Source organism: Bacillus cereus group sp. Bc061 (assembly GCF_027715825.1).
Classification (GTDB): domain Bacteria; phylum Bacillota; class Bacilli; order Bacillales; family Bacillaceae_G; genus Bacillus_A; species Bacillus_A paranthracis.
In genome coordinates this window covers 519043-634385 of record NZ_JAQFTZ010000001.1, presented here as the reverse complement: position 1 = coordinate 634385, position 115343 = coordinate 519043, and the positions used below count along the sequence as shown (strand labels likewise).

Below are 115343 nucleotides of genomic sequence, written 5' to 3'. Positions count from 1 at the left end.
TTTGCTCTTGTACCTGGACCTGCACTTAAACTGGAAATTGTAGCAACGATTTCTGCATATGTAACATTCGCCACCTCATTAATAGCATGAACAATCGGGATTGTTGCTTGTCCCCCGCACGTAATCATATTAACGTTTTTCTTATCTAAAAAATTATTATTTCGAATAGCAGGACAAACAAATGGCCCATATGCAGCCGGTGTTAAGTCAATTACTATTTTTTCAAGCTCTTCTAACGTTTTCGCATGATACCTATGTGCTTTAGCTGAAGTTGCATCAAATACAATATCAGCTAAACTGGGATTATCAATAATCGCCTGTATTCCATTATCAAAAACCTCGTATCCGGCTTCTTTCGCCCTCTTTAAACCATCCGATTCTACATCTATTCCAATCATGGCATTGAGGTCTATGACTTCACTTTTTCTTAATTTATACATTAAATCCGTACCAATATTACCTGATCCAATTATGGCCGCCTTTACTTTCTGCACATCTATCCCACCTTTTCATAACATTTTAACCTATATGAATGTAACTGAAACCGATCCTAGTGAACCGAAGTCAGCTTGAATGCTATCTTTACTATTCACTGAGACTGCACCAGATAACGCCCCTGGTAAAATTAACTCTCCTGCTTTTAATTCAATATTAAATTCATGTATTTTATTAGCTAACCAAGCAATAGCTTGTGCAGGATGCCCTAATGCAGCAGCACCAGCCCCCGTGGCAATTAAACTATTATTTTTATAAAGTGTCATTCCAGTTGTACGTAAATCTACTTTATCGATGCTAGAAAATCTGTTCCCAATTACAACTTTTGCTGACGAGCCATTATCCGCTACTGTATCGACCAATTTTATTTTCCAATCGGAAATACGACTATCAATTATTTCAAGTGTAGGTACAACATACTTCGTTGCCATCAGTACATCAATATATGTAATATTAGGCCCTTTTAAATCTTTCTCTAAAACAAATCCTATTTCTGCTTCTATTTTCGGAGCTACAAAAGAACTTATTGAGATTGTACTTCCATTTTCTATTTTCATGTCATCTAACAAATGTCCATAATCTGGTTCATTTACCCCAAGCATCTGCTGCATCGCAACACTCGTAAGTCCAACTTTCTTTCCGATTACATAACGCCCTTTCTCCAACTTTCTTTCTACTACTTCAAGTTGAATATTATATGCATCCTCAATAGATAAATTAGCATATCTCTCAGTAAAAGGAGGTATTCCTACACGTGAATCTTCAGCCTGTAATAGTTCATTAGCTAATTCTTTAATTAACAATTGCTCTCACCTCATTTTTAAAAATTTATATATGTCCAATCCACTACATTGTAACTAGCCCCCACCCATCGACTTATTTTCATAAACATTAAATGAGGGCTATTTGTAATTAAGTTAAAATATTATCCTTATAATTTCATCGTTACCGTTTTAGCTTCCGTATAAAATTCGAAACTATGACGTCCACCTTCTCTACCAATTCCACTTGCCTTCGAACCGCCAAATGGCGTACGTAAATCTCGGACATACCAGCAATTAATCCATAGTAAACCTGAATCAATTTGTGAAACCACTCGTTGTGCTCGTCTAAGATTATTTGTCCAAACAACTCCAGCTAGTCCATAAATGGAATCATTCGCAATGCGAATTGCATCCTCCTCCGTTTTAAATGGAATAACAACTAGAACTGGACCAAATATCTCTTCCTGCGCTACACGCATACTGTTATCAACATCATATAGAATAGTAGGTTCATAAAAGTTTCCTTCTACTAGACTCTCTACTCTTTTTCCACCATAGGCTAATTTTGCCCCTTCTGAAGTTCCTATTTCTACATAACGATTAACTGTTTCTAAATGAGATTTTGATACAAGCGCTCCCATATCTGTCTCTTCAGAAAGAGGATCTCCAACTTTTATTCTTTTTACAGCCTCTACAAATTTCTCTAAAAACTGTTCATATACACTTTCTTGCACTAGTAATCTTGAACCAGCTAAACAAATTTCTCCTTGATTCCGATAAATAGCTTCAATTGAGCCTTGTACTGCTTCATCTAAATCCGCATCTTCAAATACGATATTCGCTGATTTACCTCCTAGTTCTAATGAAACAGGTATTAAGTTCTCTGATGCATTACGCATAATTGTCTTGCCTGTATTACTTTCTCCAACAAATGAAATTCTTCTAACAGCTGGATGTGTTGTCATTTTTGTCCCAACAGTATTTCCCGGACCTGTAATAATATTAAGTACACCTGGTGGTAGTCCTGCATCATTTGCAATTTCACCAAGCATAACTGCACTTAATGGAGTATAAGAGGCCGGTTTGACAACTACAGTATTACCAGAAGCAAGTGCCGCTGATGCTTTCCATGTCATTTGCATAAATGGCAAATTCCAAGGAATGATTAAACTTGTCACTCCCGCCGGAGCATACTTTGCATATGACATAAAATTATGTTTGTCATAGTGCTCGTGCACCATATATTTAGCCATTTCAGCAAAGAAGCGAAAATTATGAGCCGAACGTGGTATATCGAATCCTTTACTTTCTTTAATTGGCTTTCCCACATCCAGAGTTTCTATATAAGCTAGCTCATCCACTCTTTCCATAATCAAATCCGACATTTTGCATAAAATATTTGATCGCTCTTCCACAGGCATTTTACTCCAAATACCGCTTTTAAATGTACGTTCTGCCACATCAATTGCTCTTTTGGTGTCCTCTTCATTTGCCTTTGCAATAGATGCAAGCTTTCTATTCGTTGCTGGATTGAACGTATCAAACGTTTCACCACATACAGAATCCACATACTGTCCATCAATAAACAATTTCGCATCTTTCACTTTCAGTTTGTCCGCTAATAATTCTTTGTTCACCTTCTTTACCTCCTACTCCTCAATTTCTAAAACCATCTCAATTTCAATTGTTGTATTATTAGGTAACTGAGCCATACCGACTGCTGAGCGAGCATGTTTCCCCTTTTCTCCAAATATATCTACTAATACATCCGATGCACCGTTCATTACTTTTGGCTGATTAATAAAGTCTTCCGTACTATTTACAAAACCAAGTATTTTTACAATTCGTTTTACCTTATTTAAATCACCTAGTTCATTTCTCACAACACTTAACAAATTCAACATCGATTGCCTTGCCGCTTTATACCCTTCATCAATTGAAATATCTTTTCCTAATTTCCCGTGATACTCATCTACACCTTGTCCAGCAGTAAATAATAAGTTACCTACTCTTACACAACTAACATAATTTCCAACTGCCGGGCGAATAGCTGGTAGTGTAATTCCCAACTCACTTAGTTTATCCTCAGGTGTTTGTACTCTCTGCATATGCTACACCTCGTTTTTTTATATCAATATTTAAAAATTCCGCAGCATTTCCCCCAAGCATTGCTGCTTTTTGTTCCTCTGATAAACTGGCTGTTTCATCAATCACTTTACCCGGATCAACTTCTCGCAATAAAAATGGATAATCTGAACCCATGAAAATCTTTTCATGCCCAAACCTTTCAATCATATATTTCAAATTAATAGGATCATAATTTAAAGAATCAAAATAAAATTTCTTTGCATAATAACTAGGAGGATGCGTAGTCAATCGTAAATGCGGCCATACTTTCCAGCCTTGATCTAACCTTGGCAAAATATATGGGAAAGAGCCGCCGCCATGCGCAAAACAAACCTTTAGCAGTGGAAACTTCTCCATTATTCCACTCCATACTAATGTAGCTGCCGCAAGTGCCGTTTCACTCGGCATCCCAACTGTATACATAAAATTATGATGTGGCATTCTATCACGCCCTAATGTTTCCCATGGATGAATAAAAATCGGAACTTGCCATTTTTCAGCCATTCGAAAAAATTCAATAAACGATGGGTCATCTAAATTTTTTCCATTTACGTTTGTACCAATTTCAATACCATGTAAATTTAATTCCGTTATACAACGCTCCATTTCACGAATCGCAGTTTCTCCATCTTGCATCGGAACCGTTCCTAACCCTACAAAACGATCTGGATATGCTAAAACTGTTTCTGCAATAAAATCATTTTGAATACGTGCCATACTTTCGGCTTCCTCTGGTTTTGCCCAATACGAAAATGTAACGGGGATTGGTGATAGAACTTGAATATCAACACCTTCACGATCCATATCTTCAATTCTTTTCTTAGGACACCATACTTGGTCTGTCACGTCTCGAAAATTTTTACCTCCAACCATAATACTTGCACCACATGTACAAGTCCGATTTAATATCGGCCAACGACCGCCACCAAACTTCTCTTCAAAATCTGGAAAAGTTTCAGGAATAATATGTGTATGAAAATCTATTCGCACTTCCATTCCTCCACTTCCTCTGGCATAATATGACCGCAGTTTTTACACGCTCGAATTTCTTTATTTGAATTAAAACTATGAATTGCTTCTTTTACTTGTTTTTCAATATCACTTAATTGGACGCGTACACGATGCATTTCATGATTACACTCATCACAGAACCAAACGAAATCCTCAAGTTCTCCTTGGCTACGTTTTCTTTCAATTACGAGCCCATATGTGTTAGCAACGCGATGTGGTGAATGCGGTACCATAGCTGGGAGCATAAATACATCCCCTTCTTTTACTGTGACGACTTCCCGCTTCCCTTCTTCTGTAATACATTCCACATAACATTCACCTTTAATTTGATAGAAAAATTCATCTGAAGGATCTACATGGAAATCACGTCTTCTATTTGGACCACCTAATATCATGGCGATAAACTCTGAATCTTGCCAAATAACTTTGTTATTTACTGGTGGCTTCAATAACTCCTTATTCTCATCAATCCATTTTAGTAAATTAAAAGATTGCAATGTTTTAGACATACTATTTCCTCCTTATAATTCCTTTTTATTTATATCGTTTTAAAAGACCAACCGAGTAAAGAACTAGACTTTTGCAAATCCCCATGATAGATATAATCTCTAATTCTCGTTGAAGATATTCGCTCACCTTCATCACAGCAAACATCTTTCACTATAGAAAGGTTGAATTGTTCTCTTAGTAGCTCAATATTTCCCTCACGATTTTTTCCAAACCTAAAATCTTGACCAATAAAAATTTCTACAGGGCTTAACCTTTTTATATCTTGAATAAAGCAACTCGCACTTTTTGTTATATAAGACTCATCAAACCGAATTACAATCACATGTTCAACACCAAGGTTTTGAATACGTTTCACTTTCTCATCAATAGTCGTGAATACTTGCGCTCCTTGAAAATATGAGCGTGGTGGTGGATCAAATGTGTACACAACATTTGTTATCTTTAATGCTTTTGCCTTCTCAACCGCATTTTTAATTACGGCTTGATGACCTTTATGCACACCATCAAATGCTCCAATTGAAACAATAGATTCCGTTAATTCAGGTATACACTGCTCATGTATATAAATGATACTCATCTCTTTTCTTCTAAAGTTAAATTTCCAAATAACCAAATTCCTTTGAAATCAAATTTGCCGTATTCATCACACTTTGAATTATGATTTCACGGTTACTTCCTTGCATATACGATATAGGTCCAACAATATTAAGTGCCGCAATAGTTCTCCCAGTATAAGATCGAATAGGAGCTGCAATTCCATACAGTCCATGCTCATTTTCGTTATCACTAATTGAATAACCTTGCTTACGAATTTTCTGTAACTCTGTTTGGAATTGTTTGACACATGTAATGGTATTGGGTGCTCGTCGTAAAAGCCCTTTTTCTGAAGTATATTCTAAGGGTGATGAATGAAATGAAAGCAGCACTTTCCCTGTGCTTGTACAATATGCAGGTTCTCTTGATCCAACATGTGTTGAAATTTGAACGGACTCCTTCGATGAAACTTTCAATATAAATACAACATCACCACGGTCAAACATACCGATATGCACAGTACCACTAAAATTTCTTACTAGCTCTTCAACAAGCGGAATCGCTCCACTATATATCTCTTGCTGAAACATGACTTGATTTCCCCACTCTAACAATTTCCAACCTAATCTATATTTTCTTTGCTCATCTTGTATGAGCATTCCTTCTGCACACAACGTACGAACAAGATGGTGAACCGTACTTGCATTCATATTTAGCTTTTCCGCTATTTCCGAATTACCTAGCACAGGCTCATCGCTTGTGAAACAATTTAGAATTTTGCAAATTTTACTGATGGAAGCGATCAAATCATATACCTCCCCTATTCCAGTTACAGTTCTCACGTTCTAGATATTGTTAAAAATATAAGAAGAATTACATCCTAACAGTAAAATTCTTTCTATCATCTATTGCTCCTTCCTTTTCCAAACAAAAATGTAAGCGCAAACATTTTTATTTAACTTAAGGCCCCTTCAGATGAACTCGATTGCAACGCATTGTTCACAAGTGAAAAAGTTTGTTGTTTTTTGTACGCATTATAAAACATTCCCATTTTACGCACCGGATCTCCAGAATAATAACGCTCATATTGTAATAACCGTTGTCCAAAAGCCTCACCACATAAGTCCCATGCTAATTTAAACAAACGAACCCGTTCCTCAGAGGATACTCCTTCACGCCCGATATAATACTTTTGCATATCATCATGAATCTCGGGGTTCATAAAATCAGCACCTGTCGGTGACATTAATAATCCACCCGCACCTATAGTTTGAATAATCTCAATAGCCCGCGGATACATCTTAGGTAATAAACTGCGTATCGTATCAAGCGGTAACCTCGCAGGAATAACTTCTCCATATGAATTCGTTTCATACTCATATTCAGCTACTTGCAGGAGAGCACGTATCGTTTCAACATCTTGCATAAGCTCTGCTAGCTGGTTTTGTACATTTAAAAAACCATCTACTCCAATCGAATCTGCTAATTTCATAGCTACTTCAGCTGCAAAAGATAGTTTTACTAACCCTCTTACCCCAGATTGATGTGCTGGTTGATGACCAATTCCGGTTTTAGGATACAATTGATTCCCAGCTTCCACACTTTGATAAATAAATACTTTATCCCACGGGATAAACACATTATGAAATACTAGTAATGCATCCATTTCCTCAAACCTTGATGCGAGTGGATGATCAAATAAAGATCGTTTTCCATCTTGCATTGGCTCACGACATAGAATTCTTAGACCTGGTGCGTCAATTGGAACTGCAAAAGAAATTGCATGACGTTCATCACCTGGCTTAAAACTTGGATAGGAATATATTATTACCTCATCCGTAATCGGCGCCAGTGTCGCTAACATTTTAGCACCACTAACATACATTCCTTCCGCTGTTTCACTTACTACCCCTAAATGCATTGTTTCATCTTCTTGTTGATGGGAGGCCTTACTCCGATCATTTTGCGGATTAATAATTGCGTGTGTTAAAAACAAATCATTATCCCTTATATGTTTATAATAATTTTTTATATTCGCTCCCCATTCTGGATTAAACTTCTCAAAAAACCACGAATTACTTGCCATTGAAGTAACCGTTACATTTAAAAAATCAGGTGTTCTACCCATTAAACCATAAGTGGCTTTTGCCCACACTTCAAATAATTCGCGGCGTACTTTTAAATCCTCATAATTTCTCGGTACTAAAAATGCATTTGATACCCTTTCTCCTGTCTCTTCGCATATATGAGTAATCTTATCTTGATATTCTGGATTGTGCTGCATATCATATAAGTTCGCAATTTGTATAATTGGTTCACGAAAAACATCTTCATTTACTACATCCGTTACTTTTCTTCCTCCAATCCAAATTTCAGGATTTCTTTTTCGCAACCCTTCAATATACTGTTCCCCTGTTCTAATTGCCATTCTTTCCCCTCCAATTTCCAATAATAATATACTAAAAAGTTTAGAAATTTTACCAGATGACTGAATTTTCAATCATTATATCAATTCTATTTCTTACAGATTCTCCTTTATTTCATATTATGAAATCTTAAAAATTTTTTAGTGTAAATGAGTAAGGAACGGTCCCCCGTCCCTTACTCATTTAATTTATAAATTAAAAAATGATAAAAAATAAAAAGAGAAACGGCATCCCATTTCTCTTTTTCACTCTTATTGTTCTTTTTCTGTATTATTTAAAGGCAGTTTCTTCGCTTGTTTTTCTTTAAAGATTTCTCCAATTGCCCCGAGAGTACCAAGTGTTTCAATTGCATTAGATGGAATAAAGACTTTATTCGCTGGCCCTTTCGCAACTTCAGCTAATGATTCAAATGATTTGTAAGCAAGTATACGTTCATCTAAATTCGCCTCACGAAGTAATTCAATTCGATTTTGTTCTGCTTTCGCAATTTCCTCAATCGCTCTTGCTTCCCCTTGTGCTTCTAATTCTTTTGCTTCTTTAATACCTTCCGCCTCTCGAATACGTGCTTCTTTATCCCCTTCAGCCATTAAGATTTTACTTTGCTTTTCCCCTTCAGCACGAAGGACTTTATCTTGCTTTGCAGCTTCAGCTTCTAATATGATCGCACGTTTATTACGTTCTGCTTTCATTTGTTTTTCCATTGACGCTTGCACATCTTTAGGCGGATTAATATCGACAACTTCAACACGTTCAATGCGAACGCCCCATTTTTCTGTTGCTTCATCAAGCGCTAAGCGAATTTCTGTTGAAATTTTTTCACGACCAGATAACGTTTCATCCAGTTCCATTTTACCAATGATTTGACGCATCGTTGCTGAAGTAATGTTACGTACACCGTATTCATAGTTCGAAATACCATATGTCGCAAGTTCCGGTTCAACGACTTGATAGAAAATAATTGTATCAATTTCCACTTGTACATTATCTTTCGTAATTACCTTCTGCGGTGGTACATTCGTTTGTTGAATACGCAAGTCGTGATATACGCGAACGCGATCCACAATCGGAATTAATAAATTTAATCCCGGCTGCATAACCCGCTGAAACTTACCAAATCTTTCAATGACTCCAACTTTTTGCTGTGGAATAATTTTAATTGTTAATGCGATAAATGTAACAACAATTAGTGCAAAAATAATCGTTAACGTTAATGCTACCATATTTATTCACTCTCCTTTTTCACTTGTAATATAGTACTATTTCTCTTTATAACAACAACTTTTTCTCCAGTATCAATTGGAGCATCTGCAACAGCTGTCCAAGTATCTCCATTCACCTTCACAATACCGTTCGTTTCATTTGTAATCGCTTGCATAACAATCCCTTTTTTACCGACTAACATATCTACTGTATCAGTAAAACCTTTTGCTTCTCGAAAGTTTTTTGATATTCTTTTCGTAAAGAAAGTCAACGTTAAACTTACAATCGCACCAGCAACAACTTGTAATAGTAGTGCTTCAGGAGCAAACAAAGCAATAAGACCTCCGACAACAGCTCCAATTCCAAGCCAAAGCATGTAAAATGTAATCGACAGCATTTCCGCAATAAATAAAATACCAGCTATTATAAACCAAATTACCCAAGCAGCCATTTGCAACCCTCACTTTCTTTCTCATTTTCTATATGTATATGAAGAAAAGAATGGTTTATCCGCCCTTTCTCATACGTGGGCGCTTACTACAAGCTATTGTACATTTTCACTGTTACAATGAGTATTATTAAAATACTATATTAATATATTCTTCATTATACATGAAAATCCCTTTCAAAAAGTGACAAAAAATTAAATTCTTTCGAAAATTTAATTTTCAAATTATAATTATTCTAACTACTGAAATATTACTTTTTTGGAAGGTGGTGTTCTTATTGCAACAACGTTCATTGACTTACTATTTAGGATCGAAAATATGCATTACTCTCGCTGACATCGTATACATAATGATTATTACAACTCATATGTATATCACAACGAAATCAGCTACATTAACTGCTCTTTTTCCATTATTACAAGTCATAACTAATCTTATAGCAAATACATCTGCACCACTTATAATGAATCGTTTTTCATCTTATTCATTACTGTTTACACTGCAATGGATAAAAACTGCTCTATTATTTTTATTCATGATATTATTCCCGATCGTTTCCACAAGCATTGTAACACTATTCATTTTCATCTTTTTCATTTCATTGTGTAGCGGCTGGAGTGCTCCATTATTATACGGTATTCTTCCGCGCCTTACACCGAAAGAGAAATTAGTAAAAGTAAATAGTATATTTTCCTTTTCCACACAAATTGCGCAAGCCGCTGCTTATTCATTTACAAGTATTATTGTTCTTCTCGTCGGCGCTACTACTACACTTATGATGAATAACATATTGATGATTTTTGGATGTGTTGCATTACATATTTCCTTACGGTCCATACATACTGAACGAGTAATAGAGCCTTCTTCTTCAAAAGGTGCTACTTTATTGGAAGGTTGGAAACTCTTATTTAAAAACCCTTCCCTCCGTACTGTTACATGTATGGACTTAATTGAAACTTTTGCAGGAACAATATGGATCGGTGCTATTACGATGGCTTATGTAACAACTGTCCTTCATAAAGGAGAAGAATGGTGGGGATTTATTAATACAAGTTATTATGTTGGAACGTTAATTGGCGGTCTATTAGCGTGGAAAATGAGTACATACATTCAAAACAATTTAATACGCTCTATGGCGATAGGCTCTCTTCTGTTTAGTATTCTTACATTTTTATATGGTATAACAAGTAGCGGATTCATTGCGCTGTTCCTATGCATTCTAATGGGCCCATGTTACCAAATTAGAGATATTTCTCAAACAACTGTTTTACAATCCAGCGTCGCTCCATCTTTATTATCAAAGATGTATACAGCTCACGGCGCTCTTCTCTCAACAGCTTCTGGCCTTTCTATGCTGAGTGTTGGCATTATTACCGATTTGTTCGGTGTTCGTACGATCTATATTCTCGCTTCAATCCTTATATTGTGCTCTGCTTGTTTATCATTTAACTTATTAAAATATGATAAGACAAAGCAAAAAAACATGTCACTTTAATGAACAAAATAAATAGGACAGGATTTCCTGCCCTATTTATTTTATTTATGATAAGTTAGGAGATTTCCGATGCTTTGTCGCTTGTTCAAAAGCGTATGCGAGTTTAATTAAAGTCCCCTCACGAAAAGCAGTGCTTGCAAGCGTAATTCCAAATGGTCTCCCGTTATCCATATATCCCGCAGGTATTGCTATAGACGGATAACCTGCTTTCGCACATATAGTGGAGCCTATATAAGAAGGAAACAGAATCGCATCAAGATTATATTTTTCCAGTGCAAAATCAATGCCTTGTTCTTGTGAAAAATATATATCTTCTAATCTTGCATTTAAATATTGTGGATTTCTTAACGTATTAGGAAAATCTTTTCTTCTTTCTAACTTAGTTTGTCCATATCTCAGAGCTCTTTCTGCTATGTTTTCATTAAACTCCATTAACTCTGAAATAGAATGCACTGGTATAGTAGAAGGCAATTTCGAAAGATAGTTATCTAAACTATGCTTTAATTCATAAAGCGATACACCCCAGCTCCATTCTCTATGAAAAGACGGAATATTAATATCCTCTACTACTGTCGCTCCCTCAATACGCAATACTTCAATCGTTTCCTTAAACAATTTTTCATCATACTCACCAGTTTCATAATACTCTTTTGGTGCATTGCTATATACACCAATTTTCGCTCCATTTAAACCATTAACATCAAGGTATTTTGTATAATCATGCTCTGCTATCCCTTCACTTTTATAAGTGGCTACATCTTTCTCATCTACCCCAGTTAAACTCCCTAACAAAATAGCCGCATCTGTTACCGTTCTAGCAAATGGTCCTGCTGTATCTTGCGAATACGTAAATGGAATAGTACCTCTACGACTAATTAAACCAACAGTCGGTTTAATACCGACTACAGAGTTTTGAACAGCTGGACTCAAAATAGAACCATCCGTTTCTGTTCCAACCGATATTACTGTAAAGTTAGCAGCAACTGCTATGGCAGATCCTGTACTTGAGCCACCAACAAACATATCATCCTCACCCGTACCGTAAGGGTTTATTGTTTGCCCACCTCTTGCACTATATCCAGCCCACATTTCAAATGACATTGCATTTGCTAATTCTGTCATATTTGTTTTCCCTATTATCACTGCTCCTGCTTCTCGCAGCTTCGTAACGAGAAATGCATCTTCACTACTTATATGTTGTTCTAGCGCAATTGTACCTGCACTTGTATGCATAGAGTCATTCGTTTCAATATTATCCTTAAGTAAAACCGGTATACCATGTAATGGACCTCTTTTACCTTTAATCTTTCTTTCATAATCTAACGCTTCAGCAATAAAGATGGCGTCTGGATTGATTTCTAAAATAGAATTAATTTCCGGTCCATCTTGATCATACTTTGCGATTCTATGAAGGTAATACATAACTAGTTCTTTTGAAGTTAACTTTCCATCTTCCATCGCTCTTTGTATATCATGAATTGTTAATTCTTTTTGTAGTAGTGTATTGAACTGAATCTCCATTTTCATTCTCCTTCTATAAACCTTTATTGATAGCATATCTCTATTACTTTTTCATTTTCTCCGCTCCTCACATATACAACTACAATCCCTCTATAAGAATTCAACTTACCGATGTAAAAACCTTTTATTTCCTGAAAAATAAAAAAAGTCTGAAACGATTTCACCTTCGCCTCAGACCCTATTATTACTGCACGTATACCTCATCTAACAAATGTAAAAACTCACCTTGTTTCCCCGCTAATTCAGGGCATTTTGCAATATCAATCCATTCATAGCAAAATACTAAGCCTTCATCTTCCTCACCGGCACTTACAATATGTTCCCAACGATCTTTTACATCTGTTAGTAATGTTACGTGAAAGAAATGGCGTTTTTCATATTCCTTTTTTTCTCTCACATGTATGATGTAATCAGCTAGGAATCGTTCTATGCATAAATGACGTAACCCAGACTCTTCTTGTACTTCACGTAAAATCGTTGCTTCTAGCGTTTCCCCTTCGTCAACTGTTCCCCCTGGCACTTGTATACCAGCTTCAGGTGTATCACGATGTTTAAAAACAAGCAGTTGCATAGCTCCTTCTTTTTCTCTTGTCACATATGCGTGTACTTTCTTCTTATATAACACCGTCATAATCCTTCTCTCCCCTCAATTGTTCACTGCGCTACTTCTTCAAGTGTCAGTTGATTTTCATATAAATATGTAGCTTGTGGATTTCCCACATACCTCACGTGCCATGGTTCAAATCGATAGCCCGTAATCGATTCTTTCTCTTTTGTATATCGAATGACAAAACCAAATTTATGGGCATTTTCAGAAAGCCACTGCCCTTCTTTCGTTTCACCAAAAATTGTCTCTAACTGAAACTTAGCAGATTGTGATGTGATATCCATAGCTAGTCCTGTTTGATGTTCACTCGTTCCAGGAACTGCACTCGACATTGCCGTTTTGGCTTCTCCATCTTGTTTTTTATACATTGTATTTAACGCTTTTTGCCGATCAAAAGATCTAAATCCAGAGACTGCAAATAAGAAAACACGCTCCTTATCCGCTTGCTGAAACATTTCCTCAAGCGCACCGGCCGCCTCTTTCCTCATTTTTTTCTTTTCTTGATCACCTTCACTAGAATAGCGCACTTTCGGAATAACTAAATCTGGCGGTCTATACCCGTCTGGTAAACGCCTACTTTTATTCACAAGCACAAGCATTGAATTCGGATTACTAATTACCGCAATATCTCCATCCATATTCGCAATCGTTTCTTTCGCTTTCGGAAATATGTTATTTACATTCACCTCGCGCGCTTGCTTATCCTTATACATTTTATAATTGATTCCCGCTACTCCAACAATGAGTATCGCCGCTACGATACCAAGTAGTATCCATCTTTTTTTCATATAACGACCTCTTATTTTAATAATTTGGCCATTTCATACTCATCGATGTTCTCTCCATCGATAATAAGAGCAGCTCTTTTGACACCTTCTTTCTCAAATCCAGCTTTTTTATATAGTGCCTGAGCTCTTGTATTGTGGGCCATTACCGTTAATTCTAAACGCCATACATCATGTAATCTTGCCCACTTCTCGACCTCTTTAAACAATCTAGTCCCAATACCTCGCCCGCTATACTCTTGCAAAATCCCAATTACAATATTTGCTACATGTCTCTTTCTTTGAATATGATTTCCATTCACTAAAATAAACCCTACTATTCTCTCTTCTTCAACTGCTACCAATATTGTTGCATATTTATTTTCTACAAAACGCTGAATCATTTGCTCTTGTTGCTCGGCTGTGAATTTCCTTTCTCCTGGTTCATACAACATAAATTTTGTTTCTTCATCTAATTGCTTACTTAATTGCAAAAATGATGCTGCATCTTCTACTTTGATTTCCCTAATCACTTCAATCACCCTACCAATTTCATAATAAAAAGCTTTCCTTGTAAAAAGATTTTCTCTACTTTCCCGAAAATCCCTTTGTAAATCTCCCAGTATAATTTGACAAATTTCGATCTTACTATAACATCGACAAATTATGTCTATTCTGTGACGCATCATTAATTACAAAAAAACGCAAGCTTTACATTACACTCACGTTTTTTCAGACTCTCGCATTCATTTCTGTTTCACTTTATCCATTCACTTTTTCTGCCTGCCAGAAATATTCACCAAACGCTTTAGCTAGCGCATCAATCGATCGATTTAGTTCTTCCTCTGTATTATCTACGCCACCAACTTCAATTAATATCGCTTGTCCTGACAAATCTTGATTGTAGACACCATTTCCTGTTTGGAATCCTTTTTGAATGACACCACGACTAACGCCTGGATATTTCTTACTAATCGTCTCATGTAAGGCCGTTGCTAATTGCAAATTTTTTTCATAGTTTTTGTTACCTTTCCCTACTACAAACGCAAGCTTCGCATATGATTTATCACCGATTATTTTTGTCGTGACATTTTTCCGAGCACTATCACGATGTAAATCAAAGAAGTATTGTAATTCTTTATTGCCGGCCATTGCTTCTTGTACAATTTCCCGTGACATTTTATATGAACTATTACTATTTAACCCTTTACTAATCAACTTTTGACCAACATCAGTCTTGTCGTTAGTTGCTCCGATTCCTTCATTTGCTAATTGTTCACGAAATCGGTCGCCGACTATTGAAATATTCGTTACGGAACTTGTGGCTTTATTCGGATTTGGATTATTTGTTAAATTCAATAATGGCAAATAAGATTCCCAGCTATGCGAATGATAAATAAATGCAACTTGTCGTTTTCCTGTCGTTTGAGCTGGTTGCTTTTTCTCTTTATTCGTATCCGGCTTTTGAGCCTGTCCACCTTCTCCAGTCCGTTCTTTTACTACTTCTTCAAGTGGAACGCTCGACTCTATAGGCAAGTTAGAATAATTTGTTCCTTCACCCGCAATAACAATTTCTGTATCGTACTTACCGAAACCAGGTAGCTCTTTGCCGACAAAACTGCGTACATCGTTAAAACGAATATTCGTAGCCATAGAAAAGAGAAACGAAGATATTGAAAAATCTTGATTTAAATTTCTATATTCCTGTGTAAAATAATGATTCTCTTTCCCAAGAACGTACATGTAACCATTCATTGATAACTCATTTAACCAATTATATAAATACATTGACTTTGTCTCTTTCATAGAAGTTACCATCATACTAATAAGAAAAAAAGTCGCCAGTACTGTAGCAATAATAAATAATACTAACTTACGTACACTCGTGAATTTCACATAAAAAAAGCCTCGATTCATACTATCACCTCTCTATTTCAAGTTATGTACAAGCTCTAGAGAATAGACCGTCTAAATTCAGGCTATATTGTTAATGAGGTGAAATGAATTGAAACTACTAATAGGAACACTCCCCGTTGTACTATCATTTATTTTTTATTGGCTTGCTAAGCATCCTACCATCCGTGTTGTGTTACATATTTCAGCATATCTAGCACTTTATGTACTCGGTACAATCATTTCTATTCATATATATGATGTTTTAATGCAAGACTTAGTTTTTATGACAAGTATTCATGGGATTTTACTAAATCCATTTTTTCTTATATCAGGAGCGTATATAGGGATATACACTTTGTACCTACTTTTGTCCTACATTATTACAAATATAGAAAATGGAGCGCAATGAAATGCAACCACCGTTCATCTGTCATACATGCAAAAAAAGAATTACGCGAAAGAAAGATCTTATTACTACCACATGGTACTTCCGCTTTTATGTATTTCATAGTGATTGTTTTAAACGACAGCAAGTTTTTATCTCACGATTTATCCCTGTGAATACACTTATTAATTTCTTTCTTATTATATATGGGCTGATTGTTGGTAGCATTCTTATGACTGTAGAGCCATCTATCATTTGGCTTGTTTTCTTACTTCCAATTTTATATCGGTTTCTTTCCTATTATTATGTTGAACGTTTTTCTCTAAATGAAAGTTAGACTTTCCTCTAGGAATACTTAAACATTCCCACTCATTTTCTTTTAACATTTTACCAATGTAAATCATTTGTCCAATATGCAAAGCATAATGAGAAATTTGTCTTTCAATTGCTTGCATGACAGTATGTGCTTCACCGCGAATATATACCGTCTGCAATAAATGTTCTGACGTTAGTGCATTCATCGTTTTAAAAACATATTCCCAACCTTCATTCCATGCTGCGAGTACCTCTTTCTTAGAAGAATAACCACCTTCAAATTCAGCATCTCGGTTACGATCTATTTTTTCACCGTCAGATGTTAAAAAATCCGTCCATCTAGAACGCATATTACCGTGCAGATGCTTAATTATAATTGCTATGCTATTTGTTACTTCATGAGAAGACCATTCAATCTGTTCATATGATAATTGTGAAAGCACCCGTTCCCCTTGTTTCTTTGTTGCTTCAAAATTCGAAATGGCACACTGTACGTATTCGCGTCCAATATCCATGTTCCCCCGCCTTTACATTAACTAATTTTTGTTCCATTTGGTAATTCCATATTAGGCTGCAGTAATACGACATCACCCGCTTCAGGTACTCCTCCTAAAACAAGTACTTCTGATTTAAATCCCGCTACACGCTTTGGCGGAAAATTTACAATAGCAACGATTTGCTGACCGATTAAATCTTCTGGGTTATATCTCTTCGTAATTTGAGCACTTGACTGCTTCATTCCAAGCTCTCCAAAATCAATTTCTAGTTTAATCGCTGGAACTCTCGCTTCTTTAAATTCCTCTGCATGTGTTACAGTCCCAATCCGTAAATCCAAAGTTAAAAAATCTTCAAAATTAGCCATTTTATCACTCCTTTCATTTATTACTTAGACAAAACAAAAAAATCCCCTTTAAAAAAAGAAAGGCGCCTAAGCACCTTTCTTTTGTAATTCACTTGATTCATTTGATTTATAGAAGAAGAAACCGAGGATCCCGCCAATACATGATGGGATTAACCATCCTATTCCTTCTTTATATAATGGTAACATTTGTAGTACGTTAGAAATCGCGTCAATTTTAATATTCGCACTTTCTAAACCGTTAAAGAAACTAATTAACAATGCACCTAAAATAGCTCCAATATAAATGGTATTACGCTTCCCAATCCATTTATGGAAGTAAGAAAGTACAATTAATACGATTGCAACTGGATAAATAATCATTAACACTGGTAAAGTAACTGCGATTAATTGTGTTAAACCTAGGTTAGATACAATTAAACTAAATACACATACCATTGTTACAATCGTTTTATGCGAAAGTTTTGGGAATAAGTTTGTAAAGAAGCCAGCACAGGCTGATGTTAATCCAACAGAAGTTGTTAAACAAGCAAGTACAATAACAAGTCCTAATAAAATTTTACCACTTGTTCCATATAACTCATTTACAACATTCGTTAAAATAAGTCCACCATTCTCTGATACCCCAAGTGATGTACTTGTTGAACCAAGATAAGCAAGTGATAAATAGATTAACGTTAAACCAAGTACAGCGATAATACCTGATACTACTGTTATTTTTGCAATTTGATTACTCTCTTTTATTCCTTTAGAGCGGATAACTTGTACAACTACAATTCCAAATACAAGCGCACTAATTGCGTCCATCGTTAAATATCCTTGAATAAATCCACCAAAGAAAGCATTTTCCTTGTATGCTTCTAGCGGTGCAGCTGGTTCTCCAATCGGATCAACAATTGCCTTTCCGACAATTACAGCAACAATTAATACTAACAATGGTGTAAGAAATTTCCCGAACCAATCCACTAATTTTGATGGATTTAAAGATAAATACCAAGTTATTCCGAAGAAAATTATAGTGAAAAGAAATAGCATGTACCATTCGGAAACTAATGCCTCTGATAAAAATGGCTTCATACCCATTTCAAATGAAACGGCTCCCGTACGCGGAATCGCGAAAAAAGGTCCAATCGCTAAATAACTAATTAATGGGAAAACAAACGCAAATATAGGGTGAACTCTAGAAGATAGCGCTTTCAAGTCCCCCTCTACAAACGCGACAGCTGTTACAGCTAATAGGGGTAATCCGACTCCCGTTACAAGGAATCCAATTGTAGCAACCCAAACATTCTCTCCAGCTTGTTGCCCTAAAACTGGTGGAAAAATTAAATTTCCTGCTCCTAAAAATAGTGCAAATAACATTAAACCAATTGCTACCGTATCACCTGGCCTTAAACGTCCCTTCATGCTTTTCATTTGCATAGCACTTTTTCATTGTTTATCTCTATTTTCACAATATGCTATGCATCCTCCTCTCTGTTCAAGCTGATAAAATATGCCCCTTACAAAGCAGTGTCTTTCTCCATAATTTCTCCAGTCCCCTTATTTTTACTCTAATTATTAATTTTTGATTTTTTTGAATTTTTAAATCGTTAGAGTGGTATTGCGCGGAGTATAGTTGTCAGACCTCTTTGTTTTTATCACACATATAGTAACATATTTAGTTGAAAAATAAAAACATATTTTCAAATTGACTTTTTTGAAAATCAAAATTATCTACATTTTTTATTCTTTTGCACAAATATTGTTCCAAACTCACTTATTATCCTATCGTTATTTTTAAATAATTTTATACACGTAACATAACAAAAGCCATCCAACATAATTAGACGGCTTTTGCATATTATTCTATCGTTTCAACTTCACGTGGATTTTTCATCTCTTCCACATACACCACTCTAAATCCGTGATCTTCTAAATCTTTCAATAACGTCTCTAATTCACCATCGTTAAACTCTTCTCCTAATGTAAACATAATTCTACGAACTAATAAGGCATCATTATCAAAAGTCATTAAACTTTGGATACCTGTATATTTTTTTAATACTGTCGATAATTTTTGAATAGCCCCATTATAATCTTGTGTCCCAATCATGACAGAATATTTACTAGAATGAACGCCCCAAGCATCTTCTAATAGCTCAAAAACTTTTTTATGCGTTAAAATCCCAAGAAAGACTCCTTTTTCATCAACTACTGATAAATAAGGTAATTTTTTTATTGTAAAAAATACTTTAAAGAACGAAGAATCTTCTCTGACATATCCTTCTTTATCGTTTAATAGTTTTAATACACTCTCTTCCATTGAACCTTTATATTCTAAAATATCTACTTTATATATATTCCCTAAATATTTCTCTTTTTTTTCATCTAAAACTGGTACACAACGATAACCAGTTTTATTTAAATGCTCTAGCGCTTCCCCTACTGTAATTGAACTTGAGCAAAATAAAACTTCCCTTTTCGGCACATAATTCCCTTTAATCCTCATAAACAGCCTCCTTATGTTAAAATACTTTCTGTGCCATAACTATATTATATTTTCAGAAAAAAATAAATAATTTATTTTATTTTTCTGAAAATTATTCATTTTCTTGTCATAATTTATTCACGTTTCATTCAATTCTATCCACTACAATACTAAACTTCTTTAAGAAAAATATATTGTAACTTACTCCGAAAAAAGCTAAAATAAGAATAAGAATTTTCTGAATATTCAAAGAGTAGGTGATTACATGTCTTTATTGCGCTCACATATATATAAATTTATCGTTGGTGTTCTCATTATATTTATCATTAGTCCTATTCCAACTTTATTCATTACACATAAATACTCATACATCACCGGCTTTATAAGCATTTTCCATAACTTCGCACAACTTTCTTCGATGACAATTCCTAAGATTGATTGGATGCACGAATCTATCTTTTTCTCAGCAAATGAGATGGTACATACTGCTAATCAATCAACACCGTTATTCCCTTACATGTGGGAAATATATTTTTTATCGATTGTTCGTTTTACCTTTACTCTTGCAATCGGATTCTTCATCAGCTTAGGGATTGGCCATTTATTTTTTAAAGCACCTCAATCGGTTAAAAAGTTCGCTTCTTTATTAAGATGGATTCCTTATTCTTTATGTACTGTATTATTACAATGCGCAGTCTTATTACTACTCCTATACATCACAAAATTTATAAAGATTCCTTACTACTCATCTTTTATCATCGTTTGTAGTACTTCCATGATTATCGTTATGCAAGCAATAAAAAAATGGATTCCTTTCTTAAGTAATACAAATGAATATGAAATAAAACAAGCTTCTTTCCTTGTAGATACATTGTTTTTAGCGCTTACTTCGAATCATAAATCTATTTTAGGTTCCATTATTCTTTCATTCGTTTTTATGGAATGCGTTTTTCACGCAAGTGGACTATTGCAATTTATCGTTCAATTCGGCGGAAATGCACCTATTATTGTTACAATTAGCTTATTACTTTTGTATATCCCGTATTGTATACTCTCATTCCTTCAAACGCTATGGACGACAAACCACTTTAAACAACAATCATACGCTTTAACGAGAAGTATTCCAAAACCTTAATTTAAAATAACTCTCTAGAATCTGAAAGTAGAGGGTTATTCCTTTTGTATAGCGGACAAAATAACAGCAAATTCAAAAACCATTGCAGAAACATACCAATATTTACCCTTTTTCTTTGACTATTCTTTTCATTTGGATTTATTATAAAAGTATAACATAATTGCAGGAGGTGACATCTTTATTCCAAACGACGGAATAGAGAATACACTTGGACATATTAAATATTTTTCTCATCTTTGTTCTTATCCTTATTTCCGGCTTTTTCGTTGCATCAGAATTTGCTGTTGTAAAAGTACGAAAAAGTCGAATTGACCAGCTTGCAAACGAAGGCAATAAACAAGCTTTAGCTGCAAGAAGTGTCATTTCTAATTTAGATGTTTATTTATCAGCTTGTCAGCTCGGGATTACGATTACTTCTTTAGGGCTTGGTTGGCTTGGTGAACCGACTGTGGAACATTTACTACGACCGCTCTTTGAAAAGATTAATATTACTGGAACAATGGCAAATACTTTATCATTTATTATTGCTTTTAGTGTGATTACATTTTTCCATGTTGTATTAGGTGAATTAGTTCCAAAGTCATTCGCAATTCAAAAAGCAGAGGCGATTACACTTAAGTTTGCACGACCACTTATTTTATTTGATAAAATTATGTACCCGTTCATTTGGTTACTTAATAGTACTGCTATCTTTTTCACAAAACTACTCGGTTTAGAACCTGCGAAAGAAAATGAACTTGCCCATTCTGAAGAGGAACTACGACTCATTTTAGGTGAAAGTTTCAAAAGCGGCGAAATAAATCAAACCGAATATAAATATGTAAATAATATTTTTGAATTTGACGACCGAGTTGCGAAAGAAATTATGGTCCCTCGTACAGAAATGATTTGCTTATCTACTGAAAATACGTTAGAAGAAAATATGGATATCGTCGCAACTGAAAAGTATACACGCTACCCTATCATCGAAAAAGATAAAGATGATATTATCGGTATGATCAATACGAAAGAAGTATTTCACGATCAAACGAAAGGCATTCATAAGCCACTTGAATCTTACATACATCCAGTACTAACTGTATTTGAAACTGTTCCAATTCGTAAAACACTGGTACATTTACAAAAGAATCGCGTTCAGATGGCAATCGTTATGGATGAATATGGTGGTACTGCTGGACTTTTAACAATGGAAGATATTCTTGAAGAAATCATTGGAGAAATTCAAGATGAGTTTGATGCAGATGAATCACCTATGATTGAAAAACGTACACCTAAACTTACTGTTCTAGATGGAAAAGTACTTATTTCTGAAGTAAATGATATGTTTGGCTTACATATTGATGAGAGCGACTTAGATACAATTGGAGGCTGGCTATTATCGCAAGCAGTTGACGTAAATATTGAAGCTGGCTACTCCATCGAATATGCCGGTTTTCAATTTAAGGCATTAGAACTTGATGGACATCAAGTCAAAAAAATTGCTGTACATAAATTAGATATACAAAAGGAGTTATAAAGTGACTGTTTTCTTAACAATCTGTATCATTGCCTGTTTCATTATTTCATTTCTAGCTTTTATTTATCCTATTATCCCGGGCATCCTAGCTGTCTGGGCTGGATATTTCATTTACCATTTTGGTATAAATGGCGGAGAACTAACGATTTCTTTTTGGATTATTCAAGCTATTTTCACACTATTCATTTTCGTTGCTGATTTTATTGCAAATGGATATTTCTTAAAGAAATACGGTAGTTCTAAATGGGGCGAACGTGTCGGAATGATTTCGATCATTGTCGGATCTTTCTTCTTCCCACCATTCGGTTTAATTATCATACCGTTCTTATCTGTATTTATTACAGAACTCATGCATAAAAAAGCGCCAAAAGACGCTTTTCTAGTAGGAGTTGCTACTGTAGTTGGTTTTTTAAGCAGTACAGTAGCGAAAGCCATTCTCCAAATCATTATGATTATCATATTTGTATGTTATATCGTCTTTTAACCATCCCAATTTCGGGATGGTTTTTTAATATGAAATACCTACCCGGCTATTCTCATATTTGTTTTCACTACACAGATTCCATGTAAATTGCGCTGTATCACCAACTGTTATTTTTGCTCCTCCTTCTGGTAATACATCTTTTTCAGTTCGATATATACCTGTCACATCACCGTCAATTAAATGCGTCGGACAAACGACCGTCCAGCATAAATTACTACTACTAAGTATCTTATATGCAGCTAAATGATCTTCTGCTGCTGTTGTCGACTTTCTCTTTGATTCCGTTGATTGAAAACGATATAAATTTAGATTTGTTCTTGCTTGTAAAATACCGGCTGTTCCTATTGTAATGATTTTACGAACTCCTTCTTCTTCCATTTTCTTTATTATTTGTGGCATACTCTTCGCTAACGTCCCATTTTGATCCGTTCCAAGTGCACTAATTACTATATCGCTTCCTTCTATCGCTTTCTTTATATCATTTTCATTTAATACATTACCTTCTATAACTCGTAATCTTTCATGATTTATTTCTACCCTACTTGAATCACGCGCTAATACAGTCACTTCTGCTGAATCTTTTAATGCTAATTTAATTATGTTTGAACCTACTCGCCCTGTTGCTCCCAATATACATACTTTCATTTGTTTTCCCCCTCTTTCATTCTTTCTCTATTTTTCAATAATCTCAATCAATTTACAACAAAAAAGCTTCCTCACATAAAAGAGGAAGCTCTATTATTACATTATTTCTTTTCTTTAGAATCCGTAGACTTCTCAGTTCCACTTGTTTCTTTATCCTTTTTATCCTCTTGTTGTGTTGTTGTATCGTCCTCTTTCTTCTTGTCCTCACCTTTACTACAACCTACCATTAATAAAGAACTTGCAAGTGCCATAGCAGTTAATGATTTAACCCATTTGTTCATTTGCGTTTCCTCCTTTTGATAGAATATGTACAATCCCATATTACTCTCTATTTTTAAAGGAAAGATTGAAAAATAGTAAATAAACGGTAAATATTTGTAAATTTTCCGATAATAAATATGTACATATATTCATTTTTCTCCACGAAAAGTAAAAAACTAAGGCGCCTATCTTTCCGCCCTAGTCTCTTATGCAAATTTCTCATTTTCATATACATGTTTAATCTTATACTCTTTCTTCACGACATATTGCCATACACTATAGGCATAACGATTCATTTTCAGGAAGCAGTTTTCTAAAAACGAGCGAAATTCTGGATTTGCAACTTCAACTGCCACTTGAGCAAACTTTAACGCTAACCGTTTCAAATGCGAAATATAACAAGTTGCAATATACATATCACCTGTATATTTACTATCAGTTTCCTTTTCCATTTCATGAAAATGAAATGAAATTGGTTCACAAGTTATATGCTGTACATTCTCTCCTTCTTGAAAGTTCACTTGTTCATTATATGCTTGCAACATATATGGTAAATGATGCTGTAATAGCTCCTTTAATTCTTCGTCTCTTACCTGTCCTGTATACTCCCCAACCTTATATATAAGCATATAACTATACCTCATCAATTCTTTCATACAATCCATGAAAGTGCCTCCCTACTTTTTGTCTATATGCTATAAATATGATGCTATAACATTTGCTATTCTTGCTAAAAACCAATCCCATTTACTAATTTCCTCAAAATCTTCTTCCGAAAATCTTTTTGATTTATGGAAGTCTTCTTTTAGTCGATCCCATACGTCAGCAACAACTGTTTTATCATATACGACACAATTAGATTCACAATTTAAATAAAAACTTCTATTATCAAAATTCGCTGTACCTATATCAACAATTTCTCCATCAATGATTGTTACTTTCCCGTGAAAAAAACCATTCCGATATTGATAGATCTCCGCTCCAGCATGGTTCATCTCTCTCAAATACGGATAGGCAGCTTGTTTTAACAATACTGCATCACTTTTAAATGGTACGAGAATTTTCACATTGACACCGCGGTTTAATGCACCTTTTAACTCTTTCATCATTTCTTTACTTGGTACAAAATATGGTGTAGCAATAATTAAAGACTTTTTAGCCTGCTTTAAAAACGCTCCATATTTTTCCCATAACCCTTTTCCATCTGAAAATAAATATTGATATTTTACATTCCCAATTGCAGGTAGACTTTCATGTACAGGCATTTTTTCTCCCGTATCTTCTTTCCAGTCAGCAGCAAATTTTCTTTCCATATCCGTGGCACCATTCCCCTTAACCCGCACATGATAATCACGCCACTGGCCAAATTTCGGATCTTGTCCAAGGTATTCCTTTCCGATGTTAAAGCCGCCGATATATGATACTTTTCCGTCTATCGTAACAATTCGTCTATGATTTCGCTGATGCAACGAATAGAATAAATGTTTCAATTTAGGTTTTTTACTAAACGTAAACTGGACACCATTGCTTTGTAGTTGACGAATTACCTTTTTCTTCAGCTTATATCCACCTATTCGATCGACTGACAATTTCACTTCTACTCCGCTAGATGCCTTTTTCTCGAGCAACTGCAAAAACTCTTTGCTTATTTCATCTTTACCTACAATATAAAAATGGATATATATGTACTTCTCCGCATTACGTATATCCTCAAATAAATTCGTATATAACTCTTCACCGTTCGTATACAGTTGAAATTCACCTAATCTAACTTGTCCTACTTCATATTCACTAGCCATTTTTTTCCCCATTTCCACATCGATGTTCATCCAAATGAATACACCTATTACACAAAGGATTACAACGAAAAAGTGTTTCATGGATATTTTCCTTTCTCCACTTACTGTTATTTCTATATCTTCCCTTTTTTAATACAATATCATTCAAGAAAATATGTCATTGCATGATATATGTCCATATCAAACGATAGCTCATTTGCATATTGTATGTTGTATCTTAAAATAAAAGGAGGAAATAACAATGGGCTTCGCACATGGTAATGGATTCGCGTTATTAGTCGTATTATTTATCCTCTTAATCATCGTCGGTGCTGCTTGCTTCTGCTAAGTAGTTATTGTCACATGATATGCGGATAGAAAAACTATAAAAGCGGACACCTATTTTTAGGTGTCCGCTTTTCATATGAAGAACATTTCGCTCTGTTATAATACCTTTAACAACTAAATATTCAATTCAAAAAGTTAGTAATGTAGCTACTTTCTTACTCTCTGCCTTACGTATATGACGTTGTTCTGCACGTAACACTGCAATGCGATGTAATTCTTTCTCTTCTTCTGTTTCAGGGATTACTCGCGGCACAGGAACTGGATTATTTTCCTTACTCAGTGCAACAAAAGTAACAAAAGACGTTGCTGCGATACGCTTCTCACCTGAAATTAAATCTTCCGCTACTACCTTCACAAATACTTCCATAGACGTTCTACCCGTCCAAATTACAAAGGATTCATAACTAACACAATCTGAAGAGCGAACTGGATGTAAGAAATCAACCCAATCCATAGAGGCTGTTACACATTCTTTTCTTGCATGCCTCGTTGCTGAAATAGAAGCAACCATATCCATCTCGGCTAATATCTTTCCACCAAATAACGTGTTATGATCATTTAAATCTGTTGGAAATACTCGGCTCGTTTTGAACACCCTTGATTCATTGGCTGTTTTCCCCTTTACTTCTGTCATTGTTATCACCCCTTTAATGATGTATCCCTAATATCTCAATAATCACTATACTAAATGAACTACACGTTCAATATTAACAACATTCAGAACTTTTAGTCCATAAAAAAGAACCGATGTTATCAATCGGCTCCTCTAAATACATATTGTTCTTTTGGCTGTTCAACTTTATTCCATTTCGTTACTTCTAAAACAGGAATGTTCGCATGGAACGGCTGATAAAATTCAGTAGAAATTTCTCCCTCTATTTGAATCCAATCATCGTTTTTCCATTCTACACCTTCTGGCTTTTTCACTAACATACCATATACACCAGAATCCGCTACACAATGTATAATACCGAAACGGAATAAGAAGTATTGTTCTTTTTTAGAAGAATCATCTTTGAAAACAAAACCTTTAAATGATAATTTTTTCCCAGTAAACTCACCAGGGTAATTGTAAATCGTCTCCATTCCTTTTAGGAAGTTTTCATCATTTAAAGTAACACTATCCTTTGTTACAAACTCTTTCTTCCCTTTCTCCATTACACCACGGTATCCTTCTTTTCCGTAATATATACTTGTATCAGGTCTTAAAAATTGCCTTCTCATAAATGGATCTGTACTTTCTGCTTGTGCAACAGGAAAATGAAACCCTTTTGCCTTAACTATATCTGAATCTAACGTTGCAATTGGGAAAAATAATCCCGAAACAATTGGAAAACAGAACAATGTGTACGAGAATGCTTTTTTCCACCATGTATTCTCATCTTTTGAATGGTCATGCCCGCAATGGCTATGATCACAACTACAATCCTGTTTTCCTTGTTCTTTCTCATGTTCTTTTTGGAAAACAATAATAATTTGAACGATCGTTAAGAAACCTAAAATAATAGCTGCTGTTGTTGATAAATAGGCATACTTCATATTGATATACTTCGTAATATTACCTGAAATATGAAGCTGCGCGATTAAGATTGTAAAACCTAATAATATATATGCTCGAAACATAACCTACCACCCCATCGCATAAATGAGTAGTGAGCTTGCATAAACAACAACTGTAACTGTAACTGTAACGACAATTACAAATTTTGTTTTAAATGTCGCAAGCATCATAAACATATTTTTAATATCCACCATCGGTCCATATACGAGGAACGCGACAAGTGATGCTGTTGAAAATGTACTTTGGAATGACGAAGCAATAAATGCATCTGCTTCTGAACAAAGTGATAAAATGTAAGCAAGTCCCATCATAACAGCTGGTGAAGAGAACGGCCCTTGTCCTATAGCAAGAAGTGTTGAAGTTTGTACGAACGTTTGAACTGCAGCTGCAATTAATGCACCTAATACTAAATATTTTCCCATCGAGAAAAATTCCTCAACAGCATGCGTACATACATCCCACATTTTTTTACGTAATGGACGCTTATGATTCACTTCTGGGAAGTGATCATCTCGTAATTGATGTTCTTTAAACATAAATGATAATATAATTCCAACAATGATTGCTACGATAATCGCTACAATAGAACGATACCATACCATGTGCATACTACTTCCAAAGGCAACGTATGTTGCAAATAATACGACCGGATTAATAATTGGACCAGTTAACATAAATGCAATCCCGGCATATGGCGGAACCCCTTTTCCAATTAATCGCCTAACAATCGGAACGATTCCACATTCACAACCTGGAAACATCATCCCTAAAAAAGTAGCCATTAAAACAGACAGAAATCGGTTTTTCGGCATCCATTTTGCTACCATATCTTCTGTCACAAACATTTGAATGAATCCTGAAATAAATACACCAATGAGCACAAAAGGAAGTGCTTCGATCAATATGGAGATAAAGATTGTATTCATTTGCAGGAATGCTTTCGGTAATTGAAACAATTCCATGATGTATTTCCTCCAACTTTTCATTAACAATATGTAATTTTAACCCCATTTTATTGATTGGACAAGACTTATACGGAATTCATCCCTTTCATATACATTACATTTTATAAGTTATATTCTATTCAAAATTTGGGATTTCATAGCAAAAAAGCTGCTCTAGCGCAGTTACACAACTATGCTAGAGCAGCTTTCTTATCGTTAAAAGTAACGTTTCTTCCAAAATACAAATGCTAAAGCGCAAGATAATGTTGCACATATTATGAGTACAATTACAAAACCTTGAGCCTCACCTTCAAATGGAACCTTTACGTTCATTCCGAAGAAACTAGAGACCATTGTTGGTAATGATAAAATGATTGTAATAGACGTTAACAGTTTCATAACACTGTTCAAATTATTCGATATAACAGAGCTAAAAGTATTCATCATTCCACTTAGAATATGACTATATATTTCCGCCATTTCAATAGCCTGTTTATTTTCAATTAATACATCTTCTAATAAATCTTGATCGTCTTCATACATTTTTAAAAATGTACTGTTACGCATTAATTTTTGAATTACAATTTTATTCGCCTTCAATGATGTTGTAAAGTATACTAAACTTTTTTCAAGACCTAGCAATGTGAAAATCTCTTTATTTTTCATCGACTTATTTAATTGATGCTCTAAATCGATTGTTTTTCTGTTAATTTGCTTTAAATATCTTAAATAATAAGTAGAAATCGTATATAAGAGCTGAAGTGCAAAGCGTGTCTTTTTAAACGTATAAAATTCTTTAATACGTTGATTAATAAAACGTTCAAAAATTGGATTTTCCTCTAAACAAATTGTCACAAAACAATCTGGCATTACAATCATACCTATTGGAATCGTGTCATAAATCGAATTTCCTTCTTCATCATGTCTAACTGTTGGAATATCCACGATTATTAAAGTATTATTGTCTTCCTTTTCAATACGAGAGCGTTCTTCATCATCTAAAGGGTCTTTAATGAAATCTAAGTCTACATTTAAAGTTTGTACTAGATATTGAATTTCTTCTTCCGTTGGATGAAGTACATTAATCCAGCAACCCTTTTGCATTTCCTCAACCTCTTGTAGTTTTCCGTTTCGGTCTGTTAAATATATATTTAACATACTATCACCCCGATTCTTTTTACATGTAGGAATCTACCTCTCTTACATAACAGTTTTTGAACCGCCATTCTCAGCATATGAAACATACGTTTAAATTTCAATAGAAAAATTATTTTGAAAACGTTTTTATAAGAAAAATATTACAAACAAAGAAAAAGACAGAGTGCTCTCTGCCTTAAAAAGCTTATGTTGCCTTTATAACATATTTAGAAAGCATCCACAAGTTAAAGCCAACTGAAATCGTATAACCAGCGTATGTTGAAATAATAAAACTTACATAATCAAAATACGGAAGCAATACAATATTTAAAACGATCTTCACAATAATGCCAATCACTAACCCTAACACTGTTTTCTGTTGTTGATTAATTCCTTGCAACATTGCAGCCGTTACTGTAAAAAGCGAAAATAGTATACAAGCAGGAGCGTAATACTGTAAAATAACGCTTCCCATCTCCGGATCATTTCCGGCACCAAATAAAAGAGTATACACTGGTTTTGCTAACACTATCATTCCAATTGCCGCGGGTACCGTAATACCTACTACTAATAGATTCGTCCTCGTAAAATGTTTGTACAGTAACTTCACATTTCCTGCTGTATAAGCTTTTGTCATCTCAGGTACGAGTGACATACTAAAAGCAGTCGCAACGGAAACTGGGATAAGTACAACCATCTGAACAAGTCCAATTATTGCATTAATCTTCTCTGCTTCTCCTTGCATATATCCCATTTGTATAAGCAATTTATTAATTGTAAATGTGTCAATCGTCTGATACAACGGAATTGCTAAACCAACCACAACAAATGGTATTGAATATGTAAAGAGCTCCTTATAGAGTGAGAAAAAAGATTTCGTTGTTTGTGGTATACTTGCCATTTCTTTTTTCTTTAAGTGCTTTCTTCTCCTTATGTAATACGCACTTAAAACAGTTAGTCCACCTACCGCTCCCATAAAAGCACCGAATGTTGAAATACCAACAGCTAGTGAGATAGAGGCTTTTAAAATATATATAACGACAAAGCTTCCTATCAAGATGGTTAATACCCGAAAAAATTGCTCTACAACTACACTTAGAGCAGAAGGCCCCATCGATTGGAACCCTTGAAAAAAGCCTCTTAATAAACTCATGACTGGTACAAGTATTAATGCAAAACTTACAATTTGAATATTAGTAGTGACCGCAGCTATACTATTCCCCGTTTGATCATTTCCATCGATTACAAGTTTAGCCAAATGCGGAGCTAGCATATACAACGTAAAACACGAAAAAATTCCCATTATAAACATAAAAACAATTCCACTTTTCAGCACTCTCTTAACCGTATGATAATCATTTAGTTGATCATATTTTGATACCATCTTTGAAACTGCAAGTGGTAGTCCCATCGTCGCAATGCTGAGCATAATTGTATATGGACGATAAGCATACGTGTATAAAACATACCCACTCGTACCGACCATAGCTGTAAATGGTATAACATATATAAACCCTAACATTTTAGATATCATCGTTGCCATTGTTAAAAATATCGTTCCACGTATAAACGGTGACCCTTTCATCACATTCCCCCGCTACACTTTATTATTACACATTATGGACAACTCTTTTTTTTTAGAACCGAAACAAGTAAAAAAAGCCAATGAAAAATCATTGACTTTAACGCGCTGCTTTTTTCTTTTTGAAATACTTTAAACCGAAGTATAGAGCAATAAAGAGAATCGCTCCTATAATTATGTAATGTGTGTAATCAGATGCATACTCTTTAATATGTCGCCAATTTCCACCAAGCTTTTCACCTAAATATATAAATAGTATTGACCAGGGAATAATCGCAACTACTGTATACAGTGTGAATAGTTTTAATGGCATCTTAGCTAATCCTGCTGGAATAGAAATTGCATGACGTACGACTGGGATAAAACGTGCCGAAAAGATTACTCCTGCTCCGTAACGCTTAAACCAATTTTCTGCTATGTCTAAATGGTGTTTATTAATAAGCAGATATTTCCCATATTTCTCTACAACTGGACGTCCTCCGTAGTATCCAAGCCAGTATAAAAAGATTTGGGCTAAAGTACCACCAATTGTTCCAGCAATAACTGCACCAACAAAGCTAATTTTACCATCTGCGACTAAAAAGCCAGCATACGAAAGTACAATTTCACTCGGGATAATTTCAATCATTAAAGCTAGCGCTACTCCAAAGTAACCTAAACTTGCAAAAAATTGCAATAACTGATCTATTATGCTTGCTAACATCTTATTTTCTATCTCCTTTTTTCTTCACATACCATCTCATTATTACATAAAGGTTGCATTCTGCCAATATCTTCATGCCGACAATATCACAGGCATACGCATTATTAATCTATTACTATTTCTTTCTGAGGTTCTTTTATGTAGGCAAACATTTGTTTAATTTGCTCTTCTGTATTTCTAGCAATCGATAAATTAGGCAATTCATTTTCACCAAAAAACTCCACATCATCTGTTTCAATACTAGTTTTCTTTTCACCACCAATAATTTTACAGCCAATAAAAATTTTATATACATGCGTTGCTGAAGGCGATGGTTGATGTTTTTCTTTATCAAATATAGCTAGTAACTTAAAATGATCTACCTCATAACCTGTCTCTTCGAAAACCTCTTTTGCTGCTACTTCTGTCGGCGTATAACCGATATCAGCCCATCCACCTGGCAATGCCCATTTCCCATCACTTTTTTCTTTCACAAATAATAACTTTTCATTTTGAAAAACGACTGCTCTTATATCGACTTTAGGTGTTTGATAGCCTGTCTCACTTGCAAATAAATTCTCTACAACTTCCCAATCTGTCTTTGTATAATGTGACATCATCGAAATGGAAATATCCCGTAATTGTTGGAAACGTTCTATATCATACACATCCTTAGAATACGTTAAACCCGCTTGAGCTATAGATTGTATTTGTTTTACCCAATCAATCCATTTTACCGTCATGTTTCCACATCTCCATCCTTTATTAAGTATATATTACGCCAATTCTACCAATACTTCTTTATTATACAAAAAAAGAGATTGATAATGTTCCAATCTCTTTCAAAATTAATCCAATTCATGTAAATGATCTTGTATATACTTTCTTCTTTTATTTATATATTCCTCAATCATATCAGCTTCTTGATCAAATGTTTCTAATTTTTCTTTCATATATGGATCTTGTAGTAAATAAGGACGAATCGACTCACACAAACTTTCTACTTTCGGCATCATAAATGAAACGGTAAATTGTTCTTCTAATATTTCTTCCAAAATACCTCGGTATTGCTTTCTAAATACAGGTATATCTAACAATCTTGCACTTAACGTGTTATAACCTTGAATACGAATATATTCATGATTAAGTGGTCTCCCTTGTACATCTCGCCCCCAAGTCGCATCATAATCCCACGGTATTACTTCAAATAAATTTGTTTCATCATTATGATATAGTGCATAGTTATGAACGAAACCATCAAAGTTTTGTGTAAAAATGATGCCAGCTAACCATCGTAAATATTTATCAACATGCAAAAACTTCCCAATTTCTTTTTCATAAGATTCCCTCGACAAAGCGTTCGCTTGAAATACAAATTCACTCAGCTGTTCTTCACTATTTTCATTCGAGTATTTAAATTCATAACCCGCAAAGAGCTCGGTCTTAACATCTTTATCTCTCTCACTCATTAAAGAAAAATTCGCATCATCATCTATCGCATAATAAATAGAACCACTCGGTAATCCTCTATTTTTCAAAAAATTTTCATCCACTGATTCTAACTGTAAATATACACCTTGAATTTGACCATTAATTTTTATAAACACATGTTGTGATTTCGGTGAAAGTACACCAATATCATGAAAAAAGTCTAAAGATAATTTATTTCGTATGAGAGACGGATCCATAAACTCAGAATTTAAATGAATCTCTTTCGCACCTTGAAATTTTTTAGGCTTATAAAACATAACATGATAAGATTTTTTCTCAAATTCACGAATATGAGCACCACGGTATACGATATCAATATCATACTTCTTTTTTCCATAAGTTAATTTTGCTGGTACTGGACTGTCTGACCAAATGTCTTTTTTCAATTCCACTAAGTACATTGGATGAATAAAAAAATCATATGAAGGTAGCATGTTTTCTCATCCCTTCTCAGTTCTCTTCATTCAATGTATGCAACTCGCCTTGTCCATACATCCGCTATCATCTATTTATATAAAATTACACTCTTGTCCTGTTCAGAAAGATACCTACATACATATCCTGTTAAGGAAAAAGAATACCTTTTCAACTTAATACATGATAAGGAGGATTTCTATGAAACGTGATATTAGAAAAGCGGTTGAAGAAATCAAAAGTGCTGGGATGGAGGATTTCTTACACCAAGATCCAAGTACTTTTGAATGCGATGATGATAAATTCACTCATCATACTTGTACAACTGGATGTAAATGTACAACTGGGGGTAAATGTCCAAGAACAAGATGTACTCGCGTGAAACATTGTACGTTCGTTACAAAATGTACACATGTGAAAAAATGGACATTTGTTACAAAATGTACTCGTGTACGCGTTCAAAAATGGACGTTCGTTACGAAAGTGACGCGTAGAAAAGAATGCGTTTTAGTTACAAAACGTACTCGCAGAAAACATTGTACATTCATTACAAAATGCATACGCTTTGAAAAGAAATTTTTCTGGACTAAACGAAGTTTCTGTAAAAAGTGCGAATTCTTCCCGCATAGACACGGCGGCTCTTGCGATGATTCATGCGATCATGGTAAAGACTGTCACGATGATGGACACAAATGGAATGATTGCAAAGGCGGACATAAATTCCCATCTTGCAAACACAAGAAATTTGATCACTTCTGGTATAAAAAACGTAATTGTTAGTTTTTATGCCTACAAAAAAAGGCCGTTTTGCGGCCTTTTTTACGTTTATCCCGCTTTATTGAAAATGACTTATATCTGCAAATTGCTTCACTTCACCTTTACCATCTTCAAATTCTATTATACTGAGACTAGCACTATGCATAAATGGATCATTCCACACATTTTCTATTTCAATACCCGCAAAATGTCCTACAAGTAATTTTGCTGCTGCCGCATGGGAGACAATTAATATACTTTCTCCTTTATGCTTTTCTAAAAGAATCTGCATCCCCTCAATTACCCTTTTATGAACAGCCGCAAAATTTTCTCCTGATGTTGACTGAAAAAGATGTGGCTCATACCAAAATAACTGTATGTCGTCTGGATATTGCCTTTCTATATCATCAATTGTCTGTCCTTCCCATATACCCATGCTAATTTCATAGAAATGCTCATCCGCGATTATCGGTATATCACGTTCTCCCTTTATTAACTCTGCAGTATGAAGGGTTCTTTCACTCGGACTACTATAGATTGCATGAATAGATAAATCTTTCATTCGCTCTCCTAATTGCTTAGCTTGCAGTATACCATTTTCAGTTAAAGCAGAATTTTTCCGTCCTTGCATTCGCTTCGCTACATTCCATTCCGTTTCACCATGCCTTGTTACATATACCGTTGTCTTCACTTCAATTCCCCCTTACCATGTTGGCCGCAATTCCCACGGTTCTACTCGTCCTACAATCCATTCATTACATTTACGTTCAATTCCTTTTATTACCCCATCCGATATTTCTTCATGAGTAAGCCATCTTGCGTATGTATCTTCTAATATAAAACCTAAAATTATTCTATGATAGCTACATCGCGTACCACCTATTTTTTGTGAGGCTATTCTCGACGCTTTACTGCCTAAAATATGAAAAACTTCGTATGTTTCAGGCGACAAGTCTAATTCTCTACAAATAAGTGATAACGCATCTTTTGCACTTGAGTGTATCCATGCGACAACTAATGTTATTGGGCCATTCCGCTCAATTGTGCTTTTAATAGCTACCTTTACATCGTCATCATTATGATAATCTAACGGAAGGCATGTGATATTTTCTGGTATAGCACTCTCTCGTTTAACATTTTCTAATTTCACTTCATCTCTTCCAATAATAGAAACATGAAACCCTTGCTCACAAAGCCACATAGACACCCTCTTTAGCATTCCTGTTCCACCAATTACTAGCGCATGCAACTTTCTTTGCCCCCCTTAATAAAACGTCATATGAGGTTTATCTTCCCTATAATAATTAAGCCTGTCTTGCAATGTCCCTGAATGAAACTCAAATTTGTGGCCGTCAGGATCAACAAAATATATAGATTCACAGTCCCTTACATCCCGTTCTCTTCCTTGTAAAATATGAACATCGTTTTCTTCTAATCGCTGCAGTAGACGTTCAAAGTCTTTCTGTTCAACAGAAAACGCAATATGCGTATAAGATTGATGAATCTCATTTCTTGGAATATGTATTTCTTCATTAAGCGCTATCCATACTCCACATATATTAAAATATGCAAGTTTTCTTCCTCTAACTAATAATTCTCCTTCCAATACTTTTTCGTAAAATGTAATAGAATCTTCTAAATTAGATACTGAAAAACAAAGATGATTGATTCCTTTTAACAACTCTAATTCCTCCTATACAAATAAAAGATGAGCGAAAATTCTCTCATCTTTTATTATACTATTTTTTTGTAATATATGCCCATTTATAACTGAAGTCCCCACCAAACGTATGATTTGCAATACCTTTTACGTATGGTTTCTCTAAGTATGCGGTACTTTGTTGGTACGTAGGAGAAATGGCAGCATCTTGACCAATTAAGATTTTTTCCGCTTCTGCAAGTGCATTCCAGCGTGCTTTATCATCTTTTAATAGTTCTCCTTTTGATTTCGCTACTAACTCATCATACTTCGGATTAGAATAATCCATTTCATTAAATGAGCTTCCAGTAACAAACATATCAATATAAGTCATTGGATCTGGATAATCTGGACTCCATGCAGATAAAGAGAATTCATATTCAAGTTTCTTTTCTAAATCCAACTTCTGCTTATATGGCTGTTGTTTTAAATTCACTTTAATACCAGGTAAGTTTTTCTCTAACTCTTCTTTAATAAAGTCTCCTACTTTTTTACGACTACCGTTATCATCATTTAGTAATTCGACTGTAATTGTATCTTGACCAAGTTCTTTCTTCGCTTCTTCCCATAATTTTTTCGCTTTTGCTGCATTATCTTTACTGTCACGGAAATTTTTATTTACAGTACGGAAATCTTTCCCATCAGGTCCTGTCGTAAATTTTTCAGGTACTAAGAAATACGCTGGCAATGATCCATCATTTAAAATAACATTTGCAATTCCTTTTTTATCATATGCTAGATCAATTGCTTCACGAACTTTTTGGTTTTTAAACGTTGCATTTTTTTGGTTAAAACGTAAGAAATACATACGTGGATCTAACTTCGTTTTAAATTCATCTGGCTTATTCTTTTTATATTTATCAACAAATTCAGAAGTTAAAATAACCCGATCAGCTTGATCACTATCATATAAATTTACTCCTGTGCTTGTTTCCTTCACAATATTCACATTAATTTCTTCTAACTTCACAGTATCTTTATCCCAATAATTAGGGTTTTTCTTTAACTGATAACTTCTTTCATGTTTCCATTCACTCATCGTAAATGGTCCATTATATAATAATTTATCTGCTTCTAATCCGTATTTATCTCCTTGTTCTTTCACATATTTTTCATTTAAAGGGAAAAATGTTGGGAATGAAGTAAGCTCAAGGAAATATGGTGCTGGTTGTTCTAATTCTACTACTAACGTTTTATCATCCTTCGCTTTCACTCCTAATTGATCTAACGGTAACTCTCCTTTATTTACTTTCTGTGCATTCTTTACATCAAATAAAATAAATGCATACTCAGCTGCTATTGCTTTATCTAATGTACGTTGCCATGCATATACAAAATCTTGCGCTCGAACTGGATCACCATTTGACCATTTTGCATCACGTAATTCAAATGTATATGTCTTTTTATCTTCACTAATTTTCACGTCTTTTGCCATACCTGGAGTTGGTTTATTATCCTTATCTAAACGATATAATCCTTCCATTGCATTTACAAAGGCACGGAATGATACAGAGTCTGTTGATTTTGACGTATCCATTGAAGGAATTTCAGCTGTTTCTAGTAAGTTTAATACTTGCTTATCTGCTGCCCCCTTACCTGTTTCTTTCTTCGTTGTAGATGCCTTCTCCCCATTTCCGCAACCCGCAACTAATATACTAGTCGATAATGCAACTGCAGCAATCGTTGTTACCTTTCTCTTCATTGTTCCTTCCCCCAATCTATATGTATAAATGAAAGCCAGTATAATACATATTATTATACAAAAGATTCAGATTATTTCAAATATTATTTTCGTATATACAAAAAAAGAAGCGGATAGAGAGCTCTACTATCCACTTCTTTTTCTTTTACTTGTAATCCATCCTCTATGTCAAATGGATTTTGAACTTTAAATATTTCGTCCATTATCTTTAAAAATTCTTCCTCATTTTTAGATTCGCCATTAATCATAAGTGAGTATGGCTCAATCTCACCCAATTTATAATCAACAACAAATTGGATCGTAACCTTTTTCTTCGACATATCCGGACTATCCCCTTGGAACTCTACCAATTCTAATCCTTCCGTGCCACGATAATATGCCCAACCCGGATTTCTAAAATAATTTTCAAACGATTCACCAATTGAAAGGAATGGATATTCATATAGCGAGCTTGTACGAACTTTTTGAATAATATCTCGATCAGTCGGGAAAAAGAAATGGCTGATAAAAATACTAGCAACCGCTAAAATCGTAACAATTGTTGCTCCCATTTTACTCGTTCCACCACTATCACGAATGAGGTACTTTTCAACCGATCCATCTTGAATTTCTCTTGCTTTTATTCGATATATACGCCTTTCTGCAAATTGATAATATAATCCATTCGCAAAAATCGCCATTCCAAATAAAATAAAAACGAGTAATAGAAACGTAAGAGGCACCATATTAATGATCGGCAATGCTACGTTGAAGCCCATATAATAAGAAAACGCATCACACGCTAATAATAACACTACAAATAAAGCTGCAGGTAAATAATACTTACGATATCCGAGCCAACCTACATTGAAAATAGCTGCCCAACCATTCCAGCTCCACCTAGCAATCCGCTTTTCCTCAAGCTCCCATTTCCTTTTGTAATACGGATATTGTCTCCCTACATATACTTCTAATTCCTTGTCTATTAGCGAACTTCCTTCACTCTGTTCAGTATGCAAAGTCCGCTGGCAACTTTCACAATTCAGCTGATTTCCCTCGCAAAGTTGCCCACAATTTATACATTTCAAAACAATCCCTCTTCCCATCCATACGTCATTTCAAAATACCTTCATGTTTTAATAACCACTCTTTCCTCCATAAACCGCCCGCATACCCAACAAGTTTCCCGCTCTTTCCTATTACACGATGACATGGAACGATTATTGAAATCGGATTGCGACTATTTGCTCCTCCTATTGCTCGTACAGCTTTCGTATTTCCGACTTTCTCTGCAATATCTAAATATGAAGCACTTACGCCATAAGGAATCGTATAGAGCGCATCCCATACATTTTTTTGAAATGCTGTTCCCTCAGCAGACAACGGGACTGTGAACTCTTTTCTATTCCCCTTAAAATATTCATCGAGCTCATTTATACATTGATCTATCATTTCATTTGTATGTTCTTCTTGTCTCTCATCAACAAATATAACAGACGTAATTCCTTTATCGTTCGCTGTAATTTCTAGCAAGCCTAATTCACTTTCATAATAAGCCTGATACATATGCCATCCTCCAATTCAATTCATATTTGTTATTGTAACACGAATAGACAAAATTTTTCGTATAAGCGTTTTATTCGAGAAACAAAAACGAGAATGATACAATGTAAGAAAATTCAATCTAGGAGGCTATTGGATGAATTACAAACTTTTTTCACCTTATACAATTAAAGACGTTACATTAAAAAACCGGATTGTTATGTCACCTATGTGCATGTATTCATCGAAAAACGAGGATGGCCAAATAACGAATTTCCATCTTATTCATTATGGAACAAGAGCTGCTGGTCAAGTTGGTTTAGTTATGATTGAAGCAACAGCCGTGTTACCTGAAGGTCGAATTTCAAATAAAGACTTAGGCATTTGGGATGACAGTTTAATTGAAGGCTTACATAAAGCGACAACTTTTATACACGATAATGGTGCAAGAGCTGCCATTCAACTCGCTCATGCTGGAAGAAAAGCAGAATTAGAAACAGATGCGTTAGCTCCTTCAGCCATTCCATTTAATGAAACAATGAAAATGCCAATAGAAATGAGCAAACACCAAATTAAAGATACTGTATTAGCTTTTCAGCAAGCTGCAGTACGATCCAAACAAGCTGGATTTGACGTTATTGAAATACACGGTGCTCACGGTTATCTTATTAATGAATTTCTTTCTCCACTTACCAATAAGCGGACTGATGAATATGGTGGTTCACCTGAAAATCGATATCGTTTCTTACGCGAAATCATTGAATCGATAAATGAAGTTTGGAACGGACCGTTATTTGTTCGTATTTCAGCAAATGATTATCATCCTGACGGGTTAACAGTTCAAGATTATGTACAATATACAAAATGGATGAAAGAACAAGGAGTAGATTTAATCGATTGTAGCTCTGGGGCTGTTGTACCTGCGCGCATCGATGTTTACCCTGGGTATCAAGTACAATATGCTAAACATATTAAAGAGCATGCTAACATTGCAACTGGTGCAGTTGGATTGATTACGACCGGGGCACAAGCAGAGCAAATTTTAAATAATAACGAAGCAGATTTAATTTTTATCGGACGTGAGTTACTTCGCAATCCTTACTTCCCAAGAATAGCCGCCAATGAACTTGGCTTTGAATTAGAAGAACCGTATCAATACGAGCGAGCGCCTGGGAAAATCAGTACAAATAAATAAAACCGAGAAGCTTTTCTTCTCGGTTTTATTTATTCTATCGTTGTAATTTCATTCGAATTATAAATGTGGATACCTGATTCTTCTCGCAATGCAGTTATATACATCCCTTTTGCCACATCTTTAGCGGAAATTGGTTTATACTTTTTGAAGGCTCCTTTAAATATAAAAGGAATCATACGAGATAATTTTTCCGCCATTCTTTCACCAAAGCGAAATTCTTGTCGATTTCCTACTAATAAAGATGGCCTAAAAATGTGAATACCACCAATTACTAACTTTTGCAATTCCTCTTCCATTCTTCCTTTCACTTGTGAATAAAAGAAAAACGATTTAGGATTCGCTCCCATTGAGGACACAACAAGGAAATTTTGCACCCCTTGTTTTTCAGCTAAACAAGCCGCTCGTAACGTATATTCATAATCTACCTTTTTGAAATTAGCTTTCGTTTTTGCTTTTTTGATTGTTGTTCCTAGACAACTAAATACGTCATCTACAGCAAAGAACTCTTTATATTCCTCTAATGCCAAATAATCTACTTGCTTTTGCTGTAACTTTTCATGTTGCCATTGCATTGGTTCTCTTACAAAAATAGTAACCGAATCGTAGTAATCTGATTCAAGTAATAGACGCGTTATCTCTTGCCCAACTAAACCACTTGCACCAAGTACTAACGCTGTTCGCTTATTCATATATGCATATACCTCTTATTTTACTTTTCTCTCCTTTAGTAACATACAACTTTTAGGAGTTTCCTTCTCTCATTTTACCACAAGTAAAGCACTATGCGTACGCATAGTGCTTTACTCACTCTTTTTTCTCATCTTTCTCTCGTAATTTTGTTACGGTTGATGCATCTCCTAAATTACTTATTAATCTTCTTAAAAAAATTAAGACTACGGCTAATGGTAATACTACCGCTAATATCAATAAAATAGCTTCCATTAAGTAACCCAAACACTCAGCCCCCTCTACACCCTCCTTTCATATATATGAACACAGCGTTGTCACATATGCATGTATTCGCAAAAATAACACACCTATATTTGACAACTTTATAACAAAATCAAATCGGAATGATTATTATTTATTGCAACTTTATAAAAGATGTATTATACTAAGTTCGCAAACTAAAACGTAATTATTCCGTTTTGTGTTAAAATGATATTTTTCTTCTATAATTGGGGAAAATATATCCGTAAAAAAAGAAAAGAGGAGAACTTCATGCCTAAAAGATTGACTATATTTTCATTCTTACTTATTTTCACTTTAATTTTTACTGGCTGCTCAAATACAAAAGAAGGTAATGCCAAGAAAGATGGAAAGCTAACTGTTTATACAACTATTTTTCCTCTTGCAGATTTCGCAAAAAAAATTGGTGGCGACTATGTAACTGTTGAAGCAATTTATCCGCCTGGTGCCGATTCTCATACATTTGAGCCAAGTCAGAAACAAACAGTACAAGTTGCAAAAGCCGATTTATTCGTTTATAACGGTGCTGAATTAGAACCATTTGCTGAAAAAATGGAAAAAACATTACAAAAAGAAAACGTTAAAATTGTAAATGCATCAAAAGGTATTGAACTGCGTACTTCTACTGAAGAAGAGCATCATGATCACGGAGACGGCCATAAAGAGGATGAACATCATCACGATAAAGACCCACACATTTGGTTAGACCCTACTCTAGCAATGAAACAAGCAGAAAAAATTAAAAATGCACTTGTAGCATTACAACCTGACCATAAACAAGAGTTCGAAAAAAACTTTGCAGCACTTCAAACAAAATTTACTGATTTAGATGATCAATTTAAAGCAGCAGTTGCGAATGCAAAAACGAAAGATATTTTAGTTTCTCATGCGGCTTATGGATACTGGGAACAACGCTATGGCCTGAAACAAATTGCTATCGCCGGTATTTCAGCTTCTGATGAACCATCTCAAAAACAACTTGCTGACATTACAAAAACAGTAAAAGAACATAATCTAAAATATATTTTATTTGAAACATTTTCTACTCCAAAAGTAGCATCCGTTATTCAAAAAGAAACAGGTACAAAGATTTTACGCTTAAATCACTTAGCTACTATTTCTGAAGACGATGCGAAAAATAATAAAGATTACTTCACTTTAATGGAAGAAAACGTAAATACATTGAAAGAAGCTACTAACTAATCAACTTTTGATAAGAAGAGGCTGTCTCAAAAGGTCTTTAAACAAGACCTTTTGGAGACAGTTTTTTATTTTAACTTTAATATGGATGAGAAAATCTTTAAGAATCAAGAGTAGTTCATTTTAGAGATGTAGTTTCAATTGAAACTACATCTTTTCATGCTCATAAAAACTCTATATCCACTTCACATTTACATTAGATTCATCCATAATTATTTCATATAATTTAGCTGTCTTTTCTTAATATTAAGTATTTATATCTCCCCTTCCTTACCTCATAATTTTAATCGGGAAAGGGAGGAAAAAAATGGTTCAAATAAAAGTAACGCCCGAAGAATTGGAACGAGTTGCAAAACGGGCAAACGATACAAAGCATGCATTAGAATCTATACATAATAACTTATGCAATCAAATTGATTACATGTGTTTTCAATGGACAGGCGCATCAAATCAAAATTTCGTTCAAATGTTTAACAATGCAAGACCATCCGCATTCACAGCTATTAATGCGCTTGTGCATGTTGAAGAAGAATTAAAGAGAATTGCTGAGAAATTCCGCGTTGCAGATAGTGAAGATGTAACATCCCAAAAAACGACTAAGTCTAGTAAAGCACCTGAAAAATCTTTCTTAGGAAAAGTATGGGATGGTATAGTAGACGGTGCGGGAGATGCTGTTGGAGATACAATCGACGGTATAAAAGCATTAGGTGACTGGGAAACTTGGAAAGGCATGGGCTACACTGTCACCCATTTAGATGAAGCTTTACCTGCTATGTGGAATGCGTTATCAGATTCCTTTAACAAAGATGTGATAAATGGAGATGCAGAGACCCGTGCAAGATGGGGATCTTACGCTTTAACACAAATTGGATTAGGTCTTCTTGGAGATAAAGGGGTCAGTAAGGCTGCAAAGCTAGCACAAGGGGCTAAATTCTCTCAAGGTATCTCGAAAGCTGGACAATTATTTAATAAAGGCGATAATTTGGCTTTCGCAGGCGGTAATGGTGGTAGATCTGTATTTGATAGTGCTAGTTTTAGACAAGCCGAAGAAAAACTTTCAACCTACCAGTTTGCTAAAGGTGATAGGTCCCAACCTGTCACAAGTGTAGGTGAAGCACAAGTAAAACGTTATTTAGAGAATACTGGCGGAACAGTGGCAGAAATCAAACCGAGATATACACGTGAACAAATCGAACATCTAGCTGAAAGTAACTTTGAAAATCAAATAGATTCTGTTTTGCGGGATGTAGATATATCACGTGAAAAGTTTAATGAGCTAAAAACAAAAATGTATCATGAACTTAGTCCAGAAGAAGTAGTAGCCATGAAACAGATTAGAGACAGTGTTCCCGCACCAACTTCTACTACAATGATGCAGAAAGCAATTCCGTTAGAAGATATAAAAAAATACTTAATGGATGAGCGATTCAATGAAGTCGGGGGATGCGTTGCAAAATTTGAAGATGTAGCAGACATTCAATCATCACATGACTTATTTCACTCATTACGTTTAGATTATCACAAAACCAAATTTACTACCGAAAGTGATTTTGGTGTTATTAGATTTACATCGGATGATGCGGAAAAACTATATATTCCTTATGGCGATAATTTTAATGACCCAATAAATAAAAAACCTAGCGATTACTTACAATATCCTCAAACAGGAAATGGATTTGTAATGTCTGAAAACGGACGTATTATTCCAGAATATGAATCTCAATTTCCACAGAAATTAAGACCACATGATGGAGCAGAAATATATGAAGTTGTAAACGGAAAGGAACGATTGGTAGGAATATATAGCGAGCTAGATAAAAAATTTATTCCAGCTGTGACTAAGAACTAAGAAAGGAATTATGGAAATGATTAGACGAGATGAGTATGCAGTTTATAAAGGGACAGAATATAGTATATCCAAAATCGGTAATCGGTTTATATTAACTTCTACAAATCAAAAGGACTTACAAAACGGTTTTACACCCTACGAACGAAATCCCAATTTATTTATAAAAGAAGTTGAAAAATCCGAGTTAGAAACAGCGTATGACATTACACCTTTTGCCAAGCATAAAGAAATTATGTTTCGAATTATTGGAGAAAATAAAGACAAGGGAACTGTTTCAATATATACGATTGATCCCAAAGTAGGAAAAGAATTAGGAATGTCTTCACCTGGTCGTGGGGAATTCGTAAAAGATGTAAGACTAGAAGATGTTGAGTTAATTGAAAAAGTAGAACCTATCTGGGGATTTACACTAAATAAAGAGAATTAATTACAATAGATAACAGCAGAACCTTATAAGCACAAAGGTTCTGCCGTTTAATACCGGCAACCGAAAAACAGTAGATTAGGTGACTCAATGATTAGAGATGGAAAATATGGATTATATAATGGACAAGAATACATGTTAGCTGGAAAGAAAGATGATCTAGAAATTATATCGAATGATCCAGCTGAACTATTAAATGGTTTTATTCAAGATGATTGGGATGAAAATATTTTCTTTAAAAAAATAAAAAAAGAAGACTTGGATACCGCTTATGAAATTACAACATACGCAAAATATAAAGGACATAATTTCGGAGTACTAACTGCAAGCGAATTAAAAGTAGTTATTGCTACAAATAATCCACAGTTAGGACACAAACTAAATATGTCTGTACCAGGTCGTGGGGAATTTCATATGGAAGTAAATAGGACAGATGTTGAGTTAATTGAAGAAAAAAAACCTATATGGGGATTTACACTAGATATAGACAATTAATTACACCAAATAAAAGCAGAACCGTATAAGGGTTCTGCTTTTATAATCCTTACCTATTTTGTAACAATAGCAAATCCTAAACCAGCATCTTTATTTTAACTAGCTATCCAAATTGATAAATATAAGGATCAATATGTTCCTAAAAACACAATCCAGAATTTCTCCTGTAGGATATTACATACAGCAGACAATACAAAACCAAGTGCCCCTTCAACGAGTGCAATGTGCAGTGAATAAAAATATTGAGTTCACCAATGGAGATGCTCTTATTAGCATAATGTTTATGTGTTTCTGCTTGACTTGACCAAAATAACAAGTAAAATTATCCATATTAGCTTTTAAGCTATATTAATTTAGAAGGTGAGTTGGAATTATGACTCTTCACATTTGTGAAGTAACAGAAAAAAATTGGCGTTCGGTAGCTGCTTTAAACGTCGCAAAAGACCAGCAGCAATTTATTGAAAGCAATGCGTTTTCTTTAGCAGAATCATTATATGAGGGAAACGGAACGTCAGTAGGTTTATATGATGGAGAAACACTTGTAGGATATGCAATGTATGGATGGTATTGTAAAAAACGTAAAAGCGTATGGTTAGACCGCTTTATGATTGACCAACAATATCAAGGAAAAGGATACGCAAAACGTTTCCTTCGCTTGCTTATTCAATTCTTACAAAATAAATTTGAATGTAAAACAATTTATTTAAGTTTACATCCAGACAACAAACTTGCAATGGGATTATATGAGTCATTTGGCTTCCGTTTAAATGGCGATATTGATGATGAAGGTCCTGTTGTAGGTGTTGTAATGGAGTTACTTTTAGATGAACATACAAACCTGTGAAAACAGGTTTTTTTAGTCCTTCGTTTTTGGCAATCTAGTATTTTTCTACAAAACACTTAGTTAAGTCCAAAAAATAAGCCTGCAATAAACGCAGACTTATTTCACACACTCCTCGAAATGTGCTTGGAACCATTCTTTATTAATATCTTTTCCGATGAAAACAACTTCACTTACTCGATCTTCGCCCTCTTGCCACTCTCTATCATACGAAGCAGCAAATAACGTATGTACGCCTTGGAAAACGATACGTTTATCCACTCCATCAATCGATAAAATTCCTTTGTAGCGATATAAATATTCTCCTAGTTCTTGAACGACAGCTGACATCCACTCATTTAGTTTTTGTAAATCTAACGGACGCTCTTCGCGTAGTACAAACGATTTTACACCTTCTAAATGATTATGCTCTGTATGAGGATAAATTTGTAACGTATCTTTCGTTTTAAACGTTTGAATTTGTAGTAACGATGGAATATCCACATCACAATTAGTCGACTGAATTAACTTTGCAGTCGGGTTTATTCCTTGCAATTCATGTAAGAGATTTTCTTTTTCACTCTCTTCAATTAAATCTAACTTATTCACTAATACAACATCAGCAAATGCAATTTGTTCTTTTGCTTCTAGCCCTTTTTCAAAATGTTTATGTATATGATAACTATCTACTACTGTTACAACACCATTAATTTGGTATGCAGATTGAATAACAGGATCTAAAAAGAATGTTTGAATAATAGGACCTGGATTTGCAAGACCCGTCGTTTCAATTACTAATCCATCAAAGTCCATTTTCCCTTCTGCTTTTACGTCCAGTAATTGTTTTAACGCAACGAGTAAATCCTCACGTACAGTACAGCATAAACAGCCGTTTGTCATTTCCATAATTTCTTCTTCAACATTCATAATCAACTGATTATCAATACCAATTTGCCCGATTTCATTTACGATCACCGCCAATTTCTGACCGTGATTCTCTGATAAAATACGATTTAATAATGTCGTTTTCCCTGAACCAAGAAAACCAGTTAATATTGTTACTGGAATCATTTTGTACCTCTCCTTCTAGCTATATGTTTTTACATTATATCATATAGAAATAATCGTTTTTGTAGCAAAACATATTTATTGTTTGTACGCCCCTCTAACTATATAATAATATGTAGTAAGAAAGCCTTTTCAAAAAATAATCATTCATCAAGGGGGTACTATAATGGAACGAGTTCAAATGGCCGAAGCACTCGAATTTTCTCGTATGATTCAAGGTTTTTGGCGTTTAGCAGAATGGAATATGACGAAACAAGAATTACTTTCTTTCATTGAAGATTGTATGGATATGGGAATTACTACTTTTGATCATGCTGATATTTATGGCGGTTATACGTGTGAAGGACTGTTCGGAGAGGCATTACAACTAAAGCCTTCCTTACGTGAAAATATGCAAATCATCACAAAATGTGGAATCGCTCCCCCATCACCGAAATTTCCAGAGCGTTATGTTGCTCACTACAACACTAGTGCAAAACATATTATTCAAAGTGCAGAAGCTTCACTTAAAAATTTACATACAGATTATATTGACGTATTACTTATCCATCGTCCTGATCCTTTCATGGATCCAAATGAAGTGGCAGAAGCGTTCTCACGCTTAAGACAAGAAGGAAAAGTTCGGCATTTCGGTGTATCTAACTTTTTACCTTCCCAATTCAATATGTTAAGTTCATACTTAGATTTCCCGCTTATTACGAACCAAATTGAAGTATCAGCTCTGCAGCTTGAGCATTTTGAAAAGGGAACAATTGATTTATGTCAGGAAAAACGAATCAATCCAATGATTTGGTCACCTCTTGCTGGCGGAGAAATCTTTACTGCTCAATCAGAACGTGCTGTACGTGTACGTGAAACTGTGCAAAAAGTTGCTACTGAGCTAGGTGTTTCTAGTATCGATACGGTTATGTATGCTTGGTTACTTGCACATCCAGCTAAAATGTTGCCAATCATCGGATCTGGTAAATTAGATCGTGTTAAAACAGCCGCTCTTGCTACAAAAGTTAACTTAGACCGTCAACAATGGTTTACAATTTTCGAAAGCTCTAACGGACATCCTGTACCATAATACACAAAAAGAAGAGCCGTTTCTCTACAGCTCTTCTTTTTCATATGTATTTCTAGTCATCGCAAATACACACATATCCCTTAATCCATTTCCATCTACTGCAACACTCGCACTTTCTAAAACACCCTCTAATTTAAAACCTAATTTCTCAGGGATCGCTCTACTTTTCTTATTTAAAGAATCACAACGAATTTCTACGCGGTTTGCTTTCAGTTCAGAAAAAGCATAATCTGTTATGCCTTTCGCAGCCTCGACCATATAGCCCTTTCCACTAAACCTTGAATCAATCCAATATCCGATTTCAAATTGTGGTATATTCCAATTAACGCGATGTAATCCAGCCGATGCAATAAATTCACCTGTTTCTTTCGAAAAAACTAGTAATCTTAAGTCCTCACGCTGTAAAAATTGAATATGTGATTTTCTAATGCTCACTTCTACTTCTTCCTCTGTTTGCTCTTTTTGTGCAAAAACCATCCATGGTTTTAATTCTTTCATAGAAGCTTGAATGGCATCGTATACAGCTTTACCATCACCTGGTTTCGGCATTCGAATCAATAGCCTTTCAGTATAAAATTCAGAAGGAAAATCGAATAATAATGGATTCACTGTAAACACTCCCTATAATTCTTTTATATATAATAATATCCATCTCAAACTATACAGTAAAGAAATTTCTGAATTTTATACATTTAATTCATTTACATCTACCGCAACACGAACGCCAGATTCAATTGCCCCTTGTATCCATCCGTGATATAACGTTGTATGGTCTCCAGCAAAGAATATTCTTCCCTCTGGTTTGACAATCGCTGGTTGCAACTCTGATTCTTGACCGGCCTGAAATAGAGCAAACCCTCCAAGTGCATATGGATCCAACGTCCAACTTTTTGATATACCAGATAAGAATTCATCATATACTTGGCCACCTAATATCGTTGCTAAGTTTTGTAATGTGTAATAAATACGGTCACCCTTTGATAAGCCATCCCATAACAACGCATCATAAGACCATGTATAGCTTCCTAGCATCATAGTTGGTCCCTTCTCTCCAATTCCATAGCTTGGATAATAGGCGTAACGAATTGGCAAATCTGTTATAATTCTGCCACCTAACTGTCCTTGTTCTTCCCAAAATCGACTTTTAAATTGAATTCCTATTTTTGTCGCTGGCATATAATGCAATTCACGAATTGCTTTCCATTTCTCATGAGATATAGAATCAAATGGATCTACTTCTACAAACCGCATTGTCGAAAACGGAATGGTAACAATAACTAAGTCCCCTGTAATACTACTATATTCAAACGTTTCTTCGTTTCGATAGAAAGCTGTCACACCATTATCATGCTGATGTAGCTTCATTAATTTTTGATTATATATAATATCTTCCTCTAATTGTGGTAAAAAAGATTTTGGCAATCTATCATTACCGCCTATTATTTCACAAAATCCGCTCTCCTCTTGCATAATGTATAAAAAACGTAATGTCTCAACGAATGACCTTTCTAAAAAACCTTCTAAATCCAACAAAACGCCAATCATCTCAATTGTTACTGGTGAAAAGTAAGTATTATATTGATAAGGGTGATACTTTAAAAATTGTCCTGTAGAGTATCTGCCAAAATCATTTACTACAACATCCCAATTTTTCTCTGGGTTCTTTTTAATAAAATTTATAATAGGCTGTACCGCTAACAATAATAGCTCCTCAGACGTTTTCCCAACTTCATTCATTTCCACAGGATACTTTAATATACTTGGCTCTTTTTCATATTGTTTTAATGTCGTTTTTCGGCCGTTTACGTAAATAATATCAGTCTCATTCCTATTAATAAAAGGGCTTACCTGTAGCCCAAATTTTCTTATATATGCCATCGTTAATGTATGCGAATACGGAATTCTCATCGCCCCTACATCCAAATATAAACCGGTATCTTCCATTCTAACTGTCTCTATGCGGCCACCTACCCGGTTGTTTGCCTCAAAAATCTTCACTTCATGTCCCGCAGCTTTTAATAAAGATGCCGAAACTAATCCAGCCATGCCAGCCCCTACTACAATAATTTGCTTTGGACTCGTCGTCTTCTTTAATCCTTTATTTATAATTTTTAACGTTTCATCCATCTCCGTGTTATACATTATATCTTTCTGCACAATTCCACCCCTTACTTCATCAAATGGGCATTAGTCGTTTAGTGCATTTTATTCATAAATTTCCATAAACATAACAACAGAGCAAGTTGAATATTCACTGAAAATACATAAGAGATCGCTCTCACATCTCTTCACGCTTCGTATAATATAGCAACAGCAAATAAGGAGTGGTTAAAAATGAAACCAACTTACGACTACAATGCTACAAAAAAGTATTTAGAAGAAAAGAAACAACAGCTATGCAACAAACTTAGTAATATGCATCTATCTAAAAAAGAGCGTGAACAAATAAAACTTGAGATTGATAACTACGAATATATTTTAAATGTAGTCGAAATGAATCATTATGAACGAGGATTTTCACATTAAAAGTGGATATATAATTTATCCACTTTTTATTTTGAGCATTTCATTACGCATTTTTCGTAAGTAAATATATAATAGGATGTACATTAAGATTGAGAGGTATATTCTATGATCAAATTAAGTGTATTAGACCAATCCCCTATTTCAGATGGTAGTACGGCAGCCCACGCTTTTTCACATACAGTTACGCTTGCGCAAGAAGTTGAAAAACTCGGATATACACGCTTTTGGGTATCAGAGCATCACAATTCTGTAAGCCTTGCTGGTTCAAGTCCAGAAATACTTATTTCTCATATTGCAGCAAAAACAGAGCGTATGAGAGTTGGTTCGGGTGGTGTTATGTTACCTCACTATAGCCCGTATAAAGTTGCTGAGAATTTCCGTGTTTTAGAAGCGCTTTATCCAAATCGTATTGACCTTGGTGTCGGCAGAGCACCTGGTGGTATGCCCATTGCAACTCGCGCACTTCAAGAAGGAAAAATGGTCTCACTTGATCAATATCCAGAGCAAATTGCAGATGTTGCAATGTACTTACATGATCAAGTACCAGAAAACCATCATTATGCAAATTTAAAGGCTACTCCTGTAATTCCCACATCTCCTGACATGTGGTTGCTTGGCTCTAGCGGAGAGAGTGCAAAGATTGCCGCACAACAAGGTGCTTCCTTTGCATTCGCACAGTTCATAAACGGATACGGTGGACCCGAGGTAATGGAGGCCTATAAAAAACAATTCCAACCTTCCTATTTAGGAGATAAACCAAAATCAATCGTAGCTATTTTTGTTATTTGCGGAGAAACAAATGAAGAGGCGGAAAAAATTGCTTCTAGTTTAGATTTATCAATCTTATTACTAGAACAAGGAAAGCGTACAACTGGTACTCCTTCTATCGAAACTGCTCAAAATTATTCATATAGCACGTATGATTTATTCCGTATAAAAGAAAATCGTCAACGTATGATAGTAGGCGATCCGTCTTCTGTAAAAGAAAAAATCATAAACTTAAGCAAAGCGTACAATACTGAAGAATTTATGATTGTCACTATTACTCATCGATTTGAAGATAAATTGAATTCTTATCGCTTATTGGCAAATGCTTTTAATTTATAATTTTAAAAAGGAGATACATCACATATGATGCATCTCCTTTTCTTACTACTTATTGTTTTCATTCCCTATATATTCAATAGCTTCTTTCAATACCTCTTCAAAGTGAATAGGATAATCATGATTTAAGTTAGGTATAATTTTATACTTATGTTCTATATTCTTATCTCTTAATAATTGTACAAATTGCTGTGTGCATTCGAAACAATCTTCATCTTGATCACCGCAGACTATATATCCCTTTATATGTTTATCCTGTAGTACTCCCAGCAACTCATTCCATTCTTCAACCTCTGGAAGCCACGGTGCCATAAAAATAAACCCATCCACAGCTATATTTTTTTGTAAAATTGTATATAGAGCTACTCTTGCTCCAGCAGAAAAACCGCCAATTATTACATGTTCTACTGTACGGTTCTCTATAAGCTTATCGTAATGCTCTTTTAATTCTTCTTTCCCTCTATGTAAATCATCCCATACAAACCCATCTGAAAACTGGATTTTCGAAGACTGTGGTAAAGCTAACGTATAATTTTGTGCCAAAACAGATTTCCAATATGGTTCTATTATTCCTATATTTTCTTGATCACCGTGCATTGCAATAAATAGTTTTTCTTTTTTCTTACTTTCTATATATTTCACATCTGCTCGTTCTGTTTTCTTTGCTAACTCTTCTCTTTCTTTACATAATTGAACCATTTGATGAAACTCTTCAAATTTATGTAGTGGTTTTAAATCGTCGTCCGAAATTAAATACTCATTTCCATACCAAAAACCCTTTTCTATAATAGCTTCCTTCATTAAATGCAACGCTTCTTCTTCAAGTCCTGCTGCACTCGCTAATGCATATTTAAAATTATATATTTGAGCCTCATTCCCTACTATACCTTTAGCATGCTCCATTATATAAGTGTACGCTTCTAAACTTCCTTTACTTGCATAGCAATGTAACGTTTCATTTAATAATTGAATGTAAGTCATACCATTTTTCATACATCTACTCCCCCGTAACCTGTTATAATATTTATGTCTCAAACCTTTATATCATTCTGTAATCGTTATATAACTCAAGCTAACAATAACTTTATTCTTAAAATGATACTCAATTATTACTCCTCTTTACCCAATAAATTTAGTATAAAGTTTAATAGACTGAAAAATAAATATTTTTACAACCAAAAAAAAGACAACAATATATTTATTGTTGTTCTCAATACATCTACCCACTCTTTTGTTTTTTTCTATCTGGTTTACTTGAAACTAAATAATGTTTTTCTGAAATATATAAGTCTCTTTTTAATATACGATCTAAGTAAGGTCCTAGTTTCATTCCGCATATGAGGCGATCTTCACTACCTTCTACAATTGGAAACATTTCTTTTTCTGTTACATACTGATCTACTGCCTTTTGTACAATATCAATTTCTTTCACTAGGTTTAAGTTTTCTTCTGTATGTTCAAATACCTCAAGCGTTTCCTTCGTAATAAGAAAATGGTTTGTTGGAAATGCAGGTAAATACGGCTTTAACAAATCATAATTCACTGTATAATCATCATTTACTAATACTGTATAAACGATATTAGCATTCTTTTCTAGAAACTTAGCCATCGCTTGTTCCAATTCATCTTTCGTAATTTCACGCTCTTCTTTTCCAGTTTTGAAAAAGCGAAACATCGCATCGCCTCCTTTTTACTATATTATAGCATAAAAGAAAACTGAAAAATCACAAAAAAGTCATTGAAAGAATTTTTCAATGACTTTTTTCTTTATATTCTTATATTTATCCCGCTTTAATGGGCAGTAAGCCCCCACTGATTAAAGTTTCACTTTATTTTAAGAACGCACTTAGCATCCATACATGTTGTTCTAATGTTGTATGAATTGCTAACAACATGTCCGCTGATGTTTCATCTCCAGCTTCACCAGCAACTTCCATGCCTTCTTTTAGTTCTTGAATAAGTGCTGAGTAATCATTTACTAATGTTTGCACCATTTCTTCTGCAGATTCCTTGCTTGTCCCTTCATTCACACTAGATGTTGCAAGATATTCTTTCATTGTCGCTAACGGCTTACCTTCCAATGCTAAAATACGTTCTGCTAATTCATCAATATACGTTCCAGCTTCATTGTAAAACTCTTCAAATTTCTCATGTAATGTAAAGAAGTGTGGTCCTGTCACATACCAGTGATAATTATGTAGTTTCACATATAACACATTCCAGTTTGCTACCTGCTTGTTTAATACTTCAACAACATTTGTTTTCGTACTCATACAATCCACTCCTCTTATCATTTTGTAATGATTATCTTTTCATAACCTAGTTACATGTTACCATACATTTCCTATCCTTTCGAACGATTAGCTTATATGTAACAAAGTTTTAACACCTTTAATATTTCCCTAATATGTATTAATTCATGTATGTTTTCAAACACTTCATACGTCTAATTGTCCAAGCTCATACATATGCATAATAGTAAATCAAGCTCATCGTAGTAGAAAGAGGGATAACATGGACAATCAACAATGGCAAGTAGCAAAGAAAGTCGCTGCTACTTATATTGGAACAGTCGTTGGAGCTGGATTTGCTACTGGACGAGAAATTGTTGAATTTTTTACAGTGAATGGCTTTTATGGAACAATTGGTATATGTATAAGTGGATTTTTTTTTATTTGGCTCGGTACAAAAATGATGTTACTCTCCTCACAAATCGGTGCATTTTCAGCGCAAGAATTTAACAAATATTTATTTGGGGATGTATTTGGAAATGTCGTAAACACATTATTATTGCTCGTATTATTTGGTGTAACGAGCGTTATGTTATCAGGAGCTGGAGCGGTATTTGAAGAGCAACTTCGTTTACCAAGACAACTCGGTATTTTCATTACAGTAATCGCCTGTCTCATTATAGGTAGTCGCGGATTACAAGGGGTTTTTGAAGTTAATACACTTGTCGTACCTATTATGATGATTTTCATTATCGGACTTGCTATTACAACGTTTTTTCACGGTACAACTCCTATTAGTAACACTATTCCTGCAGAAAGCTGGAATATGAAGTGGATAACTAGTCCTATTACATATGTCGCCTTAAATCTTTCTCTCGCCCAAAGCGTCCTCGTCCCGTTAGCCAGCGAAGTAAAAGATCGAAAGGCCATTTTATGGGGCGGTATTTTAGGTGGGGCAGGACTTTCTTTAATATTATTATGTAGCCATTTAGCTATCTTATCAGTCGACCAATTTTATCAATATAACATTCCAATGGCTGAAGTCATAAGAAAATTCAATGCCACTTTTCACTTTTTCTTTGTTCTTATCATTTTCGGTGAAGTATTCACAACTTTAGTTGGCAATGTGTTCGGAATGACAAAACAAATGCAATCCATCACTGGCTGGAAAAATAACAATATTATTTTCTTCATTTTACTAATAAGTTATTGCTTTAGTTACGTTGGTTACAGTGAATTACTCCATATTCTATATCCAGTAATCGGGTGGGTTAGCATCATTTTACTTCCGATTATTGCTTTTAAACAACTTCAAAAAACATAAAAAGCATCCATGTTATTGGATGCTTTATATATATATTTACTCACAATCATCACATACTTCCCAGTACGGCCCCATTTCGATTGCCAAATATGGCTTTAATTGCAACCGAATCATTCGACTAGGCATACGTTCTAAAACGAATTGAATCCCTTCTTCCTCTTCGTCTAATTCAACTTTTGAAATCGCAATTCTTTGCATCGTCGAAATAGGCATTCCATCTTTATATAAAGTGATTTTCACCTCATCATATTCATTAAAATACAATTCAACACTCATTTGATTTTTCAACATTTCATTAACAATTTCATATTTATCATTTCGTTCCTGGATTATATATTTCCAAGCGCCTCTACCTTCTTCTTTCGGAGCTGCTTGAAATAATGTCATCAAATCCTCGTATAGCATAAGATAACCCCTCTCTTACTAAAAAACGATGAGTATTTTATATACTCTTTATCTCTATCACTATCCATATGTATTGTACCATATATCGCCGTTCTTACCGTATTCATTTGCTTCATAACTGTATATAAAACACCTGATTCTCTGCATTACTTTCTGGATTGTCTCTTAATGCATTTCTTAATCCCCTTCTAAAGCTTTCAAATCATATCAAACTTAAGTAAATACTTTCTTTGTCCACCCTCCAATTTATTATTTCCATGCAATAAAAAAAGAAGAGTGACTTATATCACTCTCCTTAAAAGAATTTCCCAGTAGCTGCTAACGCTAATACTAGTATTAAAATAGTAAATAATAATGATACAATGAAACTAAAAATAGGTAATGCTTTCTTTTCATTCTTCTTCAAAAGTAACTTTAAACTAAGGAAGATGTTTATTGGTACAAATATAAAATAAAAATATTTAACAATTTGTACCGAACTATTCGAAAGTGTTTTTAAAATAAACACTTCAATTAGAAAAACAATAAAAAATGAAATACTTAACCAAAATGAGACATAACTAAGCCAAGAATGTCTTTTTGTCCCCCAATACACTCCCATACGAATCTCCTTTTATTTGTATTCTATATGATTATAATTATACACAAAGTTAACAAATACCTTTATTTTTCGACAAATATTATACAAAATATATATTTAAACCTCATAAAAGTATTGTGTATTTCTATTTAATTTTACAAAAAAACAGACTACTCCAATAGCATACTGCTATCTTGGAGTAGTCTGTTCTCTATTAAACTTTAAATCTTTCAATTAATACTTGTAACTCTTCAGCCATTTGAGAAAGCGTACCAGCTGCAGAACCAATTTCCTCCATCGAAGCTAATTGTTCTTCCGCTGATGCTGCAACGTTTTGAGTACTCGTCGCATTATTCTGCGCTGTCATTGCAATTTGTCCTACCGAAATAGACACTTCATTTGCACCTTTTGACATCCCGTTAGCCGTTTCAACCATCGTTTTAATTTGATCGGCAATTTCGTTTGTAGATTGTAAAATCTCAGTAAAGTTTTGCTTCGTTTCATTCGCAATTACAAGTCCAGATTGAACTTCTTCATTTACATGCCCCATTGATTTTACCGTCTTACTCATGTCATCTTGTATTTCACTTATTAATTTACTAATTTCACTAGAAGATACGCTAGACTTCTCCGCCAATTTACGTACTTCATCTGCAACGATTGCAAATCCTCTTCCGTGCTCTCCTGCTCTTGCAGCTTCAATTGCCGCATTCAAAGCTAGAAGATTTGTTTGATCTGCAATATTTTGAATGACTTCCAGTATGTCACCAATTTGTTTTGATTTATTATTTAATAACTGTATAACTTCATCTGACTGTGAAACAGATTCTGCAATAGACTGCATTTGATTTACTGTTTTTCCTACTAGTTTTCCACCATCTTCTGCTTTTTCACGAGTATGCGCAGAAGCCGTACTAATTGATGATGAACTATTTGCTACATGTTGAATTCCTTCTGTTACATTAAATAGTAACATTGCACCATTTTCTACACTTGTTGTTTGTGTTGTTGCCCCGCTCGATATTTCATCCATTGCCATTGTAATTTGCTCAGTCGCTTCACTCGCTTGTCTTACACTTGCCGTTAGCTCTTCTGATGCTGCTGCAACATGTCCAGCCGAAGTATTAATTCTTCCGATTAATGTTCGCAATGCATCAGTCATCTCATTAAATCCTTTTGCAAGTTGACCAATTTCATCATTAGAATGAATTTCGATGGTTTGCGTTAGATCTCCCTCACTTATTTCTTTAGAAGTGACAACTAATCTTTTTAATGGCTTCGTTATAGAAAGTGTCACAAAATAAATAAGTGCCCCGCCTATAACTAATGAAATGAACATAACAATTAACATATTATAAAATACAGGCTGCGCAGCTTCAATTACTTCATTTGAGTACATCGTCCCACTGATTTTCCAACCTGTTTTTACATTTGTAGCAAATACCATTTGTTTTTCGCTACCGTCATACATATATGAAAAAGCACCATGATTATCTTCATAAATTTTCTTCGCCCAAGAATCAGATGCTTTTTCTCCTGACTTCTCTTGAGGATGTGCAATTATTTTTTGTTTCCCATCTAAAATGAAAGCATATCCCTTTTTACCAATATTAATTAACTTCGTTGTTTTTAATAAATTATCTAAACTTAAATCTATCGCTACAACACCGTTTTTATCTTCTGCTTGTTTTGCAATCGTTACGACAATATGTCCATTTCCTTTTGCCTTATACGGCTCAGTAATTACAATACCACCTTGTTTTGCCACTGCATCTTTATACCAAGAACGTTCTGTTGGATCATAGTCCGCTGCCATTTGTATATTTGGTTCTTGCACAAATTTCTTATCATTTCCAGCAACGTATACTTGTTCAACATCTTTATTTAAATTAATATATTGAGATAACATCTTCCTTAATTCATCTTGATTTTCCCCTTGATACATATTCCCTTGAATCACTCGCGCAAAATTATTTATATCATTAAATTTTGCCTCAATCATTTGATTGATTAAATTATCTAATATTTTTATATTGTCGTGAGCACTACTCGTAATTTGTGATTCAAAATTCTTTTTAGCTGTTTGATAAGACATGCCTCCGATAATAGAGACCGCCGCAATTAGAATGACGAAAAATGAAATTAGTAGTTTTTTTGCTACTTTCATATCACGAAACCAATTTAATAGTCTACCCATTACAAACCTCCTGCTTTTCAATTTTATAAGATAAATATTGTGAATTATAAATATTTCCCATTCCCTAATTATTATTTTCATAACCTATTATGATGAATACTTTGTAAAGTTTAAACAAATAAATTCTATTTGTCTATATATTTGAATAACATTATTATAAAATTTACAAATGTAAAAAACCAAAGGAATATACCTTTGGTTTTTTACATTTTTTTATGCTGTTTAGAAATCTTTTTCCACTTATCACGCTCTGCTCTTGCAAGAACAGCATCTTGTTTTCTCATAAAATAGGCTAGTTCTCTTTGTAATTTTTTATAGCTTTGCAATCGATTTATCGTAATCATTCCGTTATCAATTGCCTTATGCACTGCACACCCTGGCTCATTTTCATGCTTACAGTCCCTAAAACGGCATGTATTTGCTAGTTCTTCAATATCAGAAAATGTTGTTTGAATCGCATCGCTTCCTTCCCAAAGCTGCAGCTCCCTCATACCCGGAGTATCAATAACTAAACTACCACTCGGTAATCGGAACAATTCACGATGAGTTGTCGTATGCCTTCCTTTACTATCTTCCTCACGAATATCTCCCGTTTTTGCTACTTCAATTCCTATAAGTGCATTTAACAAAGTAGATTTCCCAACCCCTGATGACCCGACTAAAGCAATTGTTTTTCCTGAAGTAACGAATTGCTGCAACGATTCAATACCGGTATGCTCTACACTATCAACGACGAAGATTGGAACACCAATTGCCACAGCTTCCGTTTCAACAATTTTCTGCTCTATGTCCTCACATAAGCTACTCTTTGTTAAAACAATTACAGGCATTGCACCGCTTTCATACGCTAATAGTAAATAACGTTCCATTCTTCTTACATTAAAATCATGATTAAGTGCATTCACTAAAAATAGATAATCTACATTTGCTGCTATTACTTGTTCTTCCGTTCGAGTACCAGCCTCTTGTCTAGAAAAAGAGCTTCTTCTTGGAAAAATACGATGAATAATTGCTTTCTTTTCATTCTCTATTTTCTTTATATACACCCAATCACCAACTGCTGGATAATCTCCCTTCGTTACTGCTTCATGTCGAAACTTTCCAGACAGCTCTGCCATATATTCACCATCATTACAAATAATTCGATATATATGCTTATGCTCAAGTAAAATTCGTCCTACTTCAAAGTTCTCAACAGCTTGTTCCTCAAAAAAAGAATCCCAGCCGAACGATTCTAAAATATTTTGATTCAAATTGATATCCTCCCTAGTTTAAGCTAAGCGGAAGGATCGTGCGCTCCCTTATATAGTCTCGCCCTTTCCATCCACCTTTGTATTTGGTTTATTATTCATATAAGTTATTTTCGCCATAATACATCACCCCGTTCTCATTTTAATTACTCTCATTATATGGAATATTCATTTAAAAAGCTACCTTATTTAACGTAATTTTCAAACATTTTATTTTTCATCATTCTAATTTGCCCACGGTGACTAATCTCATCTTCTAGCACGTGAAACCACAAATAGTACTGGTTATGAGCTACACCGTTAGGCCACTTTCTTTCTGACATAAGCCATTCATCACCTTGTTCACTCAAATACTTCAGTGATTCTTCTCGAACACTTTGTAGAAGCTGTACATAATACTTTATTTCATGACCACGAATCGTTTTCCTCGATTCTCCTAAATAGAGTGCGTCTTTCCATATTTCTAATTCTTCCTTTGTAAAGTCACGCTCTTGAAATGAAATAAGCTGATGTGCTTTTTCAATAGCTGCTATATGCTTTAGTAACGCTCCAATGGAATTCCCTCCACTCGGTATCATTAAATCTAATTGCTCAACCGATAGATCTCTTATTTCAAGGAATGTTACAGCCCTTGTATGCTCCAGCATGCTTACTAATTCCCCTATATTTTTTGTATAACCAGCCACACTTCTTATTCGGTAATCTATATTCATATCACGCACCCTTTTCTGTATTCATATTAAGGAATAACAGCTTCATATAATAGACTGAAATATATCAGATTTTTCTGTTATAATTAAATTGAATACGTAATACCCCCAAACAAACTTTCTCAATATGCTTCTATGAAATATTAAAAGGAATCAATATAAAATAATCGAATCTTATTCACTAAAAGGAGTGGATTCGATGGAAATGTATCAATGGCTAACCGCTATACTCGTTGGTGGCATTACCGGTTTCGTTTCCCATCTAATCAATAACCAAGGTAAGTTATTGCTTCCACGCCGTTTGAAGACTTTTTTTCACTTTGGGTTTTTGACTGATATTTTCACTGGTAGTCTAGCTGCACTTCTTGGACTCGTTTTATTTGATGTCACCTTAATAAAAGAAATTATTAAAGTATCCATTGTGACTGCTATTTCCGGTCAGACTTTTTTACTACATCAAGCTCTTGGTGGCGAACAGGCTAAAAATACGCAAATCGGGAAAGCTGATGAGAAGATTCAAGAAATTGACAAATTATTGCGACGTTAGTCTATACTTTTTTTGAAAATTATTGCTATAATAAACAATAAATATTTTCTATTGCGTCGTTTGTCAGAAGAAAGGGTGTTTCGTATGACAAAAAAGAAAATAGAAGATTTCTTAACAGACACTGAAAAAGAGGAACTGCTAGAAAACTATAAATGTTTACGAGAAGCCCGCACAAAAAGCGAAGCTAACTATTTTGGAGAAGCAGTAAACCATCTATTAAATAAAGCTAAACAACGAATTATTAAAGATGCAGGCATACATGATGAAAATGCAGCAACTGTTCAATCAAAGAGAAAAGCACTGTTTTAGTTCATTAGCTAAAACAGTGCTTTTTATTATGTTATTTTTCACATTACTTTCACAACTATTTCACAATTATAAGTAGTCCTATATGTTATACTCAGTATATCCTTTTCCAAGGAGCTATATGCCGATATATGAATCCCTATCTCTATAGGGATTTTTATTTTTGGGCTTTTTTTATTTGTAAGGACTTTATGACGCAATTCCTGTTTCACTATTTTCAGTAAGCTTTTCACTTTTTCTAAACAGAAATACAGCTATAATATATAATATTGCAGTAAAACTACCTACAAATATAAAATTGTGAGATGCTGCAAATAACATTCCTGCCATTGCCGCTCCAATCATTTGACCAATATACATAGAAGCATTAGCTAGAGCCGCTCCTGTTCCTCTTGCTACGATAGATATGTTTTGTAAGTGCCTCATCATTAATACAAACAAAATTCCTGTCACAAAAAACAAAACAAAAAATAATAACTCCACAATTATAATGTTGTTTACATGAGGAAGTAATGCATATAGAACTGCTGTAAATATAATTCCACCATAGAATGAAAGGTTATAACCAATTTTATTTACGATTCTAGGTCCAAAAATATTACCAGTTAAATTTCCTAATCCTAATACGAGCATAGCTGTTCCTATTTCATGAATTTGCAAGCCAAATTGAATAGACAGCCACACACCGAAGAATGAAAATGCAGCAAAATTACCAGTTTGAAAAACAAAATATGCAAAAAAAGAAAGTGAAACCTTAGAATCTGAAAGTAATTGTTTATAACGCCTTAAGATATTTGTTTTATTTCCATTTATATAACCCGGTTGCATTTCTGGTAATACTGCATAAATAAGAATAACAAGTAGTGCTGATAATATACCAATGATGAAGAATGGTGTTGTATAGTGTATCATTGCTAAATATGATCCAACTGGCAGTCCTAAAATTTGAGAGAGTGACAATCCTGCTGTTGCAATCCCAATTGCCTTTACAATTTGTTCCTTCTCTATAAGGAGCGGAATAGATGCCCACACTTGTGGAGATACAAAGGCTGCACTTACACCTGCTAAAAATCTCAATATTAACATCCATAGAAAACTCGGTGCAATTCCACATAAAAACGTACTTAACGCAAAAAAACTCATCCCTATTACCATCACTTTTTTTCTGTTTAAACTATCTGATATAGGACCAGCGATAAGTGCAAATGCAGCATATCCCAAAGCATATGAACTCACCATCCACCCTGACAACTCAGTTGAAATATGATACACCTGTTGTAATGTGGGTAAAAGTGGTGAAATTAAGAAAGTATCTGTACCGATCATAAACATGATTGTAAAGAATACAGCTAGTACTCTTTTCATTTAAATCTTCTCCTTTTATATAAAAAGAGGGAATTATCCCTCCTTTCAACTAATCTTCTAAAATAGATTCAATCTCTTTCATGACATTTTCATTCAATGAAACTTCCACCGCTCTTACACTTTCTCTTATTTGCTCCGCTCGTTTCCCACCAGGAATAACAGTATCAATTCCTTTTTGGTTTAATAACCACGCTAAAGCTACATGCGATAATTCGAGATCCTTTTCTTTAGCTATGTCTTTTAACTTTTCAACTTTCTTAAAGTTGCTCTTATATGTATTCTCTTCAAATAGATTTACACTTTGACGCCAATCTCCTTTATTCAATTTGAAATCTTCTGTATATTTACCACCTAGTATCCCAAAAGCAAGAGGCCCGTAAGGAATAAATGAAATACCTGATTCTATACAATATGGCAAAAGTTCTTGCCCAGCAGTACGATCTAACATATTATACGGTGATTGTACAACATCTATGTGCCCATACTGATTTGCTTCTTTTAATTGCTCTACGTTTACGTTAGATATTCCAATTGAACGAATTTTCCCTTCTTCTTTTAGGCGAGTAAGTTCTCCAATTGAATCTATGTAACTTGTTTCTGGGTTTGTAAAATGTAAATAATATAAATCAATATAATCAGTTTGTAATCTTCTTAAGCTATTTTCTACAGCTTTTCTTAAATAGCTCGGTTCATTATTCATATAAACCTCTCCATTTAATAACGGTTGTATTCCACCTTTGGTAGCAAGTACAGCTTCGTGGCGTTTTCCCTTCAATACTTCCCCTACCAATTCTTCTGATCTGCCGAAACCGTATGAATCTGCTGTATCAATAAAGGTAATCCCTTGCCCCATAGCTTCTTCTATTAATCGTTTTCCTTCTTCCTCATTCACATCAGCATATAAATTATGTCCCCCTACAGCGTTTGTTCCTAACCCCAACTTTGAAATATTTAGTCCTGCCTTTTGCAATTTTGTATACTTCATTTTTTTCTCCCCCTATATTTCTATTGTTCGAATATATTCGAACAATAGAAATATACCACTTTATATGTTATAGTGCAAATATATTACTTACACGAGCAGGTGAAAAAATGCGTACTCTCTATCATCCAAATCGAGAAGAAATTCAATTTTCTTCTATTTTATATGCACTTAGTGATCAAATTCGTTTACAAATTGTAACTATGCTACTAGAGAAAAATGAACAATCTTGTGGTGCGTTAAATATTCCAATTGCGAAATCAACTTTATCTCACCATTTCAAAGTTTTACGTGAATCTGGTGTTATGTATACACGCCTTGAAGGCACACAACGTTTCATTTCAATTCGTGAAGATGACTTAAATGCTAGATTCCCCGGTTTATTAGATGTCATAATACATGCAACAGAACCATACTAAAACAACATCTCATAGGAATATGAGATGTTGTTTAGTTTTTTCTATTTTTTTAATACTGTGAAGCTTTATTCATTGAGGCTTTTGTTCTTCACTATAACTACCAAACCCCTTCCTAAATTAAAGTTTGAATAAAACGTTTGAACGCTGATATCCCTTCTTCATCTCGTTTAAAAACACCAGCATCTTCAAGCGCCTGAATAAATTTCCGTCCCAATTCTTCTCTCATAATCTCCTGTATATTTTGTTCATTCATCCTATTTTCATATTTGGTTTTTAATTGTTCTGCCCATTGTATATGAGGTGCTGGAATATTATTTGGAATATTAAGTAAGAATTTCCCCACTTCCTGAAGTTCTGTTTTTAAACGAGCAGGAAGTACAGCTAGCCCCATTACTTCAATCAGACCGATATTTTCCTTTTTAATATGTTGTATTTCCGCATGAGGGTGGAAAATACCCAGTGGATATTCCTCACTTGTATAATTGTTCCGTAAAACTAGATCCAATTCGTACATATTATTCCGGTAACGAGCAATAGGAGTAATCGTATTATGCGGAACATCATTCGTAAATGCAAATAAATTAACAGAAGGATCACTATATCCCTTCCAACTCTCTAATATGTACTCCCCTGCATTTACTATTTGTTCTATGTCGTTACTTCTTAAGCGAATAACTGACATAGGCCATTTAATAATCGAACATTGCATTTTTGGAAAGTTAGTTAGTTCAAAAATTATGTCGTTCGATGCATTTGCCATAGCAAATTCATAGTTTCCACCTTGATAGTGATCATGTGTTAGAATAGATCCTCCTACAATTGGCAAATCTGCATTGGAACCGAGGAAATAATGCGGGAATTTTTCTACAAATTTTAATAAACGTAAAAATGTTTGACGATCAATCTTCATTTCCCGGTGGTCTGAGGACAATACAATACAGTGTTCATTGAAGTAAATATACGGAGAATACTGTAGAAACCAGCTTTCATCTGTAATGTTCATTCGAATCATACGATGATTCGAGCGTGCAGGATGTCCAATTCTGCCCCTATATCCTTCATTCTCTATACAGAGTAAACATTTTGGATAATTTGTATTTTCCAATACTCTTTCTTTAGCAATTTGTTTAGGGTCTTTTTCTGGTTTTGATAAATTAATCGTTATATCAATGGCACCATATTCCGTATTTACTTTATAATTTATATTTTTGGCAATTTGCTTCATTTGGATATAGTTGCTGTTTTTACTTAATTCATAGAAGTAATCTGTCGCAGCCTTCGGATTTTGTTCGTATTTTTCATAAAATAGAGTATTGATAACGGACGGTTTGGACATAAAAACATCCATAATTGCACTTGCTAAAATCTCCTTCTCATCCAGTACTTCCTCAATGACTTTATGCATACAAGCATATTCTATTAACTCTTCCAACAACTCCGAAATTGCTTTCTTTGCAGGCCCAGGAGCTGGTGCTTCCACTACAAAGTCATCTAAACGAAGTAAGGAAAGGATTTTATTCCTTGTATATATTGCATCTTCTTGTTCAATCAATTGAATTTTGATAGCACGATCAATTAACTGCTGGATAGCTTGATATATCATCATCATTTACCTCCTCTAGTCTCATAGCGTTTTAGGTTGTTACGATGCAAGTTCTATATACCTTTTATCATTTTATGAACGGACGTATGGGATAACCACCATTCGAATATACGTTTTGCTTTCTCCGAAGAAGCTATTAGCATACTAGAATCGCCCGTTTAGCAAGCTATTTTGTTACATTATACGTACGTAAAAACACTTCTACAATCAACATCTTGTCGTATTTTTTAGACATCTTGCTTTTCATTTTTAACATCTCACTAAAAACATAAAAAAGTACATGTTTTGAAGAACGATTTCCGACGATTCAATGAACACAATGTGGCCTACCTCCACCGAGATAGACCTTTCATCCACAATATTACACTAGCAATAAAATAACCCTAGCTTTATAAACCAGGATTATTTGTTATTTATCTTATTTTCAACATTACAAAAAACAATATTTCTAAAAAACATAGCAATATCTCACTTGTGTAAGCATTTCACAAAAAGTAATCTATGGGTACAGATAGATACTGGAAACTACTTCTGGTTTTAATAGATTCTCAACTACTATACAAGCTTCACATTCTATCAAAATATTAAGTTTAAAAGATCATAAAGTAATCTATACCTGTGAAAAACCATCCATATCAAAATTGCCAAAATGGAAACGAGGGGGTACATATGAAAAAATCGAAAAGGAAATTCAAGAGGAAGATTGCAACACTTGTAACAAGTTGTGTCGTAGGTTCTACTTGTTTTACAAATGGTTCCCTAATCCAAGCCGAAGGAACCACGGATACTAAACAAGCTGAAAATCAAATCATTTCTCAAAGCCCAAATGCGGTTATTTCATCTAATCAAATGAATGTTCTCGTTGATGTGAATTTTCCAAGAGTCATTCAATACGATTTAAAATCCGGAAATGGAGCAGGAAAGACTTTTTACGGACAGACTGAGACCTTAAATACAATCCTTATAAATGATGTAGCAGTAAAACCAAAAGTAAAAACAAAAGTTTCCTCCGAGAAAGTTGTATATGAGATGACGGTAATAGATACTCCCAACAATATCTCTGCGGTTATTACTGCTGAGTTGGCTGTTAAAGAGAATATATTAGAATTCAATATTACAAAGATCGTCGACAACAAAATCGTAAAAACTATCGAAATTCCAAATCATAATTTAATTTCTGTAAATAACAGTCAAAAAAACGCAGTGCTAGATGGCGTACAGATGTCAACAAATACACGTATTAATGGTGATAGACAGGTAAAGGTTGATGAAAGTTTAATTACGAAAGATGAAGAGCAAAAAGGATATATGTATGCCTTTCTTTCTACTGATGAATTAAGTGCAAGTATATGGTCGAATACAGAGAATAGTTTAGCAAAAAAATTGGCTCCAGATTCTTATGCTGCAAAGACCGATGCTCAAAGAATTACGGCAACTGCTACGACTAATAGTACAGGAAAAAAAACACTTGGTCTAAGTAGTACCTTCTGGACGTATCAAAAGTCAGAAGGACATCGTAAAGAAGATGGCACTCTAGAGCTAAAGGATGGAACAGTTAATAAGGTTGATGAAATGCCGTCCGTGAAAGTAATCATTACTGCTGACGCTAATGATGATAAAAAGATAAACTGGCAAGACGGAGCAATTGCTTATAGAAAAATTATGAACGAACCTCTAGGGGCAGAAAAGGTTCCAGACTTAGTTGGTTACCGTGTTAATATGAACTTTGGCAGTCAAGCCCAAAATCCTTTCTTAATGGCTTTAGACGGAGTAAAAAAGTTTTATTTAAATACTGATGGACTAGGACAATCTATTCTACTAAAAGGTTATGGTAGTGAAGGACATGATTCTGGTCATTTAAATTATGCTGATATTGGAACCCAAATTGGCGGTGCAAAGGACATGAAAGCATTGCTAACAAAGGGGAAAGAATATGGGGCATCTTTTGGTGTTCATGTGAATGCAAGTGAAACATATCCAGAGTCAAAATATTTCCAAGAAGATCGTTTATTAAAAAATCCAGATGGAACTTATAAATATGGTTGGAACTGGATTGACCAAGGAATAAACATTAACGCTGATTATGATTTAAGAAATGGTAGAGCACAACGATTCAAAGATTTATATGATGCTCTTGGTGGTAAGAAAAATGATTTAGATTTTATTTATGTAGATGTTTGGGGTAATGGACAGTCAGGTGATAATAGCACATGGCCGAGCCGTCAATTAAGTAAAGAAATAAACAGTTTAGGTTGGCGCTTAGGTAGTGAGTGGGGATATGCAAATGAGTATGATTCTACATTCCAACACTGGGCAGCCGATTTAACTTATGGCGGGTATACGCTAAAAGGCATTAATAGTACAATCACCCGTTTCATTAAAAACCATCAAAAAGATGCATGGATTGGTAACTATCCTAAGTATGGAGGCGATGCAGATGCTCCATTATTAGGTGGATACAGTATGAAAGACTTTGAAGGTTGGCAAGGTAGGAGTGACTACAAAGCGTATATTGATAATTTATTTGCGGTAAATATTCCAACCAAATTCATTCAACATTATAAAGTCACACAGTGGGAAAATGGTAAAGCAGTTGAAATGAAAGATGATAAGCAACAACCTTACAACTGGGTACCAGGTATGAAGACAGTATTAAAGGATGAATCTAGTGAAAATACACTTACAATTGAAAGAAAATCAAATAATTTTGCAAATGATCAAGATGGCTATCGAACAAGAACTATGACATTAAATGGTAAACGAATATTTGAAGGTAAACCTGGTGACGAAAAATATTTATTTCCATGGTCTTGGGATCAAAATGGTAAAAAATTATCAGCAGAGAATGAAAAATTATATCACTGGAACACAAACGGTGGAAAAACAACGTGGACTGTCCCTACTGGTTGGCAAGGTACCGTTAAAGTGTATGAGTTAACAGAATTAGGTAAAGAGAAAATGAAAAATGTTAAAATTGAAAATGGAAAAATCACATTAGATGCAAAAAAATCTACTCCATATGTAATTTATAAAGGGCCAAAGTCCAATAAAGATGTTAAATGGAGTGAAGGAATGCACCTTATAGATACTGGATTTAATAGCAATTCCCTAAAAGATTGGAAAATTAAAGGAGACTCAAAAGCTGTTAAGATCACGAAGAGTGAAGGTAATAATAATATGCTAACAATCTCCAATAATAAAAAGAAAGTACATGTAACTCAAAAATTAACAGACCTAAAACCTAATACAAGGTATGCTGCATATGTGGGTATAGACAACCGAAGTGAAGCACAAGCAAGCTTAACAATTACTTCTAACGACAAAGAGTACACAAATAGTACTGGTAAATCTATTGCTAAAAACTATGTAAGAGCATACGCACATAATACACTAGGCTCTGAGCAAGCAAAAGCTGATGGTCAAATGACTTCAACTGTGGATGGAACAAGTTACTTTCAAAATATGTATGTGTTTTTTGAAACTGGCAATAAAACATCAGATGTAACCATCGATTTATCTAGAGATAGTGGAAATGGCGCAAGTTACTTTGATGATATTCGCATCGTGGAAAGTAATGCCGAAAACCAAGTAAGCGATCATAAATTCGTACAAGACTTTGAAAACGTAGTACAAGGCATCTATCCGTTTGTAATTGGTAATATTGAAGGCGTAGAAGATAATAGAACACACCTGTCTGAATTACATGCACCATATACACAAAGAGGTTGGAACCAAAAAATAGTAAATGATGTTATCGCAGGTAAATGGTCACTTAAAACGAATGGATTAACAGAAGGTGATGCTCTTGTGTACCAAACGATCCCTCAAAACTTCACATTTAAACCAGAAGTAACCTATAAAATTACTTTTGATTATGAAGCAGGTAGTGATGGAACGTATTCAGTGGTGACAGGTAATGCTCCATTTGAAGAAAAAGGAGTATTAACGAAGGAGGAATTAAAATCGACCGCGAGTAGTGATAAGAATGCAAGAGCTGGCACATATTCCTTTACTTTAACAGGAGATAAATCCGGGCAAAGCTGGTTTGGCATTTATTCCACTAATAAAGCAGCTAATACTAATGGTGTGAAAGGCTCACAAGCTAACTTTAACGGTTATAAAGATATTATGATTGATAATCTAGTTATTGAAGTAGTGCCAAATAAAGTGAAACTTTAATCAATGGGGGTTTTCTTCATCCCCCACCTAACTTCTTGCTTTCGCTGCATTTTGAGGTGGGGGTCTTACTGCCCATTAAAGCGGGATAAATAGAATCAGTTGCTTTAAATTGAAAGAGGTTGTCTCAAAGGATCCTTAAAATTGATCTTTTGGTGACAACTTCTTTTTATACTCTACAAACCTAAGAGAATCCTTCCTTTCTGCCCGTAATTTCGTTGTGGTGACATACTTATATGAAAAAGAGGTTAACCTTTATAGCTATTCAGCTACCTTTCGGTCAACCTCTTTTCTTTCACGATATTACACGAACGATAAAACTCGCTTTATCTTAATTTGAGATTTTTACCTCTGTGTCTCTCCCCCTGTAGTCACCTTTTCAATACGTAAATTATCTAAAATAAACGTACCCGCTCCGGTATCTCCGTTTAAATTCGTTCCATCACTGAAAATTCCAACGTAAGTTTGAGCATTCTCAGAACCTGTCACAGTAAACTCTGCTCTTTTTGTGTCAGTAGATGCAGTAAGAGTGTTATTCACACTTAGTCCCTTTGCACTTGCTATGTCTCGAACATCAATTTCTTGATCCCCTGAAATAAAGCGGAATGCATTTGCTGTTGTTTGGTAGTCAAATGATACTTTATAAGTTACGCCTGGTTCGAAACGATAATTTTGAGGAATAGTACGGTACAGCAAACCTTTATTTCCGGTGTTCACTTTAACGGACCAATTCCCACCTAATACATCATCGACTAATTTTTTACCTGCCCATCCTTTTTGCGTATATGGAGCATGCAATTCAGACAAATGAATTCTGTTGTCTTCTACACCTTCTGTATTACCAATAACAAATGGATAAATACCTTGTACTACCGATTCAAAATCTTGTTTAAATTCCGTCGGTGAGACATTATTTTTTAAAGACTTTTGAACGATTCGAATGTCATCAAATTTTGTGTTCCCTTTCCCAGAATCACGGCTTAGAGTTAATTTAGCCCTATTAGATACAGCTGTAAAGCTCACTTGCATGATTTGCATTTTGCTGTTGTATCCATCATTTGTGGCATGTGAATCTGCCTTAACATAGTTCTTTTGCAGGCTGCGAAGTGTGTAATTGCTAGCATCTTCTTTCCCACCTGTTACTGTAATTCCGGCCTTTACATCACTATTGTTTTCAACATATACCTCTGCTACGTAATCTTTACCTGATTCCAAACCAGTAAGGACACGGGAAACAGTTGTATCTTTTGATGGACTATCAATGTTTAAGTAGTAATCTCCACTACTTACATTACGGTTGTTTCCAGTTTGATTCGTTCTGATGACGCTTACTGCTTTATTATCACCCTCAATAGTTGTATATGCGCTTACTTTTCCTGTATTGAATCCCCCATCATATATATGAGCATCCTTGCCCCAATTGTAGTCAAAGATTTCCAAACCCTTATCTCTTTTTGGTACGACAACATAAGGAGTTGCGGCACTTGCTGTCAAAGTTATCTTATTATTTACGACCTTTACTTCTTTCACATCTGTTCTACCTTGATCTGTCAATTTGTATACATAAACAGTAGTGGCATTTTTATATTCATCTGGAAGTGTCCAAGTCGTTGTACCACCTTCCAAATTCCAGTGATATAATTTTTCTGAATCAGGAGTTGGATTTTTAAAGTCTTGTTTCACCCAAGGAATTAAATACGCATGGCCATCAAGTATAACATTTCCATTTAGCTTAATAACACGTTCTCTAGCATTGTCTTTTCTAGTTACATCGACAACATCCCCATTGCTTGGGTCCTTCAATTTTATTTCCTTTTCTAAGTTCGTCTTGCTCTTATCCCCTTCTACATTTGTCCAGTTCGTTATATAATATTTTTGTAGGAATTTAGTAGGTAAATTCGTATCAAATGTCATACGAATAAAGTTATCGAAATTCTTATCAGATTGCCATCCTTCGAAACCAGCTAATTCAAATCCACCAAGTAATGGATGGTCAGCAGTTCCACCTACTTCAGGCCAATTCAACACCCAAGAATCTCTTTGGTGATTACTAATAAAACGCAGTACTTCTGAGTTAATCCCTTTACTTTCCGGTCCACCGTAGTTTTTATCAGTAGCCCAATGTTGCCACGTTGAGTAATTGGCCATAGAACCACCAAATTCCGTTGTTAATCTCCAACCTCTATCTTTAAATTGATCTGCTATTCTATTTGATTCCCATTGATTTTGATACCATACATCTAAATAAATAAAGTCAAGATCAGGAACAGTCGTTTTCAATTCATCTAGTCTCTTCGCACGTGATCCAGAATACAAATCTTTTAATTTATTAATTGTATAAGATTGATCTAACCATCCCCATCCTAATGAACTTGGACGATCAATAAAATCATTATTGAAAGCTTTCGCTTCTGGATAAGTTTCTTGAGCATTTATATGGACACCGAATTGGGTATTATACTTATGTCCCTCTTTAATAAGCGTATTTAAATCTTTAACGCCTCCCATACGTTCGCCCACATCACCATAATCTGGATGACCACTATCATGCCCTTCGTTTGCATATCCTTTTAATATGACCGCTTGCCCCAATTCATCTGTAGCAAGAGCAACCTTTTTCACATTATCGGATGTTTTTAAGAATGGTTGTTGCGCTTGTGAGCCGAAATTCATTGCAATACGCATTCCAACATTATTGTTTACATCTTGGTATCCTTTAATGTCTTGCATAATATCACGGTATGCAATCGCCGCATCTTGCCAGTCTGCCTTATTATCATTATTCAAATCTTTAGCAATAGCTATTTTAATAGTTGGTTTATCTTTTTGTGGTTCTGGCATAAAATCTCTTTGATAATAAAGTGCACTAGAACCGATTCCCATTGCTTTAGCACCATTTTTATTTACATATCGATTTGCAACTAAATTTTTATAGCCGTCCACTTCTGAACTAGACCATACACCTGCGCTCAATTCGTCAGCTGACAAGAATGCTGTATAATTTTTAGTAGATGTACCTATTTCTCCCATAGAAGAATCTACGCTTACATCTACATCACCTGTTTTCCTAACATCTGTACTAATATTCGTTAATTTAGCTTTTGCACCTTTTTGTTCCGAATTTACCGATATAAAGTTCATATCAGCAAACTCAACCGTCTCGATTTTGGCACTACCATTATTCTTAATTTCATCGAAGCTATAAACAACCTTATTATCATTCACCTTTACAGATACCTTAAATACCGCATCAAGGTTTTTCATTTCATCTACAACTTTTAATGTATATAGTGCTTCACTATCGTTTAACTTTTCAAAGTTTACTTTAGGATAGTATAGTCCACCATTTACTTTCAATCCGTAAACAGGAGCTTCCTGTCCGCTCATTACTTTATCGCCCACTTTGTATTTCACAATCCGCGGGAATACTTGGTCAATTGTGACGTCCATATACTTTGACTTTATTATATTTTCTACTGGTTGAGTATCTGGAGGCTTTGGTGCACTATATTCCTTTATTTTGACATTTGAAATCGTAATATCGGCAGCACCTCGGCTTTTTTCAAATCCTAGTAAGCCAGCTTGATCTACACCACCTGTTAAAGTCCAAGAATCTACCTTTTTACCATCAATGTATAACGTCGCAACATCGTCCATGAATACTAAACGTAAATGGTATGTTTGTTTTGCTTTTAACGGCACGTTTGAAGTCATCGACGTCCAATTGTTTATAGGGCCAAAAGTTTCTCCAAAATACTGATCGTTCGTATCCCCTGTTCCTACATATGTGTATGTAGATGAATTTTGAACACGATAGATAAATCCAAAACGATTCATCTTATCAGTATTAGTAGTAACATCCGCTTCAAAAACACCATTTTTAATCGCCTTCATTTGGTTGTAGACAATTCGATTCTTTTGGGTAGATGTAACACCGAAAGTGGCTGAACCATCTTCATTATAGGTAACTTTTCCGTCACCTGAGATAATTTTCAAATCACCTTCTTCCAATTTATTATCCGTAATATCGACAAGTTTTTCATTTCCTGGATCTGTGCCTCCATCCCCAGGCGCCTTTCCTAATTCAATGAGTACTTGACTATTTTTATCTCCATAAGCCCCAAGTTTAATCGCTTCCTTACCTGTAAGAAGGTTATTTACATCATTAGATAAGGTAACCGGTCCAAATAAATCTTTTCCATCTAACGTAATATTCAAAGTGGTTTTATTATAATCAATTTTAATAGAGTGCGAAGTTCCAGCCTCTGGAAGTGGAACATTAGGTCTAGTTTTTAGCCATTCACCTTTCCCTTGATATTTGTATTCGTAGAACCATCCAAGTGAGTCGTAGCCTACAAAAACGAAATTATTATTGTCAATATAATGAGGATAAAAACCGAATCTAGTATCTTGTCCCTTTGTTTCTGGAATAAAACTATATTCCATCGTTCCTGATTCTTTAGCGACTTTATTCTGTTCTTGAAAAACTGCAGCTTTAGCCCCATTATCGTTGCCAGCACCTGCTCCAAGCCTTGCATATGACTTACCATTTTGTTCTATTAATGCATTGATTTCGTTTCCAACAGATGAAATTGTAACCCATGGATTAGACGTATTTGCCCCTACATGCCGCGGCACAATCATGCTTACTAAAAGTGTTGGCACAATCAACATACATGCAAGAAGGGTATTAAAAACTCTCTTGAAATGCTTATTTTCCAATTCTTTTCCTCCCTTGAATTTAAAATTTTGGTTAAAGACGATACCTGCACATTAATTTTGAAATAAACAAAAACCTGAAAGGCACCGCTTTCACTTATGTTTAGAATAGTTTTTTTAAAGTGCCTACACAATAAAGATATTGTTTCTTTTTTTAGGTATATTGTCTTTTTAAAAACGCTTACAATACAAAGATATTGTTAGCTTTTTCAAGTGTATTTTTTGGCGAAACCCCACTAAAATTCAATTAGTTTGATTGTACATAGCTATTAGTACTTACCATTTTCTTTATATATAAAGGGTCCCCATATACCTTTACCCGAAGCTATAGTTACTACTGCCCTTGCTGTTCTCGATTTTCATTCTAGGGTTTTCACCATGTTGGACACACTAAAAAAAGAGCAGACGAATGTCTGCTCTTAATTTGTCATTCCGTTTAAAAATTGATTCTGATGCAATTATCACTTAAAGCTAGAAAGAAATAAAGGACATATAGAAGGAAAGATATCGTACTAACTTTGAAGATCCGCTGTTTGTTTTACTTTAGCAAACCATGAGTTGGCTGTCTCTTTCAACACGAGATTTAGTTCTTCAGCGTTCCTTTTACCAGTATCTTTTAACCAATCACGACCTGCTTGTTCGCCGCTTATAGCAAAAGGTGCCACACCGTCCTTCCAGGTTGCCCGACCACATAACACTCCGTTAAAGGTAGAACCGGATTCTTTAGCAAATTTCAATGTTTCTTGGAATAATTTAGCACTTACACCTGCACTTAAGAAGATAAACGGCAGCTCAGTTACTTCACTTTGTTCTTTGAAAAAAGAAGCAGCTTCTTCTTTTCTGTAAACGAATTCACCTGTCGTATACCCTTCCACAAAATTCATATCCACCGGAACCTCTACTTTTAAAACATCTACTTGGTATTGAGATTTCGAGAACTCCTTCATAGCCTCAATCACTTTATGTGGTTTTATTTTTGCGTACTCTTTACTTTTCGCATCATCATTTTCAGCATCATAAGTAACAATCTCCAAGAAAAATGGAATATCTTCAGCAGCACACTCAGATCCGATACGTTCCATATAGACATGTTTATAGTTATTAATTTTTTCATCTTCATCGAAATCATAGTAGAGTAAGAATTTAATAGCATCGGCACCTGCTGCCTTTAATCGTTTCACTGACCATTCCGATAATAAATCTGGTAACCGTCCTACTTCTGACGCATCGTATCCGGTTTTTTCATACGCTACTATTAAGCCTGATTCTTTATGTCGGACCTTTGCCGCTGGCAGTCCGTATTCCGGGTCCAAAAGAATTGCTGTTGCAAATGGTGTTAATTCCTCAGAAACCAATTCTTTGAAACGGATAATGCCCTCATCTCCAACATGACTTGCACCGCCAGACGCAATCATTTTTTTCAATGAACCGCGTTGATCAATAGCCAATGCTCCAATTATGCCATTTTCAGCAGATAAACGTTTTAGAGCTTCCAATTTATTCTTGGTTAGTTCTAACATCAACATTCTCCTCTACTAATCTATTTTTTCAATTTTAATGAGATCAAAGTATTGTTTAAACTTATTTATATTAATATAACCAGTACCAACTTCCATCGTATTTAATATTCCTGTAGTCATCGCCGTTTTAAGAACAGTCTCAACCGTTTGATTTTGATATAATGCCACAGCTAGCCCTGCAACTGTCGCATCACCAGATCCAACCGGATTGACCACTTCTATTTTTGGAACCGTAACTTGGTAATAGTCCTCACCATTCCTGACAAAGGCACCTTCACTACCCAATGACACGATAATCCACTCAATTCCAGTAAATAGTTCATGGTTTAATGCTTGCTTCAAATCTATGATTCCCATTTCCATGTTAATGCCCAACAACTGAGATAATTCTGCTTTATTTGGTTTGATGGCAAATGGTTTTTCTTTATGCACCAAGGCGTTTTTCAAAGATTTCCCTGATGAATCTATAATCACTGGAATTCCATTGTTATTACAGATTTCTAACATTTGATAATAAAAGTTAGTCGGTAACCCTTTCGGCAAACTACCTGAAATTGTCACAAGTGAAGCTGTTGTAAGTAAACATTCAAATTTTTCTAAAAAAGTTATCCCTTCTTCATTGGATAATGTCGGCCCTGATTCTAAAATCTCTGTTTGCATCCCTTCATGAAGAATGGCAATACAATTTCTTGATTCTTTTTTAATTTTTAAAAAGTCATTTGGAATATTGTTTTTATTTAATTCTTGAATAATGTATTCGCCAATCGTACCACCAATCACACCTGTCGCTAGAACAGCTTCTTCCATTTGAGCGATCACTCGCGCCACATTCAATCCTTTTCCACCAGCAGTTTTATGAACTGTTTCCACACGGTTAACAACATCTAACTTTAATTCATGAGTCGAATAGGAAATATCGACAGATGGATTCATGGTGACAGATAAAATCATTTGAAATCCCTCTTTCAGAAAAATATTTAAGCTTGAAAATGGCACACACCATCAAGATAGGTAGCTGCTAAATCCATCGCTGGAGTCAGTACTATAAAGTCAGCAGCATATCCTTTAGCGATCTTCCCACATTCGCCATCTAGTTGAATACTTTTAGCTGGTGCAGTACTCGCCATGTAAATTGCTTGCTCGGGCACGGCAATTCCCCAATCGACGACATTTTTGACAGCATCTTTTAATTGCAAAATGCTACCTGCTAAACTTCCGCTTTCCAAACGAGCCATCCCACCTTTTACTTTCACAGGAAATTCTCCCAATTGATACGTTCCTTCAGGCATACCTCCGGCCATCATACAATCGGATACCATTACAACCTCTTCTCTGCCACGGACATTCATTAAAATATTTAAAGCAACAGGATGAACATGATGTCCATCACATATGATTTCGGTAAAAACATCTTTTAAATTCATGGCTGCTCCAACCATCCCTGGCTCACGATGGTGCAGCGGACTCATACCATTGAAAGTATGAACAAAAACGGATGCGCCTTTTTCACTAGCTTGCTTGGCTTCTTCATAAGTTGCATCACTATGGGCCAATGCTACTATAATCTCTTCTCCTACAGCATATTCAATGAATTCCGCTGCTCCTTTTCTTTCAGGTGCAATCGCAATTTTTTTAATAGAATCATTTGATAATTTCTGCCAACCTTTCAACATATCAACTGATGGGTCACAAAAATATTTCGTGTTTTGTGCTCCTTTATGCTTTTCAGTAAAAAACGGCCCTTCTAAAAAGATACCTTTAATTTTTGCGCCCTGTACTTTTTTGTAATTGGCACCAATCATTTCAACGACATTATTCAACGATTCTATTGAGGATGTTAAAGTTGTCGGTAAAAAGGATGTAACGCCGCAAGAAAGGAGTCCTACCGATATTTGATTTAGTCCTTCAAAATTATTGTCCATAACGTCGTGATTTCTAAAACCATGAATATGTGTATCCACTAGACCAGGAGCAATCCAATATCCTGCATAATCGATGATTTCTTCCGCTTCTTCTGGCCTGTTCTCTAAAAAGATACCGAATTTTCCATCTTTTATCTCCAAAAAACCAGGACCTACGACCTTCCCCTCAAGAAAAAACTTATCTGCAAAGATAAAAATAGACATGTATGTTTCCCCTAACCTAGTTACTCATATTCGTAGATAGTAACACCTTTAACGACACGGTTCACCGTTCCTGTCGGTGAAGGTGTATCTGGTGTATTACCTACTTTCACGGAGGCTAACAGTGATATTGTTTGCCCAATCATAACAAAAGGTAATGCTAAGTAAGCATCTGGTACAGACTGTGCCTCGCTACCAAATACAAACCTATTCCCAGCGTAATTCGTTTCTCCATTAACCTCGATGGCACATATATAGCTGGCAATGTTGTCTTGTTGCATTTCGTTTAACATATCTAAATCATATTGACGTGTATATGGATTGTTAGAAACAAACACAAAAACTAATGATTTTTCGTTTACAAATGATTTTGGACCGTGCCGGAATCCTAGTGGTGAATCAAAAGCGGTGACAATTTTTCCAGCTGTCAGTTCTAATATTTTTAATTGTGATTCTTTCGCTAAACCTTCTAAACTACCAGAACCTAAGTAAATAATTCGGTCAAAATGCAAATCTACTATCTTTTGGATAGCGTCTTCTCTTTGAATGACACTTTCACCCATTTGATAAATTTCTTTCACTATCTTTGATTTTTCTTCAGTCGATATAGAATCAAAAACAAGTAATGCCGTTAACGCCATGCAAGTATAACTCCCTGTCATTGCAAAACCATGATCATTTGATTTTTCGGGCATCAATAGCAATAAGTTTTTGTCATTATTCACGGCCTGTTTAGCTAATTTTCCATCTTTCGCACAAGTAATCGTTATTTGATACAAATCGCTTACTATTTGCTCAGCTAATTGTACGGAAGCGACACTTTCTGGGCTGTTCCCGCTTCTAGCAAATGAAACGAGTAAGGTTGGAAAATCCTTTTTGAAAAATTGGTAAGGATTTGAAACTAACGTAGTTGTCGGGATACTTAGTACTTCCCACTGTTGTTCATCTACTTTTTCTATTACATAAGGGGTGACTGTATCACCGACATAAGCAGACGTTCCAGCGCCTGTAAAAATAACTCGAACCCGATTATGTTTCGTTACTATTTTTTGCAAAAACTCATCAATTCTCTCGCTCTTCTCCATATACAAAGCAAAGGTTTCAATCCATAAATCAGGCTGCCGTCTTATTTCCGCCGTTGTTATCGATGCGCCTAACGAAACTAATTTTTCTTGACTTAATGTAAACATATTCGTCACTCCTCTACCTATTTGCCATCATTCTCTCCATAAAAGAAAAGAAGACCAGCATCGCCTCATTACATACCTTCAAATACTCGTAATCCCGCACCAACAACTCCATTATTTTGTGCCAATGTACTGATGCTCATCTGCTCCAAAAGATGTTGTTGCTCAGGAAGCTGAAAACTCTTTAGCTTCACTTTGATCAACTCCAGTAGAAATGGATTTTTCACAATGACACTGCCACCAAAAACCATTCTATGTGGATCTAATAAACAGGAAATCTTATAAAGACCTTGAGCTAAATAATCAGTTACCTCATTGATAATGGACTGATATTCTGGTACCCCATTTATATAACTAGCAAAAACATCTTTTGTTGAAATCTTACCTACCTGTAAGTCTCTTTCGGCTATTCTCTGGATCCCTGGCCCAGCAGCGATTTTTTCTAATCGTTCATTGATCCCCTTCGATAGAACAGGGATCAAACCTAGTTCTCCAGCAAATCCTGCTCCCCTAAAAAATGAGCCTTTATGAATGATAGAACAAGATATTCCCGTACTTATAGTCACGTAGACAAAGGTTTCATTTCCTTTTACATGTGCTGCTCTCCATTCAGCAAAAGCCGCCATATAGACATCATTGTCAATCGTAATCCGCTGGATTCCAAATTGCTCCTGCAAACGGACTGAAATAGGAAACTGGCTCCACGGTAAATTGTTTTGAAAAACGGCAATTCCATTCTCACAATCCACTTTTCCCGGTACTCCAACGCCAATACCCTCAATATCAGAGATGGAAACTGATAATTTTCTGAGAACTTGTTCCACAGCTTCTACAACTCTACCAAACATTTTTTCCCGGTCTAAAGGATCACTTTTTACTTCCGTACGTTCGAGCAGTTCGCCTGTATCTGAAACAACTCCCGCTGCAATCTTCGTTCCTCCAATATCAATACCGACTGCCTTTTTCATTTGTCTGCACCCCTAAGTTTGTATTTGATGCACTGAGTAGTTTTCTATGTTCATTATCGTTGAACATAGACCTGCGATTTCGTAATCAATCCACTTTCCCCAATTGATTTATACGTATTTCCGATTGTAATTATAAAGCAGCCCTAAGAGACCAGCTAATCCAATTAACATCATACCCAGTTCAAATTTACCAGCTGTCTTTTGGTAGACGATAATGAAAGATAGGCATACGAGAAACACAACAATTTTAATAACGAATACGATATTAGCCTTCATTTGAAAAATCCTCCCACCTGATTTCACTAGGTGCCAACGTCACTTCTATCCTGTTTCCTTGTCCATCGTAGACAAACGTCATTTGTTCGACCATCGAATTGTTAACAATCGCCATTTTTCGGATGGATGGATATGCATGAACTTCACAATAAATGTTGCTCGCATGATACTTTTGAAATTCTTCTTCTTTATGGGCAGCATAGTATAACGCACGCATCAGCAGACGTGTATTTTCTTCGCTGTATGGAAGCCCTGCTATATAGACAGCTCTGCCTTCTCCAAACGGATGAGCAGAAAGATGAACTTCTCCATTTGAATATTCGATTATTTCGGTTTCTTCTGATAACGCATAAATATTTTTCATTCCTTCACCAAAATTAAATTGGGTGCTGTCAGCAGAAATAAAATGATTTTCAACAGGATTAATAAAATATTTATCTGTTGATAAGCTGAATCCGAGTTCCTTGTCAACGCCCAAGACATTTGCCAATTGAAAATAATGTCCTTCATGCTGATAAGCTGTAGGTTCCCCAATACCTATGAATCCTCCGCCATTATACATCCAAGCTCTGATTGTAGTGACTAACTTTTCATTAATCCAATTAGCCCCCCCTGAAAAAGCTGTGCCCACATCTCCGGCATTAATGATTACATCAATATCCTCTGGTATCCCATCATTCATGACATCATCAAAACTAATGAACGAAACCTCCACGGCAGCCCCACTCAAGGACTCTAAAACGCCTAAATAAGAATAAATTTGTTTATACCATAGTGCATGAGCAACCATATGTGTTTGCCAAGTTCTCAACTTGCCCCAAGAATTCAAAATCGCAACTTTAAGACCGCTATATGGTTTCACACCTTTGATTGTGTCATGAATTTCACGAAATTCCTCAGTAACTTTTTCAATATAGGAGATGAATTCTGGAAATTGATACGCTAGACTTAAATACCCCCCATATCCGATACGATCAACAGGATTACGCAGTATAGCTCTACGCGCCGTTAGCCAATTTTCATTCGCTTCAATCGTCGGGTTGTTACCTTCGTAAAAAGTATCTGGAAAGAAATAAGGTAAGAACCGCCCTTCCGTATATCGAACATGTGGTATATCTGCAATCATACGCAATGTGGCTCCACCGCCCACACTGCCTACAACTGCATCCAATCCGATATTTTCAAAGTATTTTCCATATGGTTCTGTACCAATCCAGTTATCACCAAGGAACATCATTGCTTCTTTTCCACTTTCATGGACAATATCCACAAGTTTCTTTGCTTCTTCAGCAACGAACTTATGAACAAAATCTATATAATCTAAAAAAGCTGGGGTTGGAATTCGAAACGAAGTATTATAATAACCTTGATCAACAATGTCCTCTGGTCTTAAGCGATAGCCTTTTTCTTTTTGAAAAGCATCCAAAGCAGCAACTGAAACACTAGCACCATATCCGAACCAATCGACAAACTTCTCTTTGCCAAGATTATTGAATACAAGGGTAAAATGATAGAAAAACGTTGTAAACCTGACCACATCTGTATCCGGATTTTCTGTCAGCCATTGTTTTAAATAGGTTTTCATAAATTCATTAGAATGTGGCTGCCTGACATCAAAAGGAATATCATGTGGCTTATCTCCCCAATTATTAGTAATATGATTGTACATTTGGGTTGGATCCCAAATCGCATAGACTAGGAATGAAACCGTATATTCATGCCAAGGAATCGCCTTCGTAATCAAAACACGATTTTGATCTTCGTTTACTTCCCAATCATTAACGTCAACAACTTCTCCTGTTGTCCGATCAATAACCTCCCAGTATTTTTTTGGACTGTGAACGTAATCCGGTTTTAATTGTTCCTCAAAGTAGCCTTTCATAAAATCAATTTCGAGGGTGTCAGTAATCGCAGTATTGAACAAGCTCATTAAATAAAGTTGCTGGCATTCATCCATATGCTTCTCTGCGAACTCATTGTGAGCTCGAGCAACAAAATAGGTCGTATAAATTTTCGCATCCAATTGTTTAATATCATTATCTAGTTTTGTTCCATCACTATCGCGAATCGCATCTGCACCCCATCGTTCCATTAATTCTTTCGTTTCCTTAAGAAAATTTTCTTCACTCGGTAAAGTAACTCGGCCTGTTTTCCTTTTCATGTAAATCCTCCTCTAATCCTTTAAACCACCAAGGGTCATTCCTTGTGTTAATTTTTTTTGAACAATGATATATAAAATCAAAGTTGGCAGCATGACAAGAACCATTCCTGCATACATTTGACCATAGTTTGCAGCAGATTTTTGAGCTGCCATCAAGTTCATTAACCCAACAGGTAACGTCTTATTCGGCCCTGGAATTAATGTTAAAGCTATAATGTATTCGTTCCAAAAGGCAAGAAAATTAAATAAAATGACGGCAATAATACTTGGACGAGCTATCGGAATCATAACTGAAATCATTGTTTTGAAATATCCGGCACCATCGACCAACGCCGCTTCCTCATACGTAGATGGAAGCGATTGAAAAAAACTAGACAGCAAGTAAATCGTGAATGGTAACGCCGTCGCCGCATATACCACAGCTAAAATAAATAAATTGTCTAATAGCAATCCATCACCTAGTTGGCCTCGTAAAAAGTTATCTCCGTCCAATAACATCAAGAAAATTGGCACAACAATGTAGTTCACATTGATGAATAATCCAGCTTTAAAAAAAGTATTTATCAATTTACTTCCTCTAAAGGTATATCTTGCCAACACATAAGCTGCTGGTAAAGCCACAATCAATAAAATAAGAAGGGCCAACGCAGTTACCATGACTGAATTCAACATATAGGTACCCATGTTTGCCTTTTGGAAAGCATCGATAAAGTTTTGAAAATAGAAACTTTTCGGCATGGCCCAAGGGCTTCCATAAAACTCCGAATTTTGCTTCACTGAGGCTAAGAAAACCCATGCAACAGGAATAACAATTGAAATTGCTAACGTAATAAGTGCTACGTAGATAAAGCAGCGATACATTGCTTCTGTAGTCATTCCTTTTTGTGTTTTCATTGTTTTTGGGGCTGGATAAGCTGATTCTACAGTCACTTCTTTTTGTGTTTCTATCGTTTTTGGATCTCGATAAGCTGTTTCTGTAGTCATTCTTTTTTGTGTTTCCATCGTTTTTGGACCTCCTTAATACTCCAACACTTCCCTTTTAGTAACACCACTGATAATTGCAGATAATGCGAATGAGAATAAGAAAATGACCACCCCAATAGCCATACCGTAACCGTAAGAAGAATTCGTGTAAGCCTGCTTATACATGTAGCTTAAAAACACTTCCGTCGATCCATCAGGTCCGCCGCCAGTCATTGCTTGAACGAGAAGAAAACTTAAATTAATCGTACTAATAACGAAGAAAGTTAACGTCGTCCGAATGTTGTTCCAAATTAACGGTAAAGTAATACTAAAAAATTGTCTGAACCGTCCAGCACCTTCCAAAGCAGATGCTTCATAAAAACTTTCCGGGATACTTGCCATTGCCGCCATATACATGACCATATAGTAGCCAATTGCTTGCCAAATGAGCGCCCCGCCAATGCTGTAAATGGCAATTTTCTGATTTCCGAGCCACATCTTTTGTAGGTGTTCCAGGTTAAATAAAGCAAGTAAATTATTTAACAACCCTGTAGTTGGGTCATAAACTGCAGAAAATATTCCCGCGATAACTACAACCGATAAAATATTAGGGATATAAAAAATAATTCGAAAGAAGCTTTTTCCTTTTATTTTTTCTCTTGTTAACAAAGTGGCAAACAAGATCGCCATCACCATCGTGATGAGTGTGACGATAACAATCAAAACTATACTGTTTTGGAGAGACCGAAAGAAGTTCATATCATTCCATAAAATCTTGAAGTTTTCGAGCCCAACAAATACCTTATTATTAGAAAATCCTCCCCACTTATATAAGGACATCCTGAATACCTCAATCGTAGGAACAATCATAAAAATGGCTAACAGGATTAGTGCTGGTGCAGTACAAACAAAAATAAAAATTCTTTTTTCTGTCGTCTTATTCATGCCATCACCTCAATTAATAAGTACAACGGTGAGACTAGGCGACTCACCATTGTACATAGTGAAAACGAATTTATTTTAATGCAGACCGTAATTGGTCACTCACTTTTTCAACAGAGCTTTGCCAATCTTTCACCTTTTTATCACCAGAAACAACACTGTCAATCGTTCTAAATAATGTATCTGGCATACTTACACCTTCAACAGCTTTCGTTGCAGCAAATCCACCTATTCCCACTTTCACTCCATTATCATAGATACTATAGAATGATTTATTTTCACCTGTCAGTTTATTAGAAAGGCCTTTAATAGGCTGGATCGCACTCGACTCAGCAAAAATTTCAGCTGCCTTATCCGAATAAACAAACGTCATGAAGTCTTTAGCAAGTTGTTTATTTTTAGCTGCCGATGGAATCCACATTTGTTCAAAGAAAGTAAATGCATAACGGTCGCTATTAGCATCAAGTGTTGGTAAAGCCATCATGCCCCATTCAAACCCTTTAGATCGAGGAGCTTCTTTCATTTCACCAACTACCCACGTACCATTTGGCATAAACAAAGCTTTGTTATCGAGAATCAACTGTTGATTTTTCTTGTAGTCTTTATCATTTGCATTCGCAACAGTAGTTGGCTCTGTATACTTTCCTAATTTTCCGATAATTTCAAAAGATTTTGTTGCTTCAGAAGTTTCCCAAACACCATCTGTATATTTCATAGCTTTATTAAATAACTCAGGCCCGCCCACCCCTAGTAGTAAAGAATAGAAGAATGTATCAAAGTAGCCTGTAGTAGGATAAGTAAATAATGAAATCCCTTCTGCTTTCGCTTTATCTCCTAAAGCCCACATTTCGTCCCAAGTCTTCGGCACTTCCCAACCTTTTTCTTTTAATAAACTAGCATTATAAAATAAGCCAGTTGGACTATAGAACATCGGTGCCATATAAATTTTACCGTCATTATAAGGATTAGTTGCAGGTGTACCAGTAAGCCCTGGTACTAACTTATCTTTGACTTTAACATCTTCACCATAAACATTTTTATCAAAAACATCAGTAATGTCTTCTAATGCTTTATCTTTAATCAAAGTTTCTGTTAGCGCCTGTTTTCTCCCAGTTGCCAACAACACAACATCCGGATACTTTCCTGCTTTCATATTTGAGCCTATGACATCCTCAAGATTTTTGTCCACTGTCAATTTAACATCAACTTTAGGATTAGCAGCTTCATATGCGTCAATCACTTTGTTCCACATCTCTTTACCATAAGCCGATTCAAGTGTTGCCACATGAAGGGTTTGTTTTTCACTGGAGCCTTTACCATCCTTAGCGTTATCAACTTTTGTAGTATTACTTTGGCAAGCTATTAAACTAAAAGATAACAAAGCTGTCATTCCAGACAACAATAACTTTTTTTTCATCTTTATCTTACCCCCATCTCCTAATCTTCCTTTCATAATTAAAGAATACAAAATAGATAACGCTTTCACAATAAACATCTTGTTCTGTTTTTTAGATATCTTGCTTTTTACTGAATATCCCACTAAAATCTTTATAAAATAGATAAAAATTCTAAGAAGGAGGGATTCATTTGTCCAATGAAGTATATGAGATTCCACAATTTCAACGAAACCATCTTCCAGTAAAACTTCTTTATATAACAAAATCAAAATACGATAAAGATTGGCATAGTACCATTCATGCTCATCACTTTACAGAGCTATTGTATATTACTAAGGGCAAAGGCACTTTTATCTTTTACAAAGAAGAAATCCCTGTTCAAGAACACAATTTGATTATCGTCAATCCAAATATCGAGCACACGGAAAAGTCTGATACAAATCATCCACTCGAATATATTGCACTTGGTATTCAAGGCCTGTCCTTTTCATCCATAGAAAATCCCAGTCCTGTCACTATTCATAACTATAAACAGGATCAAAAAAACTTCCTCTTCTACCTTCAGCAATTGGTCGAAGAAGTGGAAAACCATCAAGAAGATTATGATTTGATTATACAAAATATTCTGGAAATTTTATTACTTAAGATGATGCGAAAAAAATCTTTTAATGTAGAGAAAACATCTACTCAAAAAATTAATAAAGATATTGAATTTATTAAAAACTATATTAAGCAGCATTTTCACGAAAATATCAGCCTAGATACATTAGCAAGCATTAGTCATATTAATAAATATTATCTATCCCATTCCTTTAGAAAATTCGTCGGTGTGTCGCCTATTGAATATTTAATTCAAACTCGTATTAGAGAAAGTAAAATTTTGTTAGAAACTACTAACTATTCGATTTCTAATATTTCAACCATTACCGGTTTTTCTTCACAATCATTCTTTGCACAATCATTTAAACGAGAAACGAATCTATCTCCTTCACAATACAGAAACGCTATAAATTCTAGCAAAAACAAACTAGATTCTAGTGCAAAAATTTAAAGATAAATGCAATGAATCTATACTTCTTTAATATATTGTTACTACTATTTTGGAAAGAGAGTGTTCCTATGATTCAACAATTAAAAACATATTATGGTGAGGATATAAAAATCAATGAAGCTGTGTTGTCAGAAGATTATAGCTGGTTTTTAGTTGAAGGAAATAAAGTCGGGATTCGAAAAATTCGATTACATCAAAAGGAACATCAATTGCTTTCATCCATCTTAACACCCATTCATGCTGATACATTTTATAAAACGGAAAAAGAAAAATCATGGTACGAAGCATTATACAGAAATAACAATATCCCTATACGATCAGTTCGTTTTTTACACTTCTTCACAACACAATCTATTGTAGAAAGAGAAGAATTTCAAGATGCTTTACAGTCTATGTTTTCTTTTACTACTACAATGTTATGGGAAACTTCGCAAGCCGGTGTCCTCATCTTAGAAGAAAACATAACGGAATCTGTATTGCAAACAGCCTTAGATACACTAGAAACAGATTTTTTTATATCCCTATCCTTCTTTGTTGGAAGACGTTATTCGCAAACAACTGAATTTACTTACCTGTATCAATGGGAACGAACATTATTTTCTGTTCTTTCTCCCTATTTATCAAAAAAAATTACATACATTGAACAACTTCTCCCTTATCAATTAATGATTTCATTACCAAAAGAAGAAAGAAAAAAATACACGAATCAATTATTAGAAAATATTTCAAACGATAAAGAACTAATAGATAGCGTTAAAGTATTCTTCCAGTGTAACTTAAATGTCTCTCTTGCAGCTAAACAATTATATTTACATCGTAATACTTTGCAGTATCGAATTGATAAATTCATTGAAAAAACAGGGATTAATATAAAAACCTTTGAAGGTGCAGTAGCAGTTTATATGGCGTTTCTTTCTTTAGATATCTCGTGAAAGACGATACAATATTCATTTCTCTTATATCATCATCGTTTTATAGTCTCTTGTGTGACTGGGAAACTCTATAAACTTATTTTTCTACGAGAAAAGAATACTTTCTTCCTATATCTATAGATGAACTTAAGTTCTACAGGAGCTTTCTCGTATCTTAAATCTGTAAACTTGCATAAAAGCTCCTCATTCTTTTGTGCACAATGCCAATTTACTTACGCCTTTAATAATCTTATAATTCTATCAATTACAAAAAGGAGTGGATATTTATGGCCGAACTTGTATTAGATCATATTTTTAAAGTTTATGATAATAAAATCACTGCCGTTTCTGACTTTAATTTACATATTAAAGATAAAGAGTTTATTGTATTTGTCGGTCCTTCTGGGTGCGGAAAATCAACAACTCTACGTATGATTGCAGGGCTAGAAGACATTTCTGATGGTTCGTTTTATATTGATGGGGATCGTATGAATGATGTCGCTCCAAAAGATCGCAACATTGCGATGGTATTTCAAAATTACGCACTCTATCCGCATATGACTGTGTATGATAATATGGCGTTTGGCTTAAAGCTACGCAAACTTCCAAAAGATGAAATTAATCGCCGGGTAACGGAGGCGGCAAAAATCTTAGGGCTAGAAGATTACTTACAACGAAAACCAAAGGCATTATCAGGTGGACAACGCCAACGGGTTGCACTAGGAAGAGCTATAGTCCGGGATGCAAAAGTATTTTTAATGGACGAGCCTCTATCGAATTTAGACGCAAAATTACGCGTAAGTATGCGTTCAGAAATTTCTAAACTTCACCGCCGTTTAAATACGACCACTATATATGTGACACATGATCAAACAGAGGCAATGACAATGGCATCACGCCTTGTTGTTATGAAGGATGGGCTCATCCAGCAAGTTGGAACTCCAAAAGAAGTATATGATACTCCTGAGAACATATTTGTTGGCGGATTCATTGGTTCTCCAGCTATGAATTTCTTTACCGGGACATTACAAGATAGCTATTTTCACATGGAAAATATACGCTTCAAAGTACCAGATGGTCAACTAAAAACATTAAAGCAAAAAGGGTATAATGGAAAAAAAATCATACTCGGTATTCGTCCCGAAGACATTCATGATGAACCTATCGTTCTGCAATCTACTCCTGAATCCACAGTCGAGATTACAGTAGAAGTTGCTGAATTATTAGGTGCTGAAACGATGATTCATGGAAAACTTTCAAACCAAAACTTTATTGCGCGAATTAACGCTCGTTCCGAGATTAAAACTAACGATACACTTCCATTAGCTTTTAGTTTAGCGAAAGCACACTTTTTTGATATCACTACCGAGCAAAGAATACGAAATAATTAACGAATGTCTAAAAAAATCCCGATAGAATTGTCCCGTAAGTAACTCAATCTTTCCATTTTATTGTATGCATAACTTCTACTTCGAAAAAATAGATGTAGCTACGACAAACATTTCTTGGAAAAGAATTCAAGACTAGATTCCACTATATATGCGACAGAACCATACTAAAAAACATCTCATATGAATATGAAATGTTTTTTAGTATTTTCTATTCTTTTAATAAATCTAATAAACCATTCCCTTCAGATGTACGTTCATATCCTAAAGGTACAGTTCTTTTAATAAGTTGTGCATATATTTCTGGTTCTGATAACTTTCTACCATATTCCCTTTCACACTGCTTTATGAGCAATGCCAGTGCTCCAGCGACATGCGGTGTGGCCATAGAAGTTCCACTTAATACCGCATATTTCCCTTCAGGATACGTAGATAATATTTCATCGCCTGGCGCCACTAAATCAATTTCTTGATTTGAATTACTAAAACATGCGATTTTCCGCTCTAAATTGACGGCACCCACTTCAATTACTTCTGTGTATGCACCTGGGAAATCTAGTTCCTCCGTATTATCATTACAATCTCCATTATTTCCAGCAGCACATACGACGAGAACATCTTGCTTTACTGCATTTTGAATTGCTTCATGTAATTCTGGAACATCTTGCGGGCCACCAAGTGACATGGAAATGACTCTAACTCTTTCTTTATTAGGCCCTCTCCAATTTACAGCATAATGTATCGCCTCAATAATTTGCTCATAACTTCCAGAACCATCTCCTGCTAAAACCTTTAACACTAACATTTTAGCAAGTGGTGCGACTCCTAAAACACCAACTCCATTTTCAGTCGCTGCAATTGTCCCAGCTACATGAGTACCATGTCCGTTATTATCAAGATAAATATTTGGATCTCCTTCGTAATCTTTCGTGAAATTTCTTCCGCCGATAATACGATCCTTTAAATCTATATGATTCATATCACACCCTGTATCTAATACTGCAACAACAATATCTTTTCCTTTTGTACTCTTCTCCCATACTTGTGGAGCATGAATGAGTTGTACACCTGGCGGAATTTCATTTACTTGTTCAACCACCTTATCTACTGTAAAAGGAATCAATTGTATACCTTTTTGTTTATTCGCTGTACTACTATTCATTGTAATCCCTCCTGAAAATATATTATTTTCATTTCAGACCACTTTTGAAAACACTTACATTTAACATTCGTTTTATGTGTTTCGTTTTCCTTCCTTAAAAATGTTTCTCAATAAGGCTTACGAAATTTATACTACTCTTTTATTTATCTCGTAATTTGTAGACATCAAAAATCCGATTGGTACAACCAATAACCAAAATAAAAGGACCACTAAATTGGTCCTTTTACTGTCTTTCAAGAATGATATGAAATTTTTAAAATAATATAAATTAAGACTAAGCCTCACTCTTGTTTAAAAACTTCTCTATTTCTTTTATTAAATATTTCGCTCCATCTATACTAACAGTAATGTTTCCATTTGCTAATGATATGTTTTGATTTGAAACATCACCTGTTATTTGACAAGCATTGTAAGGTTGATATTTTTGTAAAATGACTTTGTCTTCTTCTACGAAAATTTCAAGCGGTGATTTAATTTGTATTCCCAATACATCACGTAATTCTTTAGGAATTACAATTCGTCCTAATTCGTCTACTTTTCGAATAACTCCTGTTGCTTTCATATTACTTCCTCCCTTACTATTTATTAATTTTTTCACCTCGCTTTTTCCATTTTATCACTTTTTGGTAATACCTGCCTCTTTTTAGAAAATTTTGTACTCAAGTTAAAAAAACACATTTAACGAATACGTAATCTCTCTTTCAATTGTTTTAAATAACGAAATCGAATCAGTAAAAAATATACAACTTGAATTCCTACGAAAATACTTAATACAATCGCATTTTCTTTAAATAGTGAGTACTCAAACATCTGTCCGAGTGCAGTTAACGCTACTGCCCCATGTAATGTTGCAACACCTATTGGAACAAAGAATAAAAGCGCCAATCGAATTGTAACTACTTTCGATAATTCTCCACTTGTTAAGCCTACTTTTCGAATCATTTCAAACAAACGAGTATCATCCTCCAAGTCAGAAAACAAACGGAAATAAAGGAAGCTTCCTGCACATACGAAAAATACAATACCGATAAAGAAACCTACAAATAGAATTGGTCCTGCAATTTGTAAACTTTGGTTTTGTGCGTACTCTTCTGCACTAAACGTTGCATGTTCTTCATAAGGTTTCATCTGATGCGTTAGTTCTTTCCCAACCTCAATTTCATCTTTCGTTCCCTCTGTTTTGTATACATAATTTTTTTCCTCTTTAAATCCATCTTGTAATGCATCATACTGCTTGTTAGAGATTACATAAACGTTACCTCTTATTATTTTACTTAATGAAGACGTATTAATTTTTTTCACTTTTAAAGGTTCATTCAAATGTGGCAACGTAATTTCTTTTCTTTCTTTCATCGGTGGTCCTGGTATATCAACTGCCAAAAATAAAACTTCTTTTTTGGATCCCTCATGAAAGGGTTCTCCTGTTAACTTCGCATATTCCTTATAGTCTGATTCCTTTATAAACGTGGCGCTTCTTAACGACTGCTCCTCCGTTTTCTTTGTTGAAATATTAGTTTTTGAAGCTGCTATACTATGTTTCTTTAACCCTTCGTCAATCATCTTCAAATGCTGTGATTCATTACTATTTCCTTGCTTAGAATGATAGTGAAACGCAATTGGTCTCTCCATAACCGCCTTTGTCATTGATGTAAAGCCAACTAATGTACCTATTGCTGAAAATGCTACAGTTGAAATTATCGTTACAATAAAGAACATTCTTGCGTTATCTCTCATACGGTAAGCTAAATCTGACAACGTAATAATATTTGTCTGTGTCCAATAAAAACGTTTACTTTTTTTACATAGTCTAATAATAAAAACACTCAACTGCTTGTACAGCAAATACGTACCAATAATGACTACCGTTGTAACAGGAATCATCATGATAAATACCATTGCACCGTGTGACATAAGCGCTCCTGCATATCCGGCACTAAGCAATATAACTGCTAATATAGAAGAAATAATGGATGCTTTCGGTTCCGGCTTCGCTTCTGCCGATCCTCTAAACAATTTCATAATTTTATTTTTTCGAATCATTCCTGCACTAAACAATGAAATGATCATAAATAATACGAAAAACATAATACTCGTTACAACAATGGCTTTCATTGGAATGTAATAAGATAAGGAAATATCTAACTTTAATATCATTGGAGCTATAAATAGTAATATTCCGGAAAATAGCATTCCAGCAAGTATCCCAAAAATAATTGCCCCTATTCCAATCATAATATTTTCAAAAAAGATAAGACGCTTTAATTGATATTTCGTCATACCTAACATCATTAAAATTCCTAGTTCACGCTTTCTCGTTTTTAAAAACATTCCCATCGAATATAAAATAAAGAAAAATGTAAATAAGTAAATAATGGACTGTGCAAAAGACATACTTACGAACACATATCGTCCCAATTCTCCAGCACTTAATGCCGGATGAAACGCAAAAAACGAATAAACAAAAAAGGCCATAATAGCAAATGCACTACTTAAAAAATATGCTGAATATGTTCGTCTATTTCGCGTCACATTCCGATATGCGAGTTCTCTAATATTCATATTACTTCTCCGCCCTTCTACTAACTATGTTCTTATATTAGTAAAGTACGGAAATCCCTTCCATCGATTCAAATGACAAAAACCTTACATTATTGAAAGGTTTCAAAAAAATTGCTTAAATGATGCAGTTTCATTATAATGACTACATTCATATTCATACACACATCCTATTGTATATTCGTTAATTTTGCGAAATAATAAAGGATAGAAGTATGTACCAATATACATATAAACTTATTTACCGCTTTAATATGAATAGGAGGAAAACATAATGACATTGCAAGAACAGATTATGAAAGCATTACACGTTCAACCTGTAATTGATCCAAAAGCAGAAATCCGTAAACGTGTTGATTTCTTAAAAGATTATGTACAAAAAACAGGTGCGAAAGGATTTGTACTTGGAATTAGTGGCGGACAAGACTCTACATTAGCTGGACGTTTAGCTCAGCTTGCAGTGGAGGAAATTCGTAATGAAGGTGGTAATGCAACGTTTATCGCCGTGCGCCTTCCTTATAAAGTGCAAAAAGATGAAGATGATGCGCAATTAGCATTACAATTTATTCAAGCTGATCAATCTGTTGCATTTGATATCGCTTCAACTGTTGATGCTTTCTCAAATCAATACGAAAACTTATTAGATGAATCGTTAACAGATTTCAATAAAGGTAACGTAAAAGCACGTATCCGCATGGTTACACAATATGCAATCGGTGGACAAAAAGGGCTCCTTGTTATCGGAACAGATCACGCTGCAGAAGCTGTAACAGGATTCTTTACAAAATTCGGAGATGGTGGTGCAGACCTATTACCATTAACGGGATTAACGAAACGCCAAGGACGCGCTCTATTACAAGAATTAGGTGCGGACGAGCGACTTTACTTAAAAATGCCAACAGCTGATTTATTAGATGAAAAGCCAGGTCAAGCTGATGAAACAGAGTTAGGTATTACGTATGATCAACTTGATGACTATTTAGAAGGTAAAACAGTTCCAGCTGACGTTGCAGAAAAGATTGAAAAACGTTACACAGTGAGTGAGCATAAAAGACAAGTACCAGCATCAATGTTTGATGATTGGTGGAAATAAATAAAACATAAAAAAGAAGCTAATCTCATTTAGCTTCTTTTTTATATGTTAACGATATACCCCTACCCTTTTCTCCAATAAATCTTGCAGGCAATCTTCATGCTGTTTACAAAATAACGGTGGCATGTCGTCTAACGGGAAAAACTTCAAATCCAACGTTTCATCACCATCTACTTTTTTGTCGCCTCCAACTATTGAGCATGAAAAACACATCACAATTGACTGCGCCTTGTCTCCATTTGGATATGATTGAAAATATTTTGTATACACTCCAATAAGTTCATTTATTTCTACATCATACCCGGTTTCTTCTTTTATTTCTCGAATTGCAGTTTCCGCAGCCGATTCTCCTATCTCCATTGCCCCCCCTGGAAAGCCCCAAGCGTTAAAGTCACCTCTTTTTTGCAGTAATACTTCTCCTTCTTTATTAAATACAAAACCACCGGCAAAGTTTAAGAAAACATAATCATGCCCTACTTTTTCGCGTAATTCTTTTATATAATTGGCCATTCTCTTTCCCCTTTTCATACTTCTTTTATCGCTATTCCTTATCTTTTTCAAGCAATTCAATAATTCGATCTAGCTTCTGATTCATATGCATCACTTGTTGTTTTTTTGCAGCGCTGTTTAGAAATACTCTTCTAATAAACAAAGTAAATGATAGGAAAAACAAAACGATAAGTCCGATTACTAAACAAGTATATATCAATGTAAAAATATCACTCTCGAACAAATTCATTTAGATTCCACATCCTTCCTCCTTTCATTTTATCATATAATTCTGATTTTTGTAGTAATACATAAGGAAAAGAGCATCCTTTACAGATGCTCTCTTTCACCGATTAATACGTAAATGTAATTGTCGCTAATGAATAATCTGCCATCGCACTATAAGGTGCTACTTGATAAGATACACGCTTTGCACCCTTTGGCCAATTTATTTCATTTAATACTTTCTTTATATCTTGCATCGTCCCATCCATAGACTGCTTATATCGTACTTCTACCTTTTCTGGCTTAGAAGCAAATTGTTGCTGTAATTTCTTCTTAAAATCACTATAATTCTCTGCTCCGTATTGTGTAGACATATATTTTAAATTTGTTTCTTTTAACATTTGTTCATACGCCACAGTCTTTGAACTACCCGCTTTTATTTTGTTTGTTAATTCATTAAAGTAGCTTGTAGTTGCTGCTGGATATTTGCTACGATCCCAATCGTGGTCTTTACTTAATTGTTCATCAGACATATTAAAATATGAATATGTTACGCGCCCAGCTTTATCTGGTACTGGATCATCGAATGTTGTATCAAGATGATACCATTTGTTTTCAATGTTCACTAAATTCCATGCGTGAGCTTGTCCATTTCCTGTACCTGTTACAATATGGTTTTGGATACCTGCTCCTTTTAGCAATTCATATGTTAATAACGTATATCCTTGGCAAACAGCAGAGCGATTCGCTAATGCTTCATATGCTGTATATGCTTGATAAGACGTATCATATGATACATGTTTTACAACGTAATCATGAATAGCTTTTACTTTCTCATGATCATCCATCCCTGGTTTTACAATCGAGCCGATAATCGCTTTTGCCTGAGATTTTACATATTGTGTTTGCTCTTTCGATTCACGGTACTTCACTTGCAGTGTAAATGTATAGTTTCCTGGTAACCCTTTAATGGAATATCTAGTAGACGCTACATTATATTTTACATACTCATCTGCATCTACAATTTTATTAAACTCGCCATACAATTCATCCATAATACTTCTAGCATTTCTATCTTTTGTTTTATATGTGATTGTAATATTTTCTTCTCGATTATCAACCTGTTTTTTTAATTCTTTTTTGAAATCATTTAACAACTTTGTATCTGATTGCGATGTCGCTACAGTTTGATTTGTAGCTGCATAAGATACAGATGACGCGTGTAAGCCCCCCATTACTATAGTTGAACAAAGTGCGGCAGCTGTCACATACTTACTTGTCTTTCCCATCATGTCACTCCTTACATTCTATAACTATACGAAAAAGTATCGTATAGTTTCAGAGTATACAATACTTTTTCGTATAGGTCATATGAGATTATGCATATTTAACATTGTAAAAGGGTTGTTCTTTTTACAAGAACAACCCTTTTCATTAACAAGTTTGTAATACACAACTTGCATTTTCAAAACGTCGATTTTTCAAGTCTTCATTTCCTATACAGAAATAAAGCATCCCTAAATCTCCCCACATCATATTACAATTTTTAGTATCTGAATCAATTTGGAATAAAAGCGTCATTTGCTGCGGATCTATGTCCATATATTGTCCAGTCTCGTATAATACCTCATCTTGTACAGAAAATGGCTCACCAAATATTTGATGGTTATCATAGTTGTCTGGGATTAGCTCTTCAAGTAATTGCAAGAAACGGTCCGAATCAGCCTCATCTTCAATGAAAAGCTCTGGCAATTTATACGTTAATTCAAAAGTAATTGCACACTGGTTATAATTCGTTTGCAATTCATCTCCTCTTCGTAATTGCTCTACAGGAACATCATAATAAAGCACACGCCCCGCTCCAGTTGGATTCACATCTTCTTCAAAGTAATTTTCCACGGTAAAGAAATATAACATCCCCGTCTTAGGAAGATCGTGATTCATACCAATATTTTGTAAATCCTTTAAATTAAATTGTGCAATAAACTGTAACGTATTTCCTTTATGCGTTGGATATTCAAATGTAAATGGCAAGTCAGGAACCCCTCCCATTTTCGAACTACCTATCGCTACTGTTTCCTCCTGCTTTGGCACAACTTTTATACAAGGAAATACAGTATTCATAAGTTCCTCTTTTAAATGCGTCAGCCCATATTTATCAATTAATACTTCAATTTGTTTATTCATACATTCTCCTTATATTTACATACTTATTTGTATCATCGCACAAAAATTATACTCCATTCTTTATAAAAACAACAAGCCTCCAAAAAAACGGGCTCTTCCTTCATACGCGAACAAGTTAAAAAAAGCATAGTATACATTGTTCCTACAAACACGATAGTTCATTATTTCTTCCAGTACATTTTCCCCTCGTTCATTTTTATTTTTAATTTAAGGAGGAATTCCACATGGGTTACGGATATAGTTGCGGCGGTTACGGTTACGGCGGTTACGGCGGTAGTTGTGGTGGATGTGGTTATGGAGGCTTCGCTTTATTAATCGTTTTATTTATCCTTCTAATCATCATCGGAGCTAGCTGTTGGGGTGGCTTTGTAGGCTGCTAGTAAATTTAAAAACTATTGTAAAAAAGCACGTATAATACGTGCTTTTTTGCCATTTTCAAATATTTTATGTGAAAGGAAGTATGACTTTATGAAGATTGATGGTGTTTTTGAAGGAGGCGGTGTACGCGGAATTGCGCATGTAGGGGCAATTTGCGCGTTAGCTGAAAAAGGCTATGAATGGGAACGTGTAGCTGGAACATCAGCTGGTTCGATTATCGCTGCGCTCCTAGCAGCAGGATACTCTTGCTCAGAGCTAAAAACGATTATAACAAATATTGATTATGATAAATTTACGAAGAGAACCTTTATTGACAGAATCCCGTTTATTGGAAAAGGATTAAGCGCATGGACTACTCTTGGTATTTACTCTAATATTTTTATCGAAGAATGGATTGAAGAATTACTTCGAAAAAAAGGAGTTCACTTATTTACAGATTTACCTGATTTAAATAAGCTTAAAATTATCGCTTCTGATATAAGTAATGGTAAAATGGTTATCTTTCCTGATGACTTACCGAACTACGGATTTTTAAATTATCGCTTCTCTATTGCTAAAGCTGTACGAATGAGTAGTACAATCCCCTTCTTTTTTGAACCGGTAAAATGGAGAACCCCAAAATGGAAGCAGCCTTGTTATATGGTTGATGGAGGAATTTTAAGCAATTATCCAATTTGGATTTTCGACTCCCCTACCTCTCCCCGCTGGCCGACTTTTGGGTTTCATTTCGTAAAAGATGAGATTCAAGCTGACCCAGCCCACTACAACGAGCCTATCTCCATGTTCAAAGGACTTTTTAAAACAATGATGCAAGCCCATGATTTACGTCATTTAGACAAGGAATCAAAAGCAAGAACAATTACAATCCCAACAGGATCCATTACTAGTACAAACTTTGAGTTAACAATGGAAGAAAAAGAGTGGCTATACAATTCTGGTTATAACGCCGCAAATAAGTTTTTACAATCGTGGAATTTCAGACAATATATTGATAACTATAGAAACGGAAATCAGGATCGAAAATCAAATCGTTATTTCCGTCAACTTGACTCATAATATTATTATCTTTTATACGAGAACACGTAACGCTTTCAAAAAATAAGCCTAGTAATATAATATATTACTAAGCTTATTTACTTTCTGTATCATTATTATACGTTGTTTAAGGATAAGTTAACCCTTCTGCTTCCTCTGCAGTAATAACGGTGTATCGATTTCCCGTTCGTAATCCTAACAATTCTGCTTTTTCAATTGCTTCCTGCTTCGTCTCCGCATAAGCAGCTAAATATTTTTCTCCATTGATAATTTGGCAAATTACATATTGTTTCATTACTTTCTCCTCTTACTTTTTCATTAGTTGTGCAAGTTTTTTTATACCTATTTCAATTTCTTCTAATGTTGCGTATGAATATGGATACAAATTTTCATTTCTTCTATACAATATACACTATCATAATAAATTTAAATAGGAGGAAATATGATGAGTGAAGCAATTATTCATGGGATCATTCTTGCATTTGGTCTTATCATTCCATTAGGTGTTCAAAATGTTTTCGTCTTTAACCAAGGTGCGAGCCAACCAAACATTTGGAGGGCAGCCCCTGTCGTATTAACTGCCTCTATATGTGATACGTTACTCATATTGATAGCGGTACAAGGTGTTTCCCTTGTACTCCTTACTTTTTCTTGGCTAACTAACTCGTTATATATAATTGGATTTTTCTTTCTCCTATACATGGGCTTTGTTATTTGGAGAAGTACCCCTTCCAACGATGTAAAACAAGAAAAAAGTATGCCAGTAAAAAAACAAATACTTTTCGCTGCATCGGTTTCATTATTAAATCCACATGCAATTTTAGATACAATCGGTGTAATTGGAACAAATTCGATTCAATACATAGGAAATGAAAAATGGGCTTTCACACTTGCAACTATTATCGTATCTTGGATTTGGTTTATAAGCTTAGCTTTAGCGGGGAAATTTCTAAAAAGGCTAGACTCAACCGGAAAGACAATCGTATTATTAAATAAATTTTCTGGTCTCATCATATGGAGTGTCGCACTTTATATGTTAAAACAAGTTATTTATTCCTAATGAACGAAAGAGAATTGCATGTTACTGAAAACATCATGCAATTCTCTTACAAATTATGAAGTAGGTTCTGGTTTCTTTTTTACGTTCTTTGCATCTTTTGCTGGTTTAATCCAAATGATTGCTATAGCAGCACCAATCCCAGCGAGAATACTTGTTACATAAAACACTTCATGGTCAGCACCTTTCATGAAAAAAGAGTATAGAGGTGGTCCAGCTGCTACACCGATAAATCGCATAGAACTATAAAATGACGTAACCGTCCCCCTTTGCTCCTTTTCAATTCCTTGTGTAATGAGAGCATCTAAACATGGGAGTGCCATACCAATTCCTACCCCCATAATAACGAGACAAAGAAGTAGTAAATAAATTCCTTTTATAAATAAAGGAATGATGACTGATGCAGCAGCCATTAAAAAACCAATGTAAATACACTTCTTCATCACATTTTGGTTATCTCCAATTTTTTTGCCAGCCATATATGAACTAAGTGAGAGTACAAGTAACGGGATTGCAAGTACACACCCTTTCCAAATACCATGAATGTCATACTTTGATTCCAATATAGTTGACAAATAAAAGAGAATTCCGAATAAAATAAGCATAATAATTGCACCTAATGCAAAAATGGCAATTAACCATCTTCCTTTTTCTCGAAACGTAGCAAGAATTGATTTTATAAACTCTTTAAGCGGTGGTACTTCTCCTTCTTGTTTCTTTGCCTTTACTAGAACAAGTAATAAAACAATTGATACTACGCATAAAACTGGAATCGCCCAAAACGGCAAGAACCATACAATGGCAGCCAGAGCAGACCCTAAAATAGGGCTCAACACTTTCCCAAATGTATTGGATGTTTCGATGATTCCTAAACCTGTACTAACTTGTTTTTCATCTTTGTATAAATCACCAACACACGGTATAACAACTGGCATTGCACCAGCAGCACCAATACCTTGAATCGCTCTACCGATCAATATCCAAGTGTAGGGATTATCAACTTTCCAAGATACCCAACCAGTTATCGCTCCTCCTATAGCCGCAATCAGCAAACTCGGAACCATTACCATCTTTCGTCCCCATCTATCTGATAAATAACCAGCAATCGGTATAAGTAGAATGGCTACGATAGAATAAATGGTAATAATCATGGATACTTGAAACGATGAAATATGTAATTTCTTTTCAATAGTCGGCAGAATTGGAATGAGCATTGAATTCCCTAATGTCATAACAAGTGGAACTGATGCAAGCGCAATCAAACAACAGTTTTCTTTTTTTAACATGTTGGCTTCGAAACCTTTCATCATATATTTCTTACCATATAATAGCCCTGCTGGAACGTAACTTTTCATTCCACCAGGGCTATTACATTTTTACTACTTCCCATTCACAACAAAAGAAATTGGGGAAAATATAGTATTATTCCTATTCTTTGAATCCAGTTCACAATATATCCATACCAATTAATTGAAAAAAAAAGAAAGGAAGAATCCTTCCTTTCTCCTATAACCTTCTACAATTAGCGAGTATATCCGCCACCAAGTTGTTGTTCTGCCATCGCTACAAGGCGTTTTGTAATTTCACCGCCTACAGAACCGTTTGCACGTGAAGAAGTATCAGCGCCAAGTTGTACACCAAACTCTTGTGCAATTTCATATTTCATTTGATCTAAAGCCGCTTGTGCTCCATGTGATGCTAATTGATTAGAATTACGATTTCTAGCCATTACCAATCACCTCCTTATTTATATATAAATTGTGTTAAATTTTAATTTAAATACATGGTAATTTTTGGTTATTTATATTTTTAAAAAAGAGTCTCTACAATGAGAGACTCTTACATCATTTTATACTAAGAAGTTACTACTTCTAAATTTCTATTTGTTAGTACTTTCATTTCTTCTTTTCATATATCTTTCGCATTATGTCCAAACCATTCGAGTGAAACAAAAAAGGTATACTTTAATTGGTATACCTCTTTCAAACATACACTTTACATAATAATATTATTAATATCTTTCCAACAATACGCTGTCTCTTCCACCTGTAATCTTTCTAAAAATTTTGTATCCATTTTTTCTGGATTAAACTTTTCATAAAACGTTTTAGAAGGGTTATTCGTAACAACCCATACTAAAAGTGATTGCATATTATTGTTTGTACATTCAGATAGTAAAGCTTGAAATAACTTTTGTCCTATTTTCATGCCTTGATACTCTTGTAAAAGGTAAATCGCATATAATTCTCCATCACAATTATATGTACAAGTTCTTTCTGCTCCTCCATCGATGAATCCAACTATTTCTCCATTTAACGTCTCTGCTACAAATCTAAATTGATGGTTACTTTCTTTTTGAAAAATGTTTTCCCATTGTTTTTCCCGTTTCTCATATGTTATATTTTCTAAAATCTCGTTAGGGAATATGCCTTGATATGTCGTTTTCCAACTATCAGCGTGGACCTTTGCTATACCTGGTATATCATCTTTTATCGCTCTTCTAATATGTATTTCCATCATTTCTCCCCCTCGTTTACTCATCATTATATCAATTTACTTCCTTAAAAATCCAAACAAAAAAGAGTGAATTCACTTCACTCTTTTTTGTTACAATTATCTACTTTCCACTTCAACTGAAACAACACGATCTATCTCTTTTAGTGAGCTATATAACTCAGTTGTATATAAATCTTCTGGAGCTAAAATAACCATCTCTAATTGCTGAAATGCTCCACTATCTATATCTTTAATCTTCACGCGTTTTACATGCATTCCTAAATTTTTAATCTGCTTAAATATACCATCTAACTCATGATGCTCTTTTACAGTAATTTTAATAGACAAGTCCTTTTGTCTTAATGAATACGGTCCTGCAATTTTCACAAGTTGCGGAAGTACATTAATTGCTAAAATAATTAAAATCATAGCAACCGTCGCTTGTAAATAAAATCCTGCTCCAATCGCAATACCTAAAGCTGAAGCAGCCCACACCATAGAGGCGGTCGTTAATCCAGAAATAACGTCATTACTTCTTCGTAAAATAACACCTGCTCCAAGAAAACCAATTCCACTCACAATTTGAGCAGCTAAACGCATGGGATCCATATTTGTATGCCCTGGAACAGAATATACATGTACAGATTCAATTGAAACCATCGTAATTAAACAACTTGCTACAGAAATAACCATACTTGTTTTCACACCAAGTGGTTTATTCTTTAGCTGCCTATCTATCCCGATGAATAATCCTAAAAAGAGTGCTAAACCTAATTTGAGTAAAAATTCATATGACATATTTCCAGTCTCCTTACTTTACAATGTTTCCCTTGGAATAATTCACTATAACTCTTTTATGATATCAATTCCAGTCTTTTCTATTCATTTAACGTAAAAAACCGAAAAAACATTTGTGACGATGTTTCTCCGGCTTTTTATTACGCTTAAAACTCTTCTTTATTTCTTATCTTTAATCTTAATCTCTGCATCTTTGTAGAATGCTAATTTACTGTCATTATACTCTTTTGTAAAATTGTTAAATTGCTCTTTTGATTTTTGTGCTTCCATAGTTAATTCATTAACAGCCTTAACTTTTTCACCAATCTCTTTTAATTTCGTTTCTTTTACTTTTAATTTTTCATACAATTCTTTTTCGGTCGCTAACGCCTTCGTATAATTTTCATTCATCTTTTGGAATGCATCATAACGATTTTTATACGACTCTTCTACTGCTTTCGCTTGTTTTTGTAACTTTTTATCTTCAAGCTTCTCTATATTTCCTTGAACAGATTTCGTTTCTTTCTGAGCTTTTTCTAGCATTTCTTTCTCATTTTTCAAAGCTTTTTCACGATTATCTACATTGGCAGTAGCCTGCTCTATTTTCTTCATAACAGCGTCATTATGATCTTTACCTTCTTGTAAAATTTGAGAATATAGTTCTTGGCCTTCCTTCTCTAACTTCTCTAATTTTTTCGCTTCATCAACTAATGATTTCTCTTGTGTCGCCGCTGTTTCAAAAGCTGTATATAGGTTTTCTTCTGGTTTTTCACCGAAACAACCTGTTAATAGTCCTACTGATAGTGCTCCAACTACTGCTACTTTTCCATACTTCAACGTTCATTCCTCCATTACATACGGTTATCATGCCAGAAATTCACTGGGAAGTGACTCTCTTCATGATAAGCTTCAAACTCATAACCCTTTTCTTTTAACCCTTTTAAAATTGCTGGCACAGCAGCAACTGATTGCGGATGAATATCATGCATTAAAATGACTTCTTGTGGTTTTGTTGCATTTGTTAATACATTTTGAGCAATTTGTGCTGCAGCTGCATCAACTTGCATTTTATTATATTTCCAATCTAATGAATCAATTGTCCAATCCCACACTTTAAAGCCGCCCTCTACCACTTTATTTCGAAGACTTTCATTTAATCCAGGCATTGAACCGTATGGTGGACGTGTTAATTTAGGTGATTTCCCAATAATATTGGCGATTAAGCTTTGATCTTCTTTCATCTCATTTACATACTCGCCATTTTTATATAACTTTGCAAAATTATGCGTCATACTATGCATTCCTACATAATGACCTTCTGCATTTTCTCGTTTCACTAAATCTGGAAACTCTTTTACATTCGCTCCAATTAAAAAGAATGTCGCCTTCGCATCATGTTGTTTTAACGTATTTAATAATTCAGCCGTATATTTCCCCGGGCCATCATCAAATGTAAGATAAGCAACTTTTCTTTCCTTGCCATTAAAACGACTTGGTGCCGTTTTATTCATTTCTACTTTCGGTTGTTCACTTGCGAGTTGTACTACATTTTCTTGTTTTGCAACAGCCTTTGCTGGTGAAGTAATGGATTGAAACATGAAATACCCAATAGCTACTGCTGCAATCGCTATTAAAACGAATACTACTCGTTTAATTTTAAAAGCTTTTTCCATTCTATCGAATTCCTCTCCCTATTAATCTTATATATAAATCACCCAATATAATTATACATCTATTTATTTTATTACACTATATAAACAGACCTATATATGTATTATAATGGGAGTTTTATCAAAATGGTCGTTCCTATTCCTTCTTTACTTATAATATTTATTGTACCTCCATGAAGCTCCACCATTTTTTTAACGATGGCTAAACCAAGACCCGCACCTGTAGCATAATTATTAATCTGGTAAAATGACTGTTCTATATACAGTAAATGCTCTTTAGCAATTCCAATCCCTTCGTCTTTCGCCTTTATCACTGCTTGTCCTTTATTTTTAGTCACTTCACTATATACTTTACCATTTTTATGTGAATATTTAATGGCATTTTAAACAATATTCAAGAAAATTTGCTTTAGTCTATTTCGATCTCCTATCAATTCGATTCTTTCTATAGTTTTGATGAATTGCATTTGCTTCTCTTCAGCATTAGGAGTTAATTGCCAAATCTTCTCCTCTAGTATATCGTATAATTGCACCTTTTGTTTATATAAATTGAAATGATTTAAGTATAAAAAATCGTTACAGAAAAGTTACAAATCCATCTCGATAAAAAAAGATTGGCAAAGGCCAATCTTTTTTTATTATTCATTTCGAACTGGCTTTGGTGTTACACCTAAATGTTCATTTAATTTTTTCGAAATATCTTTCACATTTTTTTCATTTGGAATGTAATAATAAATGCCTCCGATACGTTTATCCGTACCTTCCACTTGCATTTTTTCCATTTCCAAATTAGATCCTGCCATATTTTTCGTAATAGCAAGCATATCATCGAAAGTTAAGTTCGTTTTCATATTTTTATCAACCGCATCAAGTAAAGAGCCCATTTTGCTAATAGATTGAACAGACATCGCTTTTTTAGCAATTGCTTCAATTACAAGTTGTTGTCTTTGACCACGCATTGCATCACTGTCAATTTTACGCGTTCTTGCAAGCGCAAGTGCTTGTTCTCCATTTAAATGTTGGTAGCCTTTCTCTAAATGAATCATACCTGCTTGGTCTTTACTATCTTGTTCAGTGAAAGTAACTGGTACATCAATATCAATACCACCAAGTGAATCGACAATTTGTACGAATGATTCAAAGTTAAACTTCACATAATAATCAACAGGAACATTTAAAAATCTTTCCACTGTATCGCGTGTACTTTCAACACCACCAAATACGTGTGCATGTGTAATTTTATCTAATTTCTTTCTAGATGGAATATATACACGTGAATCACGCGGAATACTTACTAATTTAACTGATTTATCATCTTTATTAATTGTTGCTAATAAAAGTGCATCTGTTCGAACAGCTTCTCCGTATTGGCTTTTTCTCATTTCACTACCATCAACACCCATAATTAGAATTGAAATGTTATCCTTTAAAGGTTCAACTTCTTTATCACGCTTCGATGATTTATCAATTTGTGCATATGCATCACTTACTACTGCTTTTGCTTTATTATATATTAACGATCCATATCCTACTCCACCAAAAATAAGTAAGAACAATGGAATTATAATGAACCATTTTATTGATTTTCTTTTAGAACGTTTTTTACTGCTTCTCGTATTCTGTTCTAATTCAGAGCTCATATCCATTCGCCTCTCTTTCTCTTTCCCAATTATAATGCAAGTCTATTAACCTTCATATTGAATTTCCTTTCAATTACCTTACAATTTTGTAAGGTTACTGCGCAAATCCAATATGTACTCCATTTCACATTATACTCTCGTGCTTATTTTTGGCAAGTCACTATTTATATAAAATTATTTTTTAAATTCATATATTATAATTTTATTAGTTTGGTGTATACATAGTTTGCTTTCCATTATTAATAATGAAAGCTGATTTTGCTTTTATTTTCGTCTTTTGTATTTCTATCTCTTCATTTGAGAAATTCACAATAATTTCAATATTTTTTCCATACGAAGCTGATTGTACTAACTTATCTTCTGACAAATATGCAAAGTTCGTCATTTCTTCTTTTACTGCCTTTTCATGAACTTCATTCCAAACTTTCAGGTGCTGCGTAATTTCTTGTTTATGCTTATTCCACTCTACTTTATCTAAATGGTACAACGGAGGAACGTTATACAATAATTCGTATAACATACGGTTTCTAACCTCATCTTTTACTTTCAAGCTTCCCCATTCCCAGTGGTGCGTTGTAATTACAGAATCATTGTATACTAATTTATATAATGGTACTGAATATGCAGGATTTAAATATACTTGTTTATACTCTTCTTTTAACGGTACTTGTTTCGCATATTTTTCTGGAACATTTTGATTCGGTGACCAATATCCACCTACATAATACGGACTTGTTTTATTTTTTCTCATATCTTCATCGTCCCATTTAATTACAGGCGTTTCAATACCATGAGCAAATGCAATCGTACTACTAGCAAAATCATTTCCGCCTTCAGAACCAACGACCATACCCTTTTCTTGCGCAATGTAGTCCATTCGTTTTAAACGTGCTTTTAAATCTTGCTCTTGTGTCGTTATATGTTTCGCTGAATAGTCATCGTAAATTTCACCTGTCGCATCACAATCAATAAACCATGAATTATATTTAGGTCCATTTTGTAATATATCGTTCATTCGTTCTTTTACACTAGGAAGAGATAAAGTTGGATTTAATTTTCGCCCTCTACCTAAAAACCCTTGCACCTTTTCTCCATTTTTCTTCGTTACAGTAGCCTCTTCGTATAATGATGGGTCATTAAAGGATGCTGTGTTCCAATTTTTATCACTTTTTTCGTGAATGGAATGATATGAGTCATACGGACCAACTAAATACCCCATTTCCTTAGCTTCTGTCACGAAATTAGGTTGCATAAATCCTTGTTCCCAGTTTGGCAGACCAATCCACGCTTTTTCTATTCCTGCCTCTTTCATTTCCTTTAGTATGTCCGTTCCATCTGCATTACCCCATTTACTTACCTCTTCAACCGCATCACCAAGTAGCGACTTTAATAAATGCTTATTTAAGCTATACAATTCTGTATTCGTTAAGTGACCTACACCTTTCTTTAATAGCACACTAGCTTCCTGATTAACGTTTTGAAAAATATCATCTTTATAAAATTCTTTCATTGATAACACTTCGTTTATATAACGTAAAATAACATTTTTTTGATACTTATCAATGAAATCTTGTTTACTTACTTGATCTAATACATTCAATTCCCCAGGCTCTGAACTATATTTTTGAATAAGCTCTTTTATATGGCTAAACAAAGGGCTATTTATTTTCTCTCTTAGCTTTGGCCAATTTACATTACTTTCTGATAAGCCATTTTGATTCCAAAAATAAAAATGAGCTGCACCGTAAAGCTTTTCTATCTCTTTATTTTTTCTAGCCTTTTCTTTTAATGTTTTAAATTCACCTTTTCGAGCGATATTGTCTTTATACAGTTTAGCAATACTTACTACATCATTATTTGTCACATATACTTGAAATCCATATGTTTTATTTTTATTTATACGCGGAAATTCATGTATAAAATCAAACCCGATTTTCGGATCCGAATGAAATTTCACCTCATTATTAAACATATTGTTCGCGATATATACAATTGAATATTTCAAACCATTTAATGCGAAAAACTTCATAGAAAATGATTCAGCAAATGAATATGCATCATCCTTTAAAAACTTCTTCCAATTTTCATCATTACTCGAAATTTGCTTCCCTTCCCATAACGGAAGTGTATAATTTTCAGCTTGTACTTTCGGCCAAGTAAAGCTTTCTGCACCAGTCGATTCTACTTCAATATTTAAGTGATCTTTTTTCTTCTCTAGACTCACTTTTACTTTTTGATCTGGATATTCCCAAGATGTACGATCCTTTTCTTTTTTTACATTCAACACCTTCATTTTCGGCAAGGGCTGTGATGCCAGTGCCTTTACGCCATCATGTTCTACAATTAACGTGAAAGTCTCTGGATTGACATCATAAGTAAATTCTTTATACGTTGCTTTCTTTATTTTAGACTCTTGAACAGTATTGCTACCTTTTACATCACACCCGACTAAAGTCGAAAATGACATCGTTGTAAGAAGACATATTGCTATCATTTTTTTCATCTTCTGCACCTCCACCACTGAATATACAGAGGCTTTGTTACAGGAATGTGGCAAAAAAATAGAACCAGCATAATGCTAGCTCTATTTTTGGGATTAAAAATAAATATATATGGGCAACTATAATCTGCTGAATATATATAGTACAATAACCGTGTTTTTTCATCCTCACTAATTATAAAAGCAAATCATTCAAAGCTTTAACATGCATTTCTTAACTAAAAAAATAAGTGTATATAATATACGCTAAAACTAGCACTAAAATTACTATCGCTGTACCTTTCCAATTCATACCACCCGCCATATCAACTGGACTACCCGTTTCAGCTCTGTTGAGCCCATCATGTAAAGAACCGGTAGAATTGTTTTTCAATTCACTTTGCCTTATACGTTCTCTTTTTTCTTCCGGTAACTCTTTCTTCATATGATCCGTTCACCTCCAAGTTAATATACTCTTTACTAAATTATACATTCATATTTTTCTTTTATATGCAAACATATTTACAACATAAAGAAAGCTAGCGATACTAGCTTTCTTTATAATCCAATATGTTCTTCTTTATTTACAGTAATCCCTCTATGATCAATTTCTAGCTCACACACTTTCATAGACGTAAATACTCTCGCTAATTGCTCAGCAATTTCTTGACGTTTCTCATACGGCGTTAATATAAAAATAGATGGTCCTGCACCGCTAAGCGCTGTACCGTATGCACCGAATTCTTTTGCACATTTACGAATAGATGGTAATAACGGTACAAGCTCTAAACGATACGGCTCGTGAAAATGATCCCTTTCCATCATTTCGCCTACAACTTTCCATTTCTTTTGACATAAAGCAGCTACTAATACATTACTTATTGCACTAGCCTTAACAGCTTCATGAAACGGGAATACATCTGGTAATACAGATCGACTTTCATCTGTATTTAGCTCTTCATTTGGAATAAGAGAAATAACACCTAATTCCTTACTTTCAATTCTTACAACCGAAACATTCTTCCCATCAAGTGCTCCGATTACAGTTCCTCCTAATATAGAAGCAGCAACATTATCAGGATGACCTTCAAAATTTGTAGCAATTTGAACTCTTTGATCAGTCGTTAAGTTCAATTTTCCGAGTTGATTCGCAAGCTCTATCCCAGCTACAATTGCTGATGCACTACTTCCTAGACCTCTTGTTAGCGGAATGTTACTAGTAACTTCTATTATATAGGGTGATAAAGAAGGACATACTTTACATGCCGTGCTAACAATTAAATTTTTATCGTCTGTCGGAATTGAATCTTCAAAGGAATGGATTACTTGCCATTTATCAGCTTTTTCTTTAACTACTACATGTAAATATAATGACAAAGCTATTCCTACTGAATCGAATCCAGGTCCAACATTCGCTGTACTAGCAGGAACACGAATACTTAATGGTATCACGACATAATCACCCCTTTAATATGCTCTTTAATTTGTTCTATATTATTTGAAACACTTGCAATATCTAATGTATTAGAAGAAATTGCGATATCAGGATCTTTCAAGCCGTTTCCAGTTAAAACTGCAACAACTGTTTCTCCTTTTTTGATTTTTCCAGATTGAACATGTTTCATTACGCCAGCTAATGAAGCATTCGATCCTGGCTCAGCGAAAACCCCTTCCGATTTTGCTAATAATCTATACGCATGTAAAATTTCTTCATCTGATACCATATCTATTTCACCGTGAGATTGCTCAGCAGCCTCTACTGCATATGACCAACTTGCTGGGTTACCGATGCGAATCGCTGTTGCAATTGTTTCTGGCTCGTCAATTACATGCCCTTTTACAATAGCAGCTGCTCCTTCCGCTTCAAATCCATGAATTCTTGGCTTCTTATATCCTTTTTCTTTCTCATATTCACAGAAACCCTTCCAGTACGCTGTAATATTCCCAGCATTCCCAACAGGAATCGCTAAAACATCTGGTGCACTTTGCAATTGGTCACAAATTTCAAATGCTGCTGTTTTTTGCCCTTCAATTCGATAAGGATTTACCGAGTTAACTAATGTGATTGGCTCTTCTGCAGCAATATTTCTTACAGCCTTTAGTGCATCATCAAAATTTCCTTCTATTGAAATAATTTCAGCACCATAGGCAACTGCTTGCGCTAATTTTCCATGTGCAATTTTCCCTTCTGGGATTACGATAATACATTTCATTCCAAGACGTGCCGCGTATGCTGCGGCCGATGCTGATGTATTACCTGTTGACGCACAAATAATGGCCTCTGAACCTTCTTCTTTCGCCTTCGCAACTGCCATTACCATACCACGATCTTTAAAAGAACCTGTCGGATTCGCTCCTTCATACTTACCGTATAACTGAATTCCTAATTGTTTTGATATATTTAATAACGGGATAAGCGGTGTATTCCCTTCCATTAAGCTCACATCAGGTGTATTTTCATTCACTGGTAAATAAGAAGCATACTGTTTTAATAATCCTTTATACATATTGTTTTTCCTCCTCAATAATGTAATAACTGTTTATTTCACTTGCGACATCTTCTATCGCTCCTAAAACTCGTTCAAATTGATACTTTGAAGTTTGATGTGTCACAACAACGACTTCTGCAAGTTCACGATTTAAAGGTAATTGAATCACTTCTTTTAAACTTACAGAATAATTAACGAAACATTCTGTTATTTTTTGCAACATCCCAGGTTCATCTCGTAATGAGATACGTAAGAAATATTTCGAAACGACTTCTTCATCCCCTTGTAATTCGTACGGCTCTGGTTCTTTTAACGCACTTTTATTTTTCTGAACTTGATTCATATTTTTAACGATTGAAATAATATCACTTACTACAGCAGAACCAGTCGGTAACTTCCCAGCTCCAGGTCCGTAAAACATTACTTCCCCTACTGCTTGACCGTGAACATATACTGCATTAAATTCATTATTTACATTCGATAATGGATGATGACTAGGTAAAAGAGTCGGTTCTACACTTAAATGAATGGCTGATCCTTGTTTCTCTGCTTTACCAATTAATTTCATTGTAAACCCTAACTTTTCAGCCATTTGTAAATCTTCTTTTTCAACCTTTCGAATCCCTCTTACTTGCACATCATCTAAAGAAACATTCATCGAAAAACCTAAGTTTGCAAGAATCGCTACCTTTCTCGCCGCATCTAGCCCATCTACATCCGCTGTCGGATCTGATTCTGCGAAACCTAATTTTTGTGCTTCCTGTAAAGCCTCTTCATACGACCATCCATTTTGACTCATCTTTGTTAACATGTAATTTGTTGTACCATTTACAATCCCCATTATTTTTTCAATTTGATCTGATGCTAATCCGTCTGTTAACCCTCTTAACACCGGAATACCGCCCGCTACACTTGCCTCATAACATAAATCACAATCATTATCGTTCGCCAGTTGGAGAAGTTCTGCACCGTATACAGCCATTAAATCTTTATTTGCTGTTACGACATGTTTCTTATTTCGTAAAGCTTTAACAATATGCTGCTTCGCTTCTTCAATTCCGCCCATTACCTCTACTACAATATCAATATTTGAATCATTTAGAACTTCATCAACATGACTTGTTACTACGATTCCATCAATACAAACATCACGTTCTTTTTCTAAATCACGTACAGCGACTGTCTTCACTTTCACTTCATACCCTGTATCAAGTGCAATTTTTTTATAATGTTCTTTCAAAATATGGACAACACCACTTCCGACCGTACCTAATCCTAACACCCCTACATTAACAACATTATTCATCTTCTAATCTCCTCCTACAATTTTATTTTTTATCAATCACCTTACTCTGCTTTTCAATCATGCAGGTGGTGGTTATTTCCGTACGTACAAATCGTTTCATGTTACAGCACCTCCTTTCAAAGTAATAAAAAAACACACTCATCCCTAGGAAAGGGACGAATGTGTTTTCGTGGTTCCACCCTTGTTCCAACCTAGACGTATTTCTCTCTAGATTGCTCAAGTTCAGATAACGGCTGATTCCGTCAATAATTACTAGATTACTCGTTCACTATTGAAGTTCAAAGGTGGTAAAATCATTTCTCGTGTTAGGAAGCTCACACCCTTGACTTCCCTCTCTGTAAACCGTAAAAATGATTCCGTGTCCTTATCGTTACTTTTCGTTCATGTTTATTTGTTAACTCATTATACTCGCATAAAAAACAAAATCAATACTATTTTTTAATTATTTTCAATTTTCAATCTGTAACCCATAAAAAAAACACACTCATCCCTAGGAAAGGGACGAATGTGTTTTCGTGGTTCCACCCTTGTTCCAATCTAGACATATTTCCTCCTAGATTGCTCAAGTTCAGATAACGGCTGATTCCGTCAATAATTACTAGATTACTCGTTCACTATTGAAGTTCAAAGGTGGTAAAATCATTTCTCGTGTTAGGAAGCTCACACCCTTGACTTCCCTCTCTGTAAACCGTAAAAATGATTCCGTATCCTTATCGTTACTTTTTCGTTCATGTCTATTTGTTAACTTATTATAGTTATCAACTTTTTAAAAAGCAAGCCTATTTTTGTTCATTATTTTTAAAAATACGAATCATTTTATTTTAAAATAACAAATCATCTAATATAGATTTCTACTCTTGCACATGTATTCATCACTTACAAACTAACAAGATTGATATTAAATTCTCATTCTAAAACGTTTAGAGTTTCACACCTCAACACTATATTTAAAAAGTAATTTTCTTAATACAATCTTTCCCTATAACTTTCTTCTAAAGAACGTGCAACATCCTCTTCTGAAGTATTCACTTTCGCATGCTCCAACAACATTTTTGCTGCTGAAGGTAACTCTTTTTTATGTAACCAAGATTCCGGATCCCACATTTTAGAACGAATAAAAGCTTTTGCACAATGAATATAACACTCTTCTATTTCAACAACAATTCCAAGTAGCGGATTGCGTCCATTTACCTGCATTTCTTGCAAAATTTCTTCGTCGTTTGTTATATACGCTCGGCCATTTATTCTGAGTGTCTCCCCAAGGCCTGGGATAAAAAAGATTAATCCTACACGTGGATTGGAAATAATATTCAAAATGGAGTCTATACGGCGGTTGCCTGGTCTTTCTGGAATGATAATTTTATTATGGTTTAATACGTAAACAAATCCAGGTGCATCTCCTCTCGGTGAAGCATCACACTCTCCTAATTTATTTGCTGTAGATAATACTAGAAAAGGAGATTTAGATAGAAAATCTACGCAATGGTGGTCTAATGATGAAATAACCTTTTTCAAAGCTCGCTCACTTGGTTCCCCTAATATTTTCCGTAATTCTACCTCAGTTGAAATAATCGATTTTATTTCCGTCCTCTCTATACCCACTTATACCCTCTCCTTTTTTCTTTATTTTCCCAAAATTCATTACAAATATTGTATAATAAAATTTGCAGAAAGGGGAATTAAAATGACAGAGTGGTTAACGATATTTGATTCTGAAAGAAATACACTTGGGAAGAAATTACGTGATGAAGTGCACCGTGACGGTGATTGGCACGAAACATTTCATTGTTGGTTTGTAGAAAAAGATGATGAAGATATGTTCTTATATTTCCAATTACGCTCTAAAAATAAAAAAGAAGCCCCATGTATATGGGATATTACTTCAGCTGGACATATTATGCATGATGAAGATGTACAAATTGGTGGCCTTCGTGAAATTGAAGAAGAATTGGGGCTTTCTTTTCAAACGACTGATTTAGCATATAAGGGCATCTTTAAAATAGATTATGAAATTTCAAATCTTACGGATCGCGAGTTTTGTCATATGTATTTCCACAATGTCATCGATCCACTTCCATTCGCACCAGGTGAAGAAGTAGATGATGTGATGAAAGTACATGCAACTTCTTTTCTACAACTATTAAAAAGAGAGATTTCATCTTTTACAGCTACTTCTGTTTTGAGCAATAAACCGCTAACGATAACTTTTGATGATATCTATCCATATGATCTTGCATACTATGAATTTGTTGTTGAACAAGGAAAAGACTTACTAGAAAATAATAGTTTATAAATAAAATAGGACTCCTAGCATTATATTGCATGAAGTCCTATTTTTTCATTATTGTTCAAGCATTTTTAATCTACTCTCTACTCGTATAAATAAACGAATGATTAATA

117 protein-coding genes, 2 pseudogenes and 2 other annotated features (2 of these 121 only partly in view) are annotated in these 115343 nt (G+C 34.8%); of the genes and pseudogenes, 30 read left to right on the top strand and 89 right to left on the bottom strand.

Annotated features, from left to right (window positions below):
• The 11 genes from PDQ40_RS03275 to PDQ40_RS03225 all read right to left on the bottom strand — a co-directional run.
• Positions 1-494: the 5' portion of an acetaldehyde dehydrogenase (acetylating) gene (locus tag PDQ40_RS03275; protein WP_001174432.1), read on the bottom strand. It extends 406 nt beyond the left edge of the window; 494 of the gene's 900 nt are visible here — the first part of the coding sequence; the start codon lies at positions 492-494; its stop codon lies off the left edge, out of view.
• 30 nt (positions 495-524) lie between these two features.
• A complete protein-coding gene (locus tag PDQ40_RS03270) occupies positions 525-1298 on the bottom strand; it encodes a 2-keto-4-pentenoate hydratase (protein ID WP_000905640.1) in 774 nt (257 codons plus the stop codon).
• A 128-nt stretch (positions 1299-1426) separates the two neighbouring features.
• Complete coding sequence (locus PDQ40_RS03265) at positions 1427-2896, bottom strand: aldehyde dehydrogenase (protein ID WP_001031170.1); 1470 nt, start codon at positions 2894-2896, stop codon at positions 1427-1429.
• Between the two features lie 12 nt (positions 2897-2908).
• The gene (locus tag PDQ40_RS03260; protein WP_001190048.1) at positions 2909-3367 is read right to left on the bottom strand and encodes a RidA family protein; all 459 of its coding nucleotides are present in this window, start codon (positions 3365-3367) and stop codon (positions 2909-2911) included.
• Positions 3345-4382, bottom strand: a complete 1038-nt coding sequence (locus PDQ40_RS03255) for an amidohydrolase family protein (protein WP_000453804.1) — start codon at positions 4380-4382, stop codon at positions 3345-3347. Before PDQ40_RS03255 ends, PDQ40_RS03260 begins: the two co-directional genes overlap by 23 nt.
• A complete protein-coding gene (gene nbaC / locus PDQ40_RS03250) occupies positions 4367-4906 on the bottom strand; it encodes a 3-hydroxyanthranilate 3,4-dioxygenase (protein WP_000047733.1) in 540 nt (179 codons plus the stop codon). The genes PDQ40_RS03255 and nbaC overlap by 16 nt, the downstream gene beginning before the upstream one ends.
• 29 nt (positions 4907-4935) lie before the next feature.
• The gene (locus PDQ40_RS03245) at positions 4936-5484 is read right to left on the bottom strand and encodes an FAD synthetase family protein (protein ID WP_270691228.1); all 549 of its coding nucleotides are present in this window, start codon (positions 5482-5484) and stop codon (positions 4936-4938) included.
• A gap of 16 nt (positions 5485-5500) precedes the next feature.
• Positions 5501-6247: an IclR family transcriptional regulator gene (locus PDQ40_RS03240; RefSeq protein WP_000561976.1), complete on the bottom strand. Its 747-nt coding sequence runs from the start codon at positions 6245-6247 to the stop codon at positions 5501-5503.
• Positions 6248-6396: 149 nt separating this feature from the next.
• The gene (locus tag PDQ40_RS03235) at positions 6397-7869 is read right to left on the bottom strand and encodes a 4-hydroxyphenylacetate 3-hydroxylase family protein (RefSeq protein ID WP_001007861.1); all 1473 of its coding nucleotides are present in this window, start codon (positions 7867-7869) and stop codon (positions 6397-6399) included.
• A gap of 249 nt (positions 7870-8118) precedes the next feature.
• Complete coding sequence (locus PDQ40_RS03230) at positions 8119-9087, bottom strand: SPFH domain-containing protein (RefSeq protein ID WP_000226248.1); 969 nt, start codon at positions 9085-9087, stop codon at positions 8119-8121.
• 2 nt (positions 9088-9089) lie between these two features.
• Positions 9090-9518 (bottom strand): NfeD family protein, encoded by a 429-nt coding sequence (locus PDQ40_RS03225; protein WP_000741985.1) that lies wholly within the window; start codon positions 9516-9518, stop codon positions 9090-9092.
• 275 nt (positions 9519-9793) lie between these two features.
• Between PDQ40_RS03225 and PDQ40_RS03220 the strand changes: the two genes are divergently transcribed.
• Positions 9794-11011, top strand: coding sequence for an MFS transporter (locus tag PDQ40_RS03220; protein ID WP_257808224.1), 1218 nt, complete (start codon positions 9794-9796; stop codon positions 11009-11011).
• Between the two features lie 45 nt (positions 11012-11056).
• Here PDQ40_RS03220 and PDQ40_RS03215 read toward each other — a convergent pair whose 3' ends face one another.
• From PDQ40_RS03215 to spoIIP, 5 genes are all read right to left on the bottom strand, one after another.
• Entirely contained in the window at positions 11057-12532 is a 1476-nt protein-coding gene (locus tag PDQ40_RS03215; protein WP_000405428.1) for an amidase family protein, read from the bottom strand.
• 184 nt (positions 12533-12716) lie between these two features.
• Complete coding sequence (locus PDQ40_RS03210) at positions 12717-13163, bottom strand: NUDIX hydrolase (RefSeq protein WP_214328810.1); 447 nt, start codon at positions 13161-13163, stop codon at positions 12717-12719.
• A 23-nt stretch (positions 13164-13186) separates the two neighbouring features.
• The gene (locus PDQ40_RS03205) at positions 13187-13927 is read right to left on the bottom strand and encodes a M15 family metallopeptidase (protein ID WP_000747655.1); all 741 of its coding nucleotides are present in this window, start codon (positions 13925-13927) and stop codon (positions 13187-13189) included.
• Positions 13928-13938: 11 nt separating this feature from the next.
• Positions 13939-14436 (bottom strand): GNAT family N-acetyltransferase, encoded by a 498-nt coding sequence (locus PDQ40_RS03200; RefSeq protein ID WP_214328811.1) that lies wholly within the window; start codon positions 14434-14436, stop codon positions 13939-13941.
• Positions 14437-14665: 229 nt separating this feature from the next.
• Positions 14666-15820, bottom strand: a complete 1155-nt coding sequence (spoIIP, locus tag PDQ40_RS03195; protein ID WP_270691227.1) for a stage II sporulation protein SpoIIP — start codon at positions 15818-15820, stop codon at positions 14666-14668.
• 88 nt (positions 15821-15908) lie between these two features.
• Here spoIIP and PDQ40_RS03190 point away from each other — a divergent pair, with 88 nt between their 5' ends.
• Both PDQ40_RS03190 and PDQ40_RS03185 read left to right on the top strand, forming a co-directional pair.
• Positions 15909-16208: a hypothetical protein gene (locus PDQ40_RS03190; RefSeq protein ID WP_000770755.1), complete on the top strand. Its 300-nt coding sequence runs from the start codon at positions 15909-15911 to the stop codon at positions 16206-16208.
• Position 16209: 1 nt separating this feature from the next.
• Positions 16210-16521 carry a permease gene (locus PDQ40_RS03185; RefSeq protein WP_270691226.1) on the top strand — a complete coding sequence of 104 codons (312 nt, stop codon included), beginning with the start codon at positions 16210-16212 and terminating at the stop codon, positions 16519-16521.
• Here PDQ40_RS03185 and PDQ40_RS03180 read toward each other — a convergent pair.
• The 4 genes from PDQ40_RS03180 to cbpA all read right to left on the bottom strand — a co-directional run bounded on the left by PDQ40_RS03180 (position 16436) and on the right by cbpA (position 19849).
• Positions 16436-17014 carry a DUF1572 domain-containing protein gene (locus PDQ40_RS03180; RefSeq protein WP_270691225.1) on the bottom strand — a complete coding sequence of 193 codons (579 nt, stop codon included), beginning with the start codon at positions 17012-17014 and terminating at the stop codon, positions 16436-16438. The genes PDQ40_RS03185 and PDQ40_RS03180 overlap by 86 nt on opposite strands.
• A 17-nt stretch (positions 17015-17031) precedes the next feature.
• Entirely contained in the window at positions 17032-17361 is a 330-nt protein-coding gene (gene csaA, locus PDQ40_RS03175; RefSeq protein WP_270691224.1) for a chaperone CsaA, read from the bottom strand.
• A 66-nt stretch (positions 17362-17427) separates the two neighbouring features.
• A complete protein-coding gene (brnQ4, locus tag PDQ40_RS03170; protein ID WP_014297788.1) occupies positions 17428-18765 on the bottom strand; it encodes a branched-chain amino acid transport system II carrier protein BrnQ4 in 1338 nt (445 codons plus the stop codon).
• Between the two features lie 436 nt (positions 18766-19201).
• Positions 19202-19849, bottom strand: a complete 648-nt coding sequence (gene cbpA, locus PDQ40_RS03165; RefSeq protein ID WP_074533091.1) for a cyclic di-AMP binding protein CbpA — start codon at positions 19847-19849, stop codon at positions 19202-19204.
• Positions 19850-20093: 244 nt separating this feature from the next.
• Between cbpA and PDQ40_RS03160 the strand changes: the two genes are divergently transcribed.
• The 3 genes from PDQ40_RS03160 to PDQ40_RS03150 all read left to right on the top strand — a co-directional run bounded on the left by PDQ40_RS03160 (position 20094) and on the right by PDQ40_RS03150 (position 22963).
• A complete protein-coding gene (locus PDQ40_RS03160; protein WP_000055301.1) occupies positions 20094-20963 on the top strand; it encodes a hypothetical protein in 870 nt (289 codons plus the stop codon).
• A gap of 208 nt (positions 20964-21171) precedes the next feature.
• Positions 21172-22479 carry a hemolysin family protein gene (locus tag PDQ40_RS03155; RefSeq protein ID WP_000353728.1) on the top strand — a complete coding sequence of 436 codons (1308 nt, stop codon included), beginning with the start codon at positions 21172-21174 and terminating at the stop codon, positions 22477-22479.
• 1 nt (position 22480) lies between these two features.
• Positions 22481-22963: a DUF456 domain-containing protein gene (locus PDQ40_RS03150; RefSeq protein WP_000215662.1), complete on the top strand. Its 483-nt coding sequence runs from the start codon at positions 22481-22483 to the stop codon at positions 22961-22963.
• Positions 22964-22987: 24 nt separating this feature from the next.
• Here PDQ40_RS03150 and PDQ40_RS03145 read toward each other — a convergent pair whose 3' ends face one another.
• From PDQ40_RS03145 to cls, 4 genes are all read right to left on the bottom strand, one after another.
• Complete coding sequence (locus PDQ40_RS03145; RefSeq protein WP_000861636.1) at positions 22988-23608, bottom strand: NAD(P)-dependent oxidoreductase; 621 nt, start codon at positions 23606-23608, stop codon at positions 22988-22990.
• A gap of 101 nt (positions 23609-23709) precedes the next feature.
• Positions 23710-23889, bottom strand: a complete 180-nt coding sequence (locus tag PDQ40_RS03140; protein ID WP_001045960.1) for a hypothetical protein — start codon at positions 23887-23889, stop codon at positions 23710-23712.
• 186 nt (positions 23890-24075) lie between these two features.
• Positions 24076-24534, bottom strand: coding sequence for a spore coat protein (locus tag PDQ40_RS03135; protein WP_000340560.1), 459 nt, complete (start codon positions 24532-24534; stop codon positions 24076-24078).
• 30 nt (positions 24535-24564) lie between these two features.
• Positions 24565-25749: a cardiolipin synthase gene (gene cls, locus PDQ40_RS03130; protein WP_000680141.1), complete on the bottom strand. Its 1185-nt coding sequence runs from the start codon at positions 25747-25749 to the stop codon at positions 24565-24567.
• Positions 25750-25909: 160 nt separating this feature from the next.
• On the opposite strand from cls, the gene PDQ40_RS03125 reads away from it, so the two are divergent.
• Positions 25910-25996 (top strand): YjcZ family sporulation protein, encoded by an 87-nt coding sequence (locus tag PDQ40_RS03125; RefSeq protein ID WP_000505094.1) that lies wholly within the window; start codon positions 25910-25912, stop codon positions 25994-25996.
• A gap of 126 nt (positions 25997-26122) precedes the next feature.
• Here the strand turns inward: PDQ40_RS03125 and PDQ40_RS03120 are convergent, their stop codons facing one another.
• From PDQ40_RS03120 to cotH, 8 genes are all read right to left on the bottom strand, one after another.
• A complete protein-coding gene (locus tag PDQ40_RS03120) occupies positions 26123-26629 on the bottom strand; it encodes an acyl-CoA thioesterase (RefSeq protein ID WP_000141167.1) in 507 nt (168 codons plus the stop codon).
• Positions 26630-26748: 119 nt separating this feature from the next.
• A complete protein-coding gene (locus PDQ40_RS03115) occupies positions 26749-27618 on the bottom strand; it encodes a TIGR03943 family putative permease subunit (protein WP_000488047.1) in 870 nt (289 codons plus the stop codon).
• Between the two features lie 3 nt (positions 27619-27621).
• Positions 27622-28518, bottom strand: a complete 897-nt coding sequence (locus PDQ40_RS03110; RefSeq protein WP_000418725.1) for a permease — start codon at positions 28516-28518, stop codon at positions 27622-27624.
• Positions 28519-28716: 198 nt separating this feature from the next.
• On the bottom strand, positions 28717-29658 hold the full coding sequence (locus tag PDQ40_RS03105; RefSeq protein ID WP_000932394.1) for a magnesium transporter CorA family protein: 942 nt from the start codon (positions 29656-29658) through the stop codon (positions 28717-28719).
• A gap of 184 nt (positions 29659-29842) precedes the next feature.
• Positions 29843-31222: a putative polysaccharide biosynthesis protein gene (locus PDQ40_RS03100; RefSeq protein ID WP_002193846.1), complete on the bottom strand. Its 1380-nt coding sequence runs from the start codon at positions 31220-31222 to the stop codon at positions 29843-29845.
• 97 nt (positions 31223-31319) lie between these two features.
• Positions 31320-31922 carry a DedA family protein gene (locus PDQ40_RS03095; RefSeq protein ID WP_000881205.1) on the bottom strand — a complete coding sequence of 201 codons (603 nt, stop codon included), beginning with the start codon at positions 31920-31922 and terminating at the stop codon, positions 31320-31322.
• A gap of 104 nt (positions 31923-32026) precedes the next feature.
• Positions 32027-32644 carry an NUDIX hydrolase N-terminal domain-containing protein gene (locus PDQ40_RS03090; RefSeq protein WP_214328813.1) on the bottom strand — a complete coding sequence of 206 codons (618 nt, stop codon included), beginning with the start codon at positions 32642-32644 and terminating at the stop codon, positions 32027-32029.
• A gap of 105 nt (positions 32645-32749) precedes the next feature.
• Entirely contained in the window at positions 32750-33826 is a 1077-nt protein-coding gene (gene cotH, locus PDQ40_RS03085) for a spore coat protein CotH (RefSeq protein ID WP_214328814.1), read from the bottom strand.
• A gap of 181 nt (positions 33827-34007) precedes the next feature.
• On the opposite strand from cotH, the gene exsB reads away from it, so the two are divergent.
• Entirely contained in the window at positions 34008-34586 is a 579-nt protein-coding gene (exsB, locus tag PDQ40_RS03080) for an exosporium protein ExsB (RefSeq protein ID WP_000817501.1), read from the top strand.
• Between the two features lie 55 nt (positions 34587-34641).
• Here the strand turns inward: exsB and PDQ40_RS03075 are convergent, their stop codons facing one another.
• The 6 genes from PDQ40_RS03075 to PDQ40_RS03050 form a co-directional block, all read right to left on the bottom strand.
• Entirely contained in the window at positions 34642-35253 is a 612-nt protein-coding gene (locus tag PDQ40_RS03075; RefSeq protein WP_214328815.1) for a phosphoserine phosphatase 1, read from the bottom strand.
• Between the two features lie 12 nt (positions 35254-35265).
• On the bottom strand, positions 35266-35811 hold the full coding sequence (locus PDQ40_RS03070; RefSeq protein ID WP_061535804.1) for a short-chain dehydrogenase: 546 nt from the start codon (positions 35809-35811) through the stop codon (positions 35266-35268).
• 15 nt (positions 35812-35826) lie between these two features.
• Complete coding sequence (gene fosB, locus PDQ40_RS03065) at positions 35827-36243, bottom strand: FosBx1 family fosfomycin resistance bacillithiol transferase (protein ID WP_000911692.1); 417 nt, start codon at positions 36241-36243, stop codon at positions 35827-35829.
• Between the two features lie 58 nt (positions 36244-36301).
• Positions 36302-37963, bottom strand: coding sequence for a peptide ABC transporter substrate-binding protein (locus PDQ40_RS03060; RefSeq protein WP_270691223.1), 1662 nt, complete (start codon positions 37961-37963; stop codon positions 36302-36304).
• A gap of 83 nt (positions 37964-38046) precedes the next feature.
• Positions 38047-39030, bottom strand: coding sequence for a DUF2628 domain-containing protein (locus PDQ40_RS03055; RefSeq protein ID WP_002163686.1), 984 nt, complete (start codon positions 39028-39030; stop codon positions 38047-38049).
• Between the two features lie 25 nt (positions 39031-39055).
• Positions 39056-39508 carry a methylated-DNA--[protein]-cysteine S-methyltransferase gene (locus tag PDQ40_RS03050; RefSeq protein WP_049113109.1) on the bottom strand — a complete coding sequence of 151 codons (453 nt, stop codon included), beginning with the start codon at positions 39506-39508 and terminating at the stop codon, positions 39056-39058.
• A gap of 133 nt (positions 39509-39641) precedes the next feature.
• On the opposite strand from PDQ40_RS03050, the gene namA reads away from it, so the two are divergent.
• Positions 39642-40679: an NADPH dehydrogenase NamA gene (gene namA, locus PDQ40_RS03045; RefSeq protein WP_048556896.1), complete on the top strand. Its 1038-nt coding sequence runs from the start codon at positions 39642-39644 to the stop codon at positions 40677-40679.
• A gap of 29 nt (positions 40680-40708) precedes the next feature.
• On the opposite strand, the gene PDQ40_RS03040 is transcribed toward namA, so the two are convergent.
• A complete protein-coding gene (locus PDQ40_RS03040; protein ID WP_001042754.1) occupies positions 40709-41368 on the bottom strand; it encodes an oxidoreductase in 660 nt (219 codons plus the stop codon).
• A 115-nt stretch (positions 41369-41483) separates the two neighbouring features.
• The gene (locus PDQ40_RS03035) at positions 41484-41633 is read right to left on the bottom strand and encodes a hypothetical protein (RefSeq protein WP_000540927.1); all 150 of its coding nucleotides are present in this window, start codon (positions 41631-41633) and stop codon (positions 41484-41486) included.
• Between the two features lie 267 nt (positions 41634-41900).
• Between PDQ40_RS03035 and PDQ40_RS03030 the strand changes: the two genes are divergently transcribed.
• The 5 genes from PDQ40_RS03030 to PDQ40_RS03010 all read left to right on the top strand — a co-directional run bounded on the left by PDQ40_RS03030 (position 41901) and on the right by PDQ40_RS03010 (position 46460).
• On the top strand, positions 41901-42851 hold the full coding sequence (locus tag PDQ40_RS03030; RefSeq protein ID WP_001126173.1) for a metal ABC transporter substrate-binding protein: 951 nt from the start codon (positions 41901-41903) through the stop codon (positions 42849-42851).
• A 304-nt stretch (positions 42852-43155) separates the two neighbouring features.
• Positions 43156-44697, top strand: coding sequence for a WXG100 family type VII secretion target (locus PDQ40_RS03025; RefSeq protein WP_000249913.1), 1542 nt, complete (start codon positions 43156-43158; stop codon positions 44695-44697).
• A gap of 16 nt (positions 44698-44713) precedes the next feature.
• Positions 44714-45124, top strand: a complete 411-nt coding sequence (locus PDQ40_RS03020) for a hypothetical protein (RefSeq protein ID WP_000621152.1) — start codon at positions 44714-44716, stop codon at positions 45122-45124.
• 87 nt (positions 45125-45211) lie between these two features.
• Positions 45212-45616 (top strand): hypothetical protein, encoded by a 405-nt coding sequence (locus PDQ40_RS03015; RefSeq protein ID WP_214328817.1) that lies wholly within the window; start codon positions 45212-45214, stop codon positions 45614-45616.
• A gap of 373 nt (positions 45617-45989) precedes the next feature.
• Positions 45990-46460: a GNAT family N-acetyltransferase gene (locus tag PDQ40_RS03010; RefSeq protein ID WP_000172427.1), complete on the top strand. Its 471-nt coding sequence runs from the start codon at positions 45990-45992 to the stop codon at positions 46458-46460.
• 96 nt (positions 46461-46556) lie between these two features.
• On the opposite strand, the gene PDQ40_RS03005 is transcribed toward PDQ40_RS03010, so the two are convergent.
• Complete coding sequence (locus PDQ40_RS03005) at positions 46557-47507, bottom strand: CobW family GTP-binding protein (RefSeq protein WP_000613439.1); 951 nt, start codon at positions 47505-47507, stop codon at positions 46557-46559.
• Positions 47508-47670: 163 nt separating this feature from the next.
• Between PDQ40_RS03005 and PDQ40_RS03000 the strand changes: the two genes are divergently transcribed.
• The gene (locus PDQ40_RS03000) at positions 47671-48573 is read left to right on the top strand and encodes an aldo/keto reductase (RefSeq protein WP_214328818.1); all 903 of its coding nucleotides are present in this window, start codon (positions 47671-47673) and stop codon (positions 48571-48573) included.
• Positions 48574-48597: 24 nt separating this feature from the next.
• Here PDQ40_RS03000 and PDQ40_RS02995 read toward each other — a convergent pair whose 3' ends face one another.
• Positions 48598-49182, bottom strand: a complete 585-nt coding sequence (locus tag PDQ40_RS02995) for a GNAT family N-acetyltransferase (protein ID WP_042874925.1) — start codon at positions 49180-49182, stop codon at positions 48598-48600.
• A 75-nt stretch (positions 49183-49257) separates the two neighbouring features.
• Positions 49258-50730, bottom strand: a complete 1473-nt coding sequence (locus tag PDQ40_RS02990; RefSeq protein ID WP_214328820.1) for a flavin monoamine oxidase family protein — start codon at positions 50728-50730, stop codon at positions 49258-49260.
• Positions 50731-50907: 177 nt separating this feature from the next.
• Between PDQ40_RS02990 and PDQ40_RS02985 the strand changes: the two genes are divergently transcribed.
• Both PDQ40_RS02985 and PDQ40_RS02980 read left to right on the top strand, forming a co-directional pair.
• Positions 50908-51099: a DUF3896 domain-containing protein gene (locus tag PDQ40_RS02985; RefSeq protein WP_000805515.1), complete on the top strand. Its 192-nt coding sequence runs from the start codon at positions 50908-50910 to the stop codon at positions 51097-51099.
• A gap of 105 nt (positions 51100-51204) precedes the next feature.
• Positions 51205-52206, top strand: a complete 1002-nt coding sequence (locus PDQ40_RS02980) for an LLM class flavin-dependent oxidoreductase (protein WP_074533098.1) — start codon at positions 51205-51207, stop codon at positions 52204-52206.
• A gap of 45 nt (positions 52207-52251) precedes the next feature.
• Here PDQ40_RS02980 and PDQ40_RS02975 read toward each other — a convergent pair whose 3' ends face one another.
• The 3 genes from PDQ40_RS02975 to PDQ40_RS02965 form a co-directional block, all read right to left on the bottom strand.
• Positions 52252-53196, bottom strand: coding sequence for an alpha/beta hydrolase (locus tag PDQ40_RS02975; protein ID WP_046197609.1), 945 nt, complete (start codon positions 53194-53196; stop codon positions 52252-52254).
• 226 nt (positions 53197-53422) lie between these two features.
• Positions 53423-53878, bottom strand: coding sequence for a DUF3939 domain-containing protein (locus tag PDQ40_RS02970; RefSeq protein WP_000488187.1), 456 nt, complete (start codon positions 53876-53878; stop codon positions 53423-53425).
• Positions 53879-54032: 154 nt separating this feature from the next.
• Positions 54033-54476 carry a Dps family protein gene (locus PDQ40_RS02965; protein WP_000105198.1) on the bottom strand — a complete coding sequence of 148 codons (444 nt, stop codon included), beginning with the start codon at positions 54474-54476 and terminating at the stop codon, positions 54033-54035.
• Positions 54477-54717: 241 nt separating this feature from the next.
• On the opposite strand from PDQ40_RS02965, the gene PDQ40_RS02960 reads away from it, so the two are divergent.
• A complete protein-coding gene (locus tag PDQ40_RS02960) occupies positions 54718-55758 on the top strand; it encodes a YkvI family membrane protein (protein WP_001990330.1) in 1041 nt (346 codons plus the stop codon).
• 36 nt (positions 55759-55794) lie between these two features.
• On the opposite strand, the gene PDQ40_RS02955 is transcribed toward PDQ40_RS02960, so the two are convergent.
• From PDQ40_RS02955 to PDQ40_RS02935, 6 genes and pseudogenes are all read right to left on the bottom strand, one after another.
• Positions 55795-56163: a DUF3979 family protein gene (locus PDQ40_RS02955; protein ID WP_000965077.1), complete on the bottom strand. Its 369-nt coding sequence runs from the start codon at positions 56161-56163 to the stop codon at positions 55795-55797.
• Positions 56164-56458: 295 nt separating this feature from the next.
• Positions 56459-56764 carry a hypothetical protein gene (locus PDQ40_RS02950; RefSeq protein ID WP_000539568.1) on the bottom strand — a complete coding sequence of 102 codons (306 nt, stop codon included), beginning with the start codon at positions 56762-56764 and terminating at the stop codon, positions 56459-56461.
• 193 nt (positions 56765-56957) lie between these two features.
• Positions 56958-57776: a methyl-accepting chemotaxis protein gene (locus tag PDQ40_RS28175; RefSeq protein WP_406566173.1), complete on the bottom strand. Its 819-nt coding sequence runs from the start codon at positions 57774-57776 to the stop codon at positions 56958-56960.
• Positions 57777-57899: 123 nt separating this feature from the next.
• Positions 57900-58745 (bottom strand): annotated as a pseudogene (locus tag PDQ40_RS28170) (HAMP domain-containing protein); the annotation flags it as partial.
• Positions 58746-59143: 398 nt separating this feature from the next.
• Positions 59144-60193, bottom strand: coding sequence for a ribosome small subunit-dependent GTPase A (rsgA, locus tag PDQ40_RS02940; protein ID WP_001073059.1), 1050 nt, complete (start codon positions 60191-60193; stop codon positions 59144-59146).
• A gap of 182 nt (positions 60194-60375) precedes the next feature.
• Positions 60376-60903: a DinB family protein gene (locus PDQ40_RS02935; RefSeq protein WP_001018091.1), complete on the bottom strand. Its 528-nt coding sequence runs from the start codon at positions 60901-60903 to the stop codon at positions 60376-60378.
• 196 nt (positions 60904-61099) lie between these two features.
• Between PDQ40_RS02935 and PDQ40_RS02930 the strand changes: the two genes are divergently transcribed.
• Both PDQ40_RS02930 and PDQ40_RS02925 read left to right on the top strand, forming a co-directional pair.
• On the top strand, positions 61100-61447 hold the full coding sequence (locus PDQ40_RS02930) for a DUF4257 domain-containing protein (protein WP_000426313.1): 348 nt from the start codon (positions 61100-61102) through the stop codon (positions 61445-61447).
• Positions 61448-61531: 84 nt separating this feature from the next.
• Complete coding sequence (locus PDQ40_RS02925; RefSeq protein WP_000162601.1) at positions 61532-61756, top strand: hypothetical protein; 225 nt, start codon at positions 61532-61534, stop codon at positions 61754-61756.
• A 186-nt stretch (positions 61757-61942) separates the two neighbouring features.
• Here the strand turns inward: PDQ40_RS02925 and PDQ40_RS02920 are convergent, their stop codons facing one another.
• Positions 61943-63118: an MFS transporter gene (locus tag PDQ40_RS02920; RefSeq protein ID WP_061184813.1), complete on the bottom strand. Its 1176-nt coding sequence runs from the start codon at positions 63116-63118 to the stop codon at positions 61943-61945.
• A 49-nt stretch (positions 63119-63167) separates the two neighbouring features.
• Complete coding sequence (locus PDQ40_RS02915; RefSeq protein ID WP_214328821.1) at positions 63168-64103, bottom strand: aldo/keto reductase; 936 nt, start codon at positions 64101-64103, stop codon at positions 63168-63170.
• A gap of 107 nt (positions 64104-64210) precedes the next feature.
• On the opposite strand from PDQ40_RS02915, the gene PDQ40_RS02910 reads away from it, so the two are divergent.
• On the top strand, positions 64211-64519 hold the full coding sequence (locus PDQ40_RS02910; protein ID WP_001259894.1) for an ArsR/SmtB family transcription factor: 309 nt from the start codon (positions 64211-64213) through the stop codon (positions 64517-64519).
• 112 nt (positions 64520-64631) lie between these two features.
• Here PDQ40_RS02910 and galT read toward each other — a convergent pair whose 3' ends face one another.
• A complete protein-coding gene (gene galT / locus PDQ40_RS02905) occupies positions 64632-66122 on the bottom strand; it encodes a UDP-glucose--hexose-1-phosphate uridylyltransferase (RefSeq protein ID WP_002170270.1) in 1491 nt (496 codons plus the stop codon).
• A 669-nt stretch (positions 66123-66791) separates the two neighbouring features.
• Between galT and PDQ40_RS02900 the strand changes: the two genes are divergently transcribed.
• Positions 66792-70301 (top strand): endo-alpha-N-acetylgalactosaminidase family protein, encoded by a 3510-nt coding sequence (locus PDQ40_RS02900; protein WP_270691222.1) that lies wholly within the window; start codon positions 66792-66794, stop codon positions 70299-70301.
• Positions 70302-70643: 342 nt separating this feature from the next.
• On the opposite strand, the gene PDQ40_RS02895 is transcribed toward PDQ40_RS02900, so the two are convergent.
• The 11 genes from PDQ40_RS02895 to PDQ40_RS02845 form a co-directional block, all read right to left on the bottom strand.
• Positions 70644-75020 (bottom strand): endo-alpha-N-acetylgalactosaminidase family protein, encoded by a 4377-nt coding sequence (locus PDQ40_RS02895; protein ID WP_229136393.1) that lies wholly within the window; start codon positions 75018-75020, stop codon positions 70644-70646.
• A 509-nt stretch (positions 75021-75529) separates the two neighbouring features.
• Positions 75530-76537, bottom strand: coding sequence for a tagatose-bisphosphate aldolase (gene lacD, locus PDQ40_RS02890; RefSeq protein ID WP_000891851.1), 1008 nt, complete (start codon positions 76535-76537; stop codon positions 75530-75532).
• A gap of 15 nt (positions 76538-76552) precedes the next feature.
• A complete protein-coding gene (locus tag PDQ40_RS02885; RefSeq protein WP_000603957.1) occupies positions 76553-77488 on the bottom strand; it encodes a hexose kinase in 936 nt (311 codons plus the stop codon).
• A 26-nt stretch (positions 77489-77514) separates the two neighbouring features.
• Entirely contained in the window at positions 77515-78663 is a 1149-nt protein-coding gene (gene nagA, locus PDQ40_RS02880) for an N-acetylglucosamine-6-phosphate deacetylase (protein WP_270691221.1), read from the bottom strand.
• A gap of 20 nt (positions 78664-78683) precedes the next feature.
• Positions 78684-79850, bottom strand: a complete 1167-nt coding sequence (locus PDQ40_RS02875; RefSeq protein WP_000494694.1) for an SIS domain-containing protein — start codon at positions 79848-79850, stop codon at positions 78684-78686.
• Positions 79851-79918: 68 nt separating this feature from the next.
• Positions 79919-80815, bottom strand: coding sequence for an ROK family protein (locus tag PDQ40_RS02870; protein ID WP_061536519.1), 897 nt, complete (start codon positions 80813-80815; stop codon positions 79919-79921).
• Positions 80816-80923: 108 nt separating this feature from the next.
• Positions 80924-81091: a DUF6903 family protein gene (locus PDQ40_RS02865; protein ID WP_000646587.1), complete on the bottom strand. Its 168-nt coding sequence runs from the start codon at positions 81089-81091 to the stop codon at positions 80924-80926.
• Positions 81081-83252, bottom strand: a complete 2172-nt coding sequence (gnpA, locus tag PDQ40_RS02860; protein WP_000824198.1) for a 1,3-beta-galactosyl-N-acetylhexosamine phosphorylase — start codon at positions 83250-83252, stop codon at positions 81081-81083. Before gnpA ends, PDQ40_RS02865 begins: the two co-directional genes overlap by 11 nt.
• A 12-nt stretch (positions 83253-83264) precedes the next feature.
• Positions 83265-84254 (bottom strand): carbohydrate ABC transporter permease, encoded by a 990-nt coding sequence (locus PDQ40_RS02855; protein WP_000449885.1) that lies wholly within the window; start codon positions 84252-84254, stop codon positions 83265-83267.
• Positions 84255-84269: 15 nt separating this feature from the next.
• A complete protein-coding gene (locus tag PDQ40_RS02850) occupies positions 84270-85160 on the bottom strand; it encodes a carbohydrate ABC transporter permease (RefSeq protein ID WP_001044589.1) in 891 nt (296 codons plus the stop codon).
• A gap of 70 nt (positions 85161-85230) precedes the next feature.
• Positions 85231-86574 (bottom strand): carbohydrate ABC transporter substrate-binding protein, encoded by a 1344-nt coding sequence (locus PDQ40_RS02845; protein ID WP_025991674.1) that lies wholly within the window; start codon positions 86572-86574, stop codon positions 85231-85233.
• 170 nt (positions 86575-86744) lie between these two features.
• Here PDQ40_RS02845 and PDQ40_RS02840 point away from each other — a divergent pair, with 170 nt between their 5' ends.
• The 3 genes from PDQ40_RS02840 (at position 86745) to PDQ40_RS02830 (ending at position 89907) form a co-directional block, all read left to right on the top strand.
• Positions 86745-87605, top strand: a complete 861-nt coding sequence (locus PDQ40_RS02840; RefSeq protein WP_000064378.1) for an AraC family transcriptional regulator — start codon at positions 86745-86747, stop codon at positions 87603-87605.
• A gap of 68 nt (positions 87606-87673) precedes the next feature.
• On the top strand, positions 87674-88537 hold the full coding sequence (locus PDQ40_RS02835) for a PucR family transcriptional regulator (RefSeq protein ID WP_000615939.1): 864 nt from the start codon (positions 87674-87676) through the stop codon (positions 88535-88537).
• 266 nt (positions 88538-88803) lie between these two features.
• On the top strand, positions 88804-89907 hold the full coding sequence (locus PDQ40_RS02830; RefSeq protein WP_000829434.1) for an ABC transporter ATP-binding protein: 1104 nt from the start codon (positions 88804-88806) through the stop codon (positions 89905-89907).
• 208 nt (positions 89908-90115) lie between these two features.
• On the opposite strand, the gene PDQ40_RS02825 is transcribed toward PDQ40_RS02830, so the two are convergent.
• From PDQ40_RS02825 to PDQ40_RS02815, 3 genes are all read right to left on the bottom strand, one after another.
• Positions 90116-91066 carry a serine protease gene (locus PDQ40_RS02825; RefSeq protein WP_270691220.1) on the bottom strand — a complete coding sequence of 317 codons (951 nt, stop codon included), beginning with the start codon at positions 91064-91066 and terminating at the stop codon, positions 90116-90118.
• Between the two features lie 274 nt (positions 91067-91340).
• Positions 91341-91628 carry an AbrB/MazE/SpoVT family DNA-binding domain-containing protein gene (locus PDQ40_RS02820; RefSeq protein ID WP_000648330.1) on the bottom strand — a complete coding sequence of 96 codons (288 nt, stop codon included), beginning with the start codon at positions 91626-91628 and terminating at the stop codon, positions 91341-91343.
• Positions 91629-91744: 116 nt separating this feature from the next.
• The gene (locus tag PDQ40_RS02815; RefSeq protein WP_001026022.1) at positions 91745-93625 is read right to left on the bottom strand and encodes an ABC transporter permease; all 1881 of its coding nucleotides are present in this window, start codon (positions 93623-93625) and stop codon (positions 91745-91747) included.
• Positions 93626-93896: 271 nt separating this feature from the next.
• Here PDQ40_RS02815 and nadE point away from each other — a divergent pair, with 271 nt between their 5' ends.
• Entirely contained in the window at positions 93897-94715 is an 819-nt protein-coding gene (nadE, locus tag PDQ40_RS02810) for an ammonia-dependent NAD(+) synthetase (protein WP_000174889.1), read from the top strand.
• A gap of 48 nt (positions 94716-94763) precedes the next feature.
• Here the strand turns inward: nadE and PDQ40_RS02805 are convergent, their stop codons facing one another.
• From PDQ40_RS02805 to PDQ40_RS02790, 4 genes are all read right to left on the bottom strand, one after another.
• The gene (locus PDQ40_RS02805) at positions 94764-95225 is read right to left on the bottom strand and encodes an NUDIX hydrolase (RefSeq protein ID WP_000035005.1); all 462 of its coding nucleotides are present in this window, start codon (positions 95223-95225) and stop codon (positions 94764-94766) included.
• Between the two features lie 31 nt (positions 95226-95256).
• Positions 95257-95454: a DUF4083 domain-containing protein gene (locus tag PDQ40_RS02800; RefSeq protein WP_001048096.1), complete on the bottom strand. Its 198-nt coding sequence runs from the start codon at positions 95452-95454 to the stop codon at positions 95257-95259.
• Between the two features lie 103 nt (positions 95455-95557).
• A complete protein-coding gene (locus PDQ40_RS02795; protein ID WP_000520843.1) occupies positions 95558-96718 on the bottom strand; it encodes a transglutaminase domain-containing protein in 1161 nt (386 codons plus the stop codon).
• 145 nt (positions 96719-96863) lie between these two features.
• The gene (locus PDQ40_RS02790; protein ID WP_214328823.1) at positions 96864-97616 is read right to left on the bottom strand and encodes a YwqG family protein; all 753 of its coding nucleotides are present in this window, start codon (positions 97614-97616) and stop codon (positions 96864-96866) included.
• 224 nt (positions 97617-97840) lie between these two features.
• On the opposite strand from PDQ40_RS02790, the gene PDQ40_RS02785 reads away from it, so the two are divergent.
• Positions 97841-97996 (top strand): YjcZ family sporulation protein, encoded by a 156-nt coding sequence (locus PDQ40_RS02785; protein ID WP_000540426.1) that lies wholly within the window; start codon positions 97841-97843, stop codon positions 97994-97996.
• An 88-nt stretch (positions 97997-98084) separates the two neighbouring features.
• Entirely contained in the window at positions 98085-99050 is a 966-nt protein-coding gene (locus PDQ40_RS02780) for a patatin-like phospholipase family protein (protein ID WP_000686816.1), read from the top strand.
• 106 nt (positions 99051-99156) lie between these two features.
• On the opposite strand, the gene PDQ40_RS02775 is transcribed toward PDQ40_RS02780, so the two are convergent.
• Complete coding sequence (locus PDQ40_RS02775; RefSeq protein WP_000816383.1) at positions 99157-99324, bottom strand: DUF3933 family protein; 168 nt, start codon at positions 99322-99324, stop codon at positions 99157-99159.
• A 150-nt stretch (positions 99325-99474) separates the two neighbouring features.
• On the opposite strand from PDQ40_RS02775, the gene PDQ40_RS02770 reads away from it, so the two are divergent.
• Complete coding sequence (locus PDQ40_RS02770) at positions 99475-100089, top strand: LysE/ArgO family amino acid transporter (RefSeq protein WP_001287306.1); 615 nt, start codon at positions 99475-99477, stop codon at positions 100087-100089.
• Positions 100090-100142: 53 nt separating this feature from the next.
• Here PDQ40_RS02770 and PDQ40_RS02765 read toward each other — a convergent pair whose 3' ends face one another.
• From PDQ40_RS02765 to PDQ40_RS02700, 14 genes and pseudogenes are all read right to left on the bottom strand, one after another.
• Positions 100143-101372, bottom strand: a complete 1230-nt coding sequence (locus PDQ40_RS02765; RefSeq protein ID WP_033670231.1) for an MFS transporter — start codon at positions 101370-101372, stop codon at positions 100143-100145.
• A gap of 236 nt (positions 101373-101608) precedes the next feature.
• Positions 101609-101815, bottom strand: coding sequence for an alpha/beta-type small acid-soluble spore protein (locus PDQ40_RS02760; RefSeq protein WP_000113545.1), 207 nt, complete (start codon positions 101813-101815; stop codon positions 101609-101611).
• A gap of 266 nt (positions 101816-102081) precedes the next feature.
• A complete protein-coding gene (locus PDQ40_RS02755) occupies positions 102082-102606 on the bottom strand; it encodes a GNAT family N-acetyltransferase (protein ID WP_214328478.1) in 525 nt (174 codons plus the stop codon).
• Between the two features lie 93 nt (positions 102607-102699).
• Positions 102700-103380, bottom strand: a complete 681-nt coding sequence (locus tag PDQ40_RS02750; RefSeq protein WP_000119508.1) for an MgtC/SapB family protein — start codon at positions 103378-103380, stop codon at positions 102700-102702.
• 159 nt (positions 103381-103539) lie between these two features.
• A complete protein-coding gene (locus tag PDQ40_RS02745) occupies positions 103540-104196 on the bottom strand; it encodes a YkyA family protein (RefSeq protein ID WP_000873557.1) in 657 nt (218 codons plus the stop codon).
• Positions 104197-104210: 14 nt separating this feature from the next.
• Positions 104211-105032, bottom strand: a complete 822-nt coding sequence (locus PDQ40_RS02740) for a peptidoglycan-N-acetylglucosamine deacetylase (RefSeq protein ID WP_000409387.1) — start codon at positions 105030-105032, stop codon at positions 104211-104213.
• A 101-nt stretch (positions 105033-105133) separates the two neighbouring features.
• A pseudogene (locus tag PDQ40_RS02735) lies at positions 105134-105598 on the bottom strand (sensor histidine kinase); the annotation flags it as partial.
• 69 nt (positions 105599-105667) lie between these two features.
• The gene (locus PDQ40_RS02730; RefSeq protein WP_002163688.1) at positions 105668-106669 is read right to left on the bottom strand and encodes an LCP family protein; all 1002 of its coding nucleotides are present in this window, start codon (positions 106667-106669) and stop codon (positions 105668-105670) included.
• Between the two features lie 205 nt (positions 106670-106874).
• A complete protein-coding gene (locus PDQ40_RS02725) occupies positions 106875-109172 on the bottom strand; it encodes a glycoside hydrolase (protein WP_000738160.1) in 2298 nt (765 codons plus the stop codon).
• A gap of 211 nt (positions 109173-109383) precedes the next feature.
• A complete protein-coding gene (locus tag PDQ40_RS02720) occupies positions 109384-109593 on the bottom strand; it encodes a DUF6366 family protein (RefSeq protein ID WP_000711907.1) in 210 nt (69 codons plus the stop codon).
• Positions 109594-109706: 113 nt separating this feature from the next.
• Positions 109707-110600, bottom strand: coding sequence for a homoserine kinase (thrB, locus tag PDQ40_RS02715; protein WP_000612668.1), 894 nt, complete (start codon positions 110598-110600; stop codon positions 109707-109709).
• Complete coding sequence (gene thrC, locus PDQ40_RS02710; protein ID WP_000276440.1) at positions 110597-111655, bottom strand: threonine synthase; 1059 nt, start codon at positions 111653-111655, stop codon at positions 110597-110599. The genes thrB and thrC overlap by 4 nt, the downstream gene beginning before the upstream one ends.
• A complete protein-coding gene (locus tag PDQ40_RS02705; RefSeq protein WP_001067138.1) occupies positions 111648-112943 on the bottom strand; it encodes a homoserine dehydrogenase in 1296 nt (431 codons plus the stop codon). The genes thrC and PDQ40_RS02705 overlap by 8 nt, the downstream gene beginning before the upstream one ends.
• Positions 112944-113091: 148 nt before the next feature.
• Positions 113092-113323 (bottom strand) — a binding site (T-box leader).
• 114 nt (positions 113324-113437) lie between these two features.
• Positions 113438-113669 (bottom strand) — a binding site (T-box leader).
• A gap of 237 nt (positions 113670-113906) precedes the next feature.
• Positions 113907-114545, bottom strand: a complete 639-nt coding sequence (locus tag PDQ40_RS02700) for a pyridoxamine 5'-phosphate oxidase family protein (protein ID WP_048557541.1) — start codon at positions 114543-114545, stop codon at positions 113907-113909.
• Between the two features lie 82 nt (positions 114546-114627).
• On the opposite strand from PDQ40_RS02700, the gene PDQ40_RS02695 reads away from it, so the two are divergent.
• The gene (locus tag PDQ40_RS02695) at positions 114628-115236 is read left to right on the top strand and encodes an NUDIX hydrolase (RefSeq protein ID WP_214328765.1); all 609 of its coding nucleotides are present in this window, start codon (positions 114628-114630) and stop codon (positions 115234-115236) included.
• A gap of 48 nt (positions 115237-115284) precedes the next feature.
• On the opposite strand, the gene PDQ40_RS02690 is transcribed toward PDQ40_RS02695, so the two are convergent.
• On the bottom strand, positions 115285-115343 hold the final stretch of the coding sequence (locus PDQ40_RS02690; protein ID WP_000271090.1) for an SdpI family protein. Its footprint extends 280 nt past the window's final position; the window shows 59 of its 339 coding nt (coding positions 281-339); its start codon lies beyond the right edge, outside the window — the gene reads right to left on this strand; it ends in the stop codon at positions 115285-115287.

Coding starts and splice junctions, on each gene's coding strand:
- PDQ40_RS03260 (WP_001190048.1), bottom strand. CDS start 3,367: ATGCAGAGAGTACAAACACCTGAGGATAAACTAAGTGAGTTGGGAATT.
- PDQ40_RS03255 (WP_000453804.1), bottom strand. CDS start 4,382: ATGGAAGTGCGAATAGATTTTCATACACATATTATTCCTGAAACTTTT.
- nbaC (WP_000047733.1), bottom strand. CDS start 4,906: ATGTCTAAAACATTGCAATCTTTTAATTTACTAAAATGGATTGATGAG.
- PDQ40_RS03245 (WP_270691228.1), bottom strand. CDS start 5,484: ATGAGTATCATTTATATACATGAGCAGTGTATACCTGAATTAACGGAA.
- PDQ40_RS03235 (WP_001007861.1), bottom strand. CDS start 7,869: ATGGCAATTAGAACAGGGGAACAGTATATTGAAGGGTTGCGAAAAAGA.
- PDQ40_RS03230 (WP_000226248.1), bottom strand. CDS start 9,087: ATGGTAGCATTAACGTTAACGATTATTTTTGCACTAATTGTTGTTACA.
- PDQ40_RS03225 (WP_000741985.1), bottom strand. CDS start 9,518: ATGGCTGCTTGGGTAATTTGGTTTATAATAGCTGGTATTTTATTTATT.
- PDQ40_RS03215 (WP_000405428.1), bottom strand. CDS start 12,532: ATGGAGATTCAGTTCAATACACTACTACAAAAAGAATTAACAATTCAT.
- PDQ40_RS03210 (WP_214328810.1), bottom strand. CDS start 13,163: ATGACGGTGTTATATAAGAAGAAAGTACACGCATATGTGACAAGAGAA.
- PDQ40_RS03205 (WP_000747655.1), bottom strand. CDS start 13,927: ATGAAAAAAAGATGGATACTACTTGGTATCGTAGCGGCGATACTCATT.
- spoIIP (WP_270691227.1), bottom strand. CDS start 15,820: ATGAATCGAGGCTTTTTTTATGTGAAATTCACGAGTGTACGTAAGTTA.
- PDQ40_RS03185 (WP_270691226.1), top strand. CDS start 16,210: ATGCAACCACCGTTCATCTGTCATACATGCAAAAAAAGAATTACGCGA.
- PDQ40_RS03180 (WP_270691225.1), bottom strand. CDS start 17,014: ATGGATATTGGACGCGAATACGTACAGTGTGCCATTTCGAATTTTGAA.
- csaA (WP_270691224.1), bottom strand. CDS start 17,361: ATGGCTAATTTTGAAGATTTTTTAACTTTGGATTTACGGATTGGGACT.
- brnQ4 (WP_014297788.1), bottom strand. CDS start 18,765: ATGAAGGGACGTTTAAGGCCAGGTGATACGGTAGCAATTGGTTTAATG.
- cbpA (WP_074533091.1), bottom strand. CDS start 19,849: ATGAGGATTAAAGGGAATTATGTGCCGAAAAGGGAAGTTTTATTTTGC.
- PDQ40_RS03160 (WP_000055301.1), top strand. CDS start 20,094: ATGTCTTTATTGCGCTCACATATATATAAATTTATCGTTGGTGTTCTC.
- PDQ40_RS03145 (WP_000861636.1), bottom strand. CDS start 23,608: ATGAAAGTATGTATATTGGGAGCAACAGGGCGAGTAGGTTCAAACATA.
- PDQ40_RS03140 (WP_001045960.1), bottom strand. CDS start 23,889: ATGAACAAATGGGTTAAATCATTAACTGCTATGGCACTTGCAAGTTCT.
- PDQ40_RS03135 (WP_000340560.1), bottom strand. CDS start 24,534: ATGGATTGTATGAAAGAATTGATGAGGTATAGTTATATGCTTATATAT.
- cls (WP_000680141.1), bottom strand. CDS start 25,749: ATGAAACACTTTTTCGTTGTAATCCTTTGTGTAATAGGTGTATTCATT.
- PDQ40_RS03125 (WP_000505094.1), top strand. CDS start 25,910: ATGGGCTTCGCACATGGTAATGGATTCGCGTTATTAGTCGTATTATTT.
- PDQ40_RS03120 (WP_000141167.1), bottom strand. CDS start 26,629: ATGACAGAAGTAAAGGGGAAAACAGCCAATGAATCAAGGGTGTTCAAA.
- PDQ40_RS03115 (WP_000488047.1), bottom strand. CDS start 27,618: ATGTTTCGAGCATATATATTATTAGGTTTTACAATCTTAATCGCGCAG.
- PDQ40_RS03110 (WP_000418725.1), bottom strand. CDS start 28,518: ATGGAATTGTTTCAATTACCGAAAGCATTCCTGCAAATGAATACAATC.
- PDQ40_RS03105 (WP_000932394.1), bottom strand. CDS start 29,658: ATGTTAAATATATATTTAACAGACCGAAACGGAAAACTACAAGAGGTT.
- PDQ40_RS03100 (WP_002193846.1), bottom strand. CDS start 31,222: ATGAAAGGGTCACCGTTTATACGTGGAACGATATTTTTAACAATGGCA.
- PDQ40_RS03095 (WP_000881205.1), bottom strand. CDS start 31,922: ATGTTAGCAAGCATAATAGATCAGTTATTGCAATTTTTTGCAAGTTTA.
- PDQ40_RS03090 (WP_214328813.1), bottom strand. CDS start 32,644: ATGACGGTAAAATGGATTGATTGGGTAAAACAAATACAATCTATAGCT.
- cotH (WP_214328814.1), bottom strand. CDS start 33,826: ATGCTACCTTCATATGATTTTTTTATTCATCCAATGTACTTAGTGGAA.
- exsB (WP_000817501.1), top strand. CDS start 34,008: ATGAAACGTGATATTAGAAAAGCGGTTGAAGAAATCAAAAGTGCTGGG.
- PDQ40_RS03060 (WP_270691223.1), bottom strand. CDS start 37,963: ATGAAGAGAAAGGTAACAACGATTGCTGCAGTTGCATTATCGACTAGT.
- PDQ40_RS03050 (WP_049113109.1), bottom strand. CDS start 39,508: ATGTATCAGGCTTATTATGAAAGTGAATTAGGCTTGCTAGAAATTACA.
- namA (WP_048556896.1), top strand. CDS start 39,642: ATGAATTACAAACTTTTTTCACCTTATACAATTAAAGACGTTACATTA.
- PDQ40_RS03040 (WP_001042754.1), bottom strand. CDS start 41,368: ATGAATAAGCGAACAGCGTTAGTACTTGGTGCAAGTGGTTTAGTTGGG.
- PDQ40_RS03030 (WP_001126173.1), top strand. CDS start 41,901: ATGCCTAAAAGATTGACTATATTTTCATTCTTACTTATTTTCACTTTA.
- PDQ40_RS03025 (WP_000249913.1), top strand. CDS start 43,156: ATGGTTCAAATAAAAGTAACGCCCGAAGAATTGGAACGAGTTGCAAAA.
- PDQ40_RS03020 (WP_000621152.1), top strand. CDS start 44,714: ATGATTAGACGAGATGAGTATGCAGTTTATAAAGGGACAGAATATAGT.
- PDQ40_RS03015 (WP_214328817.1), top strand. CDS start 45,212: ATGATTAGAGATGGAAAATATGGATTATATAATGGACAAGAATACATG.
- PDQ40_RS03010 (WP_000172427.1), top strand. CDS start 45,990: ATGACTCTTCACATTTGTGAAGTAACAGAAAAAAATTGGCGTTCGGTA.
- PDQ40_RS03005 (WP_000613439.1), bottom strand. CDS start 47,507: ATGATTCCAGTAACAATATTAACTGGTTTTCTTGGTTCAGGGAAAACG.
- PDQ40_RS03000 (WP_214328818.1), top strand. CDS start 47,671: ATGGAACGAGTTCAAATGGCCGAAGCACTCGAATTTTCTCGTATGATT.
- PDQ40_RS02985 (WP_000805515.1), top strand. CDS start 50,908: ATGAAACCAACTTACGACTACAATGCTACAAAAAAGTATTTAGAAGAA.
- PDQ40_RS02980 (WP_074533098.1), top strand. CDS start 51,205: ATGATCAAATTAAGTGTATTAGACCAATCCCCTATTTCAGATGGTAGT.
- PDQ40_RS02975 (WP_046197609.1), bottom strand. CDS start 53,196: ATGAAAAATGGTATGACTTACATTCAATTATTAAATGAAACGTTACAT.
- PDQ40_RS02970 (WP_000488187.1), bottom strand. CDS start 53,878: ATGTTTCGCTTTTTCAAAACTGGAAAAGAAGAGCGTGAAATTACGAAA.
- PDQ40_RS02965 (WP_000105198.1), bottom strand. CDS start 54,476: ATGAGTACGAAAACAAATGTTGTTGAAGTATTAAACAAGCAGGTAGCA.
- PDQ40_RS02960 (WP_001990330.1), top strand. CDS start 54,718: ATGGACAATCAACAATGGCAAGTAGCAAAGAAAGTCGCTGCTACTTAT.
- PDQ40_RS02955 (WP_000965077.1), bottom strand. CDS start 56,163: ATGCTATACGAGGATTTGATGACATTATTTCAAGCAGCTCCGAAAGAA.
- PDQ40_RS02950 (WP_000539568.1), bottom strand. CDS start 56,764: ATGGGAGTGTATTGGGGGACAAAAAGACATTCTTGGCTTAGTTATGTC.
- PDQ40_RS28175 (WP_406566173.1), bottom strand. CDS start 57,776: ATGGATGAAATATCGAGCGGGGCAACAACACAAACAACAAGTGTAGAA.
- PDQ40_RS02935 (WP_001018091.1), bottom strand. CDS start 60,903: ATGAATATAGATTACCGAATAAGAAGTGTGGCTGGTTATACAAAAAAT.
- PDQ40_RS02930 (WP_000426313.1), top strand. CDS start 61,100: ATGGAAATGTATCAATGGCTAACCGCTATACTCGTTGGTGGCATTACC.
- PDQ40_RS02925 (WP_000162601.1), top strand. CDS start 61,532: ATGACAAAAAAGAAAATAGAAGATTTCTTAACAGACACTGAAAAAGAG.
- PDQ40_RS02920 (WP_061184813.1), bottom strand. CDS start 63,118: ATGAAAAGAGTACTAGCTGTATTCTTTACAATCATGTTTATGATCGGT.
- PDQ40_RS02915 (WP_214328821.1), bottom strand. CDS start 64,103: ATGAAGTATACAAAATTGCAAAAGGCAGGACTAAATATTTCAAAGTTG.
- PDQ40_RS02910 (WP_001259894.1), top strand. CDS start 64,211: ATGCGTACTCTCTATCATCCAAATCGAGAAGAAATTCAATTTTCTTCT.
- galT (WP_002170270.1), bottom strand. CDS start 66,122: ATGATATATCAAGCTATCCAGCAGTTAATTGATCGTGCTATCAAAATT.
- PDQ40_RS02900 (WP_270691222.1), top strand. CDS start 66,792: ATGAAAAAATCGAAAAGGAAATTCAAGAGGAAGATTGCAACACTTGTA.
- lacD (WP_000891851.1), bottom strand. CDS start 76,537: ATGTTAGAACTAACCAAGAATAAATTGGAAGCTCTAAAACGTTTATCT.
- PDQ40_RS02885 (WP_000603957.1), bottom strand. CDS start 77,488: ATGATTTTATCTGTCACCATGAATCCATCTGTCGATATTTCCTATTCG.
- nagA (WP_270691221.1), bottom strand. CDS start 78,663: ATGTCTATTTTTATCTTTGCAGATAAGTTTTTTCTTGAGGGGAAGGTC.
- PDQ40_RS02875 (WP_000494694.1), bottom strand. CDS start 79,850: ATGTTTACATTAAGTCAAGAAAAATTAGTTTCGTTAGGCGCATCGATA.
- PDQ40_RS02870 (WP_061536519.1), bottom strand. CDS start 80,815: ATGAAAAAGGCAGTCGGTATTGATATTGGAGGAACGAAGATTGCAGCG.
- PDQ40_RS02865 (WP_000646587.1), bottom strand. CDS start 81,091: ATGAAGGCTAATATCGTATTCGTTATTAAAATTGTTGTGTTTCTCGTA.
- gnpA (WP_000824198.1), bottom strand. CDS start 83,252: ATGAAAAGGAAAACAGGCCGAGTTACTTTACCGAGTGAAGAAAATTTT.
- PDQ40_RS02855 (WP_000449885.1), bottom strand. CDS start 84,254: ATGGAAACACAAAAAAGAATGACTACAGAAACAGCTTATCGAGATCCA.
- PDQ40_RS02850 (WP_001044589.1), bottom strand. CDS start 85,160: ATGAATAAGACGACAGAAAAAAGAATTTTTATTTTTGTTTGTACTGCA.
- PDQ40_RS02845 (WP_025991674.1), bottom strand. CDS start 86,574: ATGAAAAAAAAGTTATTGTTGTCTGGAATGACAGCTTTGTTATCTTTT.
- PDQ40_RS02835 (WP_000615939.1), top strand. CDS start 87,674: ATGATTCAACAATTAAAAACATATTATGGTGAGGATATAAAAATCAAT.
- PDQ40_RS02830 (WP_000829434.1), top strand. CDS start 88,804: ATGGCCGAACTTGTATTAGATCATATTTTTAAAGTTTATGATAATAAA.
- PDQ40_RS02825 (WP_270691220.1), bottom strand. CDS start 91,066: ATGAATAGTAGTACAGCGAATAAACAAAAAGGTATACAATTGATTCCT.
- PDQ40_RS02820 (WP_000648330.1), bottom strand. CDS start 91,628: ATGAAAGCAACAGGAGTTATTCGAAAAGTAGACGAATTAGGACGAATT.
- PDQ40_RS02815 (WP_001026022.1), bottom strand. CDS start 93,625: ATGAATATTAGAGAACTCGCATATCGGAATGTGACGCGAAATAGACGA.
- nadE (WP_000174889.1), top strand. CDS start 93,897: ATGACATTGCAAGAACAGATTATGAAAGCATTACACGTTCAACCTGTA.
- PDQ40_RS02805 (WP_000035005.1), bottom strand. CDS start 95,225: ATGGCCAATTATATAAAAGAATTACGCGAAAAAGTAGGGCATGATTAT.
- PDQ40_RS02800 (WP_001048096.1), bottom strand. CDS start 95,454: ATGAATTTGTTCGAGAGTGATATTTTTACATTGATATATACTTGTTTA.
- PDQ40_RS02795 (WP_000520843.1), bottom strand. CDS start 96,718: ATGGGAAAGACAAGTAAGTATGTGACAGCTGCCGCACTTTGTTCAACT.
- PDQ40_RS02790 (WP_214328823.1), bottom strand. CDS start 97,616: ATGAATAAACAAATTGAAGTATTAATTGATAAATATGGGCTGACGCAT.
- PDQ40_RS02785 (WP_000540426.1), top strand. CDS start 97,841: ATGGGTTACGGATATAGTTGCGGCGGTTACGGTTACGGCGGTTACGGC.
- PDQ40_RS02780 (WP_000686816.1), top strand. CDS start 98,085: ATGAAGATTGATGGTGTTTTTGAAGGAGGCGGTGTACGCGGAATTGCG.
- PDQ40_RS02775 (WP_000816383.1), bottom strand. CDS start 99,324: ATGAAACAATATGTAATTTGCCAAATTATCAATGGAGAAAAATATTTA.
- PDQ40_RS02770 (WP_001287306.1), top strand. CDS start 99,475: ATGAGTGAAGCAATTATTCATGGGATCATTCTTGCATTTGGTCTTATC.
- PDQ40_RS02765 (WP_033670231.1), bottom strand. CDS start 101,372: ATGTTAAAAAAAGAAAACTGTTGTTTGATTGCGCTTGCATCAGTTCCA.
- PDQ40_RS02760 (WP_000113545.1), bottom strand. CDS start 101,815: ATGGCTAGAAATCGTAATTCTAATCAATTAGCATCACATGGAGCACAA.
- PDQ40_RS02755 (WP_214328478.1), bottom strand. CDS start 102,606: ATGATGGAAATACATATTAGAAGAGCGATAAAAGATGATATACCAGGT.
- PDQ40_RS02750 (WP_000119508.1), bottom strand. CDS start 103,380: ATGTCATATGAATTTTTACTCAAATTAGGTTTAGCACTCTTTTTAGGA.
- PDQ40_RS02740 (WP_000409387.1), bottom strand. CDS start 105,032: ATGGAAAAAGCTTTTAAAATTAAACGAGTAGTATTCGTTTTAATAGCG.
- PDQ40_RS02730 (WP_002163688.1), bottom strand. CDS start 106,669: ATGAGCTCTGAATTAGAACAGAATACGAGAAGCAGTAAAAAACGTTCT.
- PDQ40_RS02725 (WP_000738160.1), bottom strand. CDS start 109,172: ATGAAAAAAATGATAGCAATATGTCTTCTTACAACGATGTCATTTTCG.
- PDQ40_RS02720 (WP_000711907.1), bottom strand. CDS start 109,593: ATGAAGAAAGAGTTACCGGAAGAAAAAAGAGAACGTATAAGGCAAAGT.
- thrC (WP_000276440.1), bottom strand. CDS start 111,655: ATGTATAAAGGATTATTAAAACAGTATGCTTCTTATTTACCAGTGAAT.
- PDQ40_RS02705 (WP_001067138.1), bottom strand. CDS start 112,943: ATGAATAATGTTGTTAATGTAGGGGTGTTAGGATTAGGTACGGTCGGA.
- PDQ40_RS02695 (WP_214328765.1), top strand. CDS start 114,628: ATGACAGAGTGGTTAACGATATTTGATTCTGAAAGAAATACACTTGGG.